At 61.6% G+C, this 114,652-nt stretch carries 104 protein-coding genes, 1 tRNA gene and 2 pseudogenes; 48 read left to right on the top strand and 59 right to left on the bottom strand.

The genetic code is table 11. The features are described 5' to 3' along the window. A partial coding sequence (locus N554_RS41490) for a hypothetical protein (protein WP_036053275.1) occupies window positions 1-294 on the top strand: 294 nt, incomplete at its 5' end. Between the two features lie 260 nt (window positions 295-554). Here N554_RS41490 and N554_RS0115180 read toward each other — a convergent pair. After that, a complete protein-coding gene (locus tag N554_RS0115180) occupies window positions 555-2,423 on the bottom strand; it encodes a peroxidase family protein (protein WP_051677510.1) in 1,869 nt (622 codons plus the stop codon). Window positions 2,424-2,878: 455 nt separating this feature from the next. Here N554_RS0115180 and N554_RS35890 point away from each other — a divergent pair. Next, window positions 2,879-3,320: pseudogene (locus tag N554_RS35890) on the top strand (autotransporter outer membrane beta-barrel domain-containing protein); the annotation flags it as partial. Window positions 3,321-3,731: 411 nt separating this feature from the next. Here the strand turns inward: N554_RS35890 and N554_RS0115200 are convergent. The 5 genes from N554_RS0115200 to N554_RS0115230 form a co-directional block, all read right to left on the bottom strand. After that, window positions 3,732-4,145, bottom strand: a complete 414-nt coding sequence (locus N554_RS0115200; protein WP_029584248.1) for a cupin domain-containing protein — start codon at window positions 4,143-4,145, stop codon at window positions 3,732-3,734. Between the two features lie 664 nt (window positions 4,146-4,809). Beyond that, window positions 4,810-5,913, bottom strand: coding sequence for a hypothetical protein (locus N554_RS0115205; RefSeq protein ID WP_051677511.1), 1,104 nt, complete (start codon window positions 5,911-5,913; stop codon window positions 4,810-4,812). A 269-nt stretch (window positions 5,914-6,182) separates the two neighbouring features. Continuing rightward, complete coding sequence (locus N554_RS0115220; protein ID WP_245283616.1) at window positions 6,183-7,112, bottom strand: HlyD family secretion protein; 930 nt, start codon at window positions 7,110-7,112, stop codon at window positions 6,183-6,185. A 22-nt stretch (window positions 7,113-7,134) separates the two neighbouring features. Then, window positions 7,135-9,465, bottom strand: a complete 2,331-nt coding sequence (locus N554_RS0115225) for an ABC transporter permease (RefSeq protein ID WP_029584251.1) — start codon at window positions 9,463-9,465, stop codon at window positions 7,135-7,137. After that, window positions 9,462-10,517 carry an HlyD family secretion protein gene (locus tag N554_RS0115230; RefSeq protein ID WP_029584252.1) on the bottom strand — a complete coding sequence of 352 codons (1,056 nt, stop codon included), beginning with the start codon at window positions 10,515-10,517 and terminating at the stop codon, window positions 9,462-9,464. Before N554_RS0115230 ends, N554_RS0115225 begins: the two co-directional genes overlap by 4 nt. Before the next feature lie 634 nt (window positions 10,518-11,151). Between N554_RS0115230 and fmdA the strand changes: the two genes are divergently transcribed. From fmdA to N554_RS43025, 3 genes are all read left to right on the top strand, one after another. After that, the gene (gene fmdA / locus N554_RS0115235; RefSeq protein ID WP_029584253.1) at window positions 11,152-12,381 is read left to right on the top strand and encodes a formamidase; all 1,230 of its coding nucleotides are present in this window, start codon (window positions 11,152-11,154) and stop codon (window positions 12,379-12,381) included. A gap of 110 nt (window positions 12,382-12,491) precedes the next feature. Further along, window positions 12,492-13,028, top strand: coding sequence for an AmiS/UreI family transporter (locus tag N554_RS0115240; RefSeq protein ID WP_029584254.1), 537 nt, complete (start codon window positions 12,492-12,494; stop codon window positions 13,026-13,028). A gap of 42 nt (window positions 13,029-13,070) precedes the next feature. Next, window positions 13,071-13,379, top strand: coding sequence for an FmdB family zinc ribbon protein (locus N554_RS43025; RefSeq protein ID WP_081851277.1), 309 nt, complete (start codon window positions 13,071-13,073; stop codon window positions 13,377-13,379). A gap of 39 nt (window positions 13,380-13,418) precedes the next feature. On the opposite strand, the gene N554_RS0115250 is transcribed toward N554_RS43025, so the two are convergent. The 3 genes from N554_RS0115250 to N554_RS0115260 all read right to left on the bottom strand — a co-directional run bounded on the left by N554_RS0115250 (window position 13,419) and on the right by N554_RS0115260 (window position 15,588). Beyond that, on the bottom strand, window positions 13,419-14,549 hold the full coding sequence (locus N554_RS0115250) for a helix-turn-helix transcriptional regulator (RefSeq protein ID WP_029584256.1): 1,131 nt from the start codon (window positions 14,547-14,549) through the stop codon (window positions 13,419-13,421). Between the two features lie 206 nt (window positions 14,550-14,755). Beyond that, window positions 14,756-15,088: a hypothetical protein gene (locus N554_RS0115255; protein WP_029584257.1), complete on the bottom strand. Its 333-nt coding sequence runs from the start codon at window positions 15,086-15,088 to the stop codon at window positions 14,756-14,758. Window positions 15,089-15,105: 17 nt separating this feature from the next. Beyond that, on the bottom strand, window positions 15,106-15,588 hold the full coding sequence (locus N554_RS0115260) for a hypothetical protein (protein ID WP_029584258.1): 483 nt from the start codon (window positions 15,586-15,588) through the stop codon (window positions 15,106-15,108). A gap of 874 nt (window positions 15,589-16,462) precedes the next feature. Here N554_RS0115260 and N554_RS0115270 point away from each other — a divergent pair. The 6 genes from N554_RS0115270 to N554_RS0115295 all read left to right on the top strand — a co-directional run bounded on the left by N554_RS0115270 (window position 16,463) and on the right by N554_RS0115295 (window position 23,573). After that, entirely contained in the window at window positions 16,463-17,713 is a 1,251-nt protein-coding gene (locus tag N554_RS0115270; RefSeq protein WP_029584259.1) for an arsenic transporter, read from the top strand. A 490-nt stretch (window positions 17,714-18,203) separates the two neighbouring features. Beyond that, complete coding sequence (locus tag N554_RS0115275) at window positions 18,204-19,397, top strand: aspartate kinase (protein WP_029584260.1); 1,194 nt, start codon at window positions 18,204-18,206, stop codon at window positions 19,395-19,397. A gap of 430 nt (window positions 19,398-19,827) precedes the next feature. Continuing rightward, on the top strand, window positions 19,828-21,171 hold the full coding sequence (locus N554_RS0115280; protein WP_029584261.1) for a lytic murein transglycosylase: 1,344 nt from the start codon (window positions 19,828-19,830) through the stop codon (window positions 21,169-21,171). A gap of 279 nt (window positions 21,172-21,450) precedes the next feature. Next, the gene (locus N554_RS0115285) at window positions 21,451-21,954 is read left to right on the top strand and encodes a DUF1993 domain-containing protein (protein ID WP_029584262.1); all 504 of its coding nucleotides are present in this window, start codon (window positions 21,451-21,453) and stop codon (window positions 21,952-21,954) included. 242 nt (window positions 21,955-22,196) lie between these two features. Beyond that, window positions 22,197-22,385: a hypothetical protein gene (locus tag N554_RS0115290; RefSeq protein ID WP_197033592.1), complete on the top strand. Its 189-nt coding sequence runs from the start codon at window positions 22,197-22,199 to the stop codon at window positions 22,383-22,385. 87 nt (window positions 22,386-22,472) lie between these two features. Further along, window positions 22,473-23,573, top strand: coding sequence for an alkene reductase (locus N554_RS0115295; RefSeq protein WP_029584264.1), 1,101 nt, complete (start codon window positions 22,473-22,475; stop codon window positions 23,571-23,573). 276 nt (window positions 23,574-23,849) lie between these two features. Here N554_RS0115295 and N554_RS0115300 read toward each other — a convergent pair whose 3' ends face one another. From N554_RS0115300 to N554_RS42040, 9 genes are all read right to left on the bottom strand, one after another. Continuing rightward, on the bottom strand, window positions 23,850-25,640 hold the full coding sequence (locus N554_RS0115300; RefSeq protein ID WP_029584265.1) for an ABC transporter substrate-binding protein: 1,791 nt from the start codon (window positions 25,638-25,640) through the stop codon (window positions 23,850-23,852). Window positions 25,641-25,711: 71 nt separating this feature from the next. After that, window positions 25,712-26,038, bottom strand: coding sequence for a DUF2160 domain-containing protein (locus N554_RS0115305; RefSeq protein WP_029584266.1), 327 nt, complete (start codon window positions 26,036-26,038; stop codon window positions 25,712-25,714). Window positions 26,039-26,251: 213 nt separating this feature from the next. Then, window positions 26,252-27,058, bottom strand: a complete 807-nt coding sequence (locus N554_RS0115310) for a carbohydrate ABC transporter permease (protein WP_029584267.1) — start codon at window positions 27,056-27,058, stop codon at window positions 26,252-26,254. Continuing rightward, on the bottom strand, window positions 27,058-27,963 hold the full coding sequence (locus tag N554_RS0115315) for a carbohydrate ABC transporter permease (protein ID WP_029584268.1): 906 nt from the start codon (window positions 27,961-27,963) through the stop codon (window positions 27,058-27,060). Before N554_RS0115315 ends, N554_RS0115310 begins: the two co-directional genes overlap by 1 nt. Beyond that, window positions 27,963-29,048, bottom strand: a complete 1,086-nt coding sequence (locus tag N554_RS0115320; RefSeq protein WP_029584269.1) for an ABC transporter ATP-binding protein — start codon at window positions 29,046-29,048, stop codon at window positions 27,963-27,965. Before N554_RS0115320 ends, N554_RS0115315 begins: the two co-directional genes overlap by 1 nt. 12 nt (window positions 29,049-29,060) lie before the next feature. Beyond that, entirely contained in the window at window positions 29,061-30,140 is a 1,080-nt protein-coding gene (locus N554_RS0115325; RefSeq protein WP_029584270.1) for an ABC transporter ATP-binding protein, read from the bottom strand. After that, a complete protein-coding gene (glpD, locus tag N554_RS0115330; RefSeq protein ID WP_029584271.1) occupies window positions 30,137-31,681 on the bottom strand; it encodes a glycerol-3-phosphate dehydrogenase in 1,545 nt (514 codons plus the stop codon). Before glpD ends, N554_RS0115325 begins: the two co-directional genes overlap by 4 nt. Before the next feature lie 250 nt (window positions 31,682-31,931). Beyond that, on the bottom strand, window positions 31,932-32,762 hold the full coding sequence (locus tag N554_RS0115335; protein WP_029584272.1) for a DeoR/GlpR family DNA-binding transcription regulator: 831 nt from the start codon (window positions 32,760-32,762) through the stop codon (window positions 31,932-31,934). Window positions 32,763-32,950: 188 nt separating this feature from the next. Next, window positions 32,951-33,307 (bottom strand): hypothetical protein, encoded by a 357-nt coding sequence (locus tag N554_RS42040; RefSeq protein WP_245283618.1) that lies wholly within the window; start codon window positions 33,305-33,307, stop codon window positions 32,951-32,953. A gap of 75 nt (window positions 33,308-33,382) precedes the next feature. Between N554_RS42040 and N554_RS42045 the strand changes: the two genes are divergently transcribed. Further along, window positions 33,383-33,772, top strand: coding sequence for a LysM peptidoglycan-binding domain-containing protein (locus N554_RS42045; RefSeq protein WP_245283619.1), 390 nt, complete (start codon window positions 33,383-33,385; stop codon window positions 33,770-33,772). Between the two features lie 116 nt (window positions 33,773-33,888). On the opposite strand, the gene N554_RS0115345 is transcribed toward N554_RS42045, so the two are convergent. From N554_RS0115345 to N554_RS0115390, 10 genes are all read right to left on the bottom strand, one after another. Next, on the bottom strand, window positions 33,889-35,985 hold the full coding sequence (locus N554_RS0115345; protein WP_029584274.1) for a 3-hydroxyacyl-CoA dehydrogenase NAD-binding domain-containing protein: 2,097 nt from the start codon (window positions 35,983-35,985) through the stop codon (window positions 33,889-33,891). A 2-nt stretch (window positions 35,986-35,987) separates the two neighbouring features. Further along, a complete protein-coding gene (locus N554_RS0115350) occupies window positions 35,988-37,271 on the bottom strand; it encodes an acetyl-CoA C-acetyltransferase (protein WP_029584275.1) in 1,284 nt (427 codons plus the stop codon). After that, complete coding sequence (locus N554_RS0115355; protein WP_029584276.1) at window positions 37,271-39,547, bottom strand: acyl-CoA dehydrogenase; 2,277 nt, start codon at window positions 39,545-39,547, stop codon at window positions 37,271-37,273. Before N554_RS0115355 ends, N554_RS0115350 begins: the two co-directional genes overlap by 1 nt. A 200-nt stretch (window positions 39,548-39,747) precedes the next feature. Next, entirely contained in the window at window positions 39,748-40,380 is a 633-nt protein-coding gene (locus tag N554_RS0115360) for a flavin reductase family protein (protein ID WP_029584277.1), read from the bottom strand. Window positions 40,381-40,620: 240 nt separating this feature from the next. Further along, a complete protein-coding gene (locus N554_RS0115365; RefSeq protein ID WP_029584278.1) occupies window positions 40,621-41,226 on the bottom strand; it encodes a TetR/AcrR family transcriptional regulator in 606 nt (201 codons plus the stop codon). A 28-nt stretch (window positions 41,227-41,254) separates the two neighbouring features. Then, window positions 41,255-44,395, bottom strand: coding sequence for an efflux RND transporter permease subunit (locus tag N554_RS0115370; protein WP_029584279.1), 3,141 nt, complete (start codon window positions 44,393-44,395; stop codon window positions 41,255-41,257). A 14-nt stretch (window positions 44,396-44,409) separates the two neighbouring features. Further along, window positions 44,410-45,516 (bottom strand): efflux RND transporter periplasmic adaptor subunit, encoded by a 1,107-nt coding sequence (locus tag N554_RS0115375; RefSeq protein WP_029584280.1) that lies wholly within the window; start codon window positions 45,514-45,516, stop codon window positions 44,410-44,412. 241 nt (window positions 45,517-45,757) lie between these two features. Continuing rightward, window positions 45,758-47,089, bottom strand: a complete 1,332-nt coding sequence (locus N554_RS0115380) for an MFS transporter (protein WP_029584281.1) — start codon at window positions 47,087-47,089, stop codon at window positions 45,758-45,760. 317 nt (window positions 47,090-47,406) lie between these two features. Then, the gene (locus N554_RS0115385; protein WP_029584282.1) at window positions 47,407-48,573 is read right to left on the bottom strand and encodes a winged helix-turn-helix domain-containing protein; all 1,167 of its coding nucleotides are present in this window, start codon (window positions 48,571-48,573) and stop codon (window positions 47,407-47,409) included. A 92-nt stretch (window positions 48,574-48,665) separates the two neighbouring features. Continuing rightward, complete coding sequence (locus tag N554_RS0115390; protein ID WP_029584283.1) at window positions 48,666-48,896, bottom strand: hypothetical protein; 231 nt, start codon at window positions 48,894-48,896, stop codon at window positions 48,666-48,668. A gap of 792 nt (window positions 48,897-49,688) precedes the next feature. Between N554_RS0115390 and N554_RS0115395 the strand changes: the two genes are divergently transcribed. After that, a complete protein-coding gene (locus tag N554_RS0115395) occupies window positions 49,689-50,333 on the top strand; it encodes an OmpA family protein (RefSeq protein ID WP_029584284.1) in 645 nt (214 codons plus the stop codon). Between the two features lie 46 nt (window positions 50,334-50,379). On the opposite strand, the gene N554_RS0115400 is transcribed toward N554_RS0115395, so the two are convergent. Next, window positions 50,380-51,684, bottom strand: a complete 1,305-nt coding sequence (locus N554_RS0115400) for a phospholipid carrier-dependent glycosyltransferase (protein ID WP_029584285.1) — start codon at window positions 51,682-51,684, stop codon at window positions 50,380-50,382. Between the two features lie 197 nt (window positions 51,685-51,881). Here N554_RS0115400 and N554_RS0115405 point away from each other — a divergent pair, with 197 nt between their 5' ends. The 3 genes from N554_RS0115405 to N554_RS0115415 all read left to right on the top strand — a co-directional run bounded on the left by N554_RS0115405 (window position 51,882) and on the right by N554_RS0115415 (window position 55,674). Next, window positions 51,882-52,604, top strand: a complete 723-nt coding sequence (locus N554_RS0115405) for a FecR family protein (RefSeq protein ID WP_029584286.1) — start codon at window positions 51,882-51,884, stop codon at window positions 52,602-52,604. Between the two features lie 2 nt (window positions 52,605-52,606). Continuing rightward, window positions 52,607-53,680 (top strand): hypothetical protein, encoded by a 1,074-nt coding sequence (locus N554_RS0115410; protein ID WP_029584287.1) that lies wholly within the window; start codon window positions 52,607-52,609, stop codon window positions 53,678-53,680. A gap of 299 nt (window positions 53,681-53,979) precedes the next feature. Continuing rightward, window positions 53,980-55,674 carry a thiamine pyrophosphate-dependent enzyme gene (locus N554_RS0115415; RefSeq protein ID WP_029584288.1) on the top strand — a complete coding sequence of 565 codons (1,695 nt, stop codon included), beginning with the start codon at window positions 53,980-53,982 and terminating at the stop codon, window positions 55,672-55,674. Between the two features lie 38 nt (window positions 55,675-55,712). Here the strand turns inward: N554_RS0115415 and N554_RS0115420 are convergent, their stop codons facing one another. From N554_RS0115420 to ggt, 5 genes are all read right to left on the bottom strand, one after another. After that, the gene (locus N554_RS0115420; protein WP_029584289.1) at window positions 55,713-56,201 is read right to left on the bottom strand and encodes a VOC family protein; all 489 of its coding nucleotides are present in this window, start codon (window positions 56,199-56,201) and stop codon (window positions 55,713-55,715) included. Window positions 56,202-56,225: 24 nt separating this feature from the next. Beyond that, complete coding sequence (locus N554_RS0115425) at window positions 56,226-56,657, bottom strand: VOC family protein (protein WP_029584290.1); 432 nt, start codon at window positions 56,655-56,657, stop codon at window positions 56,226-56,228. 389 nt (window positions 56,658-57,046) lie between these two features. Next, a complete protein-coding gene (locus N554_RS0115430) occupies window positions 57,047-57,568 on the bottom strand; it encodes a cupin domain-containing protein (protein ID WP_029584291.1) in 522 nt (173 codons plus the stop codon). A gap of 239 nt (window positions 57,569-57,807) precedes the next feature. Continuing rightward, window positions 57,808-58,218 carry an FKBP-type peptidyl-prolyl cis-trans isomerase gene (locus tag N554_RS0115435; protein WP_371259490.1) on the bottom strand — a complete coding sequence of 137 codons (411 nt, stop codon included), beginning with the start codon at window positions 58,216-58,218 and terminating at the stop codon, window positions 57,808-57,810. A gap of 93 nt (window positions 58,219-58,311) precedes the next feature. Beyond that, entirely contained in the window at window positions 58,312-59,898 is a 1,587-nt protein-coding gene (gene ggt / locus N554_RS0115440) for a gamma-glutamyltransferase (RefSeq protein ID WP_029584293.1), read from the bottom strand. Between the two features lie 311 nt (window positions 59,899-60,209). On the opposite strand from ggt, the gene N554_RS0115445 reads away from it, so the two are divergent. Next, complete coding sequence (locus N554_RS0115445) at window positions 60,210-60,962, top strand: oxygen-dependent tRNA uridine(34) hydroxylase TrhO (RefSeq protein WP_036053283.1); 753 nt, start codon at window positions 60,210-60,212, stop codon at window positions 60,960-60,962. Then, entirely contained in the window at window positions 60,955-61,170 is a 216-nt protein-coding gene (locus N554_RS0115450; protein ID WP_029584295.1) for a SlyX family protein, read from the top strand. Before N554_RS0115445 ends, N554_RS0115450 begins: the two co-directional genes overlap by 8 nt. A gap of 45 nt (window positions 61,171-61,215) precedes the next feature. On the opposite strand, the gene N554_RS0115455 is transcribed toward N554_RS0115450, so the two are convergent. Beyond that, complete coding sequence (locus N554_RS0115455) at window positions 61,216-61,434, bottom strand: hypothetical protein (protein ID WP_029584296.1); 219 nt, start codon at window positions 61,432-61,434, stop codon at window positions 61,216-61,218. Between the two features lie 146 nt (window positions 61,435-61,580). Between N554_RS0115455 and hemE the strand changes: the two genes are divergently transcribed. Next, on the top strand, window positions 61,581-62,597 hold the full coding sequence (gene hemE, locus N554_RS0115460; protein WP_029584297.1) for a uroporphyrinogen decarboxylase: 1,017 nt from the start codon (window positions 61,581-61,583) through the stop codon (window positions 62,595-62,597). Between the two features lie 181 nt (window positions 62,598-62,778). Here hemE and hemC read toward each other — a convergent pair whose 3' ends face one another. Further along, window positions 62,779-63,759: a hydroxymethylbilane synthase gene (gene hemC, locus N554_RS0115465; protein WP_029584298.1), complete on the bottom strand. Its 981-nt coding sequence runs from the start codon at window positions 63,757-63,759 to the stop codon at window positions 62,779-62,781. 99 nt (window positions 63,760-63,858) lie between these two features. After that, window positions 63,859-65,496 (bottom strand): GMC family oxidoreductase, encoded by a 1,638-nt coding sequence (locus N554_RS0115470; RefSeq protein ID WP_029584299.1) that lies wholly within the window; start codon window positions 65,494-65,496, stop codon window positions 63,859-63,861. Window positions 65,497-65,808: 312 nt separating this feature from the next. Here N554_RS0115470 and N554_RS41000 point away from each other — a divergent pair, with 312 nt between their 5' ends. Further along, a complete protein-coding gene (locus N554_RS41000; RefSeq protein WP_197033594.1) occupies window positions 65,809-65,964 on the top strand; it encodes a hypothetical protein in 156 nt (51 codons plus the stop codon). 252 nt (window positions 65,965-66,216) lie between these two features. On the opposite strand, the gene N554_RS0115480 is transcribed toward N554_RS41000, so the two are convergent. From N554_RS0115480 to mnmA, 5 genes are all read right to left on the bottom strand, one after another. Beyond that, window positions 66,217-67,416 (bottom strand): glycoside hydrolase family protein, encoded by a 1,200-nt coding sequence (locus N554_RS0115480; protein WP_029584300.1) that lies wholly within the window; start codon window positions 67,414-67,416, stop codon window positions 66,217-66,219. Between the two features lie 653 nt (window positions 67,417-68,069). After that, window positions 68,070-68,146: transfer RNA gene (locus tag N554_RS0115495), tRNA-Met, on the bottom strand. Between the two features lie 117 nt (window positions 68,147-68,263). Next, a complete protein-coding gene (locus N554_RS0115500; protein ID WP_029584301.1) occupies window positions 68,264-68,626 on the bottom strand; it encodes a hypothetical protein in 363 nt (120 codons plus the stop codon). A 42-nt stretch (window positions 68,627-68,668) separates the two neighbouring features. Continuing rightward, window positions 68,669-69,307 carry a class I SAM-dependent methyltransferase gene (locus N554_RS0115505; RefSeq protein ID WP_029584302.1) on the bottom strand — a complete coding sequence of 213 codons (639 nt, stop codon included), beginning with the start codon at window positions 69,305-69,307 and terminating at the stop codon, window positions 68,669-68,671. A gap of 17 nt (window positions 69,308-69,324) precedes the next feature. After that, window positions 69,325-70,518 carry a tRNA 2-thiouridine(34) synthase MnmA gene (gene mnmA / locus N554_RS0115510; protein WP_029584303.1) on the bottom strand — a complete coding sequence of 398 codons (1,194 nt, stop codon included), beginning with the start codon at window positions 70,516-70,518 and terminating at the stop codon, window positions 69,325-69,327. A gap of 384 nt (window positions 70,519-70,902) precedes the next feature. Here mnmA and N554_RS0115515 point away from each other — a divergent pair, with 384 nt between their 5' ends. From N554_RS0115515 to N554_RS0115550, 8 genes are all read left to right on the top strand, one after another. Next, window positions 70,903-72,591 carry a flagellar hook-length control protein FliK gene (locus N554_RS0115515; protein WP_245283620.1) on the top strand — a complete coding sequence of 563 codons (1,689 nt, stop codon included), beginning with the start codon at window positions 70,903-70,905 and terminating at the stop codon, window positions 72,589-72,591. A gap of 10 nt (window positions 72,592-72,601) precedes the next feature. Beyond that, the gene (locus tag N554_RS0115520) at window positions 72,602-73,276 is read left to right on the top strand and encodes a flagellar hook assembly protein FlgD (RefSeq protein WP_029584305.1); all 675 of its coding nucleotides are present in this window, start codon (window positions 72,602-72,604) and stop codon (window positions 73,274-73,276) included. A gap of 204 nt (window positions 73,277-73,480) precedes the next feature. Continuing rightward, entirely contained in the window at window positions 73,481-73,756 is a 276-nt protein-coding gene (locus tag N554_RS38340; RefSeq protein ID WP_002714638.1) for a CtrA inhibitor SciP, read from the top strand. Window positions 73,757-73,927: 171 nt separating this feature from the next. Next, complete coding sequence (gene fliF, locus N554_RS0115530) at window positions 73,928-75,544, top strand: flagellar basal-body MS-ring/collar protein FliF (RefSeq protein ID WP_029584306.1); 1,617 nt, start codon at window positions 73,928-73,930, stop codon at window positions 75,542-75,544. 6 nt (window positions 75,545-75,550) lie between these two features. Next, window positions 75,551-76,633, top strand: coding sequence for a flagellar motor switch protein FliG (gene fliG, locus N554_RS0115535; protein WP_029584307.1), 1,083 nt, complete (start codon window positions 75,551-75,553; stop codon window positions 76,631-76,633). Then, entirely contained in the window at window positions 76,633-77,280 is a 648-nt protein-coding gene (fliH, locus tag N554_RS0115540) for a FliH/SctL family protein (RefSeq protein WP_029584308.1), read from the top strand. The genes fliG and fliH overlap by 1 nt, the downstream gene beginning before the upstream one ends. After that, window positions 77,277-77,627 (top strand): flagellar motor switch protein FliN, encoded by a 351-nt coding sequence (gene fliN, locus N554_RS0115545; protein ID WP_029584309.1) that lies wholly within the window; start codon window positions 77,277-77,279, stop codon window positions 77,625-77,627. Before fliH ends, fliN begins: the two co-directional genes overlap by 4 nt. A gap of 56 nt (window positions 77,628-77,683) precedes the next feature. Next, window positions 77,684-79,063 carry a sigma-54-dependent transcriptional regulator FlbD gene (locus N554_RS0115550; RefSeq protein WP_029584310.1) on the top strand — a complete coding sequence of 460 codons (1,380 nt, stop codon included), beginning with the start codon at window positions 77,684-77,686 and terminating at the stop codon, window positions 79,061-79,063. Here the strand turns inward: N554_RS0115550 and N554_RS37365 are convergent. The 7 genes from N554_RS37365 to N554_RS0115585 form a co-directional block, all read right to left on the bottom strand. Continuing rightward, window positions 79,014-79,313: a hypothetical protein gene (locus tag N554_RS37365; RefSeq protein WP_051677512.1), complete on the bottom strand. Its 300-nt coding sequence runs from the start codon at window positions 79,311-79,313 to the stop codon at window positions 79,014-79,016. The genes N554_RS0115550 and N554_RS37365 overlap by 50 nt on opposite strands. 113 nt (window positions 79,314-79,426) lie before the next feature. Next, on the bottom strand, window positions 79,427-80,038 hold the full coding sequence (locus tag N554_RS0115560) for a flavin reductase family protein (RefSeq protein ID WP_029584312.1): 612 nt from the start codon (window positions 80,036-80,038) through the stop codon (window positions 79,427-79,429). A gap of 7 nt (window positions 80,039-80,045) precedes the next feature. After that, window positions 80,046-80,888 carry an ATP-binding cassette domain-containing protein gene (locus tag N554_RS0115565; protein WP_029584313.1) on the bottom strand — a complete coding sequence of 281 codons (843 nt, stop codon included), beginning with the start codon at window positions 80,886-80,888 and terminating at the stop codon, window positions 80,046-80,048. 8 nt (window positions 80,889-80,896) lie between these two features. Further along, window positions 80,897-81,703, bottom strand: coding sequence for an aliphatic sulfonate ABC transporter permease SsuC (gene ssuC, locus N554_RS0115570; protein WP_029584314.1), 807 nt, complete (start codon window positions 81,701-81,703; stop codon window positions 80,897-80,899). Next, window positions 81,700-82,872, bottom strand: a complete 1,173-nt coding sequence (ssuD, locus tag N554_RS0115575) for an FMNH2-dependent alkanesulfonate monooxygenase (protein ID WP_029584315.1) — start codon at window positions 82,870-82,872, stop codon at window positions 81,700-81,702. The genes ssuC and ssuD overlap by 4 nt, the downstream gene beginning before the upstream one ends. Further along, window positions 82,869-83,819: a sulfonate ABC transporter substrate-binding protein gene (locus tag N554_RS0115580; RefSeq protein ID WP_029584316.1), complete on the bottom strand. Its 951-nt coding sequence runs from the start codon at window positions 83,817-83,819 to the stop codon at window positions 82,869-82,871. The genes ssuD and N554_RS0115580 overlap by 4 nt, the downstream gene beginning before the upstream one ends. A 38-nt stretch (window positions 83,820-83,857) precedes the next feature. Continuing rightward, the gene (locus N554_RS0115585; protein WP_029584317.1) at window positions 83,858-84,808 is read right to left on the bottom strand and encodes a sulfonate ABC transporter substrate-binding protein; all 951 of its coding nucleotides are present in this window, start codon (window positions 84,806-84,808) and stop codon (window positions 83,858-83,860) included. A 354-nt stretch (window positions 84,809-85,162) separates the two neighbouring features. On the opposite strand from N554_RS0115585, the gene N554_RS0115590 reads away from it, so the two are divergent. The 4 genes from N554_RS0115590 to N554_RS0115605 all read left to right on the top strand — a co-directional run bounded on the left by N554_RS0115590 (window position 85,163) and on the right by N554_RS0115605 (window position 88,849). After that, the gene (locus N554_RS0115590) at window positions 85,163-86,458 is read left to right on the top strand and encodes an O-acetylhomoserine aminocarboxypropyltransferase (RefSeq protein WP_029584318.1); all 1,296 of its coding nucleotides are present in this window, start codon (window positions 85,163-85,165) and stop codon (window positions 86,456-86,458) included. A gap of 3 nt (window positions 86,459-86,461) precedes the next feature. After that, on the top strand, window positions 86,462-87,244 hold the full coding sequence (locus N554_RS0115595; protein ID WP_029584319.1) for an alpha/beta fold hydrolase: 783 nt from the start codon (window positions 86,462-86,464) through the stop codon (window positions 87,242-87,244). Between the two features lie 229 nt (window positions 87,245-87,473). Further along, window positions 87,474-88,583, top strand: coding sequence for an ATP-dependent DNA helicase (locus N554_RS0115600; RefSeq protein ID WP_029584320.1), 1,110 nt, complete (start codon window positions 87,474-87,476; stop codon window positions 88,581-88,583). Between the two features lie 47 nt (window positions 88,584-88,630). Then, window positions 88,631-88,849: a hypervirulence associated TUDOR domain-containing protein gene (locus N554_RS0115605; protein ID WP_029584321.1), complete on the top strand. Its 219-nt coding sequence runs from the start codon at window positions 88,631-88,633 to the stop codon at window positions 88,847-88,849. Between the two features lie 58 nt (window positions 88,850-88,907). Here the strand turns inward: N554_RS0115605 and N554_RS0115610 are convergent, their stop codons facing one another. Both N554_RS0115610 and N554_RS0115615 read right to left on the bottom strand, forming a co-directional pair. Continuing rightward, window positions 88,908-89,480, bottom strand: a complete 573-nt coding sequence (locus tag N554_RS0115610) for a DUF488 domain-containing protein (protein ID WP_029584322.1) — start codon at window positions 89,478-89,480, stop codon at window positions 88,908-88,910. Window positions 89,481-89,648: 168 nt separating this feature from the next. Then, complete coding sequence (locus tag N554_RS0115615) at window positions 89,649-90,725, bottom strand: flavodoxin family protein (protein WP_029584323.1); 1,077 nt, start codon at window positions 90,723-90,725, stop codon at window positions 89,649-89,651. A gap of 255 nt (window positions 90,726-90,980) precedes the next feature. Here N554_RS0115615 and msrA point away from each other — a divergent pair, with 255 nt between their 5' ends. Both msrA and msrB read left to right on the top strand, forming a co-directional pair. Beyond that, window positions 90,981-91,700, top strand: coding sequence for a peptide-methionine (S)-S-oxide reductase MsrA (msrA, locus tag N554_RS0115620; RefSeq protein ID WP_029584324.1), 720 nt, complete (start codon window positions 90,981-90,983; stop codon window positions 91,698-91,700). 117 nt (window positions 91,701-91,817) lie between these two features. Next, window positions 91,818-92,228 (top strand): peptide-methionine (R)-S-oxide reductase MsrB, encoded by a 411-nt coding sequence (msrB, locus tag N554_RS0115625; protein ID WP_029584325.1) that lies wholly within the window; start codon window positions 91,818-91,820, stop codon window positions 92,226-92,228. Window positions 92,229-92,509: 281 nt separating this feature from the next. Here msrB and N554_RS0115635 read toward each other — a convergent pair whose 3' ends face one another. Both N554_RS0115635 and N554_RS0115640 read right to left on the bottom strand, forming a co-directional pair. Then, a complete protein-coding gene (locus N554_RS0115635; RefSeq protein WP_029584326.1) occupies window positions 92,510-92,917 on the bottom strand; it encodes a hypothetical protein in 408 nt (135 codons plus the stop codon). A gap of 202 nt (window positions 92,918-93,119) precedes the next feature. Then, window positions 93,120-93,338, bottom strand: a pseudogene (locus N554_RS0115640) (autotransporter outer membrane beta-barrel domain-containing protein); the annotation flags it as partial. A gap of 238 nt (window positions 93,339-93,576) precedes the next feature. Here N554_RS0115640 and cax point away from each other — a divergent pair. From cax to N554_RS0115665, 4 genes are all read left to right on the top strand, one after another. After that, on the top strand, window positions 93,577-94,743 hold the full coding sequence (gene cax / locus N554_RS0115650) for a calcium/proton exchanger (RefSeq protein ID WP_051677513.1): 1,167 nt from the start codon (window positions 93,577-93,579) through the stop codon (window positions 94,741-94,743). Window positions 94,744-95,154: 411 nt separating this feature from the next. After that, complete coding sequence (locus N554_RS0115655) at window positions 95,155-96,045, top strand: alpha/beta fold hydrolase (RefSeq protein ID WP_029584329.1); 891 nt, start codon at window positions 95,155-95,157, stop codon at window positions 96,043-96,045. Between the two features lie 92 nt (window positions 96,046-96,137). Then, on the top strand, window positions 96,138-96,302 hold the full coding sequence (locus N554_RS38345; RefSeq protein WP_081851280.1) for a DUF3309 family protein: 165 nt from the start codon (window positions 96,138-96,140) through the stop codon (window positions 96,300-96,302). A gap of 219 nt (window positions 96,303-96,521) precedes the next feature. Continuing rightward, window positions 96,522-96,818 (top strand): hypothetical protein, encoded by a 297-nt coding sequence (locus N554_RS0115665; protein ID WP_029584330.1) that lies wholly within the window; start codon window positions 96,522-96,524, stop codon window positions 96,816-96,818. Between the two features lie 205 nt (window positions 96,819-97,023). On the opposite strand, the gene N554_RS0115670 is transcribed toward N554_RS0115665, so the two are convergent. From N554_RS0115670 to N554_RS0115690, 5 genes are all read right to left on the bottom strand, one after another. Next, window positions 97,024-97,569, bottom strand: coding sequence for a DUF4112 domain-containing protein (locus tag N554_RS0115670; RefSeq protein WP_029584331.1), 546 nt, complete (start codon window positions 97,567-97,569; stop codon window positions 97,024-97,026). Between the two features lie 90 nt (window positions 97,570-97,659). Continuing rightward, window positions 97,660-98,073, bottom strand: a complete 414-nt coding sequence (locus tag N554_RS0115675) for a DUF5413 family protein (RefSeq protein ID WP_029584332.1) — start codon at window positions 98,071-98,073, stop codon at window positions 97,660-97,662. An 80-nt stretch (window positions 98,074-98,153) separates the two neighbouring features. Next, on the bottom strand, window positions 98,154-99,074 hold the full coding sequence (locus N554_RS0115680; RefSeq protein WP_029584333.1) for an HNH endonuclease: 921 nt from the start codon (window positions 99,072-99,074) through the stop codon (window positions 98,154-98,156). 136 nt (window positions 99,075-99,210) lie between these two features. Next, window positions 99,211-100,836 (bottom strand): hypothetical protein, encoded by a 1,626-nt coding sequence (locus tag N554_RS0115685; protein ID WP_029584334.1) that lies wholly within the window; start codon window positions 100,834-100,836, stop codon window positions 99,211-99,213. A gap of 37 nt (window positions 100,837-100,873) precedes the next feature. After that, complete coding sequence (locus N554_RS0115690; protein ID WP_029584335.1) at window positions 100,874-102,166, bottom strand: adenylosuccinate synthase; 1,293 nt, start codon at window positions 102,164-102,166, stop codon at window positions 100,874-100,876. Between the two features lie 360 nt (window positions 102,167-102,526). Between N554_RS0115690 and ybaK the strand changes: the two genes are divergently transcribed. Further along, window positions 102,527-103,000 carry a Cys-tRNA(Pro) deacylase gene (gene ybaK / locus N554_RS0115695; RefSeq protein WP_029584336.1) on the top strand — a complete coding sequence of 158 codons (474 nt, stop codon included), beginning with the start codon at window positions 102,527-102,529 and terminating at the stop codon, window positions 102,998-103,000. Between the two features lie 330 nt (window positions 103,001-103,330). Beyond that, complete coding sequence (locus N554_RS0115700) at window positions 103,331-104,266, top strand: DMT family transporter (RefSeq protein ID WP_029584337.1); 936 nt, start codon at window positions 103,331-103,333, stop codon at window positions 104,264-104,266. Window positions 104,267-104,461: 195 nt separating this feature from the next. Here the strand turns inward: N554_RS0115700 and N554_RS0115705 are convergent, their stop codons facing one another. Continuing rightward, entirely contained in the window at window positions 104,462-104,863 is a 402-nt protein-coding gene (locus N554_RS0115705; protein ID WP_029584338.1) for a DUF1330 domain-containing protein, read from the bottom strand. Between the two features lie 101 nt (window positions 104,864-104,964). On the opposite strand from N554_RS0115705, the gene N554_RS0115710 reads away from it, so the two are divergent. From N554_RS0115710 to N554_RS0115745, 8 genes are all read left to right on the top strand, one after another. Beyond that, complete coding sequence (locus N554_RS0115710) at window positions 104,965-105,900, top strand: DMT family transporter (RefSeq protein ID WP_029584339.1); 936 nt, start codon at window positions 104,965-104,967, stop codon at window positions 105,898-105,900. Window positions 105,901-106,002: 102 nt separating this feature from the next. After that, window positions 106,003-106,980: a Bug family tripartite tricarboxylate transporter substrate binding protein gene (locus N554_RS0115715; protein ID WP_029584340.1), complete on the top strand. Its 978-nt coding sequence runs from the start codon at window positions 106,003-106,005 to the stop codon at window positions 106,978-106,980. Window positions 106,981-107,259: 279 nt separating this feature from the next. Next, window positions 107,260-108,303 carry a C-terminal binding protein gene (locus tag N554_RS0115720; protein ID WP_029584341.1) on the top strand — a complete coding sequence of 348 codons (1,044 nt, stop codon included), beginning with the start codon at window positions 107,260-107,262 and terminating at the stop codon, window positions 108,301-108,303. 57 nt (window positions 108,304-108,360) lie between these two features. Then, window positions 108,361-109,701, top strand: a complete 1,341-nt coding sequence (locus N554_RS0115725) for an ABC transporter substrate-binding protein (protein ID WP_029584342.1) — start codon at window positions 108,361-108,363, stop codon at window positions 109,699-109,701. Window positions 109,702-109,830: 129 nt separating this feature from the next. Beyond that, entirely contained in the window at window positions 109,831-110,787 is a 957-nt protein-coding gene (locus N554_RS0115730; protein ID WP_029584343.1) for a carbohydrate ABC transporter permease, read from the top strand. 55 nt (window positions 110,788-110,842) lie between these two features. Beyond that, window positions 110,843-111,685 carry a carbohydrate ABC transporter permease gene (locus N554_RS0115735; RefSeq protein ID WP_371259491.1) on the top strand — a complete coding sequence of 281 codons (843 nt, stop codon included), beginning with the start codon at window positions 110,843-110,845 and terminating at the stop codon, window positions 111,683-111,685. 127 nt (window positions 111,686-111,812) lie between these two features. Then, entirely contained in the window at window positions 111,813-113,168 is a 1,356-nt protein-coding gene (locus N554_RS0115740; protein ID WP_029584345.1) for an esterase-like activity of phytase family protein, read from the top strand. Between the two features lie 359 nt (window positions 113,169-113,527). Next, window positions 113,528-114,427: an alpha/beta fold hydrolase gene (locus N554_RS0115745; RefSeq protein WP_029584346.1), complete on the top strand. Its 900-nt coding sequence runs from the start codon at window positions 113,528-113,530 to the stop codon at window positions 114,425-114,427. Window positions 114,428-114,652 lie beyond the last annotated feature (225 nt).

The raw sequence follows: 114,652 nt of genomic DNA on the forward strand, positions 1-114,652 counted from the left end.
ATGCGCGCCCGACGCTGCCGCGTCCACCGCATCCCACCCCGCGTCCGTGACGATCGCGATACGCCCCTCTCATGGGGTGAGACGGCGAGGCTTATAGATTTGATTTGGGTCAAACGGGAAGCGGAATATTTTTGCGAACAGGACTGGACAGCCAACTGGCTGATTTGCCCGTCGGGCAACTCAGCCGAGCTGTCCGCCATAGCTCGAAGAGCGAAGGCGGAAAGCGTGACCCGCCTCTTTATCGTCGGTGAAACCACTTGTTTGCAGACTAAGAGCACAGCTTGGTTGGCCTGATGGGGTTGCGTTCGCCATAGGCGGACATGCGGCGGTAGCTCCAGGCGGTAGCTCCAAGATAAAGCGACGGCCCCGGGTGTGGGACCCTGAGGCCGTCCGAGAGGTATACACACTGGAGGGCTCCCGACAGAGAAATAGCGCGAGCTTTGTTTTTTTGCTGGCAGAAAACTTGCGTCGCTCAACGGCTTTCTTTCCGAACGGCGGTGTATCCACATCCGGCGCGTTGTCATCTGTCGGCCGCCAGTCGCCCGGCGCCTCGTTCAGATGAGTAGATCATCCTGCAACGTCTCATCGGGCCTTACGCCCAGCAGATCGATCGTCTCGCTGCCGACATGCAGCAGCGTTCCACCGTGGTGGTCGGAGGATCTATCGACATTCAGGTCGCCAGAGTATTGCAGCGTGTCGACCAGCGGGTCGAAATCGGTGATGGTCGCGGTGTTGTGTTCGCGGCCGATGATGTCGAAGTTGAACACGAAGGTGTCGGCGCCGGCGCCGCCGGTCATGGTCTGGTTCCCGGACGCGGCGACCAGGGTGTCGTCCTTGGGTCCGCCGGTCAGGGTGTCGTTGCCCGGAGACCCGATGACCAGCCGTGCTTGCCCCTCGACCGCCTCGGCTCCGGTCGGGTCCACCCCGCCCAGCGTCCCCGAGTGCCGCTCAGTCGATACGAACGCGTCGGCCTGCATCGCCATGGTGTCCGTATTACGCTCGATGATGTCAGAAAGCGTGGTCGACCTGATGTCGTCCAGGGTCTGCCGGTCGAACCCCTGGTTCTCGAAATACAGCCGGTCGCCGTCGCGCAAGGCTGCAAACTGGTCCGAGAGGATCCTGCCGAAGGTCGGGCCGATCGCGGCGCCATCGAGGTGATCTTCCGCCAGCCCTCCGGTCCACAGATCGATGGCGTGCACGTCGCCGTAGGCCCGCTCCAGCGCCGCCGCCGTCTCGGGGTTGGAGGAGACTTGATCGAAGCTGGTGTAGGGGTCCAGCCCGAGCGCCTCCCTGGTCTGGTTCAGCGTTCCCAAGCCGAGGTCGTGAGCACGCCGGATGTTGATTGCGGCAAGGTCAATGGAGACCGGCGGATCGTTGAGAAGATTGCGCAGGTCGTCGATGATGTGTTCGTCCAGCTCATTCGCGGAGTCGCTGGTTAGGTTGCGCAATATGCCGTCGGCGCCACCGTGGGTGACGAAGGTCTCGGGCGACTCGAAGAAGGTTTCCGCCAGGCCTTGCGCCGACGTGTTGGCGCCCAGATCGTCCATGGCGTCGATATCGCTCGAGACCAAGGAGTGTCCGAACCGGAAGGCCGCCCCGGCGAATTCCGCGGTGATGGTCGGGTCGACATTGGGGTCGTAGCCGCGATAGTCCGGGATGGCATCCGGTCCGAGCAGGTGCGGCAGGAACTCGTTGTAGGTGATGTTGACCATTTCCGCGGTGGTGATGGCCCTGGCGGTCTCATACAGCCGGTCACCGCTCCAGTTCGGATGTTCCTCGTGCAGCCGGTCGACCTGGTAGTTGTGCTCGCGTACGAACAGGACTTGCAGCGCCGTCAGGTCCGGATTTTCCTGGGCCCGAATGTCGCCGGCCGCGAACGCCGACCCCTGCTCGGTCATGACGATCGGCAGGTTGTCGCCCTCCGACATCGTCATGTGCCCGTCGGCCGTGCGCAGGCTGGCCGCGGTAGCCGCATCCGACCCGTACACCTGCGAACCGTCGAGCCAGCCGGTCACCGTGTTGATTGCGGTCGCGGGGCTACCGGCCACGCCCGTCGTCGGATCGATGGCCACCCGCGTGATCGGGATCGTGGTGCCAGCCTCAAGGAACTCGTCGCCCGGCGGCACCACGACCGAAATGTCCTCCGTGCCGGTCCGTTGCAGATCCATGTCGTGGTCGATGAACTGGCCCCAGGCATACATCATCCCGGACAATGCCACTCCGTCGACCTGAAGATGGGTGTCGGGGCCACCCGCCACCACTATGTTGCTGATCTCGCGGGGATTGGGACCCGGCGTCATTTCGGAGATGCCGTCGGCAAAGTTGGCCGGACCAATTCGGGCAAAGTTGGTGTCGGCCTGGTTCAGGCCGGGCACGGCTTGATTGTTGTCGGAGCCGTCGATGGATCGAAAACGGAGTGCCATGGGGACCTCTTTCCGTTTGAGAGTCCAGCCCGGATCCCCAGTGCCCTCCTTTAGGCGGCACTTTCATGATTCGATGTGGCGGTCGCGCGGTCTTTCGGCATCGTTTCTGCGAAGTGGTCAATTCCATACACTTGGGATTTTGCAGCGTTAGAGTTGAGGTGCATCGAAACGGCGCGCCTGAGTCGTTCCGCAATTCCGCTAGGACACAGGCTGTTTCAGCATCATGGCCGACGGCTCACCGGACTATCAGAACGAGGTGCTCGAGCACGCAACCAGGTTCAACCTGTGTTTCGGCATGGAATGAGGACCCGTTTTCGGGGTGATCGGCATCCAATCGGGACCCCGGAGCTAGGGTCCACAGTGGCTTCCATCAATTCCATGCAAAAGCTTCGTTCCCGGTGGTTGCAAGCCATGTTTACCGGGCCTCGCAGCACATCGAAAGGAGATGGCGCCCGTTCACGCCGTGGATGGGAATTACGCCTTACGCCGCCGGACAGTTCACCACCTTCGATCTGCCCGCCTATGCCGAACAGGCGCTGTCCGGCACCTTCGCATTGAGCTACGGCGCGAAGAGCGTCACGGCATCGCGCAGCGAGTTGGGTGTTCGCACCGATAAATCCTGGGCGATGACGGATGCGATCTTCACCCCTGCGCGGCCGCTTTGCCTGGGCGCATGATTTCAACACCGACCGCAATATCGCCGCGACGTTCCAGACGCTGCCGGGCGCATCGTTTGTCGTCAACGGCGCGGCGCAAGCGCATGACGCGGCGCTCACCACTGCCTCCGCCGAGATGAAGTTCATCAGCGGCATCTCGCTCGCTGCCACCTTCGAGGGCGAATTCTCCGACGTGACGCGCAGTTACGCCGGCAAGAGCGTCGTGCGCTACCCCTGGTGACCTCCGGTATCGGCACTTTTCGGACCTGACGCACCCGGTCGGCGATGTCCGCAGATCGGAGAAGAGCAGATGTTCGCGGCGCGTTGTCAAAGTGACGCGATTGACCCGGAACGGACCTTCCTTGGCCATCGACTTGACTGGAAGCAACGCGCCGCCGATCATTTCACCGCGCCATCTTTCTCGGGCGCGGCAAATGCCGGATTGAGAAAGCGCCTTTGGCTCGCGGTTCAAAGCCGCGCGCCGGATCGAGACCGAGCCGGCCCGCCAATACAAGGCGCGCGCTCATTTTGTGAAACGGGGAGCGGCGGGCCGCAGGGCATTCACCGACTGTCCGTCCCAGCCCGGCCGCATAGCTGCGGGGGTTTTCCTCCTTCTCGCGGCGCACGGTCACGAACGCCGCGGTCCCCGCCCCTAGGGGAACGTCAGGCCAAAAGCGGCCGGGTCGGGCTGCTCGCCGTCCCGCGGGACCAAAAAGCGCTCCAGCCCACCCGGCACGAAGCTGAGCAGCAAGGTCGCCTGGTCGCCGACCACTTCGATCGTATGCGGCACACCGCGGGGAAGAGCCGCGTAGGCGCCCGGCCCCACCTCGACGCGGGCATCGCCGACCCGCGCGATTAGCTGCCCCTGCACCACGTAGACCAGCTCGTCCTCGCGCGAGTGGGTGTGCAGCGGCGGCTCCTCCCCGGCCCGCACCGTCCACAGGACAGCGCCATAGTCGCCTCCGGACTGGCTGCTCTCCACTTTCATCTCGACGCTCGAGCCCCCGCTCGAGGTCACCGTCTCGCCGCCGTGGGGCGGCGTGAGAACTGGCTGCTGGACTGACATTTGTAGCCTCCTGTTCGTATTAAAGATGACTATCCACCACCCGACGAGAATGACCTTGCAACGCCGGCGAGGGAAATCACCTCTCGCCATAGAGTCGATGGACGATCGTTATTGCCGCCGCGCCGCGTGATGCCGCCGCATCTGCAGAGACTTCTAAACCCGTTGCCGCCCTTGGACCAATCGAGGTTGCGCGTGCCAACGCGCGCCGCCGTCCTTGACCATGACGCTGCTCCTACGGTGGATTTGTCGTGCGCCACGTCGCCGACTGGATGCCGGACGGAGGTAAGAGAAAGAAAGAACATGGCCATTTTGCAGATGGGGCAGGATGCCTACAGAAAAATTTCGGAAATCCGGAATTGGCTTACGTGGGTAACGACCAAGCTGCTTGCACACTCAGGTCTGGTGGTGGCACGAAGCCAAGTCCAACCTGCAACTCGATGCGAGCTGACCCGGACGCGCTACGTCGCCTCTTGGCACTTTTCAGACATGCCGCGATGTCCGCTATCAGGGGTAAAGCGGAAGTGGCTCGGACATCGCCAAACCGACGCGATTGACCCCAACCGGACTCTGACAGTCTCGGCGCAGGAGGCCGGTTGTGAGATATCTGCTGCACGAGCTGACTGATACCTGCCAGTTCGGCATCGCGCCGCCGACAGACCTCAGATCAATGTTTGACTCGGTTCGCCTCTACGATCTCTAGTCTGAAGCTAAATACATTCGGCTCCTTGGGATCAACGATTGCCCGGACCCAATGCGTATCAGGATAACCAATGGTCGCTACTCTCGTGAAATTTTCGATAGCCCGTCGGCTTGTAGAGCCGAACAGAGGTTTGTCGACGCGAAAGATGTGAGTATCTCCATGCACGTAGACCACGGGCTTGCCGAAGGCCACGGTCTCCTTCTCGAGCGCAGCCAGAAACTCGTCGAAGCCAGTTGCTCTTCTCGTTTCAGGTGATTTGAGACCCAGGCCCTCCAGCATGTATCTCTGCTGCACGTATGCGGGCCAGGTATTTTCAAATCGGGGGTCGGCCTGAGCAACGATCATGATTGCTTTGCTTCCGCTCCGCGTAGCCAGATCGAAGGCTTGTCTCATCCACGCCAAGTTGGCCGCGTTACGCTCTGAGTACTCAGCGTCCATCTCCGGCGTGCGGCCCAGGTTATTGTTGCTGCCTATCACGTGGAGAGTGACGAACATTACGTCCCCCTGGGTCCAGCGCACGTTCTCGTGGAAGTTAGCGTAGCGGCTGTCTTCACTCTGGCGCGTCAACCGTATGGTGCGCCGACCAAGGCTCTGGTCACCGTGGAAAAACATCTGGCGGAGCTTTGCCAATCTCTCAAGCGGGTCATACGTGCGCGGCTTTGCCCGGTGACAATCGGCCCACTCGTTGTCTCCAGCCACGAATATGAAAGGATGTTTGGAGCTTTGAGCCAGACCCAGGCGATGCTCGAACGTCTCGTCACCGCACGGAGGGAACCCCCCAACTTGCTCAGTCCACGCCGCACCGTCATACCAAAAATCACCGTCGTGAACGACAAAGGCCAACTCAGCGACGTCTATCGCCCTCATGACGTTGGCAAGCTCCTTTTCTTGCCTGGCGTCATACGGCATGTCGCCGATCAGCGCGAATTCAAATCTAGCGCCCGGCGCTTCCCTTCCGCCCTGACTCGTGGCGCTGTTGGAAAAAAGTAGCATGACGTACGCAACAGTCAGGGCGAACGTCAGTCCCGTCAGAGAACACGCGCTCCACGTGCGTCCCATGTTTCTCATACCTGCCTCCTATGCAACCATGTGGCTGTCAGCCGCCGCGTCCAGTTTTGCGACGCTCGCGGCGCGCCATGAGATACCCGCGATCTATACCGTTCGCGAGTGAAGCCAGCGAGGCTGATGAGCTATGGGGCCGATAATCTGCAGATGTATCGTCACGTTCGGTGTGACACCGGTCCTCAAAGGCGCAAAGCCTGCCGACCTGCCGGTCATGCAGTCTACCAAATTTGAGTTCGTCATCAACCTTCGCAAAGGCTCGTGAGAGCCCCTCGTTAGTGCTCGATCCAAACAGTCATGCCCGGATCCAGGCCGGCGGGCTCTCCCTCCGGGTCGAGGCGCAAGCGCAGCGTATTGCGGTCATGATCGCCAATAACCCGCTCGGCCTGCCAGGTGGCAAAGACCCCGAGCGGCCGCATTTCGGTGATGACGCTTTTGATCGCGCCATCGGCACCGTTCCGCATCACGCTCACTGATTTTCCGACCGTGAGACCACTGAGATAGTCTTCGCGGGCATTGAACGAAAGCCATTGCCTGCCTGCCGCCTCGACCATCAGGATCGGTTGACCCGCGCGAACATTCTCGCCCACCTCTGCAGCGATGACGCTGACCACACCGTCGGCTGGAGCACGCAGGATCATCTTTTCAAGACGCCGCTCAAGCACCGCGACCGCGGCCGCCGCGGCCTGCACCTGCGCGTCGGCGATCGCGCGTTCCTCCCGGGTCGGGCCCGCCACGGCCGCATCGTAATTCACCTGGGCCTTCGCCACATCGGCACGTGCACTTGCAGCCTCGTTTTCGGCCTGGTCAAGCGCCTGCTGGGATTCAAAGCGCTGGCGTGCCAGCGTGCTGGTTCTCGTGAGCTGGGCCTGCGCATATTCGAGGCGAGCTTTTGCCTTGGCGATTTCATATTTCAGCGACGCCACCTGTTCGCGTCGCACGCCCACATAGGTGTTGTTGCGGTTCGCGATTGCCGACGCGAGGGCGGCCCGCGCCTGGTCCGCCTGTGCGGTCAACTCCACCGCTGAAAGCCTCGCCAGGACATCGCCGGCGTGCACGTGGGCGCCCTTCTCGACCGCAATCGACACGAGCTGGCCGTTCACCTCCGGCTCCACCCTGATTTCGGTCGCCCGGACGACGCCGATGAGTGTGGCCGCCGATCCCGAACGACGCACCGAATAGATCAGCACGCCCGCGGCCAGCAAGAGTGCGATCGCAACGATGGCGCTAACCCTGCGCATATCGTTGCCTCCTCTTGACCGCAAGCGCCGAGATCACCGCGAGCGCGAAATAGACCAGCGCCAGGCACCACAGTCCGAGCCAGTCATGCGTGACCTCGCTGATGCCGGCACCCAGCTGGTTGATACGCACCAGTCCATCAATTGCGAAGTCGGCGGGGAAAATCCGACTCAACGCGATGGCCGCATCGGGGATTGCCTCGCGCGGCCATGCGAAACCTGTGGTGAAGAACTGAGGCAGGCTTGTTGCAAGGAGGAGGAGTGTCGCGTTTTCCGGCCGCGTGAACCAGGCCCCGATGGCCTGTCCCATGAAACTGGTCGCCAGCACGAAGACCGAAGCCAGCGCGAAGAGCTGGGCGGGATTGCCGAGCGCCGAAAAGCCGTAGATCCGCGGCAGCACGATGAGATAAAGCGCGAGCACAGGCAGGTAAATGGTCAGGTGGGCAACGCCGCGGCCGAACACGCCGGCAAACGCTCCGCCGCCTTTCGCCAGTGCTGTGCCGGTCAGCATCGCGGCACCGATCAGAAGGGTTTGCTGCAGGATCAGCACAAACGCCGCCGGGACGATGTAGCTCGCGTAGCCGCCCACCGGGTTGAAGATTGGCTGCAGCAGAACGTCCGCCGGGCTCAAGCTGGCCAATTTCGCTTTGACAAGGCTTCCGTCGGATCGTGCGCCTCGCGAAACGAGCTCGGACGTCAACGCTCCGACAGCCGCGGCGACTCCGCTTGCGGTCGACCTGAAAATGAACAGGTAGGTGGCATCCGCATAGACCGGGATGTGAGCGGTGATGCCCTTGAGCACGTCGCGTTCGGTGTCCGGCGGAATTTCGACGGCGGCAAAAGCCCTCCCACGGTCGATTGCGGTGCGCGCTTCGGCAAGAGTGCGCGCGCGAACCGCTACGCTCAATGCTCCGCTCGCATCCAGCGTCTCGACAATCTGGCGGCTGAGATCGCTGAGGTCATTGTCGACGACCGCGATCGGAAGTTTGCGCAGAATCTGGTTGAGATAGGGCTGCGGATAATAAAGGCCATAGACCAGCGGCGCCAGGAACAGCAGGCTGAAGGCACTCCGCGTTCCGAGCACGCGGCGCCACTCCGCCGTAAAGGCGCCGCCGATCCCCCGCGGGGTCGCGCCGATCCCGGGCGGCTCGGGAAGCCCCGCCATCTCAAATCGGCCATTGCGCTTGAGGCTCGACATGCGAAGCAATGCGAGTCCGGCATAGAGCACCGTGAGGCCCGCGAGCGCCGCGAAGGGAACGGCGGATTCCGAGACCGGCAATCCCCGCGCGGCCTGGCCAAGCAACACAGCCATGTACCAGCGCAGCGGCAGAATCGCGCTCCAGACTTGCGCGAACGCATTCATGCCGACCGTGGGAAAGCCGACGCCGGCGTAGCCGAACGCAGGGGAGACAAAGAGGCCCGTAAATCCCAGCCCCGTCGCAAGGTCGCCGGTCAGGAGTTGCAGCAAGGCTCCCAGCGACAGGTAAGCAACAATCAGGAGTGAGGCTGCGGCCATCATCAACGGCACGTCTCCCTTGAAGGGGATTTGCAGCACTCCCTCCAGGACGAGCGGCTCAACCAACATGATCAGGAAAAAGATGCCGAACAGCGGCGCGAGCTTGCCGACCAGCGCGACGACCGGATCGCCTCCGGCGCTTTCAAGCCATTCCCGCGCGTTGCGACGGCGAAATTCGGATCCGACCGCGTAGCCTCCAGCCAAGGCGATCACCACATGAATAATCATCGGCAGCAGCGCGCGCAGCAGGAACTGCGCATAGTTTTTTTGCGGATTGACCAGCGCGATGGTCTCGCCGGACAGCGTCCCGATCGAAGCCGGCGCCGGCGCTGCGCGGCTGGCGGGGGCAGCCACCGCCGCCGCGGCGGAAAGCGTGTCGCTCAGGCCTGAGGACGCAATGCCGGCCGCGGTCAGGAACTGCTGGTTGTAGAACCCGACGACCTGCGGGCGGCGATCGGCCTTCAGGTCGCGCTCGAAATCCGGCGGGATAAAGATCGCCGAGATCGCCTTGCCCGACCGTATATCCCGCGCGGCGGTGGACAGCGTACCGGAGCGGTCCACGATTTGCAGGCTCGGAGACGCCGCGACGTATTCCACCAGGGCACGCGAAGCATCCGACCTGTCCTGATCGACGACCGTCACCCCGAGTTCCCGGATGACCGGACGGCTGAAGACGGTGGTGAGAACCACGAACGCAAAAAGAGGCACGCCGAAGATCAAGAGCAGCGCCACACGATCGTGAACCAGCCACTGGCACTCGCGCCATGCGACCATCAGAAAGCCGGGCTTCGAAGCCAGCCTCATTGCCGCGACCGCCAGTCGAGATAGGCGCTCATTCCCGGCCGCAGTTCGGGCACTGGCTGAACCGGGTAGGCGCGGATCGAAAACGTCCGCAAATCGAAATCGCCCGAAGCGCGCGTGGCACGCCAGCTCGCATATTCACCCTTGGTTGCAATCAGCTTGACCTCGACCGTGACAGGGCGGTCATCGAGAGCCGGAACACGTACGTTAAATCGATCGCCGACCTTCAGGCTCTTCACGAGATCCTCGCGAAGATCGAAGTGAATCCAGACATCGGCCAAATCGATCAGGGTAATGAGCGGCACGCCCGGCGATACATATTCGCCCGGTTCCACATTGCGCTGGTAGACCTGCGATGCGAGGGGGGCGTAGACCACCAGTTGATCGATGATCGATCGAACGCTCTGGATGTCGGCATTGGCCTTTTCGACATTCGTCCTGGCGATCTCCCTCTCTTCCTTGGTGTAGCCATTGACCGCCTGGTCGTAGGCCGATTTGGCTTGATCGACCGCCCGTTCGCTTTCGTGCAGCGTGTCAGTCACCTGGTCGAGGCGGGCTTGCGGCGCATTGCCCTGCTCGGTCAAAGTCTTGGTTCGGTCAAACGTCTTCTGCGCCAGCACCAGGGCCGCTTGTGCCCGCTCCAGCTCCGCTTTCCGCGCGGCAATGGTCTCCGCCCGGGTTCCGACGAGCACGTTGGCAAGCTGTGCCCCGGCAACAGCCATCGCGGCCTGCATTTGCCCGTGTTTGGCGACAGTCTCGGGATTATCGATGCGTACGAGCACAGCCCCTGCAGGAACGTTCTGGCCTCGTTCGACAGGTATTTCCTTGACCCGCCCGTCGACACGCGCGGCGATATCGAGCCGTGTCGCATCGGCTTCGCCCTGCACCAGCAGCGGTTCCGGCCGCAACAGATAAAAGACCGAAAGCGCGACGACGATGGCCGCGACGGTGCCGACGATAATGGAAGGAGCGCGCGTCGCGGTGCGCGTCTTCTCCTTTTCGTCAGTTGGCGCCTCGGTACTCTGAATTTCCTTACCAGAGGTCGGCATGTCCATGCCTGCCTCCACTTAGCTCCGGGATAGCGTTATTATGGCTTGATTGTTAAGCCGCGTCCATCGAGCTGACGTAACCCGCCATTTTATCGTCGGTGAACGGCGGATTGCGCGGAGTTCATCATCGGGCGCGCATTCGCGCGACCCGCTGGCTGATTCAACCCCGGAGCTTGCGCGTGGCGCTCTCGTGCCTGTTTCCCGCATCAGGCTACCGGCTACGACTTCTACATTGTACCCCGCGCAGGGGACCCAAAATTCGGTTCGATCAAAGCGTTCGCCAACCGGGCTCGAACGGTGCGATGGGAGCGCGCCCCGCTGCAACGCGCTCGTGCCGGCGCTGCTCTTTCCACACGGAACGGCCTGCTCGTCTAATTTTTAGATTGGCTGCAATGAAGGGTCGGAGCGGCGTCAGTCCCGCGACACGACCACCAACTCCGGTTAAGTCCATGCACTGGACCGTTGAGGTTTGCACGATCATTGTCACGCGCTCGACCGCGGGCATGGCCCTGCGACAAGCAGCATCACCTCCGCAGGTGACGACTTATACAATCCGGGAGCGTTGATAATCCTTCTACTGTGAACGGACCTGTCGCGCAGGCAGAATGCGCTTTCGGGCTCCACTTGATGGAGGCGGCCCATGCCAAGAACATCATTTAAGGTCGACCTGTCCCGCCCGCCGGAGGCAGCCGAGATCAAGACCCATAATCGATGGCATCCCGATATTCCTATGGTCGAGATGATGAAGCCCGGCGACGAGTTCCGGGTCGAATGTTTCGACTGGACCGGTGGCCAGATCGAAAATGACGACAGCGCCAACGATGTGCGTGACGTCGATCTTACCAAAGTTCATTACTTGAGTGGTCCGTTTGGAGTGGAAGGCGCGGAACCTGGCGATCTGCTTGTCGTCGATCTGCTCGATCTCGGATACTTGCCGGCCTCGCCTTGGGGATTCACCGGCATCTTCGCACGCGAGAATGGTGGCGGCTTCCTGGTTGATCACTATCCTCACGCACGCAAGGCGTGCTGGGACTTCCACGGAATCTATACAACCTCACGTAATGTGCCCGGCGTGCGTTGGGCCGGAATTGTACATCCCGGTCTCATCGGCTGCTTGCCATCGCAGGAACTGCTCGATCGCTGCAATAAGCGCGAGGCAGAGCTGATCGCAACCAACCCGGACCGCGTTCCTCCGCTCGCAACGGCACCCAACGCCGAAACAGCGTTGATGGGGCAGATGACGGGGCGGAAGTCTCAGGCGGCGGGAAAGGAGGCTTGGCGTACCGTGCCGCCGCGTGAGCATGGAGGCAATTGCGACATCAAGAACCTCTCGCGGGGTTCCCGCGTCTACTTCCCGGTCTATGTCAGGGGAGCCGGCCTTTCGATGGGTGATATTCATTGGTCGCAGGGTGACGGCGAGATCACGTTCTGCGGCGCTATCGAAATGGCGGGCTATGTCGATATTGGCGTCGATCTCATCAAGGGTGGGATCACCAAATACGGAATTACGAATCCCGTGTTCCAGCCGAGCCCGCTCGAGCCGAAATTCTCGGAATACCTCGTCTTTGAAGGCATCTCGGTCGATGAGAAGACAGGCAAGCAGTACTATCTCGACGCTCACATCGCGTATCGTCGCGCCTGTCTCAATGCGATCGAATACCTCAAGAAGTTCGGCTACACCGGCGAGCAGGCCTACGTGATCCTCGGCACGGCGCCGGTCGAGGGGCGGGTGAGCGGCATCGTTGATATTCCGAACGCGTGCTGCACCGTGGCGATCCCGACCGCGATCTTTGATTTTGATATCCGGCCCAATAGCGGCGGGCCGAAGCCGGGCATTTCCGCTGGCGTTGATCTCGCGGCTACCAGCTGAAGTCGCCGGCAGCGGCGAAAGGCGCAGCATGTGAGCTGCGCCCTTTGTCGCAACCGCCGAATTGCCCGCTGCGCGACGTCCGCGATTGGGCCCAGCCGGAGGACCGAACGATGCTTCTCGGTTTGGCGCTGTTCTGGGTTGGTGCCGTTTTGTGCCTGAACGGCATCTGGCTCCTGGGAAAGATTGGTGATCGCGAGATCGCCGTGATCGACGTCTTCGTAGGCTTCGTCACGCTGCTCGTATCGCTCTACCTGGCGTTCGGCCCAGGCGCGAACGCTGCCACGATCAAGGCCGCGGCGTTGACCCTCCTATTCACTTTCACCTACTTCTGGGTCGCCTGGAACCGGTGGAACGGCGCAGACGGACGCGGCCTTGGCTGGTTTTGCCTATTCGTAGCGATCACCACTGTTCCCGTGTTCATCGAGACGTTTGCCAACGCCCATACCGTTTGGGATGTCTGGTTCGGCATTTCCTGGGCGTCCTGGGGCGTCCTCTGGTTTTTGTTTTTTCTGATCCTCGCGCTTGGTCGCACAAACCTCACGAGAGCGACGGGCGTAATTTGCGCTCTGCAGGGCGTCTACACGGGTTGGATTCCGGGATACATGCTCTTGAGTGGGACTATGCCGGGCGGGCCGCCGACGACTTGACGGCCATGTTGGTTCGTTCGCCGCATTTCGGGGAGAAAATTCATGCCGCTCTATGATTATCAATGTCGTGTTTGCGGTCCGTTCAAAGAATTCCGGCCGCTGGACGATTGGGACAAAGACACCAAGTGCTTAAACTGCGGGAGGCCATCGAAACGCTCCATCGCGAGTCCGCGCCTCCAATGCGTTAGCCGAAACGTTCGCGTCGCGCACGAGCGGAATGAGCGCAGCGCTGAAGAGCCAAGGGTGATGCGGCGGGAAGAACTGGATGCAGCCGACGGCCACATCGCACCGCGCTCGCAGCAGCAGGGCCGCAACATGTACCGACGCTCAGCGCTTGGTCACGCCCACTGAGCGATTTCTCCTTCTGCACCGCGAAAACGCAGTCCGTGATCAATGCGGCGGCATTGCACCATTCGCCACAAGGCGAACGAGATCGACTTGCCGGTGCATTTCAGTCTTATCGTAGATCCGCTTCATATGGGTTCGTGCTGTGTTTTTGCTTATATGGAGTTTGCTTGCCGCCGCATGCAGCGAATAGCCGCTGACAATGAGGGCGGCTAGTCGCGCTTCAGCAGGTGTCAGGTGATAGAACTCGTACAGTTGGCGGGCTGCCTCTGTCATCTCAGTTGTTCCGACAAATACCGCGGCGACATGCTTGTGTCTGCCGCTTCTGTCGACTGCCGAATGCGGAATGGACTTGATCTGCAGAACAAGGGGGCGGCCGCCCGATGGACAAGTGATCGCAAGCTCGCCGTTCGATCTGACCATCCCTCCGCAAGCGCATCCGGCCGCTTCAGCCACAAGCCGCCTGAGTTGGCTGGTTTCATGGCTCGAAGCCGCCGCAAGCATACCATGCACCAGGTTAAGGTGGTCGTCGTCGGCCAGAAGCCGCTCAGCCGCGCGATTAAGGAAGACAGGATGGCACTCGCCGTCCACTATCAGTATCGCCTCTGAAAGGGCCTGCAAGACATCCGAAAGGACGTCTACTTTGCGACGAGTGGCAGCGAAATCGGCGCTGAGTTCGCAAGCACAATGAATCCGCCGCAGCAAGGAGGTCAGTTCGTGCTTATCTTCCGCGTCGAATCCTGGTTCATCGAGCGGCCTTAGGGCGACAAGGCCTCTGACCTCTTCAGCGCAGCCGAATGTGATTCCAATCAAACAGTGAAAGGCGTGCAGTGGGCGCAGCCAGTCCCGATAAAATTCGGTCCTAACAAGTTCCCAATTGGGCACCAACTCGGCACCCGTAAATGTTTCTCCCGGCATGAAGCGACGTTCAACATTGAGCCACACGTTCTTTCCGGAAAAACGGCCGCGGTAAAGCGCTCGGAATCTCTCATCGATACCGGCGGAGTGGCTGATCTCGCCCTGATGCGTGACGAAGTTATGATCGATGAAGGCAATCAGCGGTGCATTCAAATGCGCACGGAGCCGCACCATCACCTCGTCCCAGAGGTTCGGATCACCCGCAGCGTGGTGAGCGAGATGAAGGATCTCGCCGATTGTCGGATCGACGTCCGGCATATCTCCCTCCGGTCGCCCCGAAGGAGAAAGGAAACGCGACCTCGCCGTCGGCCTGCATTGCTGCGCACGCTGTTCCAGAAAGTCTGGAACGTGTCATTCACGACACATCGGCCGCCTCATTCAAAGACCGCGCGTCCCATCACTTAAGATAAGACTAGCACACGCCGCTGTGTTGAAAAAGGCGAACCACGGCAACCCTCGCTATATTAAACCCTTCCAGGATCCTGCACTGGTTGCCCGTTCATCATCACCCGGCGTCCGTCCTCGATCTGATTGGCCCGGCGCTCGTCGATAAGATAGATATCCATCGCCTTCCAGGTCCCTTCTTGATACCGTCGATAGATCTTCCGATAGACGGATGGATAGGTGACGTCCAAGGCCGATTGCCATTCTCCGTTATTCACGACCGCTACGAGCCGGCTGCCCGCGGGAATTTCTGGGAGATCCGGAAGGCCATCTGCGTCGGCCCCATCAATCGCCGGGTGCGAGAGCTTTTGCCCCTCGGCTTGAACGGCGAGAACTGCGAAGTGTCGTGCCATGGGGGCTGTCTCCCCTCCTACGAGTCGGCTACCGCGATCGGGATGCCGAAAGTATAGGGTGAGTGCGTGCGAATATACGCGATTGCACCACGCGCTTTGATCTCCTTGATGATCCATTCAGCCATTTTGTCGCGGTCTCCATAGCCCTTGTCGAAGGCGAATTTCTCACCTGCAGCATTGCTGAGATAGCCCAGACAACGGATCAGCAGCGCCCGCGCCTCATTCTCGGAGTGAACATAGAACGGCTCACGGGATGGAGCTGTCTCGTCCGTACTGTTAGCCTTTTTTACAAGCGTTCCGTGCTGATGATCCGAAGGCCTTTCATCAACCGCAAACTCGGTGATTGAATGGAGACCAAGCTTTCGGTCCAGTCGTCGACGATCAAGCAGACGGTGCCAGATAGCAATGCCCGCTTGTGTCTGCGCGATCTCATCATCGATCTCTCGGAAACGGCGAGTCTGCTCCTCTGTCAGACCCACAACATCAGCATCATTGCTCATACGGAAGCACTCCAACCTAAGCTCTTGAATTGATCAGTGACTTTGCCCTGCTTGTCTGGATTCATTAGAAAGCTGACAGGAACACGATCAGTCCTCCGCCCGCCATCAGTGCGGCACCGACCAATATTGCCGTCCATCCAAGCAGACGCCGTTCGGCTGAAACGGTGGTGCTCGAAACTTTGCCGAGAGCTGAATATCCATCATTGGAATCTCGCATCGTCAAAAACCCGCTCCTCCAGACGTCTCGGCTGCACAACATCCATCAATAGGTGACCACGACAAACCGGTCCATTCTACGTAGATTGACTTAAGCACGGCATTTGTTTGGGAAAGTCATACCTAAGTTTGCCGATTCCGGAGCAAGCCGCCCCTCATTTCGGGATCATGCCGGCTCCTGTTATGCAAATGGAGAGTCGATCGACCGTTTAAAGGGAACGTTTCCTCACGTCGTTTCAATGGCGCGCGAGGTCGGGCGCGTCGTACGATCACGAGTTCCGGCTTTTGCTACCAGGACGCTGGGCTGAAGTGTTTCTTCAAGTTAAATTGTGCAGTTGAAATCTTGGGAAGCAAAATGCCTGGCGTTGTCTCGGCTTCGCGTTCGGCTGAAGCGATCGGCGGCGGCGACTGACGCACGGAGTTCATCATCGGGCGCGCATTCGCGCGATCCGTTGGCTATTCCGCCCTACTGGCTGCGGCTAAAGTTTATTTTAGTTTGTTGAAATCCGCTTCTAAACTACCTAAAGTTGGTGTCCGCGTGATTGAATAAGAGAGAATGCGTTGGAATGTGGCGGACATCATTCGGCCGAACTTTCCGGCATGCGCGGGAAAGCGAACCGGTGACGGCGCCGCCATTCCAGTTGCGGCGCCTTGACCGGTGACCCACAATACTCTGATCCTCTCTGTCGTTGCCTTCGCCACGCTTGGGGTGATCACGCGTCCGCTGCGGATACCAGAGTATGTCTGGGCGGCGCTCGGCGCGGCGGCGCTGATCGCGTTCGGCTTTCTTCCTTGGCGCGATGCAATCGCCGCAGCGGCAAAGGGGATCGATGTCTATCTGTTTCTGATCGGCATGATGCTCCTTGCCGAGATCGGCCGGCAGGAAGGGCTGTTCGATTGGCTGGCGGCGCTCGCGGTTCGCTATGCGAGAGGTTCAGCGAGGCGACTATTCCTGATCATCTATGCCGTAGGCACGCTTGTCACGGTGTTCCTGTCTAATGACGCGACAGCCGTCGTGCTGACGCCTGCCGTATATGCCGCTGCGAAAGCCGCCCGCGTCGAGCCGCTGCCGTACCTTTTCATATGTGCGTTCATCGCCAATGCCGCGAGCTTTGTGCTGCCGATTTCCAATCCGGCGAACCTGGTCATCTTCGGCACCCATATGCCGCCGCTCTCACAGTGGCTTTATCAATTCACGCTGCCGTCGATAGCCTCGATCCTCGTTACCTATTTCCTTTTGCGATTTACCCAGCGCGCCGCGATAGATCAAAAGATTTCCACGGATTTCCGAACCGAGCCGCTTTCCGTTGGCGGCAAATGCGTTGCAGTCGGCATTGCTGTTACTGCTGTGGCGCTTCTTGGTGCATCATCGCTCGACCGGCAGCTTGGCTTGCCGACGTTCATTGCAGGAACCGCAGTGGCCATCATCGTGCTGATCATCAGTGGGCGGTCTCCGATGCCTGTGTTGCGGGATATCTCATGGGGAGTATTGCCGCTCGTTGCCGGGCTGTTCGTATTGGTCGCGGCTGTCCAGCAGACCGGGATCTTGAACTCGGTCACGCAGATGCTTCATGACGTGGCGGCATCCTCGCCTCGGGAGACCTCTCTCGGTGCGGGCATCATCGTCGCTCTCGCTTCAAACCTGATGAACAACCTTCCGACTGGCTTGGTCGCTGCCGCCGTCAGCCAAAGTGCCGACGTCCCGCTGCAAGTGACAAGCGGAATATTGATAGGCGTCGATCTTGGCCCCAACCTCTCTGTGACGGGTTCGCTCGCTACAATCCTGTGGCTAATCGTCCTGAGACGAGAAGGCGAAGCCGTGACAGCGTGGCAGTTCCTGAAACTTGGAATTGTCGTCATGCCCCCGGCATTGGTGGCGGCCCTGTTGGCACTCACGGTTGTGTCGTAGTCAACGAACGTCCGTATATGTCGCACTTATGAATCGCAACGACAATTGGTCTCGATTTCCTATGACCCCCGGCACATGATGCAGGCATCGCATCTAGAATGGAGCGACATGACACTATCTCACTTGAGAAACAGAGATGGACGACAGCATCTGCACCATAGCTGAAGCGACATAAAGAAACGATACGGACCAAGGGGCTCCGATATAATGGCCGCATCAATGGACCCTGCGAGGTGAGCGGCGCAAGACGAGCGCTTTGTGCCCTTTGCACGCCCGCTGCGGAATGCCTGCGCATTCCAAGGAAAACTGCCGCGTCCCACTAGACTCCGTTAGCTCAAAGGAGTTCTAATGCGCTTGTTACACGTCACAATGGGAGGAACTCACAGGAGAACCTCTTGGTGGTAGCGGGCTTGGTCGCGCTCTCACTCCCGCGATGGCGCAAGACACGCCGGCAGACGTTACTCCTGATGCACTCGCGTGGCCTTGTTAAATGCGCAACAATCCCATCATCGTGCAAAAATACGGCGGCGCCTGTCTTGAAACACCGGAAAAAATCCGCGCGGTCGCGAGCAGTCTCGCCGATTTGCATAGCCGCGGTCATCGTGTCGTGGCGATCGTTTCAGCGATGGGTAAGACCACCGACGAACTTATCAAGACGGCCTATCAAGTAAGCCCGCATCCCAATCGCCGTGAACTCGACATGTTGTTAACCACCGGCGAGCGCATCAGCATGTCTTTAATGAGCATGGCGCTGTCTGATCTCGGCGTGCCGGCCATTAGTTTTACCGGTAGTCAAGCCGGAGTGATGACCGACGAATCTCATTCCTCCGCGCGCATTCTGGATGTGCGGCCCATTCGCGTGCGCGACGAACTCGATCGCGGACGCATCGTGGTTTTAGCGGGCTTTCAGGGCGTGAATCCGGTGACCAAAGAAGTCACCACGCTGGGCCGGGGCGGCAGCGACACCACTGCGGTCGCCATGGCCGCGGCGCTAAAAGCCGAGTGCTGTGAAATTATCAAGGAGGTCGACGGAGTTTGCTCGGCTGATCCGCGCATCGTGGCAAATTCAAAACCCTTGCGTCAGCTGGATTTTACATCGCTATCCGAAATGTGTTTTTGGGGCGCCAAGGTTTTGCATTTTCGCAGCGTGGAGCTGGCACAAAGCCAGAATGTGCCCTTGGTTTTAAAAAAATGGGGCGGCGCTGAACACAGCACGCAAGTGATGAAGGAGGTTATGGGAATGGAAAGCGGAAAAGTCTTGGCCGTTAACTCGATGGCTCGCATTGAGCATGTGGAGGTCGATTCGGCGGATCTCAATCAAGGTTTTGAGAAATTCGCGCAGCATCTCAAACAAAACGGCTTATCTTGGCCGCAACTCCTCGCCTCGGCTTTCACCGCCGGAAGAACGCGCATTATGATGACTTGTGATTCGGAATCGCTCGACACTTTGCTGCGCACGCTGGAAAGGAGCAAAGACTTGCGGAAACAGCGTGAGACTTTGAGTTCGGTGAGCCTCACTTGCTTCGGCGGCGTTTCTTCCGACTTGCCATTCAAGGCGATTCAGATTCTGCAACATCACGGGATTGTCGCCGACAAGTATGTTTTGTCACCGCATTCGGTAAGCTTATTTATTCCTGTCGAGTGCCGCGAGGCCGCAGTCAAGGCTTTGCATTCGCTGATCTAGTCGACTGTTTTGCCAAGAAATTACGCAGCTGCACAACGTTTGAGGCGCACATCGCGTCATGAGGTCATGCGATGGCCGGACGGGTTGAAGAAGTGTGACAGGTCTGGGTGGTCGCGCGACAAATCGACCCCCAGCGACGCTAAAAACGACGATCGCAGCCCTGACCGGCTATTACGGGATCAACGGCCGCGACAGCACGAACGAAGGTTTCGAGCAAACGGCGCCGCGTTGTTCTGATTGGCCTGCAGGGCGTGGGTGGATCGCTCACCGGATTTGACTTAGCCGCACATTGATCCTTGACGAGAACGCCCGCCGTGTGTCCTCGTTCGCCGTCAGCTAGTGGGCTGCCTTCACCCCCTTGGAGGGGGAGGATAAGGAAGCACCGCTTTTCGTCGAGCACGCAATTGGTAACCGCATGCAGAAGTTTTCAATGACACGATTTTTTCTCGGCGTTTTTCCTGGCGCAGTCTTGTTGGCGCTTCCGTGCGCACCGCAACAGGCATCGGCTCAACCAGCTGCAGTTTCACCGAGACCGATTGCAGCTCCCACCAGACCAAACGCGGCGCCAGTCCAACGCGGCGCGTCCTGCCATAACGGCATGTCGTTCGGCCGCTTCCTCGCCGACCTGAAGCAGCAGGCCGCTGCCGCCGGCGTGTCGCAGCGGGCACTAGAAGAAACATCACCCTACCTCGTCTACGACCAGGGCATCGTCAACCGCGACCGCGGCCAGCGTGTGTTCGGGCAGGTGTTTACCGAGTTCGCGGGCCGGATGGCGGCGCCGTACCGCATGCAGCAGGGCCAGGCCAAAATCAAAACCTATGCCGCGGCCTTTGCGCGCGCCGAGAAGGAGTATGGCGTGCCGCCGGCGGTGATATCAGCGTTCTGGGGGCTTGAAAGCGATTTCGGCGCCAACATGGGCAACCTGCCGACCCTGCGCTCGCTGGTCTCATTGGCCTATGACTGCCGCCGGTCGCAGATGTTTCAGGCAGAGACCATCGCCGCGCTGAAAATCACCGAGCGCGGCGATCTCACGCCGGCCGAGATGGTCGGATCGTGGGCCGGCGAACTGGGACAGACCCAATTCCTGCCGACGCATTATTTCAACTACGCCGTCGACTACGACGGTGATGGACATCGCAATCTCCTGCACAGCCCGGAGGACGTGATCGGCTCGACCGCGAACTACATCGCCAACGGACTTAAATGGCGGCGCGGCGAACCATGGCTGCAGGAAGTGCGCGTGCCGCAAAACCTTGCGTCCGGTTTTACCTGGGACCAGGCCGATCTGACGATCCAGCATCCGCGTTCGAAATGGGCACAATTCGGCGTCACCTATCCCGACGGGCGGGCGCTGCCGAACGACAATCTGCCGGCGTCGCTGCTATTGCCGATGGGCCGCATGGGGCCGGCATTTCTGGCCTATCCGAATTTTGCGGCGTACACCGAGTGGAATAACTCGCTGATCTATTCGACCACTGCCGGCTATCTCGCCACCCGCATCGCCGGCGCGCCGCCGATGCATCGTCCGGCGGCGCAGATCGCGCAGCTGCCGTTCAACGAGCTCCGCGAGTTGCAGCAATTGCTGGTGCGCGCGGGGTTCAATGTCGGCAAGGTCGACGGCATCATGGGCCAGCAAAGCCGCAGCGCCGTGAAGGCGATGCAGATCAAATACGGCCTGCCCGCCGACTCCTGGCCGACCGCCGAACTGCTGGCGCGGATGCGCGGCGTGCCTGCCGCGCAACCGTTCCCGGTCGGAGCGTCGGCGGTCCGCTAGCACGCATACGGGCCAACAGCGGGATTGCTTCGTTCGCTCGCAATGACGGAAAAACTGGTTGAAGGCATTGTGGAGCGAGCAAGGCCGCGGACCTTTCGCTATCATCCGCGAGACGCGACGCGTCCGCTGTAGCTGAACGACCGAAGGCGGAAGCGACGAAGCAATTTGGTTGTCTTTCCTCGGGCAATATGGCTTGGTTGCTGCGCGGAGCCTGTCATTGGGCGGCGCTTGCGCCGACCCGTTGGCTCGCAACGACGGTCACAACGAAAAGAGCATCACATGTCCTTCTACGACACTTCCGTTCCGGCGTTCCTGCAGATCCTCAATAGTCTTTCCGGGATTCTCGGCAAGGCCGAGGCGCACTGTAAGGCCAAGAATATTCAATCCGACGTGCTGCTGGGCGCCCGGCTCTATCCGGACATGCTGCCGTTCACCCGCCAGATTCAGCTGGTTTGCGATTTCGCCGCCAAGGGCTGCGCGCGGCTGACCAATAGCGAGGTGCCGACCACCCCGGACACTGAAAAGACCTTCGATGAACTCAAGCAGCGGCTCGCCAACACGATCGACTATGTGAAGGCGTTCAAGCCGGCGCAGTTCGACGGCGGCGAGAGCCGCGACGTCAGCTTTCCGGCCGGCCCCAACAACACCATGACGCTGAAGGGCCAGCAGTTCCTCAATAATTTCGCCTTGCCGAATTTCTATTTCCACGCCGCGACCGCTCACGGCATTCTGCGCCACAACGGCGTGGAAATCGGCAAGCGCGATTTTCTCGGGGTGCGTTAGTTCTCCTCATGGTGAGGAGGCGCGCTCCCGGCAGCGCTCTTGCGCTGTCCGGTGCGCCGTCTCGAACCGTGAGGCCACAGACCTCATCCTTCGAGACGCGGCCAAGTGGCCGCTCCTCGGGATGAAGGACAAAATGACCCGCCGACGCGTAAGGCGGCGTCGGATGGCAGGCTCCGCGAAGCAATCCATTCTTTTCCCGCCGCATCCATGGATTGCTTCGCCTGGCTCGCAATGACGCGATCATGCTTTGCCGCGATGCCAGCCGCCGCCGCCGCAGCGACCGGGCCGTCACGGTGCCGCTCGGCCGTCAGGCCGCCGGCTGGGAGGTCGTTTATGCTGCGCTATTTCTGATTTCGAATGAATCATCCTGCGTCAACGCGCATACGCTGTTCCTCGATGCCGGGCATATGGCAGGCATGGTGCGCAGCTAGCCTGCGATATCCGAATAGCTCCCGGCATTGCCGTGCTGATAACAATACCCACTTGCGTTACATCAGCAACTTTTCCGGAAACAAGAGATGAGCAAGACCAAACTCTTTGAGCCCTACAAGCTTGGTCCGATTACACTGCCCAATCGGCTTGTGATGGCGCCGCTTACGCGCAATCGCGCGGTTGCCGGCATGGTGCCCAGTCCATTGGCAGTCGAATACTACGGGCAGCGCGCATCGGCAGGCCTGCTGATCACCGAGGCGAGCCAGGTTTCGCAACAGGGGCAGGGCTATCAGGACACGCCCGGCATCTATTCGAAAGAGCAGGTTGCGGGCTGGCGCAAGGTCACGGATCGCGTGCACGAGCGCGGCGGACGCATCTTCATTCAGACCTGGCATGTTGGACGGGTCTCGCACACCTCGCTGCAGCCCAACAACGGCGCGCCGGTCGCCCCCTCGGCGATGCGCGCCAAAGGCAAGACCTTCGTCGGCGGAACGTTCACCGATATCTCCGAGCCGCGCGCGCTGACGCTGGAAGAAATTCCAGGAATTATCGAGAGCTTCAAACGCGGCACCGCGAACGCGCTGGAAGCGGGTTTCGACGGCGTCGAAATCCATGGCGCCAATGGCTATCTGCTGGATCAGTTCGCCAGGGACAGCAGCAACAAGCGCACCGACGCCTATGGCGGCTCGATCGAGAACCGGGCGAAGCTGATGCTCGAAGTCGCTGCGGTCGTGGCCGCGGAAGCGGGCGCAGAGCGGACCGGCATTCGCATTTCGCCGGTGACGCCGGCCAACGACGTCTCCGACAGCAATCCGCAGCCGTTGTTCGACTATATCGTCGATCGTCTCAACGCGTTGAAGCTCGTCTACATCCACGTCATCGAAGGTGCCACCGGCGGCCCGCGCGACATTGCGCCGTTCGACTACGGCTCCTTGCGCAAGCGCTTCAAGGGGACCTATGTCGCCAACAACGGCTATGATTTCGAACTCGCGACAAAAGTGCTCGCGGCCGATGCGGCCGACCTGATCGCGTTCGGCAAGCCGTTCATCTCCAATCCCGACCTGGTCGAGCGCCTGAAGGCGGGCGCGCCGCTCAATGCGTTCGACAAGGCGACGTTCTACGGCGGCGGCGCCAAGGGCTATACGGATTACCCGGCGCTCGGCGAAGCGCTGGACGCGGCGCAGTAGGCCAACGCGCCTCAGCCGTCATTGCGAGGAGCGCAGCGACGAAGCAATCCAGCTTTCCCGCGGTGCGATGGATTGCTTCGCTTCGCTCGCAATGACGCATAGACTTGTCATACCCGCGAAAGCGGGTATCCAGTAATCGCCGCCGTCAGATAGAATCGAGAAGCCGCGGCGTACTGGATCGTCCGCCTTCGATGACAGCCAGGGACAGAACGGCGCCCTGTCGGATAAGAAAAAGGCCGGGATCGCTCCCGGCCTTCGTTTGTTGTCGCAACCGCCTCAATTAGAAGCGCGCTTTGGAGGCGTTGCCGGCCACGACTTGATCAGCGCGTCGTAGTCGATGGTTTCGCCCTTCGGCTTTTCGTTTGCCAATTTACGCTGCGGCGCGATGGTGCGGTCCTTCTCGGCCTTCGCGAACCAGTATTCGGGCTTCTCTTTCTTGTTGAGCTTCGGCCCGCAGGCACCCTGCACGCCCGATTTCTCGAGGCGCTCCAGCACCGAGTCCTGCGCTGCCGCCAGCGAGTCCATCGCCGCCTGCGGCGTCTTCGCACCGGACGACGCATCGCCGATGTTCTGCCACCACAATTGAGCAAGCTTCGGATAGTCCGGCACGTTGTTGCCGGTCGGTGTCCACTGCACGCGTGCCGGCGAGCGGTAGAACTCGATCAGGCCGCCGAGTTTCGGCGCACGCTCGGTGAACGACTTGTCCCAGATGTCGGATTCACGGGTGAAAGTCAGTCCGACATGGCTCTTCTTGAGGCTCACCGTCTTGGAGTTGATGAACTGCAGATAAAGCCAGGCTGCCTTGCGGCGATCCGGCGGCGTGGACTTCAGCAGCGTCACGGAGCCGGCGTCCTGATAACCGAGCTTCATGCCTTCCTTCCAGTACGAACCGTGCGGAGACGGCGCCATACGCCATTTTGGCGTACCATCCGCATTCACGACCGGGCCCGGCTTCACCATGTCGGCGGTGAAGGCGGTGTACCAGAAGATCTGCTGCGCGATTGCACCTTGCGCCGGCACCGGTCCCGACTCTGAGAAGGTCATGCCTTGCGCCTGCGGCGGGGCATACTTCTTCATCCACTCGAGATATTTGGTGATCGAATAGACCGCCGCCGGACCGTTGGTGTCGCCGCCGCGCTCGACGGATGAACCGACCGGACGACAGCCTTCCATGCGGATGCCCCATTCATCGACCGGCAGACCGTTCGGGATGCCCTTGTCGCCATTGCCGGCCATCGACAACCACGCGTCGGTGAAACGCCATCCCAGCGACGGATCCTTCTTGCCGTAGTCCATGTGGCCATAGACCTTGACGCCGTTGATCTCCTTGACGTCGTTGGTGAAGAATTCGGCGATGTCTTCATAGGCCGACCAGTTCACGGGCACGCCGAGCTCATAGCCATACTTGGCCTTGAACCTGGCCTTGTAGTCGGGGTTGCTGAACCAGTCATAGCGGAACCAATAGAGGTTGGCGAACTGCTGGTCGGGAAGCTGATAGAGCTTGCCGTCCGGGCCGGTCGTGAAGGACTTGCCGATAAAGTCGTTGACGTCGAGCATAGGGTTGGTGACGTCCTTGCCTTCGCCGGCCATGTAGTCGGACAGGATGACCGTCTGTCCATAGCGGAAGTGCGTGCCGATCAGATCGGAATCGTTGATCCAGCCGTCATAGACGTTCTTTCCGGACTGCATCTGGGTCTGCAGCTTTTCAACCACGTCGCCTTCCTGGATGACGTCGTGCTTGAGCTTGATGCCGGTGATTTCGCTAAACGCCTTCGCCAGGGTCCTGGCTTCATACTCGTGCGTCGCGATCGTTTCCGAGACGACGTTGATCTCCATTCCCTTGAATGGCTGAGCCGCCTTCTCGAACCATTGCAGTTCTTTCAACTGGTCGGCCTTGGACAGGGTCGAAGGTTGAAACTCGGTATCGATCCACCTCTGCGCGGTCGCATCGTCAGCGAACGCTGGCGCGGCAATCGTCACAGAAGCCGCAATCAGCGCCGCAGCGCTGCTCATGGTCAGAAAACTATTCTTGGTCAAAGGACCGTTCCTTCTTCTAAAGTGTCGCATGTTGTTTCCTCCGTTGCGGCTACAAACATATTCAGGCCCGGGTTGACCCCGGATCTGCTCTTCTTCGCGAGTCAGACGGTGCGGAAAATTGCAACGGCCGAAACAAGCGAAATCACAGTGGCGAGCCACAGGCTCGACAATTCAATCCCTTCTCCGATCGGAAGCGCCGCGATCGTGTCGGTGCCGACCAGCCCTATCCACACCAGATGAATGACGGCGGCCGTAATCAGCGAAATGAACAGGCGATCGCCGCGCGTTGTTGGAATGCGCAAGATGCCGACGCGTTCGGCTTCCGGATAGGCGACCGCAAGCCAGGTCATGACCGACAAAGTCATTGCAAGCAGCACGAAAAAGATCGCGGTCGGCGCCGTCCAGGCCATCCATGCAATGCTTTCCATGGCACTTATTCCTTCCGCTCGTACGTCGCGGATTGCAGCCCGCTCTCAGCGGGTCGTCCCTGCGAAGGCAGGGACCCATAACCCCTGGCCCCAAAAGTGAAAAAAGGCCTCTGCTCCAGTGCCGAATTGAGAGTTCGCGCCGTATGGGTCCCTGCTTTCGCAGGGACGACTCGTTGAAACGCCTCGCAAAACCGGAATCGGTTCACCATCGGACTAGACCCTGCCGAGCGCGAAGCCGCGCGCGATGTAGTTGCGGACAAACCAGATCACCAGCGCGCCGGGGATGATGGTCAGGACGCCGGCCGCAGCCAGCAACCCCCAGTCCATTCCGGCCGCGGAGACGGTGCGGGTCATCACGGCCGAAATCGGCTTGGCGTCCACCGACGTCAGCGTGCGCGCCAACAGCAATTCGACCCAGGAAAACATGAAGCAGAAGAACGCCGCGACGCCGATCCCGCTGGCGATCAACGGCACCAGAATCTTGATAAAGAACCGCGGGAACGAATAGCCGTCGAGAAAAGCGGTCTCGTCGATCTCGCGCGGAACGCTCGAGACAAAGCCTTCGAGAATCCACACCGCGAGCGGCACATTGAAAATGCAATGCGCAAGCGCGACCGCCCACGGCGTATCGAACAGGTTGATCGCCGAATAGAGATTGAAGAACGGTAGCGCAAAGACCGCTGCCGGCGCCATCCGGTTCGACAGCAGCCAGAAGAACAAATGCTTGTCGCCGAGGAAGCGATAACGCGAAAACGCGTAGGCTGCCGGCAGCGCCACCGAGATCGAGATGATGGTGTTGATGATCACATATTTCAGTGAATTGATGTAGCCGGAGTACCAGCTTTCGTCGGTGAAGATCCGCATGTAGTTGGCGAGGGTCGGCTGATGCGGCCACAGCGTCATGGTCGAGACGATCTCGTAGTTGGTCTTGAAGCTCATGTTGACCAGCCAGTAGATCGGCAGCAGCAAAAAGATCAAAAACAGCGAGAGAATGAGGCGGCGGCCGGGGATCGAATGCATCATTTGGCTCCCGTGTCGACCGGGCGGCGCTCGGCGCCGGCGTTGGTCATGACGGTGTAGAACACCCAGCAGACGATGATGATGATCAGGTTGTAGACGAGCGACAACGCCGCGGCCTTGCCGAGGTCGAACTGTCCGAGCGCGATCTTGACGAGTTCGATGGAAACGAATGTCGTCGAGTTCCCCGGGCCGCCGCCGGTGACCACGAACGGCTCGGTGTAGATCATGAAGCTGTCCATGAACCGCAACAGCACCGCGATCAGCAGCACGCGATTCATTTTCGGCAACTGGATCGCGGTGAACACCGCCCATCGCGAGGCGCCGTCGATCTGTGCCGCCTGGTAATAGGCATCCGGAATCGATTTCAATCCGGCGTAGCACAACAGCGCGACGAGGCTGGTCCAGTGCCAGACATCCATCACGATGACGGTGGCCCAGGCGTCGAACTCGTTGGAGACGTAGTTGTAGTTCAACCCGATGCTGTTGAGCACATAGCCCATCAGGCCGATGTCGGGCCGCCCGAAGATCTGCCAGATCGTCCCGACCACGTTCCATGGAATGAGCAGCGGCAACGCCATGATAACGAGACAGGCGGCGACCCGCCAGCCTTCGCGCGGCATCGAAAGCGCGACCACGATCCCCAACGGGACTTCGATCGCGAGGATCACCGCGGAGAAGAACAGGTTGCGCCCCAGCGACGCCAAAAACCGCTCGCCGAGATCGGTCGACGGATCGAGCAACTCCTTGAACCAGCCGACGCCATTCCAGAAGAACTGATTGTTTCCGAAAGTGTCCTGCATCGAATAGTTCACGACCGTCATCAGCGGCAGGATGGCCGAGAACGCCACCACCAGAAATACCGGCAGTACCAGGAACCAGGCCTTCTGATTGATGGTCTTGTCCATTAGGCCGATCCCTCGATCAGGCGGCTGTCGGCATAGACGTGAACGTGCGACGGGTCGAAGACCAGGCCGGCGACATTATCCGGAACCGAAAATCCCGGCGGCACCCGCGCCGCAAATTTGGCGTCGCCAATTCGCACCCGCGCGAAGCGGATGCGGCCCAGATCATCGATCCGCTCGATGTTCGCCGACAGCAAGCCCGGGACGGGTTGTGCGACGTCGACGAATTCGGGGCGCACGCCGATCTCGATTCTAGCGCCAGCCGGCAAGCCGTCGTAATTCCGGTTCAATGCGATGGTGTGACCGTCGATCAGGGCCTCTCGGCCCCTGACCACCGCCGGCACGATGTTCATGCCGGGCGAGCCGATGAAATAACCGACAAAGGTATGTGCCGGCTTATCGAACAACTCAGCCGGCGTCCCGCTCTGCACCACGCGGCCGTCATGCATCACCACCACCGTGTCGGCGAATGTCAACGCCTCGGTCTGGTCATGCGTGACATAGATCATCGTGAGGTCGAGAGCGCGATGCAGCGCCTTGAGCTTCGACCTCAATTGCCATTTCAGCTCCGGGTCGATCACCGTCAGCGGTTCATCGAACAGCACCGCGGCTACATCGGATCGGACCAGTCCCCGGCCGAGCGAGATTTTCTGCTTGGCGTCGGCGGTCAGCCGCGTCGCCTTGCGCCCAAGATGCGGCGTCAGGTCGAGCAGACGCGCGATCTCCGCGACCCGCGCGTCGATCTCAGGCTTCGGCACGCCGCGATTCTTCAGCGGAAATGCCAGGTTCTGTCCGACCGTCATGGTGTCGTAGATCACCGGAAACTGGAACACCTGCGCGATATTGCGCTTCTGGGTCGACAGCGGTGTGATATCGACGCCGTCGAACAGGATCTTGCCGCGCGACGGCGTGACGATACCCGAGATCAGATTGAGCAAGGTGGTCTTGCCGCAACCCGAAGGCCCGAGCAGCGCATAAGCGCCGCCCTGCCGCCAGGTCATCGAGATCGGCTTCAGCGCAAAGGATTCGGGATCGGCGGCATTGCCGCTGTAAGAATGCGCGAGATCGACGAGGTCAATGCGGGCCATGCTGCATGTCCCTCACATCGCGCCCGGTGCGGCGACCAGGCGGCCGGCCGCGTCGAACACAAAGACATTATTCGGATCGAGCACGGCATCGAGCACGTGGCCGGGCGGGTATTCGTGCACGCCGTGCAGCACGGCGACCCAGTTCGAAGCATCGCGATTGAGATGCACGAAGCTTTCCGAACCGGTGATTTCGGTGACAGTCACGGTGGCCTGAAACGCGTGGCGGCCGGCAATTCCCCTGGCGACCTCGAGCTGATGGGCGCGAAAGCCGACCCGGTAGGCGCCGTCGCCGAGGTTGGCGTAGAGGCCGGTAGCCGGCGCCTTCACGCCGCCGGCATACTGGACCGAGCCGTTGGTTTTTTCGATCAAGACGATATTGAGCGGCGGATCGGAAAATACCTGGGCGACGCGCAGGGTTTCGGGATGGCGGTAGACCTTCGGGGTCGCGCCGGCCTGCAGGACCTTGCCCTCCCACATGCAGACGGTACGGCCGCCAAGCAGCAACGCTTCGGAAGGCTCCGTCGTCGCGTAGACGAAGATCGCGCCGGATGCCTCAAAGATGCGCGGCAGTTCGGTGCGCAATTCCTCGCGCAGCTTGTAGTCGAGATTGGCGAGCGGCTCATCCAGCAGCACCAGATCGGCGCCCTTCACCAGCGCGCGCGCAATCGCCGTGCGCTGCTGCTGGCCGCCGGACAATTGCAGCGGCGTGCGATTCAAATATGGCTCCAGCCTCAGGAGCTTTGCGGCCTCCTGCACGCGCTTCTCGATTTCCGCACGCGGTTTACCCTGCACCCGCAGCGGCGAAGCGATGTTCTCATAGACGGTGAGAGAGGGGTAGTTGATGAACTGCTGGTAGACCATCGCCACCGAACGCTGCCGCACGTCGACGCCGGTGACATCCTTGCCGTCGACAAGGACGCGGCCGGTTGTCGGCTTGTCGAGACCGGCGAGCAGCCGCATGATCGAGGTCTTGCCCGACAGGGTTGGGCCCAGCAGCACGCTCAAGGTGCCGCGCTCCAGCGTCAGCGAGACGCCGCGAATGGTCGGGATACCATCGACGGCGCGCGTGACGTTTTCGAGCGTAACGCTCATGTCCGCCCTCCTGCTTCGCGCAAGGGACTTTCAAGCGGGACACGATGGGCAGCAATCCAGTCGTCGATAGCGGCAATTTCACTGGCCGACAGTCGCAACCCAAGCTTGGATCGCCGCCACACGATGTCGTCGGCGGTGCAGGCCCACTCCCACGACATCAGGTACCTGACTTCGGCCTCCGTCAAGGTGGCGCCGAAGGACTGGCCGAGATCGCCGAGGGATTTCGCATTGCCGAGCAGCTTGCTGGCGCGGGTGCCGTAGGCGTGCGCCAGCCGGTTGGCGTGCGCGGCGGATAGAAACGGATAGTTGCGCATCAGTTCCGCCGTCAGCGCCGCAATCGCGGAAACGTCGAGGTCGCCGCCGGGCAACGGCGATTTTGCGGTCCAGCCTTCGCGCGCCTTGGCGCTGCGCAGATAAGGCGAAAGCCGTTCGAGCGCCTCCTCGGCGAGGCGGCGATAGGTCGTGATCTTGCCGCCGTAAATCGACAGCAGCGGAGCCCCGCCGGGGATGTCGAGTTCGAACACATAGTCGCGGGTCGCGGCCTTGGCTTCGCTGGCGCCGTCGTCATAGAGCGGACGAACGCCGGCATAGGTCCAGACCACGTCTTCGGGCGTGACCGGCTTTGCGAGATATTCGCTGACGGAATCGCAAAGATATTTTATCTCTTCGGTCGAAGCTTTCACCTTGGCCGGGTCGCCATCAAAATCGCGATCCGTGGTGCCGATCAGCGTGAAATCGTCCTGATAGGGAATCACGAACACGATGCGGCCGTCGCTGTTCTGAAACATGTAGGCACGGTCGTGCGCGTAGAGTTTTCGCACGACGATGTGGGAACCCTGCACCAGCCGCACCTTGGCTTTGGCGTTGACGCCCGCGCCCGCCGCCAGCACATCCTCGACCCACGGCCCGCCGGCGTTGACCAGCGCACGCGCGCTGATGGTACGGCGCTCGCCGCTCGATGTGTCTTCGACCGTGACCTGCCAGATTTGATTCTCCTGCCTGATCTCGACCGCGCGTGAACGGGTGCGGATTTCGGCGCCGCGATCCGCCGCGTCCCGCGCGGTGAGAACCACCAGGCGAGCGTCATCGACGAAGCAGTCCGAATATTCGAAGCCTCTTGTATAGCGGTTGGGAATGAGCGGCTGACCGACCTCGTCCCGCGACAAATCGACCGAGCGCGTGGGCGGCAGCAGGTGCCGGCCGCCGATATGGTCGTACAGGAACAAGCCGAGGCGCAGCAGCCAGGCCGGGCGCAATCCTGCGTGGTGCGGCAAAACGAAACGAAGGGGGCGGATGATATGGGGCGCGATCTGCCAGAGGATTTCGCGCTCGATCAGCGCCTCGCGAACCAGCCGGAACTCATAATATTCCAGATAGCGCAGGCCGCCGTGCACCAGCTTGGTCGACCAGGACGACGTCCCGCTCGCCAAATCATTCATTTCACAAAGAAAAACAGAATTGCCTCGGCCAGCCGCATCGCGGGCGATGCCGCAGCCATTGACGCCGCCTCCGATGATAGCGAGGTCGTAAATCCGATCCAACAGACGCTTTCCCCAGCGATCGCTCGTTCGCTTTCGGCGATTTGGCTTTCGGTTTCAATTAAATCACAACGAAAAGCGAAAGCAAGTGAAAACGGGAAACCAACATCCTTCGAGACGCGCGCAAGAGCGCGCTCCTCATGATGAGGTGTTGGACTCCGGAGGTCTTAGGTCCTCATGGCGAGGAGCGCGGTAACGCCGTGCGTCTCGAACCATCAGGCCATGGACGCGGCAGACCCTGGCGGAAGTCGCTTCAGCGCAGGCGGGTGACGGTCGAAGAAGGCTCGGTGCCCGTTTCGTCGAGGTCGGATGCGGGCTTTTCCATCGCCTCGATCACCTCGATGCCGCGGTGATGGCAGATGCTGGCTAGCCCCGCCGGCAGCGCCGCGTCGGTGACAAAGGTCTGGATCTGGCTGATATGGGCGATGCGAACCGGCGCGCTGCGGCGCAGTTTCGTCGAGTCCGCTACCAGCATGACGCTGCGCGCATTGGCGATGATTGCCTGCGCCGCTTGAACCTCGCGATAGTCGAAATCCAACAGCGCGCCCTCCTCGTCGATCGCCGAGGCGCCGATGATGGCGTAATCGACCTTGAACTGGCCGATCAGGCTGATCGCGGTCGAGCCGATGACGGCGCCGTCAGCACGGCGCACCGCGCCGCCGGCCACGATCACCTCGATCCGCGGATGTCTGTAAAGCAGCATCGCCACATTGAGATTATTGGTGATGACCAACAGGTCCTCATGCGAGGTCAGCGCGCTTGCGACCTCTTCGGTGGTGGTGCCGATGTTGATGAAAAGCGAGCAGCCGTTGGGAATCTGCTGCGCCGCGGCCGCGCCGATGGCTTTCTTCTCCTCGGCGGCGACGAACCGGCGCGCTTCATAGGCGAGGTTCTCGACGCCGGAGGCAATGATGGCGCCGCCATGAATCCGGGTCAACGACCTGTGATCGCACAGGTCGTTGAGATCCTTGCGGATGGTCTGGGCGGAAACCTCGAAACGCCGGGCGAGATCCTCCACCATCACCCGGCCAAAGGCGCGGGCGATATTGAGGATTTCATTTTGGCGGTGAGTTAGTCCGGTCACGATGGCACCTCAGACAAAGAGGGCCTTATGGTGCGGCCGTTCCGGCATCCGGTCAACAAGGCAAATCGGCTTCAAAGGCGGATGGAACAGGCCGGTTAGCGGACTTGATGACCGGAACAAATCGGCGCAATGTCAATCGGGAGCTGACGAGCCAACGATCTTGGCTGGGGTCTCGGACAATGCCCGCTTCATCGATAGGACGAATAGTCCTGCCGTCTCTGGCGCTTGTTGCGGCATCTTGTGCAGCAGTCGTCTTCGGCATCGCGCACATACAGCGCGAGCCGCCGGTCGAAACGAAAGCCGCGGTCGCCGCGCCGCCTGCATTGGGCGCTCGAGACGAGGGCTCGGCCGCGCTCGCAACGGCAGAAGCCGAAGCCAACGCCGTGGGAACTGCACTTGCCGGATCGCCCGGCTCGGCGGTAGCGGATGAGTCCGTGCCCGTCTTTGACATTGCCCGCATTGAGCGAACGGGTGACGCGGTCATCGCCGGCAGGGCTCGGCCAGGGGCGGTCGTGGAATTGCTGCGCAATGGCGAACACCATCATCGAGAGGTCGCAGATCAATCTGGACAATTCGTGATGGTCCCTCCCCGGCTTCCCCGTGGAAACTACGAGCTGACGTTGAGGTCCAGACAGCCGGACGGCAGGCAGGAAACCTCCAAACAGAGCGTGGTGGTCGCGTTAGACGAGGTGGAGCCCAACTCCGGCGCGGTCCAATCGCGCGCCGAGGTGCCGTTCAATGTTCCGGAGACGGCGGTGGCAAACCGACAGCCGCCGCACGCGACTGCCGCCACCCCTCCGTCAGATGGAGGCTCGTCGTCCGCCGTTGACGCGCCCAAGGTCACGACCAGGGTCGTATCGCGTGGCGACAGCCTCTGGCGCATCAGCCACATCACTTACGGCGCGGGCATGCGATATGCCATCGTTTACAAAGCGAACCGAGAACAGATCCGAAATCCAAATCGTATTTATCCCGGCCAGATCTTTGTCCTTCCTATGAACGCGCGCTGAAAAGCGGCGGCAATTCTACGATGTCGCTGGCGGTAGGACGCGGAGCGGTTTCCGCATTCGTCGGGCCGTGAACGGACTTCCGTGTCGGTCACGTCGAGGGCTCGGGTTGAAAGTCGCTATTTGAAGCTATCCCAGCCCGCGTCCGGCGCGAACCGGCTGCCGAACTTCGCCTCGAGCCCGCGCAGCGTCGACACCACGTTTTCCGGCCCGCGGCTTCGCGCATAGTTCAGCGGACCGCCGCGGAACGGCGCATAGCCGGTGCCGAAGATCATCGCGCCATCGACCACGTCGGCATTGTCGACAATGCCCTCGCGCAGACACGCGACACAGACGTTCGACATCGGCAAGATCAATCGGTCGACCATTTCCTCCGTAGGCTGCACTGTTGCGGGCGGGCCGGGCGTCTTGTCGGGCTCGCCCTCTTTCCAGACATAAAAGCCCTTCCTGGTCTTGCGGCCGAATTCGGCCCTCGCGACCTTGTCGCGCAGCCATGCCGGCGTCGGCGGCAGCAGATTGCCGAATTTCGCACGCAGCATATCGCCGACATCAAGACAAATATCGAGGCCGACCCGATCGGCGAGTTCGATCGGGCCTATCGGCATGCCGAATTTCTCCGCCGCCGCGTCGATGGTGACCTTGTCGATTTTCTCGTCCAGCATCAGCATCGCCTCGAGCATGTAAGGCGTCAGCGCGCGGTTGACGAGAAAGCCCGGCGAACTCTTGACCTGCAGCGGCAGGCGATCGATGGCGCCGACAAAGGCCAGCGCCTCCTTCAACAATTGCGGAGCGGTGCCGTCGTGGCCGACGACCTCGACGAGTTGCAGCCGGGATACCGGATTGAAGAAGTGCAACCCCACCAAACGCCCCGGCGATTGCAGCGTCGAGCGCAAGTCCTCCAGCGGAATGCTCGAGGTGTTGGTGGCGAGGATCGCGCCCGCCTTCATCTTCGGCTCCAGCTCGGCATAGACCTTCTGTTTCAGCTCCAGCTTTTCCGGCACCGCTTCGATGATCAGATCGGCGCTGCGCACGCCTTCGCCGTCGAGATCGGGTACCAGCCGATCCAGCGCGTCGCGGATGTCGGTGCGCCTGCGCATGATCTTGCCGAACAGATCCGTGGCGCGTTTCATCGCGCCGCCGATCGGCTCCGGCCTGACGTCGGCGAGCGTGACCCGCATGCCGCGCTGGGCACACCATGCCGCGATGTCCCCGCCCATCGAGCCGGCGCCGATGACGCGAACATGACCGATCTTGTTGACGCCGCCGGCGAGTTTCTTCATCTGCTCGCGCAGAAAAAATACCCGGATCAGGTTTTGCGCCGTCGGCGTCACCACCAGACTGGCGAACGAGGCCTTTTCGGCTGCCAGCATCGCGGCCTTGTCGTTGCCGTGCTTTTCCCAGAGATCGATCAAGGCATAAGGCGCGGGATAGTGCGCATGCGGTGCGGCTTTTTCGGCCTCGGCGCGCATTCGCGAGGCGAGAAAGCGCCTAACGGGACTGGAATTGAGAATGGCGTTCAACGGACCGGGCTTGGCGCGTTCCAGGCGGCCGAACACCGCGTCCTTTGCCGCGTTGCGAACATGCCGCTCCTGCGTCACGGCATCGACCAGCCCAAGCGATTTCGCCCGTCGCGCATCGATCGTCTTGCCGGTGAGCATCAGCCTCATGGCCTGCATCGGATTGACCAGGCAGGTGAATCGCGCGGTGCCGCCGAGGCCGGGATGCAGGCCGAGCATCACTTCCGGAAAACCAAAGCGCGCACCGTCGATCGCGATGCGCGACTGGCAGGCGAGCGCGACCTCGAGGCCGCCGCCGAGGCAGAAGCCGTGAATCACGGCGACGGTCGGAATCCTCAGCGTTTCGAGGCGGTCGATCACCGCATGCGCCCGGCCGATCGCCGTCTCGACGCGGCGGGAATCGGTCGCGCCGCGAAATTCGCTGACATCAGCCCCGGCGATGAATCCGGATTTTTTCGCGGAGCGAATGACAAGTCCCGCAGGCCGTTGGCTTTCCAGCGCGGCGAGTACCGTGTCAAATTCCTCGAGAAGGTCGGCCGACAGCGTGTTGGCGCTGGCGCCCTCCCGATCGAACAGCAGCCAGGCAATGCCGTCGCGATCGCGCGTCAGCTTGAAGTGGCGATAAGGTCCGCAGGCGTCCGGCTTCGGCCCGAGTTCGAGCACGCGGTCGCCAAGAACGTCCATGATGCGGCTATCCATGGTCACACCATCTCGATCAACATGGCGCCGCCCTGCCCGCCGCCGATACATTCGGTGGCAATGCCGCGCCTGGTGCCCAATCGCTTCATCGCATTGACGAGATGCAGCACGATCCGGTTGCCGCTGCAACCGACGGGATGCCCGAGGCTGATGGCGCCGCCATCGACGTTGAGTTTCGCATGATCGATTTGCCCGGCTGCGCCATCAAGCCCAAGAATTTCGCGGCAGAATTTCTCGTCGTTCCAGGCCGCGAGGCATCCCAGCACTTGCGTCGCGAACGCCTCGTTCAATTCCCAGGTCTCGACGTCCTGCAGCGACAATTTGTTGCGCTTCAACAGTTCGGTGGCCGACAGCACAGGGCCGAGGCCCATGATGCTGGGATCAAGCGCCGCCCATTGGCTGTCGACGATCACGGCCTTTGGCGTCAAACCGTGCCTTCTGACCGCGTCTTCCGAAGCAAGGATGGTCCAGGAGGCGCCGTCGGTGATCTGCGATGAGTTGCCGGCGGTGACCTGGCCCCAGGGCCGCTCGAACGCCGGTTTTAATTTCGCAAGTGTCCGGGGCGAAGAGTCCAACCGTACGCCGTCGTCGTGCTCGTAGAATTTGCCGTCGGGCGCGAATGCGGTTTCGACCTCGCCCTTCAGCCAGCCCTGCGCCTGCGCATTGGCAAGCCGCTGGTGGCTTTCGGCGGCGTAGGCGTCGGACTGCGCGCGCGTAATGCCAAACAAATGGCCGACCACTTCGGCCGTCTGCCCCATGTTGAGTTCGGTGATTGGATCGGTCAGCCCGCGCTCCAGCCCGATGATCGGCTTGAAATAGGCCGGGCGCGCGCCCGCAAGCGCCGCGAGCTTGCGGAGAATTCCCTTGGCACTGGCAAACTTTGCGAACCAGCGCACGCCCTGCTGCGGCCAGACCAGCGGCGCGTAACTCAGGGCTTCCGAACCGCCGGCCAGGATCAAATCCGAAACGCCTTCGCGGATATAGCGGTAACCCGTGTCGATCGATTGCATGCCGGAACCGCAATTGATCTGCACCGTGAACGCGACCATCGTGTCTCCCATGCCGAGCCGCAGCGCGGCGACACGGGCCGGATTCATCTCATCGGCAATGACATTGACGCAGCCGAGGATCACTTGATCGAAGGCGGTGGGCGCGAACGGCTGCCGCGCCAGCAACGGCCGGCCGCACTGCACGGCGAGATCGACCGGGGTGAACGGGCCGGGCCCGCTACGCGCTTTCAAAAACGGCGTCCGACTGCCGTCGATGATGAAAACCGGTCGCGTCATCAGCTCACTGCTCTCGTTTCACCAAGCTCCTGGAAGAATTGATGCACTTCAGCCGGCTTTTTGTAGATCGGCGACAATGCGCCCGGCGCGAAGTCGTCGACTTCGATCACCTTTGCGACCGCTTCATGCGCGGCTGCAAGCTGATCGCCCTCGGCTTGCGTAATGACCCCCCGCTTCACGGCCTCATGCCAGTCGCGAATGTGGACGGCGCGCATTCTCTTGGCGATATCCTCCGCGCCGGTGACCAGAACAAACGCCTTTTCCAGCCGCGCCACGCCGCGGTCGTCATCGACATGCGACAGGTCCGGCGTCAGGCGGTCGCGCGCCGCCGACGGCTCCAGCACAAGCTGCGCGCATTGATGGATCACACGATCCGAGGGGCCGAGCACGCGCGCGCCGAGCGGCTGGATCAGGAATTTCAGCACGAGGGCGACGAACCGGTTGGGCAAATTCGCGAAGATTTCCGCGAAGCGGTTTTCGATGGTCTTGAAGCCGCTCGCCATGCACCATTCCAGCGCGGCAAAATCCGCACTTTGCCGGCCCTCGTCCTGCCAGCGCTTCAGCGCCGCGGACAACAGATACAATTCCGAGAGAATATCGCCGAACCGCGCCGACAGCATTTCCTTGCGTTTCAGCGCGCCGCCGAGCGTGAGCAGCGCCATGTCGGCGCATAGCGCGAATGCCGAGGAGTAGCGTGACAGCTGACGATAAAACCGCGTCGCCTCTGCCGCGTCAGGCGCTGGCGCAAACGCGCCGCCGCTCCAGCTCCGGCCCCAGGCCCGGAACAGCGTCGCTACGCTGTGACCGATATGCTTCCAGAGCGCCTTGTCGAAGGCGTCTAGTCCCCTGGCGCGGTCCTCCTCGCCAAGCGCGTTCATCTCTTCCAGGAGGTAGGGATGCGCGCGGATCGCGCCTTGGCCAAACACGATCAGGTTGCGGGTGAGAATGTTGGCGCCCTCGACGGTGATGCCGACCGGCACCGAACGATAAAGCGCGCCCATGTAATTCTGCGGCCCGTCGATGACGGCCTTGCCGCCATGGATGTCCATCGCGTCATCGATGGCAACGCGCATCCGCTCGGTGGCGTGCAGCTTCATGATGCCGGAAATCACCGCGGGATGGTGACCCTGATTGAGCGCGGCGCAAGTCAAGCGCCGCGCCGCATCGAGCAGATAGGCGGTGCCGGCAATGCGGGCGAGCGGCTCCTCGATGCCCTCGAATTTTCCAATGGGCACATTGAACTGTTCGCGAATGCGGGCGTAGGCGCCGGTGGTGCGCGCCGCGTAAGCCGCGCCGGCGGCGGACAATGACGGCAGCGAAATACCGCGCCCGGCGGCCAGCGCCGTCATCAGCATCTTCCAGCCCTGGCCGAGACGCTGCTGCCCGCCGATGATGTAGTCCATCGGGATGAACACGTCGCGGCCCCGGTTCGGGCCGTTCTGAAACGCCTGCATCGCCGGCAGGTGACGGTGGCCGATCTCGACGCCGGGCAGATGGGTCGGGATCAGCGCGACGGTAATACCGAGTTCTTCCTTCGGACCGGCCAGATGATCCGGGTCATAGGCCTTGAAGGCAAGCCCAAGCAGCGTCGCGACCGGGCCGAGCGTGATGTAGCGCTTGTGCCAGTTGAGACGCAGGCCGAGCACCTCGCGACCCTCGAAATTGTCTTTGCAGATGACGCCGCTGTCGATCATCGACGCGGCATCGGAGCCGGCCTCCGGACTGGTCAATCCGAAGCAGGGGATCTCGCGTCCGTCGGCAAGCCGCGGCAGCCATCGCTGCTGCTGATCCTTGGTGCCAAAGCGCATCAAGAGTTCGCCGGGGCCGAGCGAGTTCGGCACCATCACGGTCACGGCGGCAGTGATCGAGCGCGACGAAAGCTTCCGCACCACTTCCGAATGCGCATAGGGCGAGAATCCGAGCCCACCGTATTCCTTGGGAATGATCATGCCGAAGAATTTTTCGCGCTTGATGAAATCCCAGACCTCGCCCGGCAGATCGCGCAATTCCCAATTGATCTTCCAGTCGTCGAGCATCGCGCAGAGCCCATCGACCGGGCCATTGAGAAACGCCTGCTCCTCCGCCGTCAGCGTCGCCGGCGCGGTGGCGATCAGCTTCGACCAGTCGGGATTGCCGGTGAAGAGGTCGGCGTCCCACCAGATATCGCCGGCCTCCAGCGCCTCGCGTTCGGTATCCGACATTGGCGGCAACACGGTGCGCGCCCAGGAGAAGATCGGCTTGGTGATGATATCGCGGCGAAAGGCCTGAGGGGTCATGGCAATGTCCTCATTATGGCTGCAGCGGCGCGTCCCCTGAGTATGTCAAAAGACTATTCATTGTAACGGAAAGCGTGAGATTCAGGCGACACTTCGCATTGAAAAATGAAGCGAATCCGGGCACCGGCCGACTGATAACGGCAAGCCGCTGTATCGGTTCCGCAAGACACGATGCAAATACGGCTTACAAATGTATGGTCTCAATCTGGCCTTGTCATCTCGAACATGGCATCCGGCCTGATTTCGAAATAATCGCCCCGCCGCCCGGCGCGCACGATCGGGCGGGCCATCGCGGTCTGGTAGACGCCGTCCTTGATGAAGGCCTTGTCGATGTGGACGGCAACGACCTCGCCGAGCGTGAGCCAGGCCTGCACCTTCTTGCCATCGGCGCCCTGCAACTGAATGATCTGAGACAATTTGCATTCGAACGAGACCGGGCTTTCCCCGACACGGGGCACATTGACAAGCCTGCTCGGCACCGCCGTCAGCCCGGAGATCTTGAACTCACTGACATCGCGCGCGACATGCGCCGCGGTGGCGTTCATCTGCTGCGCCAGATCCATGGTCGCGAGATTCCAGACGAACTCGCCGGTTTCCTGGATGTTGCCGACGCTGTCTTTCCAGGCTGTCGAGGAAAAGCCGATGATCGGCGGGTGATAGTTGAACCCGTTGAAGAAGCTGTAGGGCGCGAGATTGACGTTGCCCTTGGCATCGCGCGATGAGATCCAGCCGATCGGCCGCGGGGCGATAATGGCATTGAACGGATCGTGCTTGAGGCCGTGGCCGTTAGCCGGCTCGTAGTAGTGCAGGTCTTTCGGGGTCTTGGCGTCCATTGCAGATCTTTCTTCGTGCGCGGCGTAGGGTTGGCAAAGCGTAGCGTGCCCACCAATCGCTTCAAGTGAAAAAATGGTGGGCACGGCGCTGCCGCGCCTTAGCCCACCCCACAAAAATGCTATCCATCCGCCATTGCGAGGAGCCACAGCGACGAAGCAATCCATCTATCCCGATGCGGCACCGTGGATTGCTTCACTTCGCTCGCAATGACGGACTATGCCGGCTGTTTGCGCCTTGCGCTACTTCGCCTGGCGCGGCTCGAGGGCCCTGAAAAGGAAATCGATCATCTGCTCGATCGTGGCGGTGGGCTTGTTGACCGCCTGCGCGATCATCTGCGGGTGGAAGAAGCGGATCATGCCGGTGCAGGTGCAGAGCGCCGCCAGCGGCAGGTCCGGGGCCTCGAACTCGCCCGAGGCCACGCCGTCCGCGATGACCTGGCCGATGATGCCGGTGCAGCATTCAATATGGGCGACGCAGACGTCCCAATCCTCCTCCATCGCGATCGCGACCATCTCATGCAGCTTGGAATTGCCGACATAGCGCTCCGTGTTCATGCGATTGATGGTCGTGAGTAGCTCGCGCAGCCGGGGTTTTGCCGGACCGGGCTGGGACGCGATCCGCCGCGCCTCGGTCTCGACCTCGCCCATCAACTCCCGCGCGACACCCTCGTGGATCGCCTTCTTCGAATCGAAAAAACGATAGACGTTGGCCGGCGACATGCGCAGTTCCTTGGCGATGTCGGCGACGGTGGTCTTCTGGTAGCCGATCTGGCGGAACAGACGCTCCGCCACCACGAGAATACGCTCGCGTGTCTCGGATTCGATATGCTCGGAAACCAGCGTCATGTCGGGACTCGATCTACTCAATGTTCAATTATTCCGCCGCCTCGGCAAGCGGAAATGCGGGTTTCGGTTGGGCCTGATGTTGCGGCGCAGGATCAACATGTTTACTTGGGCCGCTTTCTTCAAGGCTTTTGCGGAACCAGAGGGCATACAGGCCCGGCAGGTACAGCAAGGTCAGGAAGGTTGCAACAAACAACCCGCCCATAATGGTAATCGCCATCGGGCCCCAGAACGCCGAGCGCGACAGCGGGATCATCGCCAGGATCGCGGCGAGCGCCGTCAGCACCACCGGACGGGCGCGGCGGACCGTGGCCTCGACGATGGCTTCCTTGCGCGTCAGGCCGTGCGACACGTCGGTCTCGATCTGGTCGACCAGGATCACCGCGTTGCGCATGATCATCCCGGCCAGCGCGATCAATCCCAATAGCGCCACGAAGCCGAACGGCTGGTTGGCGATATTGAGCCCGAGCGAAGCCCCGACAATGCCGAGCGGCGCGGTCAGGAACACCAGGATCAGCCGCGAGAAGCTCTGCAGCTGGACCATCAGCAGCGTCAGCATGACGATGACCATCAGCGGAAACAGGATGAAGATCGACGCGTTGCCCTTGGCGGATTCCTCGAACGCGCCGCCCTTCTCGATCCGGTAGGCCGGCTCCAGGCTGTCGCGAATTTCCTGCAGCTTGGGCCAGATTTGGTTGGTCACGTCGGGCGCCTGGACGCCATCGACGACGTCGCCCCGTACCGTGATCGCCATGTCGCGGTTGCGCCGCCAGATGATCGGCTCCTCATGGGAATATTCGATCTTGGCGATCTGCAAAAGCGGCACCGCGACGCCGTTGCGCGAGGTGATGGTGAGATCGCCGACGCGACCGAGATCGAGCCGTTCGGACGGGACCGCGCGCGCGACCACGCCGACTTTCTCGATGCCATCGCGTATTGTCGTCACTGGCGCGCCTGAGATCAGCATGCTCAGCGCCTGCGATACGTCCTGCGGGGTCAGGCCAAGCGCGCGGGCGCGGTCCTGATCGACCACCAGCTTGAGGTATGGCGACTGCTCGTTCCAGTCGAGTTGCGGATCCTTGACGTTGTCGTTCTGCTTGACGACGTCGCGCACCTTGTAGGCGATGTCGCGCACGATGTTGGGGTCGGGGCCGATCACGCGGAACTGCACGGGAAAGCCGACCGGCGGGCCGAAATTGAAGCGATCGACACGCACGCGCGCTTCGTTCAAGGCGCCGTCATGAACCGCCTTCTCCAGGCGGGCCTTGATCCGCTCGCGCGCTTCGACGTCCTTGGAGACGATCACGATCTCGGCAAAAGCCTCGTTCGGCAGCTGCGGGTTGAGCCCGAGCCAGAAGCGCGGCGAGCCCTGGCCGACATAGGCGGTATAGGTCGAGATGTCCTTGTCGTCCTTCAACAGGGCTTCCGCCTCCTTGACGGATTTTTCGGTGACATTGAATGCCGTGCCCTCAGGCAGCCGCAGCTGCAGGAACAATTCGGGCCGCTCGGATAGCGGGAAGAACTGCTGCTGCACGTTGCCGAACGCCACGATCGACAGCGCGAAGACGCCGACGGTGGCCAGCACCACCTTGACCCGGTGATTGACGCACCACTGAATCATGCTGCGGAGAATGCGGTAGATGCGCGTTTCATACACCGCGTGCGGATCGTGGTTGTGGCTGACCGCGATGTTCGGCAACAGCTTGACGCCGATATAGGGCGTGAAGATCACCGCGACGAACCAGGAGGCGACCAGCGCGATCGCCACGACCCAGAAAATGCCGCCGGCATATTCGCCGACCGCCGAATTGGCGAAACCAATGGGCAGGAAGCCGGCAGCCGTAACCAGCGTTCCCGTCAGCATCGGGAAGGCGGTGGATTCCCAGGCAAAAGACGCCGCCCGGACACGGTCCCAGCCCTGCTCCATCTTCACCACCATCATCTCGACCGCGATGATGGCGTCATCGACCAACAGGCCAAGCGCGATGATCAGCGCGCCGAGCGTAATGCGATGCAGGTCGAGCGACATCGCATTCATGACGATAAAGACGATGGCCAGCACCAGCGGCACCGACAGCGCCACCACGATGCCGGTGCGCCAGCCCAGCGCGACGAAGCTGACGAACAGCACGATCGCCAGCGCCTCGATGAACGAATGCACGAATTCACCGACGGCATGCTCGACCACCTTCGGCTGATCGGCGATCTGTTCGACGTTGATGCCCTGCGGCACCGCCTTCATGAATTCCGCGGTCGCGTCGGCAACCTCCTTGCCGAGCTCCAGGATGTTGGCGCCCTTGGTCGTGACCACGCCGATGCCGAGCGCGGGTTTGCCCTCCTGCCGCACCACAAAGCTCGGCGGGTCGACGAAGCCGTGGGTGACGGTCGCGATATCGCCTAGCCGGAACACCCGGCCGTTGCTCTCGACCGGCGTCTCCGCGACGGCTTTGGCGCCATCGAGCGCGCCGGTGACGCGCAGCGGCACCCGTTGCGAGGACGTCTCGACCGTGCCGGCCGGCACGACGTTGTTCTGTTTGGCGAGCGAATCGAACAGCGCCTGCGGCGTAATCCCAAGCGTCGCCAGCTTGGCATGCGAGAACTCGACGAAGATTCTCTCATCCTGAGTACCGTACAGATTGACTTTGGTGGCGCCGGGCACTTTCAGCAGCCGCTGGCGCAAGCCTTCGGCGGCCTTTTTCAACTGCGCATAATCGGCGCCATCGCCGGTCATCATGTACAGGATGGAGTCGACGTCGCTGAATTCGTCGTTGACGACCGGGCCGAGCAGACCGGCGGGAAGCTGGCCTTGCACGTCGACCAGCTTCTTGCGCAGCAGATAAAACAGATACGGCACGTCCTTGGCCGGCGTCGAGTCCTTGAACGTGACCTGCATCGCCGTGAACGCCGGCTTCGAATAGGTCTGCACCTTCTCGAAATACGGCAGTTCCTGCAGCTTCTTCTCGATGGGGTCCGCGACCTGGGTCTGCATCTCGGCGGCCGTCGCGCCCGGCCAGATCGCCGAGACATTCACAACCTTGACGGTGAAAAACGGATCTTCCGCGCGGCCGAGCTGCTCGTAGGAGAAGAAACCGGCGACACCGAGCGCGATGACGAGGAACAGAGTAAGCGCGGGATGGCTGACCGCCCAGCCTGACAGATTGAAATGCTTCATTCTACCCTCCCCACTCAGAACGACAACGACGAGACGACCCTGACCTTCTCGGTCGGATCGAGCTTTTGCACGCCCAGCGCGACAACCCGAGCGCCTTCATCGACGCCGCCCGTGATGACGACGTTATTGCTCTCGTAAGATTTCACGGTGACCGGCTTCAGCGTCACCTCGCCCTGGGCGTCGACGATATAGAGCGAGGGCTCGCCGCCCTGGCTGTACAGCGCCGACAACGGCAACCGCGCGACGCGTTCGGTGGCGGGATCGCAAAGCGTCAGCGTCGCGGTCATGCCGAGCGAGACGCTCTCGCCGGCACCGGGCAACGAAAACTTTGCCAGATAGGTGCGGGTCGCGGGATCGGCTGCGGGGGCGATCTCGCGCAGCTTCGCGACATATTTCTTGTTCGGTTCGGACCACAAGGTCACGGTCGCGACGCCATCTTTGGCGCGCGCCACCAGGGTCTCCGGGATCGCGACCACGGCTTCCTTTTCGGCAAATCTCGCGACGCGGATCGCGGTTTGCCCGGAAGCCACGACTTGTCCGGCGTCGATCAAGGTTGCGGTGACGACGCCATGGGTATCGGCGACCAGCGTTGCATAAGACAGAGAGTTGTTGGTGAGTTCGACCGAGCGCTGGGCGCGATTGAGCCGCGCCCGCGCCTCATCGGCGGCGGCTTTGGCCTGGTCCATCTGCGCGTCCGTGGTCCAGCCCTTGGCGCGCAAATCCTTGGCGCGCTGCTCGGCGGCGGCGGCTTGCGCCAGCACGCCGGTGGCGGCGTGGAATTCGGCCTCGGCCTGCTCGGCCTGCAGTCTCAGATCGACTTCATCGAGGGTTGCGAGGGGCTGCCCGACATCGACGGTCTGGCCGACTTCGACCAGGCGCTTGGCGATCTTGCCGGGCACCCGAAAGCCCATGTCGGTCTCGATTCGAGGGCGAATGGTGCCGACGAAGCTGCGCTCCGGCGATTCCGCCTCATAATGCACCGTTGCCACCAGGACGGGGCGCGATGGGGCCGCTTTGTCGGCGGCCAACTCGTTGCAGCCGGCCAGTACGATCGCCAGAAACGCCAGCGCTATACCCGCTAATAGCCTGTTATAACTCGCAAAAATTGAACGGACGAACATGGCAGCTTCCCCTCGATTAAGCTTCGTGGGAAGTGTGAATTGTTCACTGACGATTGTCAACATTCGTCACTGATCATAATTTCGTGAATTAAAGGTAACGTTAGGAAGCCAAAATCTCCCGTCGTCCCCGCGAAAGCGCGGACCGATAGCCACCGGCGGTGGTTGCGAAAGGTGTCGGCCGGCGTGCCTAGCGAGAGGCCGCGGCGTATAGGCCCCCGCTTTCGCGGGGGCGACAGGGGGGCTACTTCGCCCCTGCGAATTCGGTCTTGGTGTCGTGGCCGCTGAGGAAAACCAGCAGGCCGCCGATCAGCGGCAGCACCGCGAGCGCCAACAGGCCTGTCGCGGTGTTCCCGGTCGCGTCCTTTACCCAGCCGACGATATAAGGTCCGCCGAATCCCGCGAGGTTGCCGATCGAATTAATCAGCGCGATGGCCCCGGCCGCCGCGGTGCCGGTGAGCCACGCGGTCGGCAGCGTCCAGAACACCGCGAAGGTGCAGAAGATGCCAATCGCGGCGACCGTCAGCACGATCATCGTCATGGTCGGATCGGTGATGAAGCTGGAGACCCCGAGCGCCAGCGCGGTCAACAGCAGCGCGCCCCCGACATGGCCGACGCGCTCGCGCGTCGCATCCGAGTGCCGCGCCCACAGGATCATCGCGATGGTGCCGAACAGATAGGGGATCGCCGTGACGAAGCCAGTCTGAACATTGGTGAGACCGAACGCCTTCACGATCTGCGGCAGCCAGAACTGCATGCCATAGAGTGCGGCGACGAAACCGAAATAGATCAGGCTCAGCATGATGACCTTCGGCGACGACAGCGCCTGTCCGACCGTCAAATGCGTCGCCGCCTGCTTGGCGGCGTTTTCGGCCTGCAGCCGCGCCGACAACCACGCCTTTTGCTCCGGCGCCAGCCAGGCTGCCCTCTCAGGCCTGTCGGTGAGATAGAACCAGGTGACGATGCCGAGCAGCACGGAGGGGATGCCCTCGAGGATGAACAGCCACTGCCAGCCCCTCAGGCCCATCACGCCGACGAGCCCGAGCAAGAGGCCGGAGATCGGCGCGCCGATCACGGTGGAAACCGGCACCGCGATCGCAAACGCGGCGAGGAAGCGTGCGCGATATTCGGCCGGATACCAATAGGTCAGATAGAGGATGATGCCGGGGAAGAATCCTGCTTCGGCGACGCCGAGCAGGAAGCGCAGAATGTAAAAGCTCCACTCGCCGCTCACGGTTGCCATCAGCGCGGAAATGATACCCCAGCTCACCATGATGCGGGCGATCCAGCGGCTGGCGCCGAAACGTTCGAGCGCGAGATTGCTCGGCACCTCGAAGATGAAATAGCCGATGAAGAAGATGCCGGCGCCCCAGGCAAAGATCAGCGGCGTGAATTTCAGCTCCGCATTCATGGTCAGCGCGGCGAAGCTGAGATTGACCCGATCGAGGTAGGAGAAGAAATAGGCCAGCACCAGGAATGGAATCAGCCGCCATGAGATCGCGCGGATCGTGCTTTTCTCCAGCTCGCTCTTGGTAACGCCGGACGTGGCGATAGCGACGGTGGCGGATTGGCTCATGAGTTTTTTCCCATTTTGTTTCTTGCGGTGGATGGCGGGTTCTTAACATCGCGGGATCATCTGCGCAAAATCTGCAAAAAAATCCGCAAATCCTGAACAGGTCGAGCAAACCCGCTGCCAATCGGCAGGGGCATCGTCCCCTCATGGGGAAAGTCATCATTGTCAAATTCCGGCGATCGCGACTGCCAACGGCGGCTGCTCAATGACGGCTGGTGGCTATCTTCTCGCCATGGAACATGCTTGCCTACGGCGTCGGAATCCTCTCAGGGATGCAGCTCGATCGCTTCGCGCGAATGCGCTCCTGACGGCGGGCTTCCTCACTCCGCCAATTGAAAGCGCTCGAAACGGTGCAGTTCTTCCTCGATGCGGCGCTTCAGGTCTTTGCGCGCACCTTTTTTGGCGCCGTTGCCGACCCAGCTCCACTTCTGCACCAGCAATTCCTGTTTCTTGCGATCGGTCTTGAGGTCAAGCGCGGCGACAATGCCATCCCCGACCAATACCGGCAGCGCGAAATAGCCGAAGCGCCGCTTCTCCTTTGGCACATACGCTTCGAAGCGATGTTCATAATCGAAGAAAAGATGCGTCCGTTTGCGCTGGATAATCAGTGGATCGAAGGGCGACAGGATATGCGCCAACTCCGGAGCACGATCGCCGACATTCTCCAGTATCTCAGGTTCAGCCCAATGCTCCTGCTTGCCCGCGCCTTCCAGCGCGACCGGCACCAGCAGCCCGCGGCGCACTCTGGCTTCGATCAATCGCTTGATCGCCGGCTTGCTCGGCGCGTCGAGATGGCAGATCGAATCCAGGCTCGCCACGCCTTGCGCGCGCAACGCGCGGTCGAGCAGATAGGCGGTGGTTTCCGCAGCCGAAGCGCCCTTCGGCGGCTTGTCCCAGCCGAAATGCCGTTGCATCAGTTCATAGGTCTTGAGCATGCCGTTGCGCTCGCTGATCGTGAGCACGCCGGTGTAGAACGCCAGCTGCAGCGCCCGCTTCGACGGCTTGCGGCTCGCCCACAAATGCTCTTTGTCAACCAGCACATCGTCGTCGATGTCGCGGATTGTCAGAGCGCCGTCATGCCGGATCAGCCTCAGCACCTTGCGTAAATCCGCAGGCTTGACCGAGGTGAGCCATTTGTGACCGTCGCGCTTGTGGCGCTTCATGGCTGGAATAAAGAAGCGCAGATCCTTTGTGGGCACGTAGGACAAGGCATGGGTCCAGTATTCGAACAGGCTCTTGTCGACGCTCTGGGCCTGACGCAGATCGGCGCGCCGATAGGCGGGAATGCGGGTCCGTAGGATATGGTGATGGCTGCGCTCGATGACGTTGATGGTGTCGATCTGCACATAGCCGAGGTGTTCGACCGCGGCGGCCGTTGCCTGCGGCCCCTCGCCGAACGGCATTGGCGTATCGAGCCGCTGGGCGCGCAGCCAGACGCGCCTGGCTTGCGCTTTGGTCAGAGGATAGGACTGAGGGTTACGGGACATTGCGCGGCAATGTAGCCGGATTCGCGCGCAGGAGGCGCGGATTTCAAGAGACTCGAATATGGCAAAGCCGCGAGGCAACAAGAAGCGGGCATTCAGCGCTTCGACCGTTCGCCGATACTTCCCGTCGCGGTCTCAGGCTCGCAGGCAGCTTTGCCGCGCTCCGGGGTCTGGCATCTATAGACGTTGCCGGTGAGGCGGTCGATCAGCCACACGTTCTCCTCGGAGGGACTCTCGATCCCGACGAATCGCGTGCCCACTGCGGTAATCAGCGTGGACAGCAAGATGGCGGCGGCGATGATGGCTGCGCCGATCAATATCGGCATCGAATTCCCCGAGCGATCCGACGTGACGGCGCGGTGCCCCTGATACTGGCCTTGTCTTTTCGGTGATTGGAACAAGGCCAGATCGCTACGCTCTGTTGTGTTTTCTTGTGCTGGTTCTTCGCGAATAATTTTCTTAACCGCGGATCTGGCCGATTTCTTGTTCGCACATCGGCGCTACGGCGACGGCGTTGCGACCGGAATTGCCGCAAGGGCTGCCTCATGACGCAGTAGAAGAAGCCACGCCTCGACACGCGACGCTGGGATGTCGGGTGAAGTTCGAGGCTGACACGGTCACGAGCACGGCCGAAGCATCGACGACGATCATTGCCGGTCGCGTTCAGCACGGACCGCCTGCGCTGGCGTCATCGAAGGGGTCGTTGCCGGGCGACCCTTGAGACGGGCTCGCAGTTCTTCCAGCGTCGGTCGCTCGGCCACATGACGAATCTCACTGAGCAGGTAGTCGGAGAGCGACGTGCCCGCCCGCACCGCACGCGACGATGCAGCGCATCCGGTACATTGCGAATTTGAATCATGGTGGTCATGTGCAAACCATAAACGCATGCGGACCACATCTCAATTTTCGCGAGCTGACACGGACACCTACCTGCGCCCGAACAATCCGCTGTTATGCCCGGCGGAAACAGGGCGCCCAGTCCATCAGCGCCAAGATGATAGCGACGGATGTCCGCTGCCGTAGCTCGAAACGTGACCTGTATCACATTCGTCGCTTTGAACCTCTCCTATCGTTCACGGCATCAAAACGCTATCAGGCGTAACAGCGAGGATACGACAATGACCAGCTTGCACAGACTTTGCGGAATCAAGGCCATCGTGACGATCGGCGCCGCGCTGTCGATGACGGCGGGCCTGGCGCTGGCCGGCGACAACAACGTCTCGGCGGATAAAATCCTGAAGGCGCTGCAGCCGAAGCCGCTGACGCGCGGCCTGTCGGCCGGGGCGCAAGTCGATCCCGCCGTCAAGGCCAAGGAAACCACTTTCCTCCAGACGCTGCGCAACCGAAACACTCGCTCGCTTTCACTCGGCGAACGCGAGGAAATCGCGGCGATCGCAGCGACCAAGCCGAAAATCGATCTCGAAATTCAATTCGACTACAATTCGGCCGAGATTACCAAGACCTCGATGCCATCGGTGCAGGCGCTCGGCAAAGCGCTGTCGGACGCCAATCTCAAGGGCTCGACATTCGTGCTCGCCGGTCACACCGATGCGATCGGCAGCGATGGCTACAACCAGGACCTCTCCGAGCGCCGCGCCGATACGATCAAGCGGTACCTCGCCGAGAAATACGGCATCAATGGCACCGATCTCGTCACCGTCGGCTACGGCGAGAGCAAGCCGAAGGATGCGAAGGCGCCGACGGCCCCGGTCAACCGTCGCGTTCAGGTCGTCAACATGGACACCAAGACCGCGTCGAAGTGACGGCGGCAAGGCTTTGACCGCCTGCCGGCGTGCGGCAGGCGGTCCCTCAGATCCAGTTCTGGAAAATCATCAGCCGGCTGAACGTCTCCATCGACGTTCCCACGAACGCGGCCGAGATCGGCAGCATCGCGGCAAAGCCTGCAAATCCGACCGCGACGAAGGCCCACAACAGCCAGCGCGGGCTGTTGCCGCGCCTCAGCACATATATCAACGCAAGGCTCGCCACCGTTGCGGACGGCAGATAATAATACAGGAATCCGAGCGTCCGCGGCAGCATCGCCCAGGCCAGATAAGGACCGAAATAAAACGACAGGATCAGGAACGCGTCGGCCCGGCGCGTCACGATCCAGTCGCGCAGGCAAACCGCAAGCGCCGGCAACGCCGGCCACAGGATCAGCGGATTGCCGAGGAACACGACCGCCGCGATCCGGTCGTCGCCGATCTTGTCGAACAGATACCAGACCGGCCGCACCAGGAACGGCCAGGACGGCCACGCGCTCATATAGGTGTGGCCGGCGATCGCGGTCGTGGTGTTGTCGCTGAAGATCTTGCGTTGCGCCTCCCAGAGGTCGTTAAACGACAGCCCATAGAGCGGGACGAAACTCGCGAGATAGACGATCGCCGGAATGAAAACGAAGCAGGCGGCGAAATGATAATATCTGAAATCGGGCCACAGATCGGAGCGATACCAGTCGGCGGCGTCGCCCTTGGCGAACTGCGTACCCCAGCCTTGCATCAGGCGGATCACGGCGACGATGACGATGCAGATCGCCAGCGCAAACAGTCCACTCCATTTGCAGGCAATCGAGAGACCGAAGGCAACACCGGCGAGCGCGAACCAGAGATGCGGCCGCTGTTTGCGGAACCCGTGCATGAAGGCTGCGATCGCGAACAGGCCGAACGCGAGCGCGAAAATATCCAGCATCGCGATCCGCGACTGCACGAAGACCATCTGGTTGAAAAAGGCCAGCAAGGCCGCCGCGACCGCAGGCCCCTGCGCCGCAAACAGCGCGAGGGCACAGAGATACATCGCAATGATTGCAAGCGACCCGAACAGCACCCCCGGGTAGCGCCAGCCCAGCGGGCCATCTCCGAGGCCGCGGATCGACAGCGCCATCAACTGCTTTGCCAGCGGCGGATGCATCGGATTGAGCATCGGCGAGGGCATCATCGGCTCGAGCATTTGCCGGGCGGCCGGTACATAATGCACTTCATCGAAATAGAATTTTTCCGGCGTCGTCACGCCGACCAGAAGTGCGAAATGCGCGGCGAAGAATATGATGACGGCGATAATGACGTTCCGCGCAACTGAATTGTTCGGAACGGAAGGTGATGCGCGCACGATGTTCACAGATTGGTGGCGTTGCTTTGATTCGAGTGTGGCGAGGGCGTCGTCTCAAGTCCATTGCTTTTAAAATTTATTGCATTGAACGAATTCCGATTTCACCACCACCAACCGTCGTGCTTGTAAGGCGCCCCTAGTGATAAATTTACAACAGCGCACGCGCGCGATCTGGTACGATGACGAGATAGTTTATCGGTATTGAAATGAATTGGCGTCACGGCTTTTTTTCTATCTCTGCGCTTTGCCTTGTTGCAGGCCTCACGGCAAGCCCCGCTCATGCGGAGGTGCGCATCGGCGAAGCGGCTGTCATCAAGAATGAAGTCGTTCGTGTGAAGGGATCGGCGACCAGCCGGATCAACGTCGGCGACGGCGTGCTTCGCGACGAAATCGTGCGCACCGGCCTCGACAGCGCAGCGCGGCTGGTGATGGCCGACAGCACCAACCTGTCGCTCGGTCCTAGTGCGACGATCAAACTCGACCGCACCGTGTTCAACGACGAGCACACCTACCGCGATATCGCCATCAGGCTGACAACCGGGGCGTTTCGCTTCGTCACCGGGCATTCCGCAAAGGCCGCCTACAAGATCACCACGTCGCTCGCCACGATCGGCGTGCGCGGCACCACCCTCGACATCTTGTCGCAGCGAGCCAGGACCACCGTGGTGCTGCAGGATGGCGCGTCGCGCGTCTGCACCATCAGTGGTCAGTGCACTGAGCTGACACAGCCGGGCGACACCGCCGTCATCACATCGGCAGGCGGCAACGTCACAATGCAAAAGACCAACAATCCGCCCTGGACCTTCGCCGCGACCTGCACGGCGGCGGCGGGACTTTGCAGTGCCACCCAATATGCGAACGCGACGCCGACAATTACGCCTCCGATCGATGACGGCAGCGATCCGACCGGCATGCTGTGCGGGCGCTGAGGATGGCAAAGTTGACCCGCGGCTTTGTCGCATCGACCGCGTTCACCGTGGCAATCTCGCTTGTGTTGATAGGCGTGCCAACCGTTCCGGCATCGGCACAGACGCCGTCACCAACGCCTACGCCCAGCCCCTCACCTTCGCCAAGTCCCTCACCTTCGCCAAGTCCCTCACCAACGCCGACCGGCGCGGGTTCCAGCGCGGGATCGATTGGCGATCTGGCCAAGCAACGCTTCAACCAGATGATCACCAACCGGGTGCTAGGCACGGTGCTCCTGGGCGTCAACGAACAGGTCAACTGCAACGATTGCGTCAGCGCATTCGGTTCAGCGGGATCGTTTTCGGCCGGCATTCACGGCCGCAAGAACCTGACCTCCAATTTGTCGCTGCTGGCGGGCATCGCCTACACCCAATACAGCGAAGGCGGATACAGCGTCACCAGCGCGCCGATCGGAGCGTTCGCGCTGCGCTACGATTTCGCCGATTGGGGATCGTCACGGCCATTCTTCGACATCGGCGCCATCCTGTCGCCGTTCCAGAAGGTACGCTATCGCCGCAGCTACATGACGAGCCTCGGCGCGGTGACGCTCGATAGCCAGACCAGCAGCGAGAATTATGGCGTCTATGGCAGGGCAGGCTGGATCAGCCGTCTTTCGCCGCGCGACGAAGTCGCCGCCTCGGTTGAAGTCTGGCAGCTGTGGCAGCGGGTGAAAGGCTACACGGATCCGTCCGTCGCATTCAACCCGTTCGACGCCTCGATTGCGTCAGGCACCGATCAGACCAATCTCGTCAAGGTCGGCGGCCAGTGGACGCATCTGTTCGGCAACAGCGTCGAGGGCAACATCAACGGCGGATTTGTGCAGTCCTTTGCCACGCACTCCGGCATCGTCGCCACCGTCACCGGCGACGGCACCGTCGTGCCGACGATCGGAAACCAGAGCTGGTTCGAGTATGGCGGCCGCCTGGGCTTCCGCATCACCAAGGGCTGGGTCGCCGACCTCTTCGTCAACGGGACCGCGGGCCCGCAGCCGGTCGGCGACACGATCCACGGCGGCGTCGGATTGCGGGCAACCTACTAGAGAGCCTTGTCCGTTTCGATAGGATCGAAGCGCGTTTTCTTGATGTGAACCGGTTTCCACTGCGCTTGAAAACGCTTTGGTACTTACACACCTGCTCCGCCGGCTCATCCATTCATTTCCGGAAGTGGCAATCGCGATCCGGTTCCTGCAAAAGAGGGCGGATCGTCATCACAAGATGTTGCCACGTTGCGCCACCGCGGCGCCGCATTCGATTTCCAGATTATGGCAATCAATGAAGCATTTTGGGGCGGCGGCCCTCCTCGCTCCGATCGACCATTGGCACCATCAGGGAGCGGGCAATGTCACACACGGTTGCGGGCCAGCTGGTCGGCGTGCTTGAACAGCTCGGTGTCAAACAAATCTTCGGATTGATCGGCGATTCCCTCAATCCGCTGGCGGATGCGGTGCGACGAAGCCAGATCGAATGGATCGGTGTCCGTCACGAAGAAGGCGCGGCCCTGGCCGCTGCCGGTCAGGCCAAGCTCACCGGGCAACTCGCGGTTTGCGCCGGCACCACCGGCCCCGGCAGCAATCATCTGGTCGCTGGGCTCTATGAAGCGAGCCGCGACCACGCGCCCGTGCTGGCGCTGTCCGGCGACATGCCGCGCCAGATGCACGGCACCGACTACATCCAGACCACCGAGCCCGATTTACTGTTTCGCGACGTATCGCTCTACACCGAAACCATCTCGGCGGCGGCGCAGGCGCCTGGGGTGATTCATCAGGCGATCGCCGCCGCCTATGCCGGCCCCGGCGTCGCGCACCTGACACTTCCTCAGGACGTGCTCTCGGCAAAGGCCGAGGGCGCCGTGTCGAGCGTAGCCACCCTCAAGCCGCGATCCGAATTCTCCGCCGCGCCAGATGATATCGCCAAGATAGTTCAACAGATCGACCGCGCCTGTAGCGTCGTGATCATGTGCGGTGCCGGATGTCGCGGCGCCGCCGATCTGCTGCGCGCATTGTCGGACCGGCTGAGGGCGCCGCTGATCCATTCGTTCCGGGGCAAGGAACTGATGGCTTACAACGACCCGCGATGGATGGGCGGGCTGGGCATGATCGGCACCAAGGCCGTCTATCACGCCGCGCAGAACTGCGACCTGTTGCTGATGATCGGCACCGACTATCCCTACTCTAATTTCCTGCCGACCAAGGGCGCTGTGATCCAGATCGATGAACGGCCGCAGGTGCTCGGGCGACGCGCGCCAACGGCGCTCGGCGTCGCCGGATCGGCGCGCCCGACTTTGAAGTTGCTGCTCGAAGCCGTCTCGACAAAGACCGATCGCAGGTTCTGGGACGAGGTGACCCATGAGCGCCAGAAATGGGATGAGATGCTGAACAAGCAATCTGACCTTAAGCGAAGCCAGGATCGAATCCATCCGCAAGCCGTAGCGCGCGCGGTGAGCGATGCGGCACGGTCCGACGCGGTATTTGTCCTCGATACCGGCTTGAACACGCTGTGGTCCGCGAACTGGATTCGTCAAACCGGTTCGCAGCGCATCATCAGCTCGTTCAACAACGCGGCGGTGGGCACGGCGCTCGGCCAGGCCAACGGCGTGCAGGCGCTGGATCGTTCGCGCCAGGTGATTGTTCTCACCGGCGACGGCGGGTTCAACATGCTGATGGGCGAATTCATGACCGCGGTACACCACAGGCTGCCGCTCAAGATCATCATCTATAATAATTCGGCGCTCGGACTGATCACGCTGGAAGCCGAAAGCGTCGGCATCGTGCCGTTCCGCGAAGCCATCGAATTTCCAAACCCTAACTTCGCGGCATTGGCCCGCGCCTGCGGCGGTCACGGGTTCACGGCGCGACAGCCGGATGAATTGAAGATGGCGCTGAGCGAAGCCTTTGCGGTCGACGGTCCGGCCATTGTCGACGCGGTGGTTGTTGCGGACGAGATGCCGAACATGCCGCATGTCGAGCTTGAGCAGATCGGGCATTACGCCGTGGCCAAGATCAAGGAAGCCGTTCTCGCCGTCACCGGCGGCTAACGGCGTCCCGTCTTGCCCGCTTCAGCCGAATTTCCGGATCACGCGGCCGACTTGCCCTCATAGGCCCGCTTCAGCCCGGCGATGTCGAGCTTGACCATCTGCAGCATCGCCTGCATCGCCCGTTGCGCGCCGGCGGTGTCGGGACCGCCCAGATATTGCACAAGCGCGGTCGGCACGATCTGCCAGGACAGGCCGTAGCGATCCTTCAGCCAGCCGCATTGCTCGACCTGCCCGCCATTGGAGGACAGCGCATCCCACAGGCGATCGACCTCGGCCTGGTCGGCGCAGTCGATCTTGAAGGAAACGGCGTGGGTGAAATCGAAGGGCTTGCCGCCGTTCAGCGCCATGAAGCGCTGGCCGGCCAGCGTGAACTCCACCACCAGCACCGAGCCGGCTTTTCCCGCAGGGGTATCGACGGTGTTCTTCTGGATTTTTTCGATTCTGGAATCGGGCAGCAACGAGACATAGAATTTCGCGGCCTCCTCGGCCTCGCCGTCGAACCACAGGCATGGTGAAACCTTGGACATCGTGAGCTCCTTTGCGGGGTGATATCAGGCGTCGGTTGTGGCGGACTGCGCCGCCGTCGCGGCGGCAACATCCATCCACATCACTTCCCAGATGTGGCCGTCGGGATCCTCGAAGCTGCGGCCATACATAAAGCCGTAATCCTGCTTCGGGCATGGATCGACGCCCCCGCCCGCCGCCTGCGCCTTGCCGACCATGTCATCGACGGCATCGCGGCTGTCGGCGGAGATGCAGATCAACACCTCGCTCGAAGTTTTGGCATCGGCGATTTTCTTCGGCGTGAACTGGCGGAACTTGTCGTGGGTGAGCAGCATGGCGTAAATAGTTTCGGAAAACACCATGCAGGAGCCGGTCCCGTCGGAGAATTGCTCGTTCTTGTCAGCGCCGACGGCCTGATAGAAGGCGGTGGCGCGGGCGAGATCGCTGACCGGCAGGTTGACGAAGATCATTTTAGCCATAGCGCGGGCTCCTTTCGCGGGGTTCCATCCAAGAACGAACGGGCGGCCGGTGATCCGACACCTGATTTGAAATTTTTCAAAGAGGGAGCGGCGTCGTCGCCGGGTCTCGGAGGATGAGACCGTGAGGATGAGAATATGTTCTGCTCATGGTCGAGACGGCGCACCGGACAGCGCGAGAACGCTGCCGGGAGAGCGCCTCCTCACCATCATGGAGTTAGTCACATGCAGCCGACACGATTCACGTCGCAATCGGCGGCTGTAGCCATTCCGGGGCGCTCGTGAAACGAGCGAGCCCGAATCCATAACCACGATCGGGAGTATGGATTGCGGGCTTGCGCCAAGCGGCGCATCCGCGATGTGCAACCGCACATCGGCGAATGACGACGTCTCTACTTTGCCTCCGCCGGATCGCGGTGCACGGGATCGATCCACAGCACCGTCTCCGGCTTTTCCACCGGCTCGATGTCGAGATTGATCGCCACCGCCTGACCGTCACTGCGCACCAACACGCATTCCAGCACCTGATCGGGGCTGGCATTGATCTCCTGATGCGGCACGTAAGGCGGGATGAAAATGAAATCGCCGGGGCTGGCCTCGGCCGTGAATTGCAGCTTCTCGCCCCAACGCATCCGCGCCTTGCCTTTGACGACGTAGATGATGCTCTCGAGGTGACCGTGATGATGCGCGCCGGTCTTGGCGTCTGGCTTGATGGTTACGGTGCCTGCCCACAGTTTCTGCGCGCCGGCGCGCGCGAAATTGATCGCGGCCTTGCGGTCCATGCCGGGGGTCGAGGGGACGTTGGGATCGAGCTGGTCGCCGGGTATCACCCGCACGCCATCGTGCTTCCAGCGCTCCGCGTCGTCATGGCCATGGGAGTGATCGGAATGGGCGTGATCGTGGGAGCTTGCCATCGTGTTGCCTTCCAAAAAACCTTGGCTGCGAAGGATACAGAAAACCGCGATCACAGGCCAGACAAGATGAGAACTTTGGCTCCGGGCCGGTCGTTCTAACCTCTCCTCGCGTGCGGAGAGAGGTCGGATGGCATGCAATGCAATCCCGGTGAGGGGGTTTCAATTGCCATCAGCGCTCGCGGATAGGGCCCTCTCCCGCCAGCGGGACGAGGGAACGTGGGCGTTCGCGCAAACGCCGTCTACTTCACAGCAAGCACTTCGACGTCGAACATCAGCGTCGCGTTCGGAGGGATCACACCGCCGGCGCCGCGGGCGCCGTAGCCCAGCGCGGGCGGAATGATCAGGGTGCGCTTGCCGCCGACTTTCATGGTGGCGACGCCTTCGTCCCAGCCGCCGATCACCCTGCGCTGTCCGATCGGGAATTCGAACGGCTCGTTGCGGTCGACCGAACTGTCGAACTTCTTGCCTTTCTTGCCGTCCTCATACAGCCAGCCGGTGTAGTGCATCACGCAGATCTGACCGGGCTTCGGGCTAGCGCCTGACCCAACCGTATTGTCGATAATCTGCAAGCCTGAAGATGTGGTCATGATTTTTCCTGCGGTCTGAGCCGATGCGCCGGATGACGCAGCGAAAGCAAAGGCGCCGGCCATGGCAATAGCAACGGCGACGGAGAGACTTCGAAAACGGAAACGTCGCATCTTGTCAGCTTCCTTCCAAACAGAGGGAGACGTCGCACGCGCAGCTCAATAGCCGAGCGCGCAGCCGTCCTTGCGCGGGTCGGAGCCGCCGGTGAGCGTGCCCTTGTCCCAGTCGATCCAGATCGCCTGAGCGCCGCCGAGCGGCGCGCCGACGCTCGTGGTCTGATGCCCGAGCTTCTTGAGGCCCTCGACGATATCGGCGGGCACACCATCCTCGAGCTGATAGATGCCTTCGTAATGCAGGCCCCGCGGCATATCGATCGCCTCCTGCACGTCGCAGCCGTAGTCGAGCATGTTGGTCAGCACATGCGTCTGCCCGACCGGCTGATACTGCCCGCCCATCACGCCGAATGGCATCACCGCCCTTCCAGCCTTGGTGACAAGTGACGGAATGATGGTGTGCAGCGGCCGCTTGCCCGGCGCGATGCAGTTGGGATGGCCGGGCTGAATCCGGAAACCGCCGGCGCGGTTCTGCAGCAGAATGCCGGTCTTGTTGGAGACGATCGCGGAACCGAAGGAATGCGCGATCGAATTGATGAACGAACAGACGTTTCGGTCCTTGTCGACGACGGTGATGTAGATCGTCGAGGGATTCATCGGCGGCGCTACGTTCGGCAGATCGAGCAGCCGGTCCATCTTGATCTTGCCGCCGTGCTCCTCAGCAAACTCCTTCGCCAAAATCCTGACCACGTCGACGTCGACATGGGCAGGATCGCCGATGTACTGCTCGCGCATCATGTAGGCGATCCGCGCCGCTTCGGCTTCGAGATGAAACCGCTCAACGCTTAGCGGCGGGAATTTCGTGAGATCGAAGCGCGAGAGGATGTTCAGCATCACCAGCATGGTGATGCCCGGGCCGTTCGGGGGGCACTGCCAGACGTCGTGGCCCTTATAAACCGTGCCGATCGGCACCGTCGTCTCGGTAGTGTGCGCGGCGAAGTCCTCGAGCGTATGCAGGCCGCCGATTCCGCGCAACGTCTCGACCATGTCCTCGGCAATCGCGCCCTTGTAGAACGCGTCGCGGCCGTGCCTGGCGATGGCCCGCAGCGTCTGTCCGAGTTCGGGTTGCCTGATCACGTCGCCGGCCACGGCCGGCTTGCCGTGCGGCAGCAGATAGCGCTCGGTGTTGGTGCCTTTTTTCAGCTTTTCGAACTGGTTCTTCCAGTCGAATGCGATACGCGGCGCAACGACATAGCCCTCTTCGGCGGCCTTGATCGCGGGTTGCAGCAAGGTATCGAACCCAAGCTTGCCATGGTCGCGCAGGATGATCGCCCAGGCATCGACGGCGCCGGGAATGCTGACGGCGTGCGCCGAGGTCAGCGGAATCGCTTTGATGTCGCGCTCGAGATACCACGAGGCTTCGGCGGCCTTCGGCGCGCGGCCAGAGCCGTTATAGGCGACGATCTTGCCCTCGCCCCTCGGCTGAAGCAGCGCGAAACAATCGCCGCCGATCCCGGTCGATTGCGGCTCGATCACACCCAACAGCGCACACGCCGCCACGGCGGCGTCGGCGGCGGTCCCGCCGGAACGCAGGACCTCGATCGCCGTCAGCGCCGCGAGCGGATGCGACGTCGCCACCATCGCGTTCTGGGCGTGAACCGTCGATCGGCCGGCGAGATGGAAATTCCTCATACCAAGTTGCTTTCTTTATCGTGCTTTTCTGGATCGTGTTTTTCTGGATTCCGCCGGTATCCGGCGCGGGTTTGCCTAGGGGGTTACTTGGCACATTCATCCGGGGCTGGGCAATGGTTTGGGGCGCAACCCTCCTAGCGTCGTCCCGGCGAACGCCGGGACCCAGAACCACCGAGGTTGGTTGTCGCAAAGGCAATTCGCCCCATCTTCAATTACTAGAGACACGGCGTATGGGTCCCGGCGTTCGCCGGGACGACATCTATTGATCGCCCGGCCTTTCCCCCTCCCACCCCTCCTGATAAACACCGCCGATGCCGTACCAGGTTGCCGCCTTCTATCAATTCGCCGCGTTGCCGGATTTCCGGGAACTGCGCGAGCCGCTGCGCGCGATTTGTGCCGATCTGAAGCTGAAGGGCAGCGTGCTGCTGGCCGAGGAAGGCATCAACGGCACCCTCGCCGGCAGCGCCGACCCGGTTGACGCGCTGGTCGAAGAATTGCGGTTCGGCGCGCTGTTCGGCGGCCGGCTCGACAATCTCGAGCTGAAATTCTCGCAAGCCTCCGCGATGCCGTTCCAGCGCCTGAAGATCCGCTTGAAAAAGGAGATCGTCACCCTTGGCGACACGGAAATCGATCCGACACGGCAGGTCGGCAACTACGTCGATCCCGCCGACTGGAACGATTTGATCGCGACGCCGGACACGCTGGTGATCGACACCCGCAATGCTTTCGAAGTCGCGATGGGCACTTTCACTGGCGCCGTCGATCCCGGCATCGAGAGCTTTGGGCAGTTCAAGGAATTCGCCGCGCGCCATCTCGATCCGGCGAAGCACCGCAGGGTTGCGATGTTCTGCACCGGTGGCATTCGCTGCGAAAAGGCCAGCGCCCATCTGCTGTCGCGCGGCTTTGCCGAGGTCTATCACCTCAAGGGCGGAATTCTCAAATACCTGGAAGGTGTGCCGGAAGCCGAGAGCCGCTGGCGTGGCGAATGCTTTGTATTCGACGACCGCGTCGCGCTCGGCCACGGCTTGCGGGAACGCCGAATGGAACACGATTCCGATGATTGACGTGAAGACGCTCAGCGATCGTATCGACGTGCTCGAAACCCGGCTGACGTTTCAGGACGAGACCATCGAGACGCTGAACAAGACCATCACCGAGCAGTGGCTTAAGATCGACGCGCTGACGCGCCAGGTCGCAAGCCTTAGCGAACGCTTGCTGGAAGCGGAAGCCAACGCACCCGGCGCCGCAAACGAACCGCCGCCGCACTACTAGAGATTAGCGATTGCCGTTGAGGCTTTAAACTACGCCATCGCGGATCTAGCGGAACACCTTCAGGATCTTGTCCCAAAGCGATCCGCCTTGGTCGCGGTCCGCCTTTGACGGCGCCGGCTGCGCCGCGCTGACAGGATCGGATGCCGGAAATGTGTCGATCAGACCGGCCTCGAGTTTCGCGTGCGTATCCCGGTCGGCCGAGGCGGCTTCGCGGGGATCGACGGCATGCTTGTCATGCGCCGCCGGATTGAATTTCTCAGCCATGTTGGCCTCCATGGCAGGGATAACGCGTCGGAAATCCCGCAGTTCCGTCTCTCGCCTTGGCCAATCTGGCAGTGTATCAGGGGCGAGAACAGCCGCCGATCACTGGGGAACATCGATTGACAGGGAAATCCGCCGTCAAACCTTTCATGGAAGTGCTTTCCGGCCGCAGGCAGCCGGTGCCGCCGATCTGGATGATGCGTCAGGCCGGTCGCTATCTGCCGGAATACCGCGAAGTCCGCGCCAAGGCCGGGGGCTTTCTCGAGCTGTGCTTCACGCCGGAATTCGCCGCCGAAGTCACGCTGCAGCCGATCCGCCGCTTCAACTTCGATGCCGCGATCATCTTCTCGGATATTCTTGTCATTCCCTACGCGCTCGGCCGCTCGGTACGCTTCGAGGTTGGCGAGGGGCCGCGGCTCGATCCGCTGGACACGCGAGAGAAGGTCGAAACGCTGGCGCAGCGCGCCGACTTCAGCAAACTCGAGCCGGTGTATGAAGCGCTGCGCCGTGTGCGCCGCGAGCTCGATGCGAGGATTGCCCTGATCGGCTTCTGCGGCGCGCCATGGACGGTCGCGACCTACATGGTGGCCGGGCAAGGCACGCCTGATCAGGCGTTGGCGCGGATGATGGCCTATCGCCATCCGGACGCATTTTCAAAAATCATCGACGTGCTGGTGGCGAACTCGATTCAATATCTGCTGGGACAACTCAAGGCCGGCGCCGACGTGCTGCAGATTTTCGATACCTGGGCCGGCGCGCTGCCGCCGCGTCAGTTCGAGCGCTGGTCGATCGAACCGACCCGGCGCATCGTCGAAGGCGTGCGCAAAGTAGTGCCGGACGCGAAAATCATCGGCTTTCCACGGGGCGCCGGCGCGCTGCTGCCGGCTTACGTCAGCGCGACAGGCGTCGATGCCGTTAGCATCGATTGGGCGGCCGAGCCGTCATTGATCCGCGAGCGCGTGCAAAGCCGCGTCGCCATTCAAGGCAATCTCGATCCGCTGGCGCTGATCGCCGGCGGCGCTGCGCTCGATCAGGCGGTCGATGACGTGCTTGCAAATTATGCCGACGGTCGATTGATCTTCAACCTCGGTCACGGCATCCAGCCGGAAACCCCGATCACGCATGTCGAGCAGATGCTGAAGCGGGTGCGAGCGTATAAGGGATAAGGCTCTTACTGAGACACGGCCGTCCTACCCGCAAAAAAGGTATCCGGTAATCACCGACTTACGCAGGATTCGAGACGCCGCGGAGAACTGGATCATCCGCTGGAGCCGGTCATCGGGCGGCGCTTAGCGCCGACCCGTTGACGGATGATGACGGACGCGCCCGTGGAAGCAGCGATGTCTCTTACTTCGGGCGGCTGCGTTCGATGATGTCAGCCGCGCCTTTGGCGAGCAGGTCGAGCCCGACCGCACGGCCGAGTTCGCGCGGACGATCGGCGGGTCCGGTGCGCGAGGCCTCGATGAACAAATCGCCCGCTTCGTCCAGCACCGAGGCGGTCAGCGTCATCTGCGCACCCTGAATAGTTGAAAATCCTGCAATCGGCGAATTGCAATGGCCGTTGAGGACCCACAGCACCTCGCGCTCGGCAGCGGCGCTTCTGTGCGCCACGGGATCGTCGATGCCGGAGAGGATGCGCCGGGTCTGCCAATCCTGCGCGGCACATTCCACCGCGACGATCCCCTGCCCCACCGCCGGCAGCATTTCCTGGACCGAAAATTCATGCGCAATACGAGCGGCCAGGCCGACACGCTCCAGCCCGGAGCGCGCCATGATCAGCGCGTCCGCCGGACCGACCGCGCCACCCTCCGGAAGCCGCTGCAGTTCCGAATTGTCGAGCTTGCGGACGCGGGTGTCGGCGGCGCCCCGATAGTGGATCACCTCGACTTCCGGAAACAGCCGACGCACATAGGCCGCACGCCGCACCGCATTGGTGCCAATCTTGAAACCCTTGCCGCGCGATCGCCTGAGATCGTCGATCGAAATTCCACCGCGCAGCACCAGAACGTCGCCGGGCGGATCGCGCGCCAGCGTCGCGCCGATCACGAGTCCCGGGGTGTCTTCATTGCCCGGCATGTCCTTCAGCGAATGCATCGCGGCCTGCAATTCGCCGGAAACAACCGCCTTGCGAATTTCAGCAACGAATGCGCCACCCTTGCCGCCGTGCGGCAACAGCTTGCTGGTCTGATCGCGATCGCCCGTGGTTTCGAACTTGACGATCTCGACATCGATATCCGGGGCGGCCGCGGTCAGGCGGCGGGCAATTTCCTCGGTCTGCACCAGCGCCATGGCGCTCTTGCGCGTGCCGATCCGGATTCGAATTGCCACCACTTTCGCTCCTTCGATGCCGCGGATAGCGGCTAATTTCTGGCCGGAACATAAGGCCGACCTGTGCTGGAATGCAAACGCAACGTGGGACCGGTTGCGCTACCGCGCATCCTGCAAAATCATATCGGATGCTTTTTCGGCGATCATGATAACGGCTGCATTGGTGTTGCCCGAGACCAGATCCGGCATGACCGAGGCATCGACCACACGCAGGCTTTCGATCCCGCGAACCCGTAAGCGCTGATCGACGACGGCAAAAGGATCGCCCCCCATTTTGCACGTCGATGTCGGATGATACACCGTGCTGCCGCGCTGCCGGCAGAAATTCAGCAGTTCCTCGTCGGTCGAAACCTTTTTCCCGGGGTCAACCTCCTCGGTGACAAATGAGCTGAGTGCCGGAGCCCGCAAAATCCTTCGCAATATCTTCAAGCCCTCGACATTGGCGGTGCGATCGACTTCGGTAGCGAGATAGTTGATCCGTATTTCCGGAGGCGCCGTGGGTTCGGCACTCCTGATGCAAAGCGAACCACGGCTTTCCGGGCGCAGCTGACAGACGGATGCGGAAAATCCGGAAAACGAATGCAACTTTTCTCCCATCTTGTCGGTGCTGAAGGGGAGAAAGTGGATCTGGATATCGGGTGTCGCAAGACGAGGATCTGTCTTGAAGAACGCCCCTGACGTGCCCGCAGCTATCGTCAACGGGCCCTTGCGAAAGGCCGCGTATCGCGCGCCCGCCAAGATCCGGCGGACCGGATGGTTGAGGACATCGTTGAGGGTGATGCGCTTCGTGCAACGCATGACCACTCTGACCTGCATGTGATCCTGCAGGTCGTGCCCGACGCCGGGCGCATCGAGCACGACATCGATGCCGTGCTTTCGCAAGAGCTCCGCAGGCCCGACGCCGGAGAGCTGCAGCAACTGCGGCGAGTTATACGCGCCGCCTGAAACCAGTATTTCCTTTCCCGCCCGCGCCGTCCGCAGCGCGCCCGCCTTGCCGTATTCGACGGCCACCGCGCGGCGTCCATCAAACAGGATCCGCTGCGCGAGTGCCGCGGTCTCGACGTGCAGGTTCTTTCTTGCTTTGGCCGGACGGAGATAAGATACAGCGGTGCTTGCTCTCCTTCCGTGCCGCGTCGTGGTCTGAAAGAATCCAGCACCTTCCTGCGATGTGCCGTTGAAGTCCGGATTTAACGGCAGGCCGCTCTCTGCCGCAGCCGCGATGAATGCCGCAGAGAGCGGATCAGGATGTCCGAGATCGGAGACCGGCAGCGGGCCACCAACACCATGGAAATCGTCGGCGCCGCGTTGCTGGTCTTCTGCTTTTTTGAAATACGGCAGGACGTCGTCGTAGCCCCAGCCGCTGTTGCCAAGCTGGCGCCAGCGATCGTAATCCTCATGCTGGCCGCGGACATAGAGCAAGCCGTTGATCGAACTCGACCCGCCCAAAACCTTGCCGCGCGGCTGAAAGATGGTTCGCCCGTCCAGTCCCGGTTCCGGCTCGGTCTGATACATCCAGTTGACTTTTTTCGCCTTGAACAGCTTGCCATATCCGAGCGGCACATGGATCCAGAGGTTAGTGTCCTTCGGACCGGCTTCGAGCAGCAGCACCGAGTTTTTGCCATCGGCACTCAGACGATTGGCAAGCACGCATCCGGCCGAGCCGGCACCGACGATAATGTAATCGAATTCGGAATCTTCGGGCGAATGGCCGTTTCCCGAAAGCGCTTCCCTATTCATATTGTCTATCAGACCCGTTCTGGATGGCGCTGCCAAGCAACCCGTCTTTTCCCGACTTTTAGTGGCGCCGAAGTCGAATGTCACTGCTGTAAGCGGCGCAGTGGTCGCGCTCCAGGCCAGGATTGGCTGGACGTCAGGGCCGATGCACCGCTGGCGGCTCAGGTTCGAGCGGTGGCGGTTGCTGGCCAATCGTTCCTTAACTTCCCGGGACTAGGCTTCGATCAATCGCGGAAAGCCCCCACGGCCCCGCGAGAGTAATGCGTAGGGAAAACCCGCCGACTCAACCCGGCGGGCTTTTCTTGGGAGTTTGTGATGTCACTTTCCTCAGCCAAGAATTATGCACTACGAGCCGAGCGATCGCAGGATGCCAAAGATGCCGCCGACCTTCTGGCGAAGGCGATATTAGAATTGGCGGCAGCGATCGAAGCTACCGACGCAAAAGTTAAGAAGATGAGCAAGACGGGATAGTTGGTGGTTCACGTCTGACCAGCAACACGGCAAGTTAACGCCCGTCGCGGATCTCGACTTGGCGGTGGGTTCTTCGTGGCGCAGCAACGTTAGCCCCTGCCCTTTGAAAACTGCGCAGCTCAAAAGCCCCGGACGATGCCGGGGCTTTTGAGCTGCTGAGTTAGCAGAGATCAGTACTTGGCAGCGATCGGAGCGCCACCATCTTGCCGGACGGCAACATAGTTCAGAGGCACACCGGCGGACAGCCAGGACTCACGTCCCGGTGATGATGACCGGCGGCACGGTTGGGCCAAGCGTCAATTGAACGCTGCTGTCGGGCATCACCCGATGCCACGTCCGGAAACCGGCAGTGTCGACCACATGCGGTGGCGCCGCCATCGGCTCAACCCAGTTGACCGACGTGGTGGCCTCTGTCCAGACGATCTTGGTCACCGCGCCGTTAGCCTTGCGTAGCGCGATCCGGTAGACGTTGCCGATCTGCTCAGCGTCATAGGTGACCGTGCCGGCGAGCGCGTCCATCATCGCCCTCATGGCCGCGACGGCTGGCTTCGGCATCCCATCGAACTTATGCAGCCCGAAGGTGTACTCGATGTTATTGGGGTCGGCACCGGTGTCGTGCAGCCCGAAGATCGTCAACAGCTTCACCCCCGCCACGACCGCGCATCCGATCATGCGGGCCACATAGATCGCCCTCTTTGTGTCGTCGGTCCCGATCCAAGCGTTGGTGTAGCCCCACTCGGTCACCGCGATCGGGCCACTGGTGTATGGCACGGCCGCGCGGTAGGCGTCGATAAAGTCGAACAGCGCCTCCGGGGGATGGCTGGCATCGTAGGGATGAATGGCATGCGCTGTCATCCGCCCCATGATCGTGGGGCCTGCCGCCGTCGCCAGCGCGTTCATGAACGGGTTCTGATCGTTGGGCGCGGCCACCGGACCGACTCCCGCCGTCATGATCTGCGCCGCTGGGTTCTTGGCCAAAATCTTGGTGACGCAGGCAGTCAGCAGCGCGGCAGCCTGCACAGGATCGGGAGCACCAGCCCAATATGTCGGATTGTTCCACTCGTTGAAGACCTCGATGATGGCGGTCGGATAGGTCGCCGACACGAATGCGCCGTAGTTGCCATAGGCATTGCACGAGGCCGCGTCACGCGGCGGAAGGTTCCACGCCCCAGAGCCAGGATAGAGCGGGTTGCCGTAGCCCAGCACGAGCACGACTTGTCTGCCCGAAGCCTGCGCAGCCGCAATGATGCCGTCCACATAGGGCGGTATTGCGTAGACGCCGGGCGCCAACTCGGTGTCGGCCCACGGCACGTCGATGCGAACAATCCGCGCTCCGATGTTGTCCAGCATTCGCACGATCTGCGAGGCCGAAGTTTTGGGCGCGAACGAGAACTGCGCCGCACCGATCGCAGGCAGCGCAGAGCCCGAAGCATTCAAGATGGGATTGATCACCGCAAAACCTCCGCCACCGACACCCGTGCAACGCTCCACAACGCGACGACGAGCAGACCGCGAAGGTTGATCATCCGAATTAAAAAATTCTCACCATCACGAATTGTTTTCGGAAAAATATCGGCACTTCTGCAATCGCATGGCTGGCATGACGCGCGCCTTGTTCCGATTTTCATCGTGTCAAGTTTTCGGAAATCGCAACATGAGCCATTGCGGCACAGTCATAATTTGAATCTCTTACACTACAGAACGGAAGAACGGAAAATCGCAAAAGTCGATTTGCTATACTCCACTCACGCGCACGAGATGCGCTGACTGTTGCTCGTACATTCCCCCGATGGAATGGCGAATGTGATTGAAGGTCTGATCACCGGCATCGGCTTCATCGGCGGAGGCGATTCTCAAGCAGGTGCAATTCCGTGCATGGTACCGCGACGACGGTGGGTCCGTGAGCCACAGGAGCGATCGGAGTTTCAGTGAGGCTCGGCAGCTTCGATGTGGCGATCGCTGTTTTTATTTTCCTGACGCTGAAGCTGCTCACGCTGGTCAAGGACGACAGTGAGACCAACGATATCAAACCCGATTGACCATAGTTGCGGCTGGGACGCGATCCGGCGGCAACAAGGTGGCTCTGACTTCGGAAAAGAAAAAAATGGTAGCGGGAGAGGGACTCGAACCCCCGACCCCAGGATTATGATTCCCGTGCTCTAACCAGCTGAGCTACCCCGCCACGGCGTCCACTGTCACGGCTTGCTACACCGCAGCCGCGAACGCGCGGCATATAAGAAGTCGGCCAAGGGCATGTCAAGCAAACCCGGCCCTTCCACCAAGTGCTTGCAAACCGCGGCTATTTTGGCCGGACGTTGGGATCGCCGCCGGGGCTTCCGGGCGGTGGAATCACCGGCGTAGTACCGGCGTCGGGTGTCGGTGCACGGATTTCCGGATCAACGCCCGCGGGCGGGCACAACACGCCGTCGGTCCTCGCCAACTTGTCGCCGAGCGGCTCGCTGCGCTGGCCGGTTGTCGTGCCTTCGGGCACGGCAGTGCCTCGCTGCGGCGCAGGTTGCGTCGGCGTACAGTCATTCGAACGCGGGGGCGGCGGGGCCGTCCGGGCCGGCGGTGTCGCCGGACCAGGCGGAGCCTGGGCGCTTGCCGCGCCGGCCGCCGCCAGTAGCGCACATGAAAGAAGAAGAGAAAGTTTCGTCCGCATCCGGGGAAAACCTCCGGCGCGCCCGGAGGTTCCAGGGAAACCTCAGGATTTGCGATAGCGGATCAGGGAGAAATGCCCCATCGGCGGCATTGGCCGGCGCTCGGTCAGAGTGACGCCGGAATGTTTCGCGGCCCAGTTGGCGAGCCTCGCCCATGGAAATTCCGGTCGCCAGCCGAGGCGCCGCGCGAGCGGGGCGAAGGCCAGCTCGAAGAGGCGGCGCGGGCCGCTCTCGGCGCCGATGTGATTGACCAGAATGAGTTCGCCGCCCGGCTTCAGCACGCGGATGAAATCATCCAGCGTCGCTTCGGGATCTGGCACCGCAGTGATGACATATTGCGCCACCACGGCGTCGAACAACGAATCCGGGAACGCCAGATTCTTGGCGTCCATCACCGCGAGCGTCTCGACATTCTTAAGACCCAGCGCGCGCACGCGCTGCTGTGCCTTGCGCAGCATCGGCTCGGAGATATCGACGCCGCACAGTTTCGTCGTCGGCGAATACTCCGACAGTGATAATCCGGTGCCGACGCCGACATCCAGAATCCGTCCGCCGATCTTGTCGGCTTCCGCAATGGTCGATTGGCGGCCGTGGTCGAATACCTTGCCGAACACCAGATCGTAGACCGGCGCCCAGCGCCCATAAGCCTTTGCGACCCCCGCGCGGTCGATATCTGCAGCCATGCCCCCGCCCTGAAAACTTATCCGCGCATAGCCTCGACCAGCGGCTGCGGCCGCGCCGCGCTTTTTTCCAGTGCGCGATTCGCGGTCGCGCTTTGGATAAACCCGCCGCCAAGCACGCGCGCCTGCCCCTGTTGTGCATCGTAAAACACGCAGGCCTGGCCGGGGGATACGCCTTCCTCGCCTGCGACGAGTTCGACTTCATAGCCGCCATTGGCGGCGCGCAGCCACGCCGGCTGCGGCGCGCGGGTCGATCGCACCCGCACGAACATCTCCAGACCCTCGCCGACCGCGCGGTCGAGCGCGCCATCGCCGATCCAGTTGACGTCGCGCAGCGCGATGCGATCCATCCGTAACGCCTCGCGCGGGCCTACTACAACGCGGTGGCTAGCTGCGTCCAACCGCACCACATACAAAGGCGCGCTGGAGGCGATGCCCAATCCGCGCCGCTGGCCGACGGTGAAATGAATGATGCCCTGATGCGTGCCGATGGTGCGGCCGTCAAGATCGACGATGTCGCCGGGCTCGATGGCATTCGGCCGTAACCGGCCGATAATGTCGGTATAGCGCCCGGTGGGCACGAAGCAGATATCCTGGCTGTCATGCTTGTCCGCGACGTTAAGGCCGAAGCGGCGCGCCAGTTCACGCGTCTGCGTCTTGGTCATGTCACCCAGCGGAAAGCGCAGGTAGTCGAGTTGCTCGCGCGTGGTCGCGAACAGGAAATAGCTCTGGTCGCGATCGGCATCGGCGGCGCAAACCAGCGCCCGCGAGCCATCGCTCGAGCGGCGCGATGCGACATAGTGGCCGGTGGCGAGCGCGGAGGCGCCGAGTTCGCGCGCGGTCGCCAGCAGATCGCGAAACTTGATCGAGCGGTTGCACTCGATGCAGGGCACGGGGGTTTCGCCCGAAGCGTAGCTGTCGGCAAAATTGTCGATCACCGATTCACGAAAGCGGTCCTCGTAATCCAGCACGTAATGCGGAATGCCGATCCGCTCCGCGACATTGCGGGCATCATGGATGTCCTGCCCGGCGCAGCAGGCGCCCTTGCGGTGGGTGGCCGCGCCATGATCGTAAAGCTGCAGCGTGATGCCGACGACGTCGTACCCCTCCGACTTCAACAGCGCAGCCGTCGCCGAAGAATCGACGCCGCCGGACATCGCGACGACGACCCTTGTGTCCTCAGGACGGCCTTCAATATCCAGACTGTTGAGCATGGTTCCGGTCATTGATGCGATCGCGGCGGCATCAAACGCATCGCGATCAGTAAGCCATTTTGCGATTAGACCGCCTTGGAGCGGCTCCGGGAAAGCGGGTTCGCCTTATCGGAACGGCTGAAAAGCTGCTCTTTAATATAGGCCGTATTCCCGTGAGGCAATCGCGCTCCCCGTGATTTGCACGCAGCAACCGGCAAATCTTGCCGCCGGGCAGAAAAAGGGCCGGCGCTGGGACTCCGTAGTTTGCTCGACACAGGCGCAAGTCATTGAAATTAATTGATATTTTTTTGGAAGCCGACGTGGCCCGGTCCTTGCTGCTCTGAGGGTCCAGTTTCATTACGAGAGGCCGCCGTGGTCAGCGTCACGTCAGAAGCAGCAGCAAGCGTGTCTTTTCAGACCGCACCGCCAAAGTCTGCCAAGTCCGATTCATCGCAGGGAAACGACAGTTTCGCGGCATTGATCGATCATAGCAACACGCCAGCCGATACCGGCAATGATCGCGCCGCCTTCACGGCACAGCAGCAATCCGCGTCGCAGCGCCGCGCCGACGACCGGTCGGCCGCCGCCGACAACAGGCGATCGCGCGATGCCGGGTCTGCCGATCGGCCAGCCAGGAACAATTCGGACGATCGCGACACCACCGCCAAGCGGGCCTCCGACGTCAATGCCGACGCCGATGCTGACGCGGTGCCGCCATCCAGAACAAAGACCAGCGCCTCGAAGGCCGACACCCCTAAAACAACGGAAAAATCGTCTTCCGAGACCACTTCTGCAGCCGACGCTTCAACTGTTCCCGACGTTTCAGCGCAGCAGGACGCAGCGGCCGTGACAACGCCGAATGCGGTGGCTGTCGCAATTCCCGTTACCGTCGCGTCGACGGATATTCCCGCGGCAGCGCCTTCATCCGGCAGTGCCACCGCGCCTTCATCCGGCAATGCCAGCGCGCCGCTCGCGATTGCTGCGGCGGCTATTGCTGCCAGCGCGCCGGCCACGGCCGCACCATCAGCGCAGGTCGAGAGCGATTCCGACGCAACGGCCGCCGTGCCGGTATCGGTAGCGGCTACCGCATCCGCAGTTACCACCGCAGCCACCTCGGATGCGGCCGTGACCCCAGAGATCGCTGTTGGCGCCGCGAGCGAGGCAGTCGCCGCGCCCGTGAAGCAACCGGTCACGCCGAGCGATGCGGCCGCGGCCACCGATCTGGCATTGACCGCGGCTGTTGCCGCGCCGGCACCCGTGGCATCGAAGCCCGCGCCCCTCAAGGCCACAGCCGCCGCGCCAATGAAAGTCGCCGCGTCGGGCGTCTCAGATGTCGCGCCGGACGCATCAGATCCGTCCGCGACCGCCGCGCCGGTCGACTCGGCTCAGAACAAACTTGCGCAACCACAATTAGGAGTCGCAGCCAAGCAGGAAGGCGCCAGCGGTGTTGCCGATACGGCGAAAGCAGATGCCTCCGCCAGCCCATCATTGCCAACGCCGCCCGCCGCATCGGCCCATGAGCACTCGCCGGTCGCCGCGACCGCACATCCGGCAATCAATTCCTCCGACACAGGCGCGCAAGCGACAGGCACGATCCAGCTGCCGCTCACTTCCGCAGCGGCCACGGCCGGTCCCGCGGCACCCCTAAGCGTCACGGCGGCAACGAACACAGCGGTGCCATTGAGCGGGCTCGCGCTTGAGATCGCCATCTCGGCACGAAGCGGCAAGAGCCGTTTCGAGATCCGGCTCGATCCGGCCGATCTCGGCCGCATCGATGTTCGCATCGATGTCGATCGCGACGGCCGGGTCACCTCCCATCTGACGGTCGAAAAGCCGGAAACGCTATCCATGCTGCGCCAGGACGCGCCTCAGCTGCAGCGCCAGCTGGATGATGCCGGCTTCAAGACCGGCAATGGCGGTCTGCAATTCAGTCTGCGTGACCAGTCCTCGTCCGGGCAGAACAACGACAACGAATCCGGCCGCCATGCGCAGCGGCTGGTTATCAGCGATGAAGATTCGATTCCCGCGGCGGTCGCGGGACGAACATATGGCCGCGTGCTCGGATCGAGCAGCGGCGTCGACATCAGGGTCTAAGGAGACGGACATGGCAGCAGCATCAGGCGTCAACCAAGTCGTTTCGGGAACCACTCCCCTACCGGCTACATCCTCGTCCACTGCCGGCGCGACGATCGCCGGAAATTTTCAAACGTTTCTGACGCTATTGACGACGCAATTGCAAAACCAGAATCCGCTCGATCCGCTGGACACCAACCAGTTCAGCCAGCAGCTGGTGCAATTTGCTGGCGTCGAGCAGCAACTCAGGACCAACGACCAACTGGCCTCGTTGATCACGCTGCAGCAGACCGCGCAATCGACGCAGGCGCTGGGCTTCGTCGGCAGGACCGCTGTCGTCGACGGCGACACCGCAACCATGACCAACGCCATTGCCGGGTGGAGTCTCGATATTCCGACCAAAGCCAACATGCACGTCTCGATCACCAACAGTACCGGACAAACCGTCTTCAGCGGCAGTTACCCCGTCGACGCCGGCCCCAATCAGGTCTTCGGCTGGGACGGCAAGGGCAATAACGGCGAGCAGTGGCCGGACGGCAAGTACAAGCTGACCACGACCGCGACCGACCCCGCGGGCAATCCGGTGGCTATCGTCACGCGGATCCACGGCGTGGTCAGTTCGGTGGATCTCACCCAGTCGCCGCCGTTGCTGTCGATCGGCGGCCAGACCTACACGATCAGCCAGATCAGGAGCATCGTCGGCTAGTCCCCGGCACCGAGGGCTCGCCGGATCGAGCCCTTCTCAATCATTCGCAACCCGCTTCGGCCCGGCGCCTCCAGACGCCGGGCCGAACGCGTTGCAGGCATTTTCAAGGAGATTCGTATTGATGCCTTGGGCTTAGGCAAATTTTAAGTCGCGGGGCGTAGGTTGCCAGGGTGAGTTCAGTGGTTGAGAGTTTGTGAGTACGCCATGACAGAACCCCATCGCCCGAGGGTAAAATACGTCATCGGGCCCGACGGCAGTCCGTTAACAATTGCGGATCTGCCTGCGCCCGGGACGAAACGTTGGGTTATCCGCCGGAAGGCCGAAGTCGTTGCCGCGGTCCGCGGCGGCCTGCTCTCCCTTGAGGAGGCTTGCAGCCGTTACACGCTGACCGTCGACGAGTTCCTTTCCTGGCAATTTTCCATCGATCAGCATGGCCTTGCCGGACTGCGCACCACCCGCATCCAGCAATATCGCCAATAAAACCCTCCAGACCAACACATTTGAAGAAAATCGGCTTCGTTTTGCGAAGCCGATTTTTTTGATGTTCAACTTTCGCCCCAGCCCTTAACCCGCGTTAACCATATCGAAACCATCCCATAGGCAATAATTGCCCAGTCGGCCCTTGGGGCCGAATTTGTGGGGGCGGTTGGTTTGCAGGGTCTTGTAGACTTCCTAAAAGGTCTGGGCGCTTCGCGGTTGATGGCGATGGTCGCGGTGACGGTCGCGCTGATCGGCTTCTTCGCGTTTGTCATCATGCGCGTCACGACGCCGCAGATGACCACCCTGTTTACCGACCTTAGCGTCGAGGACTCGTCCGGGATCGTCAAGGACCTGGAACGCCAGGCCATTCCCTTCGAGCTGCGCAACGATGGCACCGTGATCATGGTGCCGAAGGACAAGGTCATACGGCTGCGGATGAAGCTCGCCGAAGGCGGCCTGCCCAAGGGCGGCGGCGTCGGTTACGAGATTTTCGACAAATCCGACGCGCTCGGCAGCACGAGCTTCGTCCAGAACATCAATCATTTGCGGGCACTGGAGGGCGAACTGGCCCGTACCATCCGCGCCATCGACCGCATCCAGGCGGCCCGGGTGCATCTGGTGCTGCCCGAACGGCCGCTGTTCTCGCGCGAGACGCTCGAACCCTCGGCCTCGATCGTGGTGCGCGTGCGCGGTACGCTCGAACCGCAGCAGATTCGCGCCATCCGTCACGTCGTCGCTTCCGCCGTCAAGGGGTTGAAGCCGCAACGGGTGTCGATCGTCGACGAGGCCGGTCAATTGCTCGCCGACGGTGCCACCGGCGACACCGATAATGCCATCGGCGACGAGCGCCGGGCCGGCTTCGAGAAGCGGATGCGCAACCAGATCGAGGCGATCGTATCGTCGGTGGTCGGCGCCGGCCGCGCCCGGGTCCAGCTCTCGGCCGACTTCGACTACAACAAGATTACCCAGACCTCGGACCGCTTCGATCCCGAAGGCCGGGTGCTGCGCTCGAGCCAGACCCGGGAAGAGTCCAGCGCGACCGCCGACAATAGCGGTCAGGTCACCGTCAACAATGAATTGCCGGGCAACCAGAATAGAGACAATGCGGCCACGGCGCGCGAGCAGAGCAAGAAAACCGAAGAAACCAACAACTACGAGATTTCCCGCACCACCAAGACCGAAGTGACCGAGATCGGACGGGTCAACCGCCTCTCGGTCGCCGTGTTGGTCGACGGCAGCTATTCCAAGAATGACAAAGGCGAGATGGTCTATCAGGAGCGCAGCAAGGAACAGCTGGACCGCATCGCGGCGCTGGTGCGTTCGGCGATCGGCTTCGACCAGAAGCGCGGCGACCAGGTCGAGGTCGTGAACCTCAAATTCGCCGAAGCGCCGGCCGTCGTCCCGATCGGCGAGGCCACCGGCCTGCTCGGCATGCTGCAGTTCACCAAGGACGACATCATGTACGTCATCGAACTCGGCGTCATGATGCTGCTCGGGCTTGTGGTGCTGTTCATGGTGATCCGGCCGCTGGTCAGGCGCATCATCGCTTCCGAACAGATGGCCTCGCTTACCCGCGACGCCTCGGTGCCGGCGCTGACCGACGGCAGCGCACAAGCCGTCACCGGCCAGAACCTTGTTCCCAATGCCACCGCGCAGATGATCGACGTGGCTCAGGTTCAGGGCCAGGTTCACGCGCAGGCGGTGCATCGCGTCGGTGAACTGGCTGAGCGAAATCCCAACGAAACCGCGTCCATTGTTCGTCAATGGCTCGCCGAGCCCGTCACGTGATCTGACATGACCGTACCGCAAACCACAAACTCCGACGATATCACCAGCGTCATCGCTAACCTGGCGAGCCGTCAGAGCAGTCGTCCGAAAGGTCCGTCATTGAGCGGTCCGAAACGAGCCGCGATTCTGATGCTGGCGCTGGGAGAGCAATATGGCGGCAAGGTCTGGTCGCTGCTCGATGATGACGAAGTGCGCGAACTGTCGATGATGATGTCGACGCTCGGCACCGTCGAAGTCGACGTTGTGGAAGACCTGCTGCTCGAGTTCGTGTCGCGGATGTCGGCGTCCGGCGCGTTGATGGGAACGTTCGACGCCACCGAACGGCTGCTGCAGCAATATCTGCCGTCCGAGCGCGTCACCGGCATCATGGATGAAATTCGCGGGCCCGCGGGCCGCAACATGTGGGAGAAGCTTTCCAACGTTCAGGAAGAGGTGCTCGCCAACTATCTCAAGAACGAGTATCCGCAGACCATCGCCGTGGTGCTGTCGAAGCTGAAGCCGGAGCACGCCGCGCGCGTGCTTGCGATCCTGCCCGAAGACATGGCGCTCGATGTCGTCAACAGGATGCTGAAGATGGAGGCGGTGCAGAAGGAAGTGATCGAGCGCGTCGAGCAGACGCTTCGCAGCGAATTCATGTCCAACCTCTCGCAGACCCGCCGCCGCGACGCCCACGAGGTGATGGCCGAAATCTTCAACAATTTCGACCGTCAGACCGAAACTCGCTTCATCACTTCGCTGGAAGAGGAGAACCGCGAGGCGGCCGAACGGATCAAGGCGCTGATGTTCACCTTCGACGATCTCGTCAAGCTCGACTCAGCGTCGGCGCAAACGCTGATGCGCCACATCGACAAAGACAAGCTCGGCATCGCCCTGAAGAGCGCCAACGAAGACGTTCGCGGTTTCTTCCTCGGCAACATGTCGTCCCGCGCCGGCAAGATGCTGCTCGACGACATGGCAGCACTTGGACCGGTGCGGTTGCGCGATGTGGACGAGGCGCAGGCGCTGCTCGTCAATCTCGCAAAGGACCTCGCGGCCAAGGGCGAGATTATGCTGACCAAGAACCGCGCCGACGACGAGCTGGTGTACTGATGGCCGCGCCCGCAAAATTTCTGTTCGACATGGACTTCTCCGCGCCGGACAAGACGCGCGAGCGGCCGGCTACGCCGACCGAAATCGCGCAGAAGATCGCTTCCGCCGAAGCCCGCGCCTATCGCGACGGCTACGACGCCGGACAGCGCGAGGCGAAGGCGGAAAGCGACCGCCGCACCGCGCTGGCGCTCGAGGAGATCGGGATCGCCATCCAGGGCATCGCCGCACGCTTCTCCGGAATTGAAACCCGGATGGAGACCGAAGCCGTCGATGTCGCGGTGGCCGTGGCGCGCAAGCTGTGCACTGAATTGATTTCCAACGAGCCGCTCGGTGAGATCAGCGGGCTGGTGAGCGATTGTTTCTCGCATCTGGTCTCGACGCCGCATCTCGTGGTCCGAATCAGCGATTCCCTCTACGAGGCCGCGCGGGAGCGGATCGAACGGCTGGCCAAACAGAGCGGCTTCGAGGGCCGTCTCGTGATCCTGGCGGAGCCGGACATCGCGACCGGCGATTGCAAGATCGAGTGGGCCGACGGCGGGGTCGTGCTGGAGCGCGCGGCGATCGAAGCAAAGATCAACGAACTAGTCGGGCGCTACATGGCGTCCCGCGATCAGGCCGCAAGCCCGGCCATGAGGATTGAACCATGAGTGACACCGACGCACAGGTTCCGCTGCCGGATCTCAACGCCGCCGACGCGCCGTCGATCGATGAGGTGGCGTATCACGAGGACGAGAACGCTTCGCGCATTGCCGCCGATCTTGAGGCCGTATTTGACGTGCCGGTGCAGGTCTCGGCCGTGCTCGGCCGCTCGAAGATGGATATCGGGGAATTGCTGAAGCTCGGACCCGGCACCGTGCTCGAACTCGACCGCCGCGTCGGCGAAGCCATCGACATCTATGTCAACAACCGCCTGGTGGCGCGGGGCGAGGTGGTGCTGGTCGAAGACAGGCTTGGCGTGACCATGACGGAAATCATCAAGGCGGAACGCACCTGAGGCTGGTTTAACGATAAGGCGCACCACGGGCGCGAACACACGGACAGGAGATTACCATGCGTCTTCTCATCGTTGGCACATTGAAGGGCCAACTTACGACAGCCACCAAGATCGCCATGGACAACGGCGCTTCCGTTACTCATGCGGAGGACCACGAACTGGCGATGCGCGTGCTGCGCGGCGGCAAGGGCGCCGACCTGCTGCTGGTCGACGTCGGCCTCGACATCCGCGACCTCGTAATGCGGCTGGAAGCCGAACACATTCACGTACCGATCGTCGCCTGCGGCATCTCCAACGACGCCCGCGCCGCGGTCGCTGCGATCCACGCCGGCGCCAAGGAATACATCCCGCTGCCGCCCGATCCGGAATTGATCGCTGCGGTGCTTGCTGCGGTGGCCAACGACTCCCGCGATCTGGTCTATCGCGACGAAGCGATGGCCAAGGTGATAAAGCTGGCACAGCAGATCGCCGGCTCCGACGCTTCCGTCATGATCACCGGCGAATCCGGCACCGGCAAGGAGGTGCTGGCGCGCTATGTCCACACCCGTTCCAACCGCGCCAAGAAGCCGTTCATCAGCATCAATTGCGCGGCGATCCCCGAGCACCTGCTGGAATCCGAACTGTTCGGCCACGAGAGGGGCGCGTTCACCGGCGCGGTTGCGCGGCGCATCGGAAAGTTCGAGGAGGCCACCGGCGGCACGCTGCTGCTGGACGAAATCTCCGAAATGGATGTCCGGCTGCAGTCCAAATTACTGCGCGCGATCCAGGAGCGCGTGATCGATCGGGTCGGCGGCACCCGGCCGGTGCCGGTCGATATCCGCATCATCGCGACCTCGAACCGCAACCTGGCCGACGCCGTGCGTGAAGGCACTTTCCGCGAGGACCTACTGTTCCGCCTCAACGTCGTGAACCTGAAGATACCGCCGCTGCGCGAACGCCCGGCGGACATTCTCGAACTGGCGCAGCACTTCGCGAAGAAATATTCCGAGGCCAACGGCGTGCCGGTGCGCCCCATCTCGGCCGATGCCAGGCGGGTGCTGACGTCCAACCGCTGGCAGGGCAACGTCCGCGAACTGGAGAACACCATCCATCGTTCGGTGCTGATGGCGCAAGGCGACGAGATCGGCGCCGATGCGATCCTGACGCCGGACGGCGACCGCCTCGACATTGCGAAAACCGTGCCGGCGGTGGCGCACGCCACCTTCGCCGCCGAACAGGTGACCCGCGCCCTGGTCGGGCGCACCGTCGCCGACGTGGAGCGCGATCTCATTCTGGAGACGCTGAAGCATTGCCTCGGCAATCGCACCCACGCCGCGAATATCCTGGGCATCTCGATCCGCACGCTGCGCAACAAGCTGAACGAATACGCCGATGGTGGAGTGCCGATCACGCCCCCCGGTGCCGGCGATTATCACCGGGCGGCCGCGAGCGCATAACCGCGGCATTCTGGATTGCTTCGCGGAGCCCGTCATCGGGTGCGCATTCGCGCGACCCGTTGGCTCGCAATGACGCGAGAACTGTTAGGGAATGAAACGAATAATCCGGTGCATCCGGTTTGCGAAAAATGTGGATCGGGTCGCCCGGCTGCAGCTCGCGCCCCTTGAATGCCGCATAGGCAAAGAGCACGAGATACGCGGTCGCGAGGGCGCCCACGCCATAAAAGACCCAGACCGCCAGACGTTTCATCAGGTCGGCGCGCTATCGCCGAGCGCGAAGGTGATATGAAGAAATTGGCGTTCCATCGCATGACCTCCCCTCCGGCCGACTTTTAGGCCGCAAATGGAAAAAAGGCCACCGCCTCAGGGGCGATGTTTCGAGATTGGCTTGTCAATTTCGCGGGGAGCACGCGGGGCCGGAAGGCTGACTTCGGCGAGCCTGATCGCGTCCTTGTTCTGGTCGATCGCGACGTACTGCCCCTGCCAGTAGGCCAGCGCCGCGGTGCGTGAGGAGACCTGCACGTCCAGCACGCGTCCGATCACGATGGCATGGGAATGGCGTTCGACAATATCATCAACCTCACAGTCGATCGCCGCCAGCGCTCCTACCAGCAATGGCACGCCCGACGCGCGCGTGATCCATCCGGCGCCGGCGAACCGGTCCGCGCCTTTCAATCCATCCTTGCCGGCAAATCGCTCGGCGATATCCAGTTGATCGGCGGTCAAAATATTCACGCCAAAGAAGCCGTATCGTTTGAGCAGCGGCCAGGACGATGATTCCCGGTTGATGCTGACAATCAGGGTCGGCGGATCGACCGACAAGGACGACACCGAGGTAACGGTCATACCAGCGACCTCCTTGCCCCGCCCGACCGTGATCACGCTGACGCCGCCGGCCAAATGACGCATCGCGCTGCGAAAATCGCCTGAGGAAGGCTCGCGATCGATATTGATGGTGCGAACAGCGGAATTCATAGCAGCCTCACAGATCCGATATGTCGTCCGCCGATTGAAGAAGTTCACGCAGAATCGAACCTTCCAGCGCCGCGAGATCGGCGGAACCGCGCCGGCGCGGACGCGGGATATCCACATTAACGTAGTGGGCGATGCGGCCGTCTTCAATGATCAGCACACGATCGGCCAGCGCAACGGCTTCCGACACGTCATGCGTCACCAGAATCGCGGTAAAGGCCTGATCGTGCCAGACCCGTTCCAGCAGCCGCTGCATGGAAATGCGGGTCAGGGCATCGAGCGCGCCGAGCGGCTCGTCGAACGCCAGAACGCGGGGCTCGCTGACCAGCGCCCGCGCCAGCGCCACGCGTTGCTTCTGTCCGCCGGAGAGGACCGCCGGCCACTGCCCCCGCTTGTCGGCAAGGCCGACTTCGGTAAGAGCCTTTTCGGCGCGCGCTTGCGCGTCGGGAGATGCGCGGTCGCGGCCGAGACCAACCTCGACGTTTGACAGCACCCTCGCCCACGGCAATAGCCGCGGTTCCTGGAACATCACGCGGACGTCTTCCCGCCGCGCTTCCTCACCGAAGCTGATGGTGCCGGCATCAATGGTTTCGAGGCCGGCGATCAGACGAAGCAGCGTGCTCTTGCCGCAGCCGCTGCGGCCGACAATCGCCACGAATTGTCCCGCGGCAATGTGCAAGTCGATGCCGCGCAACACTTCGTTGTCGCCGAACGACTTGCGCAGGCCGCGAATGATGAGCGGAAGGCCGCGGGAGGAAGCTTCCGAACCGCGCCGCGTCACATGCGCCTGCTCGATGAAATCCGAGTGATCCAGAGACCCGGCATCCGGCAGAAGAAGACGGGATTCTTGCATGTGTCTTCTCAATGTTTCTGAAAGGCCGGATGCCAGGACAGCGTCAGCCGCTCGAGGATACGGGCGGCGCTGTCGGCCAACTTTCCCAACAACGCGTAGATCAGGATGCTCAGCACGACGACGTCGATCAGCATGAATTCGCGGGCCTGCATCGCCATATAGCCGAGACCCGAGGAGGCGGCGATGGTTTCCGCCACGATCAGCGTCAGCCACATAATGCCGAGCGCGAACCGCACGCCGACGAAGATCGACGGTAAGGCGCCCGGAAAGATCACCCTTCGGAACAATTCGCCGTCGCTCATGCCGTAGATCCGCCCCATCTCGATCAGTTGCGGATCGACGGTGCGAATGCCGTGCAGCGTGTTGAGGTAGATCGGGAAGAACACCCCGAGCGCGACCAGAAACAATTTTGCCGATTCATCGATGCCGAACCAGAGAATGACCAGCGGGATCAGCGCCAGATGCGGAATGTTGCGCACCATCTGCAGCGTCGTATCGGTGAGCTTGTTGCTAAGCTGCGACAGACCGTTGGCCAGCCCAAAAGCAAAGCCGATGCCGCCGCCAATGACAAACCCAACGATGGCACGCCAGAAACTAACCCAGATATTGCGCGCCAATTCGCCGGACAGCAGCAGCTTCCAGCCAACCAATGCCACGTCGCTCGGCGCCGGCAGCACCCGCGCCGACACGAATCCGGTCACGCAGGCAGCCTGCCAGATCAGGACGATGGCCAGCGGCACGATCCATTGGACCAGGCCATCGGCCTGCGGCAAGCGCAGGCTGCGGGCGCGCGGAAGGCTGTCGATCAGGCTCATGGCTGGGACGCCTTTACCAACGGCCGATGTTCGTTGGCGATCGTCTCGCCGAACGGGCCGGTATTGACGCGAAGCGGCGTCACATTGTTCGGCTGCTCCAGCGACAGCAGCGGAAACACCAGTTCGGCGAAGCGATAGGCTTCCTCGAGATGTGGGTAGCCCGACATGATGAAGGTATCGATGCCGACGTCCTGATACTCCCGGATGCGTGCTGCGACCGTCTGCGGGTCTCCGACCAGTGCCGTCCCCGCACCGCCGCGGACGAGGCCGACACCAGCCCAGAGATTCGGGCTGATCTCGAGCTTGTCGCGGCGTCCACCATGCAATTGCGCCATGCGCTGCTGGCCGACCGAGTCCATGCGGGAGAAAATCTTCTGCGCCGAAGCTACGGTCTCGTCCGTGACGTGCGAAATGAGTTCGTCCGCGGCCTTCCAGGCCTCGGCGTTGGTTTCGCGCACGATCACATGCAGTCGGATGCCGAACGAGAGTTGGCGTCCGCGCTTGGCGGCGGCGGCTTTCACGCGGTTGACCTTTTCGGCGACCTGCGCCGGCGGCTCGCCCCAGGTCAGATATTTGTCGACGGTATCGACGGCGACATCGATGCCCGCGTCGGACGATCCGCCGAAATACAGCGGCGGCCGCGGCGACTGCACCGGCTGGAACAGCAGGCGGCCATCCTCGATGTGGATGTGCTTACCCTCGACATTGACCGTCTTGCCGGCCAGCAGATCGCTGTAGACATTGAGAAATTCACGGGTAACGGCATAACGCTCGTCGTGGTTCAGAAAGATGCCATCGCCCTTGTTCTCGACGGGATCGCCGCCGGTGACGACGTTGATCAATAGCCGTCCATTCGAGACCCGATCGAGCGTCGCCGTCATTCGCGCGGCGACGCTCGGCGATTGCAGGCCGGGCCGCACCGCCACGAGATAGCGCAGCCGCTCGGTCCATGGCGCGACCGCCGATGCCACCACCCAGGAATCCTCGCAGCTTCGCCCGGTTGGCAGCAGCACGCCGAAATAGCCGAGCTGATCCGCGGCCTGCGCGATCTGGCGCAGGTAGTTGAAATTCACCTCGCGTCCGCCGGTCGTGGTGCCGAGATAACGGCCGTCGCCGTGGGTCGGAAGGAACCAGAGAATGTTGGCGTTGGACGATTGAATGGTGCTCATGTGCCGGGCCTCCGTGCCGCGTCAGAAATCTTGATCTGTTTCGGCAGCAGGCCAAGCGCGAAAAACGCGTCCGCGACCTGCTGCTGATCCGCGATCACGCCGTCGGTGATCGGCTTGATGCCATAAGCCTGTCGCTTCAAGGCAACTTCGACGACCGACACTGGAAGTCCGATCGCAGGCGCGAGCTGCTCGGCAACGGCGTGGATATCACTGCGCGCCCAGTCATCGACCTCGCTGAGCTGGGCGAGCACGAGATCGACGATCCTCGGATCGCTCTCGAGGAATTTCTTCGAGCTGAAATAAAACTGATAGTTCGACACGATGCCTGTGCCGTCGGCCAAGGTCCGCGCGCCGGTGGCGGCTTCGGCGGCAGCCTGGAACGGATCCCAGATCACCCAGGCGTCGACCGCACCCCGCTCGAACGCCGCACGGGCGTCGGCCGGCGCGAGAAACACCGGCTCGATTTCGGAATACTTGACGCCGGCCTTCTCAAGCGCCTTTACCAGAAGGTAGTGAACATTGGAGCCCTTGTTCAACGCCACCTTCTTGCCTTTCAAATCGGCGACTGAAGTCAGCTTGCTGTCCTTGGGCACAAGGATCGCCTCGCCTTTCGGCGCCGGCGGCTCATAGGCGACATACTGGATCGGTGCGCCCGCGGCCTGCGCGAAGATCGGCGGCGCTTCGCCGGTGTTGCCAAAATCGATTGCCCCGACATTAAGCGCTTCGAGCAGCGGCGGACCGGACGGAAACTCCGTCCACACCACCTTGTAGCCGGCAGCCTTCAATTTACCCTCCAGCGTGACCTTGCTCTTCAGCAGCACCAGCTTGCCGTATTTTTGAAACCCGATGCGGACGACCTTCTCCTGGCCGTATGTCGTCCCGACGCCAGCCAGGGCCGTGCTCATCGACAGCACCGCGACCGCAATCAACCGCTTAAACCAACGCATGCTTCAGATCCTTTGTAGTCGGATGATGTGAGATCGGTTCAGGTCTGCACCGGCTTCCAGACCGCGTCGCGAACCACGACCGGCTTTGGGATCAGGCCGAGCTTGAAAAAGCGATCGGCGACGCCCTGCTGGGTCGCGACGATGTCGTCGGTGATCGGACCGACCGCAAAGGACGAGCGGTTGGCGGCGACGGTCTGGATGTCCAGGGGAATGCCGGTGATTGCGCTGAGCGATTTTGCCACCTCGTCGCGGTGCGCCTCAGCCCACTTGGCGGCCGACGACGTCACATCGATGAGTTGCTGCAGAACCGCGCCGTGGCTCTTCGCAAAATCGCGATTGGCGATATAGAACGAGTTGGTCTTGGTGATTTCGGAAGCGTTGACAAGAATACAACCGTTCTGTCTGGTCTCGCCGATCGCAAAATACGGATCCCAGATCGACCAGGCATCGATGCTTCCGTTGGCGAAAGCCGGGCCCGCATCCGGCGGCGTCAGATAAACCGGCATAATGTCGGAGTAGCTGAGACCAGCCTTTTCCAGGGTCTGCACGATGACATTGTGGGCGCTGGAGCCTTTTGTAAAACCGACGCGCTTGCCTTTCAGATCGGCGATGCTGCGGATCGGCGAATTGGGCGGCACCAAGATGCCCTGCCCGTTGGTGATCGGCTGGCCCGCGGCATAGACGATGGCGGCGCCGGCGGCCTGCGCGAAGACCGGCGGCGAATCGCCGACCGCGCCGTAATCGACGCTGCCGACATTCATCGCCTCCAGCATCGGCGGCCCCGACGAAAACTCAATCCATTTCACGTCGATACCTTGCGACGAAAAATGTTTCTCCAGCACGGCCTGTTGACGCGCAATCACGAGCACGCCGTTCTTCTGATAGCCGACGCGGATTTCCTTGATGCTCGTAAGCGCGCGCGCCTCGCGCGACAGCGCGGCCAGCGCCGCGCTTCCGAGGGATATTTTCAGGAATTCCCGACGCTTCACTGCGATCTCCTGTTCGAGCATGCCGCGACTGCGCGCGATCATTCGATGTCAGGATGGTGATGCTCCCGGGGCAAGTCGAGTGGTCTGCAAAAATAGCAACGACAACACTGTGCAACGCGGCTGCGACGACGTGTTTATTGCCCGATCATGATCTGCCGCGGCTCACTTTTCCTGACGCGCGCATGGTGCAAACTTGTTAATCTGAAAATAGGCAGGAAAACTTCATCTGTATAAGGTTGCAACCGGACGCTGCTCCGCACGAAGCCCGGGGGCTAACAATTGAAGTTCTTTTATGGCACACCGTGGGTGCTGCCCGTGATAGCTGAAAAATCAAATCGTTTTTCGAGTTCAAACATGCCCGCACCCAAGCCGCCCGCTTTCGAAACCCTCAGTCTGCATGCAGGCCAGCATCCGGATCCCGTCACCGGGGCGCGTGCGGTCCCGATCTACCAGACGACATCCTATGTGTTTCAGGATTCCGAGCACGCGGCGGCGCTGTTCAATCTCGAACGCGCAGGGCACATCTATACGCGTATTTCCAACCCGACCACGGCGGTGCTCGAAGAGCGACTCGCCGCGCTTGAAGGTGGCGTCGGCGCGATCTGCACGGCGAGCGGCATGGCCGCATTGCACCTCGCCATCGCGACCCTGCTTGACGCGGGCGACCACATCGTCGCCTCGTCCTCGCTCTATGGCGGCAGCATCAATCTGCTGACACATACGCTGCCGCGTTTCGGCATCACCACGACCTTTGTGAAGCCGCGCGCGCTGGATGCGTTTGGCGCGGCCATCAAGCCCAATACCCGCCTGGTGATCGGCGAGACCATCGGCAATCCCGGTCTCGAGGTGCTGGATATCCCAAACGTGGCGCAGATCGCGCACGACGCGAAAATTCCGCTGCTGATCGACAATACCTTCGCGACGCCCTATCTCAGCCGGCCGATCGAGCTTGGCGCCGATATCGTCATGAATTCGGCCACCAAGTGGATCGGCGGCCACGGCATCGCCATCGGCGGCGTGATTGTCGATGGCGGCCGGTTCGACTGGCGCGCCTCCGGCAAGTTTCCGGTGTTGACCGAGCCCTATGCCGGATATCACGGCATTGTCTTCGATGAGCAATTCGGCAGCTCCGCGTTCATCATGCGGGCGCGCACAGAAGGTTTGCGCGACTTCGGCGCGTGCCTTTCGCCGACCAATGCGTTTCAACTGCTGCAAGGCGTGGAGACGCTGGGCATCCGCATGGAGCGCCACATGACCAACACCCATGCGGTGCTTGAATTTCTTACCGGGAACAAGGCGGTGGACTGGGTGCTGCATCCCTCGCTCGAGAATCATCCGGACCATCAACTCGCCAAGCGGTTGCTGCCGCGCGGCGCGGGGTCCATCATCAGCTTCGGAATCAAGGGCGGCCGGGCTGCCGGCAAGAAATTCATCGAATCGTTGCGGATGATCAGCCATCTGGCCAATGTCGGCGATGCCAAGACGCTCGTGATTCATCCCGCCAGCACGACTCATCAGCAGATGGATGCCGCCCAGCTCAAGGTTGCGGAGATCGGCGAAGAGCTGGTGCGGCTGTCGGTCGGCATCGAAACCGCTTCCGATATCCTCGATGATCTCGGCCAGGCGCTCCGTATTTCGCAGAAGGTGTGAGCCATGCAGTTGTCCGTTCACGGCATTGATACCTTCGTCGCGACCGGCGGCCGGAAATTCAATTCGTCGCAACCGACCATCGTGCTTTTGCACGGCGCCGGTTTCGATCATACCACCTGGGCCTTGCATAGCCGGTGGTTCGCCCATCATGGCTATAGCGTGCTGGCGCCGGACTTGCCGGGCCATGGCCGCTCGTCCGGTGTACCGCTGCCGACGATCGCCGACATGGCCGACTGGACCGCCGCACTGCTCGACGCCGCCGGAACTGCAAAGGCAAGGCTTGTCGGCCATTCCATGGGATCGTTGATTGCGCTGGAGACCGCCGCACGGCACCCGGCAAAGGTCTCGGCGCTCAGCCTGATCGGAACGGCGGCGACCATGACGGTCGGGCCTGATCTTCTCAAGGCGGCGGAGGCCAACGATCCGGCCGCCATCGATATGGTCTCGATCTGGGGCCTTGGTTTTCAGGCGGAACTTGGAGGCAGCCTCGCGCCTGGCTTGTGGATGCACAGCGGGGCCCAGCGCGTGCTTGAGCAGTGCCGGCCCGGCGTACTGTTCAGCGATCTTTCCGCCTGCAATGCCTATCAGGGGGCGCTGGCCGCCGCCGCGCAAATAACCGTGCCGACCACGTTCGTTCTCGGCGAACGCGACATGATGACACCTGTGAGAGCAGGCAAAACGCTGGCGGCCGCGCTGCCGAATTCACGCACGGTAATGCTGCCCGGCGCCGGCCATATGATGATGGTCGAACGGCCTGACGAGTTGCTGGCGGCTTTGCAAGGCTGAATTGGTCCGGTGCTGAACTCGTTCCGGCTGGGCAGCACGAGGCCCGGCCGATCCGGTCATCCCGCCGCTGCGACGCTCCGTTGGCACGACAGTCAATGCCAACTTGCCGAGTCCAGCCTTGGCCAATTCCGCCGGGTGGAAGGCGGCTTGCACTGAACTCACGAATGGTTAGCTTGCGCGCTGAGTCGCGGTCGCAATCGCTGTCCGCCGTGCTTTTCACCGAGACCCCATGCCCACCTTTACGCCGCATCAGGATTCCGCGCTGAAGGCTGTTGCCGACTGGCTGAAAGCAAAACCCGGCAAGAACGGCACGCCACCGGTATTTCGCCTGTTCGGCTATGCCGGCACCGGCAAGACCACGCTGGCGCGGCACATCGCCGACGGCGTCGATGGCGAGGTAAAATTCGCAGCCTTCACCGGCAAGGCCGCCCTGGTGATGCGCAACAAGGGCTGCGACAACGCCTCGACGATACACTCGCTGATCTACCGCGCGCGGGAATCCGGCGTGGAGCAGCCGAGTTTTGAGCTTTGGGACGACGCGCCCGCATCCAAAGCAAAACTGATCGTGATCGACGAATGCTCGATGGTGGACGCCGAACTCGGCCGCGACCTGATGTCGTTCGAATGTCCGCTATTGGTGCTCGGCGATCCCGCGCAGCTGCCGCCGATCCAGGGCGGCGGCTTCTTTACCGATTGCGAACCCGACGCGATGCTGACCGAAGTGCATCGCCAGGCGCAGGATGATCCGATCGTGCGGATGTCGATGGATGTGCGCGAGGGCCGTGAACTCGATATCGGCCGCTATGGCGAAAGCGAGGTCGTGTCGCGCTCTGAGCTCGATCCGGACAGGGTGATGAGCGCGGACCAGGTTCTGGTCGGGCGCAACAACACGCGGCGTTCCTACAACATGCGGGTGCGGCAAAAGCAGAACATCGAGGATCCCCTGCCGGTGGCCGGCGACAAGCTGGTCTGCCTGCGCAACAACCGCAAGAAGGGCCTGTTCAACGGCGGATTGTGGCGCGTGAAGTCGCGCGCACAGTCGAAATCGAAAATCGTCACCATGCGGCTCTCGCCAGACGAGGATTTCGGCCACAAGGTCACGAAAGTCTCGGTTCGCGGTGACTGCTTCGGCGGCGCGATCGAGACGATCCCCTGGGAGCAGCGCAAGCCCTATGACGAGTTCGATTACGGCTACGTGCTCACGGTGCACAAATCGCAGGGCTCGCAATGGGACGACGTGGTGCTGTTCGACGAGAGTTTTGCATTCCAGGACAGCCGCGCACGCTGGCTCTACACCGGCATTACGCGGGCGGCGAAGCGGCTGAGCGTGGTGGTTTAATTTCGGCCTCTCGGCCGTCGCACGCTCTTGCGTCAAAGAGAATGAAGATGACGAAACGTTTCAAGGTCGGCGACCACGTGAGCTGGAATTCAGAGGCCGGGCGTGTCCGCGGCAGGATTATTAAGGTCCATACACAAGACGCCGACTACAAAGGACACAGGCATCACGCCAGCCCCGATGAACCGCAATATGAAATCAAAAGCGATAAGACGGACCATATCGCGATGCATAAGGGATCGGCCTTGAAAAAACTCAGCGGAAAGTAAGCCATTTATAACTCCCGATCGCCAAGCCGGATCTGCGAGGCAAAGCAGCCTAAAGAATTTACAACAGTTTCGCTTGCTCCGGCGGATAGGTAATTCGCGTTCCTTCCACCTGAGCGAAGGGCGTGAGCTTGTGCGTGCGATAACTTCTCTCTGAGAGAATCTCCATCACCGGCACGGCGCGCGTACTCAGCGCATCGGCAACCAGGGAGCGGTGACATCTCCATGGCACCGCTTCGGCGCACATGATGGCAACGCGCTTTTGATGACTCATCTGAATCAGCGTTTCCAGCGCGTCCCGAAACTGCTCCGTTTGCATATAATCGGCGTAGCCGCGAAAGCTTGCGTTGCGCCATCCGGTATTCGGGGAATCTCTACGGGCGTGCCGCAAACCACCCAGGGTTTGCATGGGCACATATTCGATGCCCTCAGCCGACAGCGTGCTGGCCAGCGCGTTGTCGTTGAATTGCGGGTTGTGACGCGAACGGGGTATCGTGCGGATGTCCACGAGACGTTCGATGCCATAGGCTCGCAGTAAGGCGATGAAGCGCTCAATGGGCAACGTCGAATGACCGAGGGTGAAAATAGCACCTTCTGGCCAATGCGCTGCTTGCGGGGGAGCATGTTCGCTCATGGCGGCCTGCCTGATTGCACGGGCTGCCGTGTCAGGCGCTCCTTCGTTGTCCTGATACGAGAGCCGTTCCGCATATGTAATCAACTTAATCAGCCGCAGCCATCATCGGGCCGCGCCCTGTGCGGGCCCGCTGGCGCTTGCGGCAGGCCCATGACGGGCCATGTTGTGTCACTTCGGATTCGGAACGTCGAGATCGCCATCCGGCCTTTCATACTTGCCGGCGCGGCTCAACTTCACGGCGTTGCCGAGCGCGTGCGCCGCGTTGCGCGTCTCCTGCTGAAAGGCTTCATCCTGGTCGAGCGCTTGATGCGACGTCGCGTAGGGCTGCATGTAGCCGATGTAGCCGTCCACCTCGGCAGTTCGGCTGGCCTGGACCAGCGACATGTCGGTAAGCCAATCCGACAGCGAGCGACGCAGCGTCTCGGCGCCCGCCGCGTCGCCATGGACCACTACCGCGAAATGGCGGCCATCGAGATGCTTGGGATAAGGCCAGCCCTTCAATTCGAGCGCCTTGGCTTCGTCGGGCCTCTTGCCGTGAGTCGAGGATGGATCGGGATTGCCGCCATCGGCGCAGACCAGCCGGTCAATCATCGCTTTTAGGCCGGTCGGCGCATGATACCAATTCACCGGCGCCACGATCATGATGCCGTGCGCGGCGACCCACAGCGGGTAAATCTCGTTCATCCAGTCGTCGGTCTGGCCAAGCGAGTAATTCGGATAGCAACTACATGGCCAGTGGCACAGCGCCATCGAGGTGGAGACGCAGGATTTGCAGGGGTGGATCTGCCTGCCGAATTCGGACGCCAGCCGGCTTAGGTCAAGAATATCGACAGCAAACCCCATTTCCTGAAACACCGGCTCGGCGATTTTGACGAGCCGCCAGGTCTTTGACATTTCGCCGGGACAGGTCTGGTCGCTGCGCGAAGAACCGTTGATCAGGAGTATGCGTGGCGTCTCGCCGGCGTCATCATGACGCCGCTGTGCGGCGAGAATGGCTGCGCGCGCCGTAAGCCAATCCTCGGAGATATCGTAGTCCGGATCGGCGAAGCTTGGCCCCGCCTTGCGTGTCACCGGCGATTTTCGTGAATTGATATAGCCGTCCCATGCCACCGCCACGATGGCGTCGAGTTCACGCCGCAGCGGCTCGAAAGCAGGATCCTTGAAGCGGCCGCGATAGCGTCTCTCGAATTCCTCACGCGACAGTTCGACGGACGGCATTCCCTTGCGAACATCGATCGAGGCCATCACATGAATTCCCGACTGAAAGAATTAAGGCAAGGTGGCCCGCCAGCCGGTTTCCAACGCGGCGTCCCAGGTCGCGGTTCCTGTTTCCGTAACGCCTTGCATTTGTGCGGTTTTTGTTCACGAACTCGTGTGCATCAGAGCGTAACAACTCCCGTCCCGCTGCGTATCTCGGGGCGTCGGAGAGAGCCGCACCGATTGCGAAGCGCGGCTTCCGCTCTAAACTGCCGTCAAATCCGCCCACCAGAGGAAGCCCCCATGTCCCCTAGCCAATTCAGCCGCCTTTCGCTCTGCGCCGCCGCGATCGGCGCGCTGGCTCTCACCGCTCTCCTGGCCGGGCCTTCGCGCGCCGCGGAAGACGCCGTCATCATCCCCGCTCCAACCGCGGACGTTCAGGCCGCCAACGGCATCCAGACCGCCGTCATCGCCGGCGGCTGTTTCTGGGGCGTGCAGGGCGTGTTCCAGCATACCGCCGGCGTCCTCAATGCCGTGTCCGGCTATGCCGGCGGCAGCAAGGGCACCGCCAACTACACCTTGGTAAGCGCCGGCACCACCGGCCATGCCGAGTCGGTCGAGATCAAGTACGATCCGAAGAAGATCAGTTACGGCAAGATTTTACAGATCTTCTTCTCAGTCGCGCACGATCCGACGCAGTTGAACCGCCAGGGGCCGGACAGCGGCCCGCAATATCGCTCGGCGATCTTCACGACCAGCGACGAGCAGAAGAAGGTGGCGGAGGCCTATATCGCGCAGCTCAATGCCGCAAAAGTCTACAAAAAGCCGATCGTGACCAAGGTCGGGCCGCTGGAAGGGTTTTATCAGGCGGAGGCCTATCATCAGGACTACCTGACGCTGCACCCGAACCAGCCCTATATTGTCTATAATGACATTCCGAAGGTCGAGAACCTGAAGAAGATTTTCGCGGAAAACTACATCGAGAAGCCGACGCTGGTGAGCAGCGTAAAAGTCACCAACTAGAGGCCGTGTTCCTCCGTCATTGCGAGGAGCGAAGCGACGAAGCAATCCATCTTTCCCCGCGCAGAGGTATGGATTGCTTCGCTTCGCTCGCAATGACGATCAACTAAAGGAGATTCCATGTCCGACACCAAAACATCCGGCAAGATCGAGAAGAGCGAAGCGGAGTGGCGCAAGGATTTGACGCCGATGCAGTATGCGGTGCTGCGCGAGAAGGCGACCGAGCGGCCATTCTCCGGCGAATACGAGCATGAGCAGCAGCCTGGCACCTACATCTGCGCCGGCTGCGGACAGACGCTGTTCGCATCCGACGCCAAGTTCGATTCCGGCTGCGGTTGGCCGAGCTTTACCCAGCCGGCGGTGGAAGGCCATGTCGACGAGGAGCGCGACATCAGTCACGGCATGATCCGGACAGAGGTGCTTTGCTCGAAGTGCAACGGCCATCTCGGCCATGTCTTCGAGGACGGCCCGGGCCCGACCGGACTGCGCTATTGTATCAATTCGGCGGCGCTGAAGCTGCAGCCGAAATAAACCTGCCATTCGTTTTCAACTTGTTATCCGCCCCGCGCGACCAAGCCTTGGTTGCGCCAGCAAGTTTGCGCCCCGATGCACGGGAAGTCGGAGAAAGCGACCAAGCCCGAGAACCGGAAGAAGCTCGCCGAGCTGGCGGATGCGCACAGGAAGATCGCCGGTGAAACCTCACGGCGGTGCTCGGTGATGTGGAGGACGTGAATCAGGCTGTGTTCCAGCTGCTGACTATCTTTTCGCTCCGGGACAGCGCATCGGTGAGTTTGGTTGCGGACCCAGCTCAATCAGCGCAGGCGCTTCGGCAGTTTTGGGAGTCTGTCAGCGTTGAACTGTGGTATCGGCCTGCTCGGCTCCGGTGCAGTCGGCTGTTGTTCGGTGAGAATGAGCGTTCCCTCAAGAACCACGCCGGGGAACTGTTCCGCCGTCCCTACATACCTGGCTGTCTTGCCGGCACACGTTCCCTCGAGCTCCAGCTTAAGTTCTTGGTCGTCGCCGAAGACCGTTGGCTGCCCTTCGATGTGCCTCTTTGTCGTGAGGGTCGCGGTGAATCGATCTCCGTGGACTTCGCAAGTGCCGTCGTAGGTCATGACGCCATCACGGCCCCAGATCTTGCCGTCTGCGAGATGAGCAATGCCGGTGCCTTGGCCGAGCGGGGTCTTGAACCACGCCGCGTAAGTGCCGTCCTTGAGCATGGGAAAACCCTCTCTCATCGGTGTTCACAAGACCCCAGATGATCGGCAATCATCACTAAGGCTCGGTTAATCTCTGTACCCGTGCAAACACGGGTATGGCGCTCAACAACCGGTATTGACGAAATCGGTCAGGGGCTACTTCACTTCTATAAGGCGCAGAGTTTGCGCGAGAAGGTCGCGACCTTACGTGCCAACACGGAAGTCACCACGCGTAGCGCACCACGCCCTTGCCGGCGTAGGAATCGGTGACGTCGGAGAACTCGCCCTCGAAGGTGGCGGCGAGGGAGAGGCCGCCGATGAACTTCATCTCGGCGGAGGCGATGGTGAGCGCGGCGTCATACGCCTGCGCCGTGCCGTTGACGACAAACGATGCGCCGGGCAGCGTCTGGAAGTTGGCGGCGATATTGCGGTCGGTGTTGAAGCCGGGCTTCATGTTTCGGGGATCGCATCCCGCTCATCAATCCGCAGCGCGGCATCTTCAAACCGCAGCGAGAACCGAGTATCGATCACTTATTTCTTGGGTATAGCTGCCGCCGTGATAATTTCCGCGATAGGGATTTGCTTCAGCGACGCAGCTTCTGAACAAACCCTTCGCTTGATAGCATAAGTTCGTCGGCAGGCAGATGGAATGCGAATGGTTCGCTGCTTCTGGGGGCCCCATGAAACCCTTACTTACAGAGATCCGCCAAAATCCCCTGCTCTGGTTGCTGGTCTTTGTGCCGGTGCTGTTCACCGCTCAGACGCTTAACCCGGAAGCGCACACGCTGCTTTTTGTGCTCTCCGTCCTGGCAATCGTCCCACTGGCCGCGCTGCTGAGTCACGCCACCGAATCCGTCGCGGCCAAGACGGGCGATACGGTTGGTGGCCTGCTCAACGCCACGCTCGGAAACCTGACCGAACTTGTCATTGCGCTCACCGCGTTGCACGCCGGGCAATATACCCTGGTGAAGGCATCCATCGCCGGGGCGATTGTCACCAACACGTTGTTCATGTTGGGCGCGTCGTTTCTCCTTGGCGGACTCAAGCACCACATGCAGGAATACAACAGGGCCAGCGCCCGCCTGCAGGCGGGCCTGCTCTTTCTGGCCACGGTCGCAATCCTGATTCCCTCGGCGGTCACTGAAGCCGATTCGGCGGCGGGGTCGGCGTTCACCGAGACGTTGAGCGTCAGTCTGTCGGTGCTGCTCATCGCCGTCTACGGACTGGGCCTGTTGTTCTCACTCAAGACACATCGCGAGTTTTTCGGAGGTGCGGAACACACGGAGGCCGGCGAAGCACCGTGGCCGCTGGGCCTGGCCCTGGGCACGCTGGCCGGCGTCACGGTACTGGTCGCGCTGGTGAGCGAGGTGTTCGTCGAGTCGGTGCAGGAGGCTGCGGTGGCGTTCGGGATGACTCCCGCGTTCGTGGGTTTCATCGTCGTGGCGTTGGTGGGCGGTGCGGCGGAGATGGCCTCGGCGTTTTCCGGCGCGCGCAAAAACCGGCTGGACCTCAGCGTGGGCATCGCGCTGGGGAGTGCATCCCAAATCGCGCTCTTCGTCGCTCCGGTGCTGGTACTGCTCAGTTACGTCATCGGCCCGACACCGATGAACCTGCAATTCTGGCCGGGGGCGGTGGTAATGATGCTCATCGCCGCCATAACCGCGTCCCTCGTGACCAACAGCGGGCGCTCGGCATGGTTTATCGGAGTGCTCGTGCTGATGGTGTACCTGATTTTCGCCATGACGCTTTACCTGTTGCCGCCTCGGCTACCGAGTGAAGGTACCATGCCTCGAAACACAACTGAACACTCTGCTCACCGCGCATACCATGTAAGCGAGCTCAACTAACTTGACACCGCCGCGCCGGAAATCAAAAGGTCAAAGCATAAAGCCGATGCTACTTTGGCTTAGGCCCAAATTGTAGCGAGTGCCTAGTCGTCACTTTGAGCTGGATCCGACCGATAACGCCCACATCGCCGGAGCGATCTGCGTATTGCCGGCGCCCGACCGGACTGCGCTACTGTATCAATTCGGCGGCGCTGAAGCTGCAGCCGAAGTAGACCGACCGTCATTGCGAGCCGTCGCGCGAATTCGCGCCCAATGACAAGCCCCGCGAAGCAATCCAGAGCATCCCAAATGTGGCTACTGGATTGCTTAGTCGCTCTGCTCCGCGCAATGCCTAAAAGAACGATTTGATTCCACGGTTGCATTTTCGGCCAGACTCTGCGGAACGCCGGCAGTCTGAAATGCATTGTCCAAATGATGGATGATTTCACATCTGCGGAAATCGAGACCGGTGACACCACGATATTCGTGCGTACATTCGGGTCGGGCCCGCCGATTCTGCTGCTGCATGGTTTTCCGCAGACCCACCTGATGTGGCGCGCCGTGGCGCCGCTGCTGGCGCCCGAATTTACCGTGGTGTGCGCCGATCTTCGCGGCTACGGACGGAGCGGCTGCCCAATCTCCGCTTCCGATCATGCGCCTTATGCGAAGCGGGCTATGGCGCAGGATATGATTGTCGTGATGGAGCGGCTTGGATTTCCGCGCTTCTGCGTCGCCGGACACGATCGCGGCGGCCGGGTCGCCTATCGCATGGCCCTCGATCATCCGGACGCTATCGAGCGGCTCGCCGTGCTCGACATTCTGCCAGTGGAGACGGTGTGGGAGCGCGCTGATGCGAGGTTCGCGCTTGGCTATTGGCCGTGGTCGCTGCTGGCGCAGTCCGAGCCGCTTCCGGAAAGCATTCTTGCCACATCGGCCGAGGCCATCATCGACAATGCGCTCGGCGGATGGGGTTCTCGTTGGGAGGTCTTTCCGCCGGAAATTCGCAACGCCTATGTCGATGCGCTGCGCGACCCCGCTCATGCGCATGCGATTTGCGAGGAGTACCGCGCCGGCGCCGGCATTGATCGCGTACATGACCGGGCAGATCGCGAGGCAGCGCGCAAAATCCGCGTCCCGGTGCTCGCCCTGTGGAGCGCGCAAGGTCCGCTCGACAGCTGGTACGCCGAGGGACCGGTTGTGCTGTGGCGCCAATGGGCCGACGACGTCAGGGGATACGCGCTCGAGGGCGGGCATTTCTTCCCGGAAGCGGCGCCCGAGCGGACCGCAGAAGCCCTGCGGGGGTTTTTTGCGGACCCAAAATAGGGTTCCACTGATGGAACCAGGGGCCGGATTATGCTTTTCTACAGCGGCGGTGAGACGGATCGCCCTACGTTCCGCCTGTTGGGGAGAGTGCCATGTCGCTCGGAATGATACTCGTCATCATCCTGATCATTTTCCTGCTCGGCGGGTTCAGCGGCCGGTTTGGCGGCTACGGCTATGGCATGGGGCATTCCGGAATGGGCCTTGGCGGCGTCATCCTGATCGTGCTGATCATCCTGCTGCTGCTTAACAAGCTATGAACCGCACAAGACATTGAAATCGCGAGCTTTATTCCAAATTTCGCCTTCGGGTGAATGGATTCATTATGCGGCCCCTGAGGATTCGCATTTCTGCCAAACGAGCTTATATTAGGCCTGTTCCTGAAATGACGTGTACCGGCGGCGCCGCGTGGCCCGCCCGTTCGATCCGTTCGCGATTGTCATTCGCGTTCTCACTAAAAAGATCAGAGGTCCCTGACCATGGCTTCCTTCAGCTTCAACACTGCCGCCGAATTGTTTCCAGCCGCGATCCGCAAGAAAAAGCGGGCGGGCTTTGCATATCGGCGATTTGGCACCGCGGCCGAAGCGGTTCGCTTCGCGATCGAGGAATTGCCGGCGGATTCGCTGAATGGCGCCTATCTGCAGGTCGATGAAGCCCGCTTCGACCAGAGCGGCATCCGTACACTGTATGAGAGCCAGGACTTTCCGCTGCCGCGCCGCCCCCGTGCGCCCGAGCCGGCGCCAGCCAGCGACAAAGCGGACGCCGACGCAGCCTAACCTCAGCCACCAGGCATATCCGCCCTCGGATCAAGTCCGAGGGCGGGCTTTTCCGGATCGTGCGCTCTATTGATTTTGCGCATGATTTCCGGACAAGCGAGTTCGTTTGTCTGGGAAAATCGGCACGCTCTTTGTCCGGATCATGCGCTCTTTTGTTGGCGCAGGATCTTTCGGAAGACCGGTATCCACTTTTCCGGATCATGCGCTACCGCGGCTGCTTGTCCATCCAGCGCCGCAATAGCCGCACGTTGCGGACATTGGCGCGGAACATCACGTCGAAGGCATCGCCCGCCAGCGGCACCAACCCGACCACGCCGTCCAGCGCGACATTGCTCAGCATACGTGCTGTGACGTGCCAGGGAGCACCGAGCGCACGCGCCTCACGCACCAGCCACAGCGAAATCGCAGTCGTAATGATGTCGCCTATCACCGGGATCAATCCGATGAGGCCGTCGATGCCGTAGCGGATGTTGGTGCCGGGCACGACGAAGGCGACATCCAGAAGCTTGGCCAGCGCATCGAGCCGCGCCAAGCGCTGCTCGCGGGTGAGATTGCCGAACGGATTGGCGCTGGAATTGCCGAAGTCGAACCGGAAGCCTTGAAACCGATCGCCTAACGATTCCGCGGGGATCTCGCGCCCCTCCTGATCGATGATGGGGCCGCGCGCCTCCGCGCCGCGAAACGTGGCGCGGAAAGTGTTGCCGGAACGCGCAGTGCTGCGCGGATAGATCTCGTCATTCGACATCGTCATCAGATGGTAACGCGCCGCAGCGGCGCAAGTTGCGTCACGCCGTCGCGCTTCCAACCTGCGGTAACCAGCTATTTGCGGCCGGACCCATCCTCATGCGGTCGCGGGCTTATCGACCGTCTTGTGCGCCACCCATGACGCGATCGCCCCCGGGATAAGGCCAACAAGGCCATAGAGGACGAACTGAGTGACACCGCTTTCCGGTCCCCGGGAGCCGTAGAACAATTCCGCCGCGGTGAAGGCGATCGCGCCGACGATCAGCATGCGGACAACCGGGCCAATTCTCTTGACGTGGACGAGAATATCATCGACCGCACCCAACATCAGCGAAGGCAGGATGCCGAACAGATAGCTGTACTGCAGCGTCTTGGCGAACACCACAAACAGCTTCTTGACCTCCGCATAGTTGGTTTCGGTCCAATATCCCGACATATAGGTGGTCACGAACAGCAGCAAAAACCCGCCGATGAAGGGCCCCAACGCCCCGAAAATCAAATACCGCTTCATGCCCCCACCTCGTGCCGCCCGTGTTTTGCCCGGTATAGCAGTTTGGTTTGTAATCGAACTACGTGAACTTGCATCATCGCTTATCCGCGATAGCTATTTTCATTATGCCAAACCAGCGAGGATCGATCGAGTTGCCGCTTTGGGTCAATCGGCTTTGCAACCGCTTGTCCATGTAAAGCATAATAGTGACGACCGTTCTCGAATTCCTCCTTAATGCGCCGACTGACCTCAAATTTCATTTCCGGCGATATGGTCACATACCCGGCATCAAAGAGGCTGTGAATGTCGCGCCGAAGAAGAATTCCGTTTGACGCTTCGTGTGAGCCACCGTCTGCGAATGGACGAATGTGAGCAGCATCCAATGCCGGAAGCGTCCTCTCTCCTGAAATAGCGCAACGTCTTTGATAGTTGTCTGTAACGACTATCCGGAATGCACCCTGCCCAAGTCGCGGGCGAACGAGAACAGGCTCGCCGTATCGCGCCTGTTGTTCTGCGAATCCGACCGATGCCAAACTAGTCAGACCATTCTGAACTGCATTCCAAAGCACAAGGCCATCAGCGTTATCAGTGGAGTAGCCCTTGAAAGAGACGATATTCGAAGACCAGCTATCTGGCATAGGTATCCATCGTTCCTCCGGTAGGAAGAATGGCTGCGTGAGCACACGACATCCAATTACAAAATCGCTGCGATCGTCGGATGCGGAGCGTCGATACTTCGCGATACGCGCCCGCATTTCCATCGACGAATTGGCGCCGTTCGACCCTCCAAAGGCCTCCCAAGCTAGCGAGCAAGGAAGCGAATTTGCGTACGCGAACACACCTCCGCCAACGATGAAATTTCGTGGTGCGTGAAGCTTGAACAGAAATAGCTCGCCCGGTTCTAGCGCGCGAAAACTTTTGGCAGACGGCGACCAGAAATTAACTTCGGCCAATTCAGGCTTGAACCTAAGATGATCAAACCAATCGCCGTCGGTAACCGCAACGACCAGCCGTACCGCCATCCACCGCATCCCCGTGAGACAATCGATAGATTGAATGTCGTTGATTTCGGGACAAATGGAAAGGACCGGCTAGCTACCTCCCTTTCCGACGAATGCCGGTTCAAGCGCGGCAACGTCAGACCAGATTAGTCGGCCCCTATTCCCCCCACGCCGCGAACGCGTCGTTGAACGCGCGGTCGCCGGGGGCGCCCTTTTCGATGGCGATGATGGCGCGGCGCTGGTTGACATAAACCAGCGGCACGTCGAACCACGAGCGCTCCTTCAGGAGTTGCAGGTTGCGTGCGCGGTCGGCCTCGACATTCGACAAGCCCACCAGGAAGAAGCCATCGGTGACCTTTACTGCCAGCCCCGCCAACGGCGTGCCGCGCGCCTGCTCGTTGGATTTCATCAGAATGCCCGGGACGTTGCCGACGCCGCCGCCAGTGAAATCCGGCGGCAGGATGAAGGTCAGCTCCGCGGTGTGGCTTGCCGGCAGCGAGGTGTCGGTGTTGCGGCGGAACGACATCGTCATCTTGAACTTGCGGTCGGGGATATCGATGTCGGCTCGAACAGCGATATCGGCCTTCTGACCGGCGGTGGCTTTGATCTGTTCAATGCGCCAGATCACCGAGCCGACATACTGCTTGCCCTTGGGATCGGAGGGATCCTCGTCATACAGCACCACGCGCTGCGCCACCGGCGCGACCTGCTCCGACGAGGGCTGGCCCACGCGGTCTGGAATCTTCGGCTTCGACAGCGGCGCCGAGGTGTCCTTTGGCGCTTCCACGATTTGGGAGGGCTTGAACAGGCCGCTCACGGTCGTCACCAGCGACTTGCCCCACAAGACCGCGGCGCCGACCAGGATCAGCACGATGCCGACGGCGATCGCGCTCTTGAACGGAAACATCGCGCCGCCGCGCGCCCGCTTCGTCGCAAGGTCCGCTGCCGGACGCGGGCGCGGCCCGAACGGCTGCTGCGCGTAGCGCTCGGCCTCGTCAACGGACTCGTCGTACGAATAGAGCGCGTCGGGATCGGCGCCGCGATTTTCCATGTTCGGCTCGAGCCGGTCGAACTCAGGTGAGGGCGACGGCACGTTGGCATAGGTCTTTCGCGCAGCGCGGCTGGCTTGCGCCGCGGCGCGGCCGAGATCGTCGGCGTCGGCGGCGATGTCGCGGAAGCCACGCACGCCCGGCGCCTGCGGAGCGGTGTTGTCGGGGCCGCGCCGCGGCGCGCCGGTGCGTTCGCGGGTCGGCGGCAGCTGCGGATCCTGCATCGGGATTTGCGGCTGGGACTGCGGAAGTTGCGGCCGCGGCGGCGGTGCGTCGGCACGAAGGTTGCGCTGCAGGCGCGGGTCCTGCCGGTCTTCCTGGCCGAGCGGCGGACGTTCGTTGCGTGATGCCGGCGGCGAAGGCGGGCGCGGACGCGACGGCGGCGAAGGCTGGGATGTCGACGGTGGCGGCGCCGGTTCGGCCGGCCGCGCATTGGGCCGGGTGGTGGCGCGGAACGCATCGCCGGCGCGGGCGCCGCCGGAGCGCGGGGCGTCCCCGGGGCGCGTGGTGTCCCGGGCGCGCAGGGCCGCTTCGGATTCGACCTTGCGCACGGCCTCCTCCAGCGACAGCCGCTCGCGGGTGATTTCGGATTCGCTGAGCGGCGGCTGCACGCTGCGCAGTTGCGCGATCAACGCGGCGCGCGCCCGTTCATAAAGCGCGCGGCGGCTCTCGCCGGGGGCACTGGGATCCAGTCCGGCGATGGCGCGGGCGATCAGTGGGTAGTAGTCAGCCATCTCTGTTCAACATTGAAGGCTTTGCGGTAACATCTCGTTAAGCCTCAAACGGGTTCTGTACCAGAATAGTATCTTCGCGTTCCGGGCTGGTGGAAAGCAAGGCGATTGGGCAGCCCACCAATTCCTCGACCCGACGGACATATTTGATCGCCTGTGCCGGCAGATCCGCCCAGGAGCGGGCGTTGGCGGTCGGCTCCTTCCAGCCTTCGATGGTCTCGTAGATCGGCACCACCCGGGCCTGCGCCCCCTCGCCCGCCGGCAGATGGTCGATTTCCTTGCCGTCCAGCATGTAGCCGACGCATACCTCGATACTGTCGAAGCCGTCGAGAATATCGAGCTTGGTCAGCGCCAGGCCGTTGATGCCGCAGGTCCGCACGGTCTGGCGCACCAGCATGGCATCGAACCAGCCGCAGCGGCGCGGGCGGCCGGTGTTGGTGCCGAATTCGCGGCCGCGCTCGCCGAGCCTGCGGCCGATCCCGTTGTCCTGCTCAGTCGGAAATGGCCCCTGACCGACCCGGGTCGTATAGGCCTTGCATATCCCCAGGACATAGCCGACCGCGCTCGGACCGAGGCCGGTCCCGGTCGCCGCCTGCGCCGCCACCGTGTTGGACGAGGTGACGTAAGGATAAGTGCCGTGGTCGACGTCGAGCAGCGCGCCCTGGGCGCCCTCGAACAGGATGCGCTTGCCCTCGCGGCGCTTCAGGTCGAGCAACCGCCACACCGTTTCCGCATACGGCAAAAGTTGCGGCGCCAGCGCCGTCAGCTCCTTCAAAATTCCAGCGCCGTCGATTTCTTCCAGCTTGAGCCCGCGGCGCAGCGCGTTGTGGTGCGCCAGCAGCCGGTCGATCTTGTGCGGCAGCGTGTCGAGATCGGCGAGGTCCATCAGCCGGATCGCGCGGCGGCCGACCTTGTCCTCATAGGCCGGCCCAATGCCGCGCCGCGTGGTGCCGATCGCGGTGGCCGCGTTGGAAGATTCCCTGAGCGCATCGAGTTCGCGATGCAGCGGCAGGATCAGTGTGACATTTTCGGCGACCCGCAGATTTTCCGGGCTGACGGCGACGCCTTGCGCTTTCAGCTTTGCCACCTCATCGAGGAAGGCCTGCGGGTCGAACACCACGCCGTTGCCGATCACCGCCAACTTCGACGGTCGCAACACGCCGGAGGGCAATAGCGCCAGCTTGTAGGTCTCGCCGTTGATGACGAGCGTATGGCCGGCATTGTGGCCGCCCTGGAAGCGCACGACGATGTCGGCCTGCTCCGACAACCAGTCGACGATCTTGCCCTTCCCTTCGTCGCCCCACTGGGCGCCGACGACGACAACATTGGCCATTTCGCGCGTATCCCCTCTGCAACCATCTTCATACGAGCATGATCTCTTGGGAGAACCGCTCCGCACCCTCGAATCAAGTCCGAAGGCATGCTTTTCCGGATCATGCGCCCAGCGTAAATCACGGCCGGGGCCGCTCGCATGCGAGGCACCCATTCGGATAAAGGAAGCGGGCTATCGACGCAAGCAAGAACAGGCCTTTCAGAGGGGTGATAGCTGGGTTCAACTCATTGATATCCCCTGAAAATTTGTGGTTGCGCCAAGGCAGAAAATCTCGTTGCGAGCCTAAACCGGAGCGGGCGTGATGGTCGGCCTTGTAAACGTCACCCTGCAAGGCAAAGGAAGCTTACGGGATCAGGCTTTATGTCCAGAATCACCCGCGCGACTCAGGCGCTGCAGAAAGCCGGCGTGGCGTTCACGCTCCACACCTATGCCTACGATCCTGATGCCGAGCGGATCGGCTTGCAGGCCGCCGAGGCGCTCGGCATCGAACCGCGACGCATGCTGAAGACGTTGATGGCGAAGGTCGACGGCAAGCCGGTCTGTGTCGTGGTGCCGTCGGATCGCGAGGTCAGCATGAAAAAGCTTGCCACGGCGTTTGGCGGCAAGACCGCGAACATGATGAGCCCGGCCGATGCCGAGCGGCTAACCGGATATTACGTCGGCGGCATCAGCCCGTTCGCCCAAAGAAAGCGGGTGCCGGTGGCGATCGACCAGGCGGCGCTGGCCGAGACGAGTGTGTACCTGAATGGCGGACAGCGCGGGTTGCAGATCGAAATCGATCCCAACGACATGGTCAGGGCGCTTGATGCGATCGTACTGACGCTGACGAGTTGAGTGCCGGCGGTATCCGACGCCTGCTCGTATCCATCGTGCTCAACGGAGGATTTGGCTATGAGAACCTACTACTCCCCCGTGGCGATCGCCGATCGGCTTTGACCGCTTCTTCGATCTGGTCTCCGCGGCGAATGCTCGCCGCGGAGGTTCCTTGCGTCCTGTTCCCGCAGACGACGAGGCCCCCGGCGCATGGTCGCGATGCATGTTGTGCCATTGATGCGCGGTGAAAATCCGTGTCTGTGACATAGGCTGGGCAAAAACTCCGGCCCGGTGCCAAACATCGGGCCGGCGCCGCGGCGTCATTGAACCCGGGACAAGAACCGCCGCCTTATGTCTGCATCCGATCCCACCTCGAGCGCCGCGGCTCCCGGCAGCTGGCTCGCCAACCAGCCGTATCTGCTGCTCTCCATCACCGCGCTGTGCTGGGCCGGCAATGCCATCGTCGGCCGCCTCGCCGCCGGACATATTCCGCCGGTGACGTTGTCGTTCCTGCGCTGGTCGTTCGCATTTCTGATCATTCTCCCGTTCGCCTGGAAACATCTGGTGCGCGACTGGGGCGCGATTCGCGCCCGGCTCGGCGGCATGATCGTGTTCTCCGTCACCGGGGTGGCCGCCTTCAATACCATGCAGTACTGGGCGCTCGAACACACCCAGGCGCTCAACACGCTGCTGCTGCAGTCGGCCGTACCGCTGTTCGTGGCCATCTGGTCGCTGGCGTTGCTCGGCGTCCGCTTGACGCTGGCACAGGCCGGCGGGATCGCGCTGTCGATGACGGGCGTGCTGGTGATCCTGCTGCGCGGCGACCTGACGGCGCTCACAAGCATCGAGCTCAACAAGGGCGACCTCATCGTCACCGTGGCACTGGCGATCTTCGGGCTATATTCGGTGCTGTCGCTGAAGCGGCCGGAAATTCACGACCTGTCCTTTGTCGGCTTCACCTTCGGCTGCGGCGCGGCATGCCTCATCCCTCTCTGGATCTGGGAATTGATTTCGCGTCCGGTGATGCAGCTGGACACCGCGAACCTGCTGTCGCTGTTTTACGTCGCGGTATTTCCCTCGACGCTGGCTTACCTGTGCTTCAATCGCGGCGTGCAGCTGATCGGCGCCAACCGCGCCGCGCCTTTCTTTCATGCGGTGCCGGTGTTCGGATCCGCGATGGCAATCGTCTTTCTCGGCGAACACCCGCAGCTGTTTCATATCATGGGCTTTGCGCTGGTACTGACCGGCGTCTTCGTTGCTTCCCGGAAGCCGGCGAATGCTGGTTAGTTTGCATCGACCGGCAGGGATTGATCGCAATTCCCGCTCGTCAGACCATGACATCCAGCCTCAAAAGACGGAGTGGCCGTCCACATACGCACCGTACGTTGCTGCCGAGGATCAACACGTTCGGCTGGGGCATGGCAGGCCTTGCTTCGCTGTCGGCTGAGGAGCGTTCGGCAGCAAAACGGCGATATAGCCCGCCTATCCCATCTTGAATTTGCTGTAGGCCTCGCTGGTGGCGATGATCACGTGTTCGGCGCAGCCGTTGCGGCGATGCGGATCGCTCAAATTCTCGTAATCCGCCGACGTCATCATGTCGAGAAATGCCGCGACATCAGGATAATACACCAGTGCCACATAATCCCATTTGTTGCCGTGTTGCGGGCCGAGCGCGACGCCCTTGGCGTTGCCGGTCCACAGCAACGTTCCGCCGCGCGCCTTGATCATCGGCACGGTCAGGGCGCTGTAGCGCAGATAGGCATCCCAACCGCTGCCGTCGCCATCTAGCGAGCGATCGTGGAACCGCATCAGGTTCACCATCACGACCGGCCCCCGATGCTCCAACTCTTTGAGTCCTTCGATATTCAGCAAATCCACGCCCATGGCCGTCCCCTTGGTTACGCTCAATAGGATCAGGACATTGTAGCATTGCAAGCGCGGGTCTTGTCGCACGGCATGAATCCGGCACAACTCCACCTCACCCGATGACTAGTCCCGCGCCAGCGCCGCCTGTCCCCGCTCCGGTCAGATGGCTCAGCAATCAGCCCTACCTGCTTTTGAGCCTGACTTCGCTGTTCTGGGCCGGTAATATCGTGCTGGCCCGCTACGTCGCCGACCACGTGCCGCCGATGACGCTATCTTGCGTCAGGTGGATCGGTGCATTTGTCATGGTGCTGCCGTTCGCTTGGCCGCATCTCCGGCGCGACTGGCCGGCGTTGCGCGCCCATCTTCCGTTGATAGTGCTGCTCTCGGCGACGGGCTTCGCCGTCAACAACGCGCTTTCCTACTGGGCGCTGCACTACACCCAGGCACTGAACGCGCTGTTGATCCAGTCATCCGGACCGCTGTTCGTGGCGCTGTGGTCGCTGTTGTTGTTCGGCGTGCGCCTGACATGGGCGCAGCTCGCCGGCATCCTTATTTCGCTCGCGGGGGTGCTGACCATCATCCTGCGCGGCGACATCGGAGCGATCGCCAGCATTCAGTTCAACAAGGGCGACGTGATGCTCGGCGGTGCGCTGCTGGCATTCGGGCTCTATTCGGCGCTGATGCCGCGCCGGCCGAAGACGCATCAGCTGTCGCTGATTTCCTTCACCACCGGCTGCGGCGCGCTGCTGCTGTTGCCCTTTTCGATCTGGGAGTTCTCAACCGGCTTCACGCTGAAGTTCGACGCCTTGACGGTTGCGACCCTGATCTACGTCGTGATCTTTCCCTCCACGCTGGCCTATCTGTTCTTCAACCGCGGCATCGCGCTGATCGGGCCGAACCGGGCCGCGCCGTTCTTTCATCTGATGCCGGTATTCGGCTCGGCGATGGCGATCCTGCTGCTCGGCGAACAGCCGCGGTTGTTTCATCTCGTCGGCTATGTGCTGGTGCTGGCGGGCGTGGTGATCGCGTCGCGACGGGCGTCGGCCGCTGTATGAACTGTCAATTGCGACGCCATACAGGCTTTCGCTTTGACCTTTAGCAGGCTAGCCTGCTCGGCAACAAACGATCAAGAAGCGCTCTTGGGGAGACGGAACGGAATGATTTCGATACAACGCTTGCGTGCGGCTGCCGTATTCGTACTGATTTCCGCGGGGCTGGCATCGGCCGCGACCGCGCAGACCGGCTACCCGAACCGAACCATTACGCTGGTGTTGCCGTTCGCCGCCGGCAGCGGCACCGACACCACGACGCGCATCATTTCGCAGCACCTGGCTGCCGCGCTCGGCATCGGAATCGTCATCGAGAACAAGCCGGGCGCCAACGGCATGCTCGCCGCGACCTACGTCGCGCGCGCAGCCCCCGACGGCTACACCTTGTTCGTCACCACCAATACCACCCACTCCGCCAATCCGTTCCTGCTCAAGACCCTGACCTACGATCCGGTCAAGGACTTCACGCCGATCGCGCGCACCGGCGATCTGCCGTTCATGCTGGTCGTGCATCCCGACGTGCCTGCGAAGACCGTCGCGGAACTTGTCGCTTATGCCAAGGCCAATCCCGGCAAGCTGACCTATGCCAGCGGCAGCTCGTCCGCGATCGTTTCCGGTGCGACGTTTGCGCATAACGCCGGCATCGATATGTTGCACGTGCCCTACAAGAGTTCGCCGCCGGCGATGAACGACGTGATCGGCGGCCGCATCACCATGATGTTCACGGACGTGCTGACCGGGCTGCCGCACGTCAACGGCGGAGCGCTGCGCGCGCTGGCGGTCACCACCAAGGACCGCTCGCCGCTGGTGCCGAACCTGCCGTCGATGCAGGAAGCCGGCGTGCCGGATTTCGACATCACGTCCTGGCAGGGCTATTTCGGTCCCGCCAATCTGCCGAAGGAGGTCGTGACAAGACTTAACGCGGAGATCCGCAAGATCGTCGAAAAGCCCGAGATCAAGGCGCAGCTCGCCACCCTCGGCATGGATGCATTCTCCGGCACGCCTCAAGAGCTTGCCACGTTCGTCAACGACCAACTGGTGCTGTGGGAAAAACTGATCAAGAACGCCCGCATCGAGAAGCAGTGAGAAGCGGCGCCCGCCGCGCCTCCTGCAATCGCCGAACGCGGCGCTTTCACGGGATTCGCCTGCGATTTGCGCGCAAGGCGTACGATTGGCAGAATGATTCACCCCAATGTATAGTGAGACCGTTTAGTGCTTTCTTGCGAAGCCCTCCGTAGAAGTACGGGACACAAAAACCGCCGTCGTCTCGAAGGCAGCGGGATTGTGCGAGAAGCTTTTCAAGGGCGCTGAAATCGGGAGGCTGTGGCCGCAAGCAACACCGAAATGTCAAATCGGGAGCAGGAAATGTCGAAATTCAGGATTGTGACGCCGAAAGGCGCAAGCTTCACGGTCGCCGGTGGCGGTTACGACTACGAGAAAGAGGCGCTCGATCCGATCGGTGCCGAGATCGTCGAGGCGCCGGCCAATGAGGCGGAATTTATCGCCGTGGCCCGGACGGCCGATGCCATCTATGCCAAGGGCATGCCGATCTCGAAAACCATCATTGATGCCCTGGAAAACTGCAAGGTCATCACACTCGGCAGCGTCGGCGTCGACAGTGTCGACGTCAAGGCCGCCACCGCCCGCGGCATTCCCGTCACCAACATTCCCGATACCTTCATCGAGGAAGTGGCCGACCATGCCATGATGCTGTTGCTGGCGGGCTTTCGCCGGCTGGTCGAGCAGGACAAGATGGTCCGCGAGGGGCGCTGGACCGAGGGCCGTCCGGCCCTGCTCAAAATTCCAAGACTGATGGGGCAGACGCTGGGTTTCATATCGTTCGGACGGGTGGCGCGCGCCGTCGCCAAGCGCGCCGCGCCGTTCGGCCTGCGGATGGTGGCCTATGATCCCTTTATTTCGGAGACGCTGATTTCCGATCACGGCGTGATGCCGGCAACGTTGTCCGAGGTGCTTTCGCAGTCCGATTTCGTGTCGATGCACGCGCCGGCGCGTCCCGAAGTTCACCACATGCTCGGCGAAAAGCATTTCCGGCAGATGAAGCCGAGCGCGATCTTCATCAATACCGGGCGCGGCGCGACCGTGCATGAAGAATCGCTGATCAAGGCCTTGCAGGAAGGCTGGATCGCGCATGCCGCGCTCGATGTGCTGGAGAAGGAGCCGCCGTCACACAACAACCCGATGCTCGGCATGGAAAACGTCACATTTACGGCCCACGTCGCCTCGGCCTCGGCACGTTTCGACGAGGCGCGCAAGCGCCGCGTGGGCTACGAATTGTCACTGGTCCTCTCCGGGATGTGGCCGGTAAGCTGCGTCAACCCGTCGGTACTGCAAAATACCTCGCTCCGGCGATGGCAGCCTGTCAGCATGGAGCGCGGCCCGAACAGCTAAGGCACGGACAACATCACTGGCGAATAATGCCGGGATCGAAAAAACAGGGAGAAAACTATGAAGAACGAGATCACCCGCCGCGACGCCCTCGCCTTGGGCGTTTCTGCCGCGGCCTTGGCCACGACCGGGGCGTCGGCTCAGCCCGCCGCCTCGGCCATCAAGGCCGCCGACGTCCCGGCGCCGAAGTTCGCCATCGAAAAAGGCGCGAGCCTGAAGATGCTGCGGCCTGTGCGGTTTGTGAAAGCGGACGAAGACGTATTCCGCGCCAACGCCGCGAAATTCACCGAGAAGATGGGCGTCGAGGTCAAGGTCGATTTCGTCGGCTGGGAAGACATCAACCAGCAGACCGCCGTGACGTCGAACTCAGGCGCCGGTCCCGATATTATCATCGGCTTCTCGGACGCGCCGCATATCTACGTCGACAAGCTGATCGAATTGACCGATGTCGCCGACTATCTCGGCAAGCGCTACGGCGGCTGGCAGCCGTTGGCCCAGAAATACGGCATGCGCCACAAGAGCAATGCTTGGATCGGACTGCCCTTCGGCGCGACCGCCGGTCCGCTGGTCTACCGCAAATCGATCCTGAAGTCGGTCGGCTTCGACACGATACCGGAGGACCATGCCGGAATCCTGGATCTTTGCCGCAAGCTGCAGAAAGCCGGCAAACCCGCGGGCTTCGCGCTGGGCAATGCCAAGGGCGACGGCAACGGCTTCGCCAACTGGGTGCTGTGGTCGCACAACGCTTCCCTGCTCGATGAGGAAGGCAACGTCACCATCAACAGCAAGGAGACCGTTGCAGCGCTCAAATATCTCAAGGAACTGTACCCCACCTTCATCGCCGGCACGCCTTCCTGGAACGACGTCAGCAACAACCGCGCCTACTCGTCCGGAGAAATTTCCCTGACCGCGAACGGCGTCTCGCTGTATTTCTCGCTGAAAAACGATCCCGCGACGGCGGCGATCGCAGAAGACACCGAGCATCAATTGCTGCCGAAGGGCGTGGCGAGGATGTCACCGATGGCGGGCCTGACGCTGAACGCGATGGTTTTCAAGCACAGCCAGTATCCCAATGCCGCCAAGGCATTCCTGCAGTTCATGCTGGAACGCGAGCAGTACGAGCCGTGGCTGAACGCCAACAGCGGCTATTGGTCCCAGCCGCTTGCCGCCTATGCCGACGCCGCGGTGTGGTCCAGCGATCCCAAGGTCAAGATCTTTAGGAACACCATGGCCAGTACCTATTACGATGGCTACAAAGGCCCGATCTCGACCGCGACCGGTGCTGTCACCGCCGATTACGTGCTGGTGCAGATGTGCGCGTCGGTTGCGACCGACGCTGCGACGCCGGAGGCCGCCGCTGCCGAAGCGGAGCGACGCACCAAGCGGTATTTCCGCCGCTGAGGACCGATCGGGCCGTCGTTGCAAGCGTAGCGAAGCAATCAAGAGCCACAGCAAAACTGGATTGCTTCCTCGCTGACGCTCCTCGCAAGGACGAAACTACATTCTGAGCAAGACTCCTAGGACGACGACATGTCTGTGACGACAGCGCTCTCTCGAGGTGCGGTTCAACAACAGCCGGGGTGGTTGGCACGGCTGTTCGACTATAAGCCATTCCTGATCGTCATCTGCCTGACGCCGGCGATCGGCCTGCTGCTGGTGTTCCTGACCTATCCGCTCGGACTAGGCGTCTGGCTTGCCTTCACCGACACCACGATCGGCCGGCGCGGCATTTATGTCGGACTGGAAAACTTCCAATACCTGCTGACCGATCCGCTGTGGTGGAACGCGGTGTTCTACAGCGTGTTCTATACGGCGATCGCGACCATCGGAAAATTCGCGCTGGGCTTCTGGCTGGCGATATTGTTGAACAACCATTTTCCTTTCAAGAGCCTGCTACGGGCGATCGTTTTGCTACCCTGGATCGTGCCTACGGTGCTCTCGGCGCTGGCGTTCTGGTGGATTTACGACCCGCAGTTCTCCATCATCTCCTATCTGCTCGTCGACGTGCTCCACATTCGCACTACCAACATCGACTTCCTCGGAAGCCCCTGGCCGGCGCGCTTCTCGCTGATCGTCGCCAACATCTGGCGCGGCATTCCCTTTGTGGCGATCTCGCTGCTGGCGGGCTTACAGACGATATCGCCGTCGCTCTATGAGGCCGCGATGCTGGATGGCGCGACAGCGTGGCAGCGCTTTCGCTACATCACCTTTCCGATGATGCTTCCTATTCTCGCGATCGTGATGACGTTCTCGATCATCTTCACTTTTACCGATTTCCAGCTGGTCTACGCCATCACCCGCGGCGGCCCCGTCAACTCCACCCATTTGCTGGCGACCTTGGCGTTCCAGCGCGGCATTGCCGGCGGCGAACTCGGCGAGGGCGCCGCGATCGCGGTGTCGATGATTCCGTTCCTGGTATTTGCGACGCTGTTCAGCTACTTCGGCCTCGCCCGCCGCAAATGGCAGCAGGGAGAGAGCAATGACTGAGGCCATAGCGCAGTCTGAAAAGTCCAGCAACGTTGCGAGTTCAACGCCCGACACCATGGAGTGGGATTCGCGGGCGCGACGAATGGTGATGATTTATCTGCCGCTGTCCTGTTTCGTGCTGATCCTGCTGTTTCCGTTCTACTGGATGGCCATCACCGCGTTCAAGCCGAATGCGGAACTGCTCAATTTCAAAGAGCACAACCCATTCTGGATCTCCTCGCCGACGCTCGCGCACATCAAGCACCTGCTGTTCAACACCGCCTATCCGCACTGGCTGATGACCACGATGTCGGTAGCCATCGGCTCCACGTTCCTTTCGCTGTTCGCCAGTACACTCGCAGCCTATGCGATCGAGCGTCTGCGTTTCAGAGGCAGCCCCTATGTTGGGCTCGGAATTTATATGGCATATCTTGTGCCGCCATCGATCCTGTTCATTCCGCTGGCGACCGTCGTGGTCCAGTTCGGCCTGTTCGACAGCCCTCTGGCGCTGATCCTGGTCTATCCGACGTTCCTGGTGCCGTTCTGCACCTGGCTGCTGATCGGATATTTCAAGTCGATACCTTATGAGCTGGAGGAATGCGCGCTAGTCGACGGCGCAACCCGTCTGCAGATCCTGCGGCGGATTACGCTGCCGCTTGCGGTCCCCGGATTGATATCGGCGGGTATTTTCAGTTTCACGCTGTCGTGGAACGAGTTCATCTACGCGCTGGCCTTCATCCAGAGCAGCGCCAACAAGACGGTCCCCGTCGCGATCCTGACCGAACTGGTTTCCGGCGACGTCTATCAATGGGGCGCGCTGATGGCGGGCTCCCTGCTCGGCTCGCTGCCGGTCGCGATCTTCTATTCGCTGTTTGTCGACTACTATGTCTCGTCGCTGACTGGAGCAGTTAAGGAGTGACACCGCGAGCGGCGGCCTTAAGCCGCGCGCTCGTCCACAGGCGTCACCTCCGTTTTACAAAACTGTCAGCGCGCTGTAACACGCGCTCCGCACAACCATCGCATGGTCACTTACAGGAGCCTTAACCATGCGCATGTCATTTCTCGCCTCCCTCGCATCGCTATTGCTGGCTTCGACCGCCGCGTTCGCGCAAGGCGAAGGCGAATTTCCAGCAACGCTTAAGGGGCACGCGGTGCTTCCCGCACAATCCTTTATTGATGCCCCCGCCGACGCGCCGACCGATCTAAAGACCTCAGGCAAATACACCACCGGCCGTCGCGTCGATGGCATCGGCAGCGTGATGGGAAAATCCTACGAGCGGCCGACCGGGGTGTCGCTGCCGTTCAAGGGCCAGCCGCTACAAGGCCATTCCGGAATCAAAGTGATGCCCGACGGTTCGTTTTGGGTGCTCACCGACAACGGCATGGGCTCACGCTACAACTCGCCGGATTCGATGCTGTACCTGAACCGCCACAAGATCGACTGGGCGACGGGCAAGATCGACCGCCAGGAAACGATCTTCCTGCACGACCCCGACAAGAAGGTGCCGTTCCGCATCCAGCATGAGGACACCGCGAAGCGCTATCTCACCGGTGCCGACTTCGATACCGAAGGCTTTCAGATCATCGGTGATGCGTTCTGGATCGGCGACGAGTTTGGCCCCTACATCCTGAAGGCCGACCGCAACGGCAAGGTACTGGCGGTATTCGACACCGTGGCCGACGGCAAGCCGGTGCGCTCGCCGGACCACTGGTCGGTGCAGTCGCCTGGCGCGCCGGGCGCAAGCTATACCACCGTCAATTTGCGCCGCTCCAAGGGCTACGAGGGCTTCGCCTCGTCGAAGGACGGCAAGTTCCTTTACGGGCTGCTCGAAGGCCCGCTCTGGGATGCCGAGAAGAAGGATTGGGAAAAGGTCGACGGCAAGGAAGCCGCGCGGGTTCTCGAGTTCGACGCCGTTGGGGAAAAATTCACCGGACGCTACTGGCAGTATGTGTTCGAGCAAAACGGCAACGCCATCGGCGACTTTAACATGATCGACGCCTCGAACGGCCTGATCATCGAACGCGACAACGGCGAAGGCACCGCGGACAAGGCTTGCCCGCAGGGCCAGCGCGGCGAAAGCTGTTTCGCTGACCTCGCGAAGTTCAAGCGCGTTTACAAGATTGAGCTCAGCGACGCCAACGCCGGCAAGCCGGTCCGCAAGATCGCCTATATCGACCTGATGAAGATCAGGGATCCCGACAAGAAGGCGCGCAAGCCGCTCAACGACGGCGTGCTGACGTTCCCGTTCTTTACCATCGAAAACGTCGACCGTGTCGACGAGACGCATATCATCGTCGGCAACGACAACAACCTGCCGTTCTCGTCGAGCCGCGATCCCAACAAGGCCGATGACAACGAGTTCGTGCTGCTTCAGGTCGGAGATTTCCTGAAGGCAAAGTAAGCGGCCGAGCAAACAAGAACCATCTCAGCGGCTGCAAGACGATCCCTCCCCTTTGGGGAGGGATTTTCTGTTTCCGGAAAACGCTTCAACAGGCTCAGCAGCGTCCCGGGCAAGCGGTCTCGTCACTGACCGGCACGGGTGAGGGAACCGCCAGGCCAGCCGTGCCTTGGGCGATGGCCGCCTCACCTCGCGGCTTGACGTTTACCCACAAGGATCAACTCAACCACGACCTTACTGCATTCGTTCGAACCTGAAAGACTAACCGGCAGAGGATGCTGCACAACTGATCCCCCATTCTCACGGGAGGACCACATGGGTGGTCGCCCGCACCACCGATGTTTTTTGACATGGAGGTTCACATGAAAGTTGTTCAAGTTACAGACATGTCACTCGCCTATCCCGTCACCTACTACCGGACCAAGACTGTCGACGGGATCAACATTTTCTATCGCGAAGCGGGATCGAAGGACGCGCCCGTTGTGTTGTTGCTCCATGGCTTCCCGACGTCGTCGCATATGTTCCGTAACCTGATCCCTGCCCTTGCGGATCGCTATCACGTCATCGCTCTGGATTATCCCGGCTACGGGCAGAGCGACATGCCCGACCGCGCGAAATTTGCCTATACCTTCGATAGCTTCGCACAGCTTGTCGATGGCCTGCTCGATCAACTCGGTGTCGCGCGCTACGCGATGTACGTCATGGATTACGGCGCTCCCGTGGGCTGGAGGCTGGCGCTGAAGCACCCCGAGCGGATCAGCGGCCTGATCGTGCAGAACGGCAACGCCTATGACGAAGGGCTGAAGGAGTTCTGGGATCCGATCAAGGCCTATTGGTCCGATCATTCCGAGGCCCACCGCAAGGCGCTGTATGGGCTGGTCGCTCCCGAGACGACAAAATTCCAGTACACCGACGGCATGTCCGATCTCAGCCGCATCGCGCCGGACAATTGGGTGCAGGACCAGGCGCTGCTCGATCGTCCCGGCAATGCCGAGATCCAGATGGATCTGTTCTACGACTATCGCACCAACCTGCCGCTCTATCCGAAAGTGCAGGCGTATTTCCGCAAACACCAGCCGCCGACGCTGATCGTGTGGGGCAAGAACGACAAAATCTTTCCGGCCGACGGCGCCCACCCCTACAAGCGCGACCTGCCCAAGGTCGAGTTTCACCTGATCGACAGCGGCCATTTTGCGCTCGAGGACAAGGCCGACGAGATGGTGCCGCTGATCCGCGACTTCCTCGAACGCAAGATCGCATAGGCCTGGTCGCCAGATTCTCTTCTTGAAGGAATTGTCATGTACACCACGCTCAACACGTTGGCCGCCACGATGGCCTGCATGATCTTCGCCGCTACCGCCTCTGCCCGCACTGGGTGATTGGTCACCAGACGGTGAGCTTTGTGGTGCCGCCGATGCCGGGCGAGCATCGCTGACGGGCAGCGATCTTCCTCCCTTCTCCACACCGCAGACCCACCACAGGAGACT

The organism is Bradyrhizobium sp. URHD0069, from assembly GCF_000701345.1.
Lineage (GTDB): Bacteria > Pseudomonadota > Alphaproteobacteria > Rhizobiales > Xanthobacteraceae > Bradyrhizobium.

What these genes read in the sequence shown, in the direction of transcription:
- N554_RS0115180 (WP_051677510.1), bottom strand. Translation starts at nt 2,423, where the DNA reads ATGGCACTCCGTTTTCGATCCATCGACGGCTCCGACAACAATCAAGCC.
- N554_RS0115200 (WP_029584248.1), bottom strand. Translation starts at nt 4,145, where the DNA reads ATGTCAGTCCAGCAGCCAGTTCTCACGCCGCCCCACGGCGGCGAGACG.
- N554_RS0115205 (WP_051677511.1), bottom strand. Translation starts at nt 5,913, where the DNA reads ATGAGAAACATGGGACGCACGTGGAGCGCGTGTTCTCTGACGGGACTG.
- N554_RS0115225 (WP_029584251.1), bottom strand. Translation starts at nt 9,465, where the DNA reads ATGAGGCTGGCTTCGAAGCCCGGCTTTCTGATGGTCGCATGGCGCGAG.
- N554_RS0115230 (WP_029584252.1), bottom strand. Translation starts at nt 10,517, where the DNA reads ATGGACATGCCGACCTCTGGTAAGGAAATTCAGAGTACCGAGGCGCCA.
- fmdA (WP_029584253.1), top strand. Translation starts at nt 11,152, where the DNA reads ATGCCAAGAACATCATTTAAGGTCGACCTGTCCCGCCCGCCGGAGGCA.
- N554_RS0115240 (WP_029584254.1), top strand. Translation starts at nt 12,492, where the DNA reads ATGCTTCTCGGTTTGGCGCTGTTCTGGGTTGGTGCCGTTTTGTGCCTG.
- N554_RS43025 (WP_081851277.1), top strand. Translation starts at nt 13,071, where the DNA reads ATGCCGCTCTATGATTATCAATGTCGTGTTTGCGGTCCGTTCAAAGAA.
- N554_RS0115250 (WP_029584256.1), bottom strand. Translation starts at nt 14,549, where the DNA reads ATGCCGGACGTCGATCCGACAATCGGCGAGATCCTTCATCTCGCTCAC.
- N554_RS0115255 (WP_029584257.1), bottom strand. Translation starts at nt 15,088, where the DNA reads ATGGCACGACACTTCGCAGTTCTCGCCGTTCAAGCCGAGGGGCAAAAG.
- N554_RS0115260 (WP_029584258.1), bottom strand. Translation starts at nt 15,588, where the DNA reads ATGAGCAATGATGCTGATGTTGTGGGTCTGACAGAGGAGCAGACTCGC.
- N554_RS0115275 (WP_029584260.1), top strand. Translation starts at nt 18,204, where the DNA reads ATGCGCAACAATCCCATCATCGTGCAAAAATACGGCGGCGCCTGTCTT.
- N554_RS0115280 (WP_029584261.1), top strand. Translation starts at nt 19,828, where the DNA reads ATGACACGATTTTTTCTCGGCGTTTTTCCTGGCGCAGTCTTGTTGGCG.
- N554_RS0115285 (WP_029584262.1), top strand. Translation starts at nt 21,451, where the DNA reads ATGTCCTTCTACGACACTTCCGTTCCGGCGTTCCTGCAGATCCTCAAT.
- N554_RS0115290 (WP_197033592.1), top strand. Translation starts at nt 22,197, where the DNA reads ATGCTTTGCCGCGATGCCAGCCGCCGCCGCCGCAGCGACCGGGCCGTC.
- N554_RS0115295 (WP_029584264.1), top strand. Translation starts at nt 22,473, where the DNA reads ATGAGCAAGACCAAACTCTTTGAGCCCTACAAGCTTGGTCCGATTACA.
- N554_RS0115300 (WP_029584265.1), bottom strand. Translation starts at nt 25,640, where the DNA reads ATGCGACACTTTAGAAGAAGGAACGGTCCTTTGACCAAGAATAGTTTT.
- N554_RS0115305 (WP_029584266.1), bottom strand. Translation starts at nt 26,038, where the DNA reads ATGGAAAGCATTGCATGGATGGCCTGGACGGCGCCGACCGCGATCTTT.
- N554_RS0115310 (WP_029584267.1), bottom strand. Translation starts at nt 27,058, where the DNA reads ATGCATTCGATCCCCGGCCGCCGCCTCATTCTCTCGCTGTTTTTGATC.
- N554_RS0115315 (WP_029584268.1), bottom strand. Translation starts at nt 27,963, where the DNA reads ATGGACAAGACCATCAATCAGAAGGCCTGGTTCCTGGTACTGCCGGTA.
- N554_RS0115320 (WP_029584269.1), bottom strand. Translation starts at nt 29,048, where the DNA reads ATGGCCCGCATTGACCTCGTCGATCTCGCGCATTCTTACAGCGGCAAT.
- N554_RS0115325 (WP_029584270.1), bottom strand. Translation starts at nt 30,140, where the DNA reads ATGAGCGTTACGCTCGAAAACGTCACGCGCGCCGTCGATGGTATCCCG.
- N554_RS42040 (WP_245283618.1), bottom strand. Translation starts at nt 33,307, where the DNA reads ATGATGGTGTTCGCCATTGCGCAGCAATTCCACGACCGCCCCTGGCCG.
- N554_RS0115345 (WP_029584274.1), bottom strand. Translation starts at nt 35,985, where the DNA reads ATGGATAGCCGCATCATGGACGTTCTTGGCGACCGCGTGCTCGAACTC.
- N554_RS0115350 (WP_029584275.1), bottom strand. Translation starts at nt 37,271, where the DNA reads ATGACGCGACCGGTTTTCATCATCGACGGCAGTCGGACGCCGTTTTTG.
- N554_RS0115355 (WP_029584276.1), bottom strand. Translation starts at nt 39,547, where the DNA reads ATGACCCCTCAGGCCTTTCGCCGCGATATCATCACCAAGCCGATCTTC.
- N554_RS0115360 (WP_029584277.1), bottom strand. Translation starts at nt 40,380, where the DNA reads ATGGACGCCAAGACCCCGAAAGACCTGCACTACTACGAGCCGGCTAAC.
- N554_RS0115365 (WP_029584278.1), bottom strand. Translation starts at nt 41,226, where the DNA reads ATGACGCTGGTTTCCGAGCATATCGAATCCGAGACACGCGAGCGTATT.
- N554_RS0115370 (WP_029584279.1), bottom strand. Translation starts at nt 44,395, where the DNA reads ATGAAGCATTTCAATCTGTCAGGCTGGGCGGTCAGCCATCCCGCGCTT.
- N554_RS0115375 (WP_029584280.1), bottom strand. Translation starts at nt 45,516, where the DNA reads ATGTTCGTCCGTTCAATTTTTGCGAGTTATAACAGGCTATTAGCGGGT.
- N554_RS0115380 (WP_029584281.1), bottom strand. Translation starts at nt 47,089, where the DNA reads ATGAGCCAATCCGCCACCGTCGCTATCGCCACGTCCGGCGTTACCAAG.
- N554_RS0115385 (WP_029584282.1), bottom strand. Translation starts at nt 48,573, where the DNA reads ATGTCCCGTAACCCTCAGTCCTATCCTCTGACCAAAGCGCAAGCCAGG.
- N554_RS0115390 (WP_029584283.1), bottom strand. Translation starts at nt 48,896, where the DNA reads ATGCCGATATTGATCGGCGCAGCCATCATCGCCGCCGCCATCTTGCTG.
- N554_RS0115395 (WP_029584284.1), top strand. Translation starts at nt 49,689, where the DNA reads ATGACCAGCTTGCACAGACTTTGCGGAATCAAGGCCATCGTGACGATC.
- N554_RS0115405 (WP_029584286.1), top strand. Translation starts at nt 51,882, where the DNA reads ATGAATTGGCGTCACGGCTTTTTTTCTATCTCTGCGCTTTGCCTTGTT.
- N554_RS0115410 (WP_029584287.1), top strand. Translation starts at nt 52,607, where the DNA reads ATGGCAAAGTTGACCCGCGGCTTTGTCGCATCGACCGCGTTCACCGTG.
- N554_RS0115415 (WP_029584288.1), top strand. Translation starts at nt 53,980, where the DNA reads ATGTCACACACGGTTGCGGGCCAGCTGGTCGGCGTGCTTGAACAGCTC.
- N554_RS0115420 (WP_029584289.1), bottom strand. Translation starts at nt 56,201, where the DNA reads ATGTCCAAGGTTTCACCATGCCTGTGGTTCGACGGCGAGGCCGAGGAG.
- N554_RS0115425 (WP_029584290.1), bottom strand. Translation starts at nt 56,657, where the DNA reads ATGGCTAAAATGATCTTCGTCAACCTGCCGGTCAGCGATCTCGCCCGC.
- N554_RS0115430 (WP_029584291.1), bottom strand. Translation starts at nt 57,568, where the DNA reads ATGGCAAGCTCCCACGATCACGCCCATTCCGATCACTCCCATGGCCAT.
- N554_RS0115435 (WP_371259490.1), bottom strand. Translation starts at nt 58,218, where the DNA reads ATGGCCGGCGCCTTTGCTTTCGCTGCGTCATCCGGCGCATCGGCTCAG.
- ggt (WP_029584293.1), bottom strand. Translation starts at nt 59,898, where the DNA reads ATGAGGAATTTCCATCTCGCCGGCCGATCGACGGTTCACGCCCAGAAC.
- N554_RS0115445 (WP_036053283.1), top strand. Translation starts at nt 60,210, where the DNA reads ATGCCGTACCAGGTTGCCGCCTTCTATCAATTCGCCGCGTTGCCGGAT.
- N554_RS0115450 (WP_029584295.1), top strand. Translation starts at nt 60,955, where the DNA reads ATGATTGACGTGAAGACGCTCAGCGATCGTATCGACGTGCTCGAAACC.
- N554_RS0115455 (WP_029584296.1), bottom strand. Translation starts at nt 61,434, where the DNA reads ATGGCTGAGAAATTCAATCCGGCGGCGCATGACAAGCATGCCGTCGAT.
- hemE (WP_029584297.1), top strand. Translation starts at nt 61,581, where the DNA reads ATGGAAGTGCTTTCCGGCCGCAGGCAGCCGGTGCCGCCGATCTGGATG.
- N554_RS0115470 (WP_029584299.1), bottom strand. Translation starts at nt 65,496, where the DNA reads ATGAATAGGGAAGCGCTTTCGGGAAACGGCCATTCGCCCGAAGATTCC.
- N554_RS41000 (WP_197033594.1), top strand. Translation starts at nt 65,809, where the DNA reads ATGTCACTTTCCTCAGCCAAGAATTATGCACTACGAGCCGAGCGATCG.
- N554_RS0115500 (WP_029584301.1), bottom strand. Translation starts at nt 68,626, where the DNA reads ATGCGGACGAAACTTTCTCTTCTTCTTTCATGTGCGCTACTGGCGGCG.
- N554_RS0115505 (WP_029584302.1), bottom strand. Translation starts at nt 69,307, where the DNA reads ATGGCTGCAGATATCGACCGCGCGGGGGTCGCAAAGGCTTATGGGCGC.
- mnmA (WP_029584303.1), bottom strand. Translation starts at nt 70,518, where the DNA reads ATGCTCAACAGTCTGGATATTGAAGGCCGTCCTGAGGACACAAGGGTC.
- N554_RS0115520 (WP_029584305.1), top strand. Translation starts at nt 72,602, where the DNA reads ATGGCAGCAGCATCAGGCGTCAACCAAGTCGTTTCGGGAACCACTCCC.
- N554_RS38340 (WP_002714638.1), top strand. Translation starts at nt 73,481, where the DNA reads ATGACAGAACCCCATCGCCCGAGGGTAAAATACGTCATCGGGCCCGAC.
- fliG (WP_029584307.1), top strand. Translation starts at nt 75,551, where the DNA reads ATGACCGTACCGCAAACCACAAACTCCGACGATATCACCAGCGTCATC.
- fliH (WP_029584308.1), top strand. Translation starts at nt 76,633, where the DNA reads ATGGCCGCGCCCGCAAAATTTCTGTTCGACATGGACTTCTCCGCGCCG.
- fliN (WP_029584309.1), top strand. Translation starts at nt 77,277, where the DNA reads ATGAGTGACACCGACGCACAGGTTCCGCTGCCGGATCTCAACGCCGCC.
- N554_RS0115550 (WP_029584310.1), top strand. Translation starts at nt 77,684, where the DNA reads ATGCGTCTTCTCATCGTTGGCACATTGAAGGGCCAACTTACGACAGCC.
- N554_RS37365 (WP_051677512.1), bottom strand. Translation starts at nt 79,313, where the DNA reads ATGAAACGTCTGGCGGTCTGGGTCTTTTATGGCGTGGGCGCCCTCGCG.
- N554_RS0115560 (WP_029584312.1), bottom strand. Translation starts at nt 80,038, where the DNA reads ATGAATTCCGCTGTTCGCACCATCAATATCGATCGCGAGCCTTCCTCA.
- N554_RS0115565 (WP_029584313.1), bottom strand. Translation starts at nt 80,888, where the DNA reads ATGCAAGAATCCCGTCTTCTTCTGCCGGATGCCGGGTCTCTGGATCAC.
- ssuC (WP_029584314.1), bottom strand. Translation starts at nt 81,703, where the DNA reads ATGAGCCTGATCGACAGCCTTCCGCGCGCCCGCAGCCTGCGCTTGCCG.
- ssuD (WP_029584315.1), bottom strand. Translation starts at nt 82,872, where the DNA reads ATGAGCACCATTCAATCGTCCAACGCCAACATTCTCTGGTTCCTTCCG.
- N554_RS0115580 (WP_029584316.1), bottom strand. Translation starts at nt 83,819, where the DNA reads ATGCGTTGGTTTAAGCGGTTGATTGCGGTCGCGGTGCTGTCGATGAGC.
- N554_RS0115590 (WP_029584318.1), top strand. Translation starts at nt 85,163, where the DNA reads ATGCCCGCACCCAAGCCGCCCGCTTTCGAAACCCTCAGTCTGCATGCA.
- N554_RS0115595 (WP_029584319.1), top strand. Translation starts at nt 86,462, where the DNA reads ATGCAGTTGTCCGTTCACGGCATTGATACCTTCGTCGCGACCGGCGGC.
- N554_RS0115600 (WP_029584320.1), top strand. Translation starts at nt 87,474, where the DNA reads ATGCCCACCTTTACGCCGCATCAGGATTCCGCGCTGAAGGCTGTTGCC.
- N554_RS0115605 (WP_029584321.1), top strand. Translation starts at nt 88,631, where the DNA reads ATGACGAAACGTTTCAAGGTCGGCGACCACGTGAGCTGGAATTCAGAG.
- N554_RS0115610 (WP_029584322.1), bottom strand. Translation starts at nt 89,480, where the DNA reads ATGAGCGAACATGCTCCCCCGCAAGCAGCGCATTGGCCAGAAGGTGCT.
- N554_RS0115615 (WP_029584323.1), bottom strand. Translation starts at nt 90,725, where the DNA reads ATGGCCTCGATCGATGTTCGCAAGGGAATGCCGTCCGTCGAACTGTCG.
- msrA (WP_029584324.1), top strand. Translation starts at nt 90,981, where the DNA reads ATGTCCCCTAGCCAATTCAGCCGCCTTTCGCTCTGCGCCGCCGCGATC.
- msrB (WP_029584325.1), top strand. Translation starts at nt 91,818, where the DNA reads ATGTCCGACACCAAAACATCCGGCAAGATCGAGAAGAGCGAAGCGGAG.
- N554_RS0115635 (WP_029584326.1), bottom strand. Translation starts at nt 92,917, where the DNA reads ATGCTCAAGGACGGCACTTACGCGGCGTGGTTCAAGACCCCGCTCGGC.
- cax (WP_051677513.1), top strand. Translation starts at nt 93,577, where the DNA reads ATGAAACCCTTACTTACAGAGATCCGCCAAAATCCCCTGCTCTGGTTG.
- N554_RS0115655 (WP_029584329.1), top strand. Translation starts at nt 95,155, where the DNA reads ATGATGGATGATTTCACATCTGCGGAAATCGAGACCGGTGACACCACG.
- N554_RS38345 (WP_081851280.1), top strand. Translation starts at nt 96,138, where the DNA reads ATGTCGCTCGGAATGATACTCGTCATCATCCTGATCATTTTCCTGCTC.
- N554_RS0115665 (WP_029584330.1), top strand. Translation starts at nt 96,522, where the DNA reads ATGGCTTCCTTCAGCTTCAACACTGCCGCCGAATTGTTTCCAGCCGCG.
- N554_RS0115670 (WP_029584331.1), bottom strand. Translation starts at nt 97,569, where the DNA reads ATGACGATGTCGAATGACGAGATCTATCCGCGCAGCACTGCGCGTTCC.
- N554_RS0115675 (WP_029584332.1), bottom strand. Translation starts at nt 98,073, where the DNA reads ATGAAGCGGTATTTGATTTTCGGGGCGTTGGGGCCCTTCATCGGCGGG.
- N554_RS0115680 (WP_029584333.1), bottom strand. Translation starts at nt 99,074, where the DNA reads ATGGCGGTACGGCTGGTCGTTGCGGTTACCGACGGCGATTGGTTTGAT.
- N554_RS0115685 (WP_029584334.1), bottom strand. Translation starts at nt 100,836, where the DNA reads ATGGCTGACTACTACCCACTGATCGCCCGCGCCATCGCCGGACTGGAT.
- N554_RS0115690 (WP_029584335.1), bottom strand. Translation starts at nt 102,166, where the DNA reads ATGGCCAATGTTGTCGTCGTCGGCGCCCAGTGGGGCGACGAAGGGAAG.
- ybaK (WP_029584336.1), top strand. Translation starts at nt 102,527, where the DNA reads ATGTCCAGAATCACCCGCGCGACTCAGGCGCTGCAGAAAGCCGGCGTG.
- N554_RS0115700 (WP_029584337.1), top strand. Translation starts at nt 103,331, where the DNA reads ATGTCTGCATCCGATCCCACCTCGAGCGCCGCGGCTCCCGGCAGCTGG.
- N554_RS0115705 (WP_029584338.1), bottom strand. Translation starts at nt 104,863, where the DNA reads ATGGGCGTGGATTTGCTGAATATCGAAGGACTCAAAGAGTTGGAGCAT.
- N554_RS0115710 (WP_029584339.1), top strand. Translation starts at nt 104,965, where the DNA reads ATGACTAGTCCCGCGCCAGCGCCGCCTGTCCCCGCTCCGGTCAGATGG.
- N554_RS0115715 (WP_029584340.1), top strand. Translation starts at nt 106,003, where the DNA reads ATGATTTCGATACAACGCTTGCGTGCGGCTGCCGTATTCGTACTGATT.
- N554_RS0115720 (WP_029584341.1), top strand. Translation starts at nt 107,260, where the DNA reads ATGTCGAAATTCAGGATTGTGACGCCGAAAGGCGCAAGCTTCACGGTC.
- N554_RS0115725 (WP_029584342.1), top strand. Translation starts at nt 108,361, where the DNA reads ATGAAGAACGAGATCACCCGCCGCGACGCCCTCGCCTTGGGCGTTTCT.
- N554_RS0115730 (WP_029584343.1), top strand. Translation starts at nt 109,831, where the DNA reads ATGTCTGTGACGACAGCGCTCTCTCGAGGTGCGGTTCAACAACAGCCG.
- N554_RS0115735 (WP_371259491.1), top strand. Translation starts at nt 110,843, where the DNA reads ATGGAGTGGGATTCGCGGGCGCGACGAATGGTGATGATTTATCTGCCG.
- N554_RS0115740 (WP_029584345.1), top strand. Translation starts at nt 111,813, where the DNA reads ATGCGCATGTCATTTCTCGCCTCCCTCGCATCGCTATTGCTGGCTTCG.
- N554_RS0115745 (WP_029584346.1), top strand. Translation starts at nt 113,528, where the DNA reads ATGAAAGTTGTTCAAGTTACAGACATGTCACTCGCCTATCCCGTCACC.